This is a genomic window from Maricaulis sp., from assembly GCF_017643475.1.
GTDB lineage: Bacteria > Pseudomonadota > Alphaproteobacteria > Caulobacterales > Maricaulaceae > Maricaulis.
The window spans coordinates 511,637-626,979 of record NZ_JAEPNI010000001.1 but is presented as its reverse complement, the minus strand read 5'-3'; the positions used below and the strand labels follow the sequence as shown (position 1 = coordinate 626,979).

General features: G+C 61.0%; 108 protein-coding genes, 2 tRNA genes and 1 pseudogene (1 of these 111 cut by a window edge). 56 read left to right on the top strand and 55 right to left on the bottom strand.

Annotated features, from left to right (window positions below; all coding sequences use genetic code 11):
* Positions 1–22 precede the first annotated feature (22 nt).
* On the top strand, positions 23–613 hold the full coding sequence (locus JJ889_RS03040) for a helix-turn-helix transcriptional regulator (protein ID WP_291891422.1): 591 nt from the start codon (positions 23–25) through the stop codon (positions 611–613).
* Here the strand turns inward: JJ889_RS03040 and JJ889_RS03035 are convergent.
* The 4 genes from JJ889_RS03035 to JJ889_RS03020 all read right to left on the bottom strand — a co-directional run bounded on the left by JJ889_RS03035 (position 610) and on the right by JJ889_RS03020 (position 5,746).
* Entirely contained in the window at positions 610–1,662 is a 1,053-nt protein-coding gene (locus JJ889_RS03035; protein ID WP_291891421.1) for a 2-oxoacid:ferredoxin oxidoreductase subunit beta, read from the bottom strand. The genes JJ889_RS03040 and JJ889_RS03035 overlap by 4 nt on opposite strands.
* A 2-nt stretch (positions 1,663–1,664) precedes the next feature.
* Positions 1,665–3,494 (bottom strand): 2-oxoacid:acceptor oxidoreductase subunit alpha, encoded by a 1,830-nt coding sequence (locus JJ889_RS03030; protein WP_291891420.1) that lies wholly within the window; start codon positions 3,492–3,494, stop codon positions 1,665–1,667.
* Complete coding sequence (locus JJ889_RS03025) at positions 3,491–5,287, bottom strand: FAD-dependent oxidoreductase (protein ID WP_291891419.1); 1,797 nt, start codon at positions 5,285–5,287, stop codon at positions 3,491–3,493. The genes JJ889_RS03030 and JJ889_RS03025 overlap by 4 nt, the downstream gene beginning before the upstream one ends.
* Positions 5,288–5,461: 174 nt before the next feature.
* A complete protein-coding gene (locus JJ889_RS03020; protein WP_291891418.1) occupies positions 5,462–5,746 on the bottom strand; it encodes a hypothetical protein in 285 nt (94 codons plus the stop codon).
* Between the two features lie 301 nt (positions 5,747–6,047).
* Here JJ889_RS03020 and JJ889_RS03015 point away from each other — a divergent pair, with 301 nt between their 5' ends.
* Complete coding sequence (locus JJ889_RS03015) at positions 6,048–6,722, top strand: outer membrane beta-barrel protein (RefSeq protein WP_291891417.1); 675 nt, start codon at positions 6,048–6,050, stop codon at positions 6,720–6,722.
* Between the two features lie 45 nt (positions 6,723–6,767).
* Here JJ889_RS03015 and gcvA read toward each other — a convergent pair whose 3' ends face one another.
* Positions 6,768–7,709, bottom strand: a complete 942-nt coding sequence (gcvA, locus tag JJ889_RS03010) for a transcriptional regulator GcvA (RefSeq protein WP_291891416.1) — start codon at positions 7,707–7,709, stop codon at positions 6,768–6,770.
* Between the two features lie 105 nt (positions 7,710–7,814).
* On the opposite strand from gcvA, the gene cysG reads away from it, so the two are divergent.
* From cysG to JJ889_RS02970, 8 genes are all read left to right on the top strand, one after another.
* Complete coding sequence (gene cysG, locus JJ889_RS03005; protein ID WP_291891415.1) at positions 7,815–9,203, top strand: siroheme synthase CysG; 1,389 nt, start codon at positions 7,815–7,817, stop codon at positions 9,201–9,203.
* Entirely contained in the window at positions 9,200–9,475 is a 276-nt protein-coding gene (locus JJ889_RS03000) for a DUF2849 domain-containing protein (protein ID WP_291891414.1), read from the top strand. The genes cysG and JJ889_RS03000 overlap by 4 nt, the downstream gene beginning before the upstream one ends.
* Positions 9,475–11,118, top strand: coding sequence for a nitrite/sulfite reductase (locus JJ889_RS02995; RefSeq protein WP_291891413.1), 1,644 nt, complete (start codon positions 9,475–9,477; stop codon positions 11,116–11,118). Before JJ889_RS03000 ends, JJ889_RS02995 begins: the two co-directional genes overlap by 1 nt.
* Entirely contained in the window at positions 11,099–12,214 is a 1,116-nt protein-coding gene (locus tag JJ889_RS02990; RefSeq protein WP_291891412.1) for a phosphoadenylyl-sulfate reductase, read from the top strand. The genes JJ889_RS02995 and JJ889_RS02990 overlap by 20 nt, the downstream gene beginning before the upstream one ends.
* A 19-nt stretch (positions 12,215–12,233) precedes the next feature.
* Entirely contained in the window at positions 12,234–13,256 is a 1,023-nt protein-coding gene (locus tag JJ889_RS02985) for a cysteine synthase A (protein ID WP_291891411.1), read from the top strand.
* 27 nt (positions 13,257–13,283) lie between these two features.
* Positions 13,284–14,117, top strand: a complete 834-nt coding sequence (locus JJ889_RS02980) for a ferredoxin--NADP reductase (protein ID WP_366940030.1) — start codon at positions 13,284–13,286, stop codon at positions 14,115–14,117.
* A 282-nt stretch (positions 14,118–14,399) separates the two neighbouring features.
* Complete coding sequence (locus tag JJ889_RS02975; protein ID WP_291891409.1) at positions 14,400–16,967, top strand: M14 family zinc carboxypeptidase; 2,568 nt, start codon at positions 14,400–14,402, stop codon at positions 16,965–16,967.
* A 71-nt stretch (positions 16,968–17,038) separates the two neighbouring features.
* Entirely contained in the window at positions 17,039–17,476 is a 438-nt protein-coding gene (locus tag JJ889_RS02970) for a BLUF domain-containing protein (protein ID WP_291891408.1), read from the top strand.
* Positions 17,477–17,526: 50 nt separating this feature from the next.
* Here JJ889_RS02970 and JJ889_RS02965 read toward each other — a convergent pair whose 3' ends face one another.
* Positions 17,527–19,713, bottom strand: coding sequence for a M3 family metallopeptidase (locus tag JJ889_RS02965; protein ID WP_291891407.1), 2,187 nt, complete (start codon positions 19,711–19,713; stop codon positions 17,527–17,529).
* A 192-nt stretch (positions 19,714–19,905) separates the two neighbouring features.
* On the opposite strand from JJ889_RS02965, the gene JJ889_RS02960 reads away from it, so the two are divergent.
* The 3 genes from JJ889_RS02960 to JJ889_RS02950 all read left to right on the top strand — a co-directional run bounded on the left by JJ889_RS02960 (position 19,906) and on the right by JJ889_RS02950 (position 22,475).
* Entirely contained in the window at positions 19,906–20,493 is a 588-nt protein-coding gene (locus JJ889_RS02960; RefSeq protein ID WP_291891406.1) for a DUF1134 domain-containing protein, read from the top strand.
* Positions 20,494–20,495: 2 nt separating this feature from the next.
* On the top strand, positions 20,496–21,020 hold the full coding sequence (locus tag JJ889_RS02955; protein ID WP_291891405.1) for a GNAT family N-acetyltransferase: 525 nt from the start codon (positions 20,496–20,498) through the stop codon (positions 21,018–21,020).
* A gap of 120 nt (positions 21,021–21,140) precedes the next feature.
* Entirely contained in the window at positions 21,141–22,475 is a 1,335-nt protein-coding gene (locus tag JJ889_RS02950; RefSeq protein WP_291891404.1) for a hypothetical protein, read from the top strand.
* Positions 22,476–22,543: 68 nt separating this feature from the next.
* Here JJ889_RS02950 and JJ889_RS02945 read toward each other — a convergent pair whose 3' ends face one another.
* The 15 genes from JJ889_RS02945 to JJ889_RS02875 all read right to left on the bottom strand — a co-directional run bounded on the left by JJ889_RS02945 (position 22,544) and on the right by JJ889_RS02875 (position 38,376).
* Positions 22,544–23,233, bottom strand: coding sequence for a hypothetical protein (locus JJ889_RS02945; protein ID WP_291891403.1), 690 nt, complete (start codon positions 23,231–23,233; stop codon positions 22,544–22,546).
* Positions 23,234–23,257: 24 nt separating this feature from the next.
* Positions 23,258–24,661, bottom strand: coding sequence for a peptidoglycan-binding protein (locus JJ889_RS02940; RefSeq protein ID WP_291891402.1), 1,404 nt, complete (start codon positions 24,659–24,661; stop codon positions 23,258–23,260).
* Between the two features lie 251 nt (positions 24,662–24,912).
* On the bottom strand, positions 24,913–25,521 hold the full coding sequence (locus JJ889_RS02935) for a nucleotidyltransferase family protein (protein ID WP_291891401.1): 609 nt from the start codon (positions 25,519–25,521) through the stop codon (positions 24,913–24,915).
* Between the two features lie 6 nt (positions 25,522–25,527).
* Positions 25,528–27,927, bottom strand: coding sequence for a phenylalanine--tRNA ligase subunit beta (gene pheT / locus JJ889_RS02930; protein ID WP_291891399.1), 2,400 nt, complete (start codon positions 27,925–27,927; stop codon positions 25,528–25,530).
* 11 nt (positions 27,928–27,938) lie between these two features.
* Positions 27,939–29,021 (bottom strand): phenylalanine--tRNA ligase subunit alpha, encoded by a 1,083-nt coding sequence (pheS, locus tag JJ889_RS02925; protein WP_291891397.1) that lies wholly within the window; start codon positions 29,019–29,021, stop codon positions 27,939–27,941.
* Positions 29,022–29,166: 145 nt separating this feature from the next.
* On the bottom strand, positions 29,167–29,523 hold the full coding sequence (rplT, locus tag JJ889_RS02920) for a 50S ribosomal protein L20 (protein ID WP_291891395.1): 357 nt from the start codon (positions 29,521–29,523) through the stop codon (positions 29,167–29,169).
* A gap of 31 nt (positions 29,524–29,554) precedes the next feature.
* Positions 29,555–29,755 (bottom strand): 50S ribosomal protein L35, encoded by a 201-nt coding sequence (gene rpmI / locus JJ889_RS02915; protein WP_291891393.1) that lies wholly within the window; start codon positions 29,753–29,755, stop codon positions 29,555–29,557.
* A 143-nt stretch (positions 29,756–29,898) separates the two neighbouring features.
* Positions 29,899–30,336 (bottom strand): MerC domain-containing protein, encoded by a 438-nt coding sequence (locus tag JJ889_RS02910; RefSeq protein WP_291891391.1) that lies wholly within the window; start codon positions 30,334–30,336, stop codon positions 29,899–29,901.
* 140 nt (positions 30,337–30,476) lie between these two features.
* A complete protein-coding gene (locus JJ889_RS02905; RefSeq protein WP_291891389.1) occupies positions 30,477–32,243 on the bottom strand; it encodes a hypothetical protein in 1,767 nt (588 codons plus the stop codon).
* A 31-nt stretch (positions 32,244–32,274) separates the two neighbouring features.
* Positions 32,275–32,739, bottom strand: a complete 465-nt coding sequence (locus JJ889_RS02900) for a peptidase S1 (protein ID WP_291891387.1) — start codon at positions 32,737–32,739, stop codon at positions 32,275–32,277.
* A 165-nt stretch (positions 32,740–32,904) separates the two neighbouring features.
* The gene (locus JJ889_RS02895) at positions 32,905–33,435 is read right to left on the bottom strand and encodes a peroxiredoxin (protein WP_291891385.1); all 531 of its coding nucleotides are present in this window, start codon (positions 33,433–33,435) and stop codon (positions 32,905–32,907) included.
* A gap of 56 nt (positions 33,436–33,491) precedes the next feature.
* The gene (locus JJ889_RS02890) at positions 33,492–34,130 is read right to left on the bottom strand and encodes a hypothetical protein (protein WP_291891383.1); all 639 of its coding nucleotides are present in this window, start codon (positions 34,128–34,130) and stop codon (positions 33,492–33,494) included.
* Between the two features lie 23 nt (positions 34,131–34,153).
* The gene (gene lepA / locus JJ889_RS02885) at positions 34,154–35,962 is read right to left on the bottom strand and encodes a translation elongation factor 4 (protein WP_291891381.1); all 1,809 of its coding nucleotides are present in this window, start codon (positions 35,960–35,962) and stop codon (positions 34,154–34,156) included.
* Positions 35,963–36,025: 63 nt separating this feature from the next.
* Entirely contained in the window at positions 36,026–37,312 is a 1,287-nt protein-coding gene (locus JJ889_RS02880; protein ID WP_291891378.1) for an amino acid permease, read from the bottom strand.
* Between the two features lie 8 nt (positions 37,313–37,320).
* A complete protein-coding gene (locus JJ889_RS02875) occupies positions 37,321–38,376 on the bottom strand; it encodes an SRPBCC family protein (protein ID WP_291891376.1) in 1,056 nt (351 codons plus the stop codon).
* A 172-nt stretch (positions 38,377–38,548) separates the two neighbouring features.
* Between JJ889_RS02875 and JJ889_RS02870 the strand changes: the two genes are divergently transcribed.
* From JJ889_RS02870 to JJ889_RS02855, 4 genes are all read left to right on the top strand, one after another.
* The gene (locus tag JJ889_RS02870) at positions 38,549–39,361 is read left to right on the top strand and encodes a hypothetical protein (RefSeq protein ID WP_291891374.1); all 813 of its coding nucleotides are present in this window, start codon (positions 38,549–38,551) and stop codon (positions 39,359–39,361) included.
* Entirely contained in the window at positions 39,270–40,898 is a 1,629-nt protein-coding gene (locus JJ889_RS02865) for a DUF6504 family protein (RefSeq protein ID WP_291891373.1), read from the top strand. The genes JJ889_RS02870 and JJ889_RS02865 overlap by 92 nt, the downstream gene beginning before the upstream one ends.
* Positions 40,898–44,173, top strand: coding sequence for an error-prone DNA polymerase (locus JJ889_RS02860; protein ID WP_291891370.1), 3,276 nt, complete (start codon positions 40,898–40,900; stop codon positions 44,171–44,173). The genes JJ889_RS02865 and JJ889_RS02860 overlap by 1 nt, the downstream gene beginning before the upstream one ends.
* A gap of 146 nt (positions 44,174–44,319) precedes the next feature.
* Positions 44,320–44,688, top strand: coding sequence for a BlaI/MecI/CopY family transcriptional regulator (locus JJ889_RS02855; protein ID WP_291891368.1), 369 nt, complete (start codon positions 44,320–44,322; stop codon positions 44,686–44,688).
* Here the strand turns inward: JJ889_RS02855 and JJ889_RS02850 are convergent.
* From JJ889_RS02850 to JJ889_RS02840, 3 genes are all read right to left on the bottom strand, one after another.
* Positions 44,685–45,623 (bottom strand): alpha/beta hydrolase, encoded by a 939-nt coding sequence (locus JJ889_RS02850; protein ID WP_291891367.1) that lies wholly within the window; start codon positions 45,621–45,623, stop codon positions 44,685–44,687. The genes JJ889_RS02855 and JJ889_RS02850 overlap by 4 nt on opposite strands.
* Before the next feature lie 76 nt (positions 45,624–45,699).
* Positions 45,700–48,006 carry a TonB-dependent receptor gene (locus JJ889_RS02845; RefSeq protein ID WP_291891365.1) on the bottom strand — a complete coding sequence of 769 codons (2,307 nt, stop codon included), beginning with the start codon at positions 48,004–48,006 and terminating at the stop codon, positions 45,700–45,702.
* Positions 48,003–48,911: an alpha/beta hydrolase gene (locus JJ889_RS02840; RefSeq protein WP_291891363.1), complete on the bottom strand. Its 909-nt coding sequence runs from the start codon at positions 48,909–48,911 to the stop codon at positions 48,003–48,005. The genes JJ889_RS02845 and JJ889_RS02840 overlap by 4 nt, the downstream gene beginning before the upstream one ends.
* Positions 48,912–49,018: 107 nt before the next feature.
* Between JJ889_RS02840 and JJ889_RS02835 the strand changes: the two genes are divergently transcribed.
* Genes JJ889_RS02835 through JJ889_RS02810 form a run of 6 tightly spaced genes read left to right on the top strand, consistent with a single transcriptional unit; the run spans position 49,019 to position 54,301 of the window.
* Positions 49,019–49,606 (top strand): TetR/AcrR family transcriptional regulator, encoded by a 588-nt coding sequence (locus JJ889_RS02835; RefSeq protein ID WP_291891361.1) that lies wholly within the window; start codon positions 49,019–49,021, stop codon positions 49,604–49,606.
* Entirely contained in the window at positions 49,603–50,400 is a 798-nt protein-coding gene (locus tag JJ889_RS02830) for an enoyl-CoA hydratase/isomerase family protein (RefSeq protein WP_291891359.1), read from the top strand. Before JJ889_RS02835 ends, JJ889_RS02830 begins: the two co-directional genes overlap by 4 nt.
* Positions 50,401–51,903, top strand: a complete 1,503-nt coding sequence (locus JJ889_RS02825; RefSeq protein ID WP_291891357.1) for a long-chain fatty acid--CoA ligase — start codon at positions 50,401–50,403, stop codon at positions 51,901–51,903. It abuts the gene before it with no gap.
* Positions 51,900–52,268, top strand: coding sequence for a MaoC/PaaZ C-terminal domain-containing protein (locus tag JJ889_RS02820; RefSeq protein ID WP_291891356.1), 369 nt, complete (start codon positions 51,900–51,902; stop codon positions 52,266–52,268). Before JJ889_RS02825 ends, JJ889_RS02820 begins: the two co-directional genes overlap by 4 nt.
* Positions 52,265–52,645 carry a phosphate acetyltransferase gene (locus JJ889_RS02815; protein ID WP_291891354.1) on the top strand — a complete coding sequence of 127 codons (381 nt, stop codon included), beginning with the start codon at positions 52,265–52,267 and terminating at the stop codon, positions 52,643–52,645. Before JJ889_RS02820 ends, JJ889_RS02815 begins: the two co-directional genes overlap by 4 nt.
* Before the next feature lie 39 nt (positions 52,646–52,684).
* On the top strand, positions 52,685–54,301 hold the full coding sequence (locus tag JJ889_RS02810; RefSeq protein ID WP_291891352.1) for an NAD(P)/FAD-dependent oxidoreductase: 1,617 nt from the start codon (positions 52,685–52,687) through the stop codon (positions 54,299–54,301).
* Between the two features lie 133 nt (positions 54,302–54,434).
* Here the strand turns inward: JJ889_RS02810 and infC are convergent, their stop codons facing one another.
* The 3 genes from infC to JJ889_RS02795 form a co-directional block, all read right to left on the bottom strand.
* Positions 54,435–54,974, bottom strand: coding sequence for a translation initiation factor IF-3 (gene infC / locus JJ889_RS02805; protein ID WP_291920038.1), 540 nt, complete (start codon positions 54,972–54,974; stop codon positions 54,435–54,437).
* 153 nt (positions 54,975–55,127) lie between these two features.
* On the bottom strand, positions 55,128–56,111 hold the full coding sequence (locus JJ889_RS02800; protein ID WP_291891350.1) for a glycosyltransferase family 9 protein: 984 nt from the start codon (positions 56,109–56,111) through the stop codon (positions 55,128–55,130).
* Positions 56,108–57,247 carry a glycosyltransferase family 4 protein gene (locus JJ889_RS02795; protein WP_291891348.1) on the bottom strand — a complete coding sequence of 380 codons (1,140 nt, stop codon included), beginning with the start codon at positions 57,245–57,247 and terminating at the stop codon, positions 56,108–56,110. The genes JJ889_RS02800 and JJ889_RS02795 overlap by 4 nt, the downstream gene beginning before the upstream one ends.
* A gap of 130 nt (positions 57,248–57,377) precedes the next feature.
* Between JJ889_RS02795 and JJ889_RS02790 the strand changes: the two genes are divergently transcribed.
* A complete protein-coding gene (locus JJ889_RS02790; RefSeq protein WP_291891346.1) occupies positions 57,378–58,040 on the top strand; it encodes a hypothetical protein in 663 nt (220 codons plus the stop codon).
* Here JJ889_RS02790 and JJ889_RS02785 read toward each other — a convergent pair whose 3' ends face one another.
* The 4 genes from JJ889_RS02785 to JJ889_RS02770 form a co-directional block, all read right to left on the bottom strand.
* Complete coding sequence (locus JJ889_RS02785; RefSeq protein WP_291891344.1) at positions 58,041–59,012, bottom strand: diguanylate cyclase; 972 nt, start codon at positions 59,010–59,012, stop codon at positions 58,041–58,043. It abuts the gene before it with no gap.
* 103 nt (positions 59,013–59,115) lie between these two features.
* Positions 59,116–60,225 (bottom strand): tRNA epoxyqueuosine(34) reductase QueG, encoded by a 1,110-nt coding sequence (gene queG, locus JJ889_RS02780; protein ID WP_291891342.1) that lies wholly within the window; start codon positions 60,223–60,225, stop codon positions 59,116–59,118.
* A gap of 10 nt (positions 60,226–60,235) precedes the next feature.
* The gene (locus tag JJ889_RS02775) at positions 60,236–60,913 is read right to left on the bottom strand and encodes a glutathione S-transferase family protein (RefSeq protein ID WP_291891340.1); all 678 of its coding nucleotides are present in this window, start codon (positions 60,911–60,913) and stop codon (positions 60,236–60,238) included.
* 31 nt (positions 60,914–60,944) lie between these two features.
* A complete protein-coding gene (locus JJ889_RS02770) occupies positions 60,945–61,919 on the bottom strand; it encodes a cation diffusion facilitator family transporter (protein ID WP_291891338.1) in 975 nt (324 codons plus the stop codon).
* Between the two features lie 168 nt (positions 61,920–62,087).
* Here JJ889_RS02770 and JJ889_RS02765 point away from each other — a divergent pair, with 168 nt between their 5' ends.
* Together JJ889_RS02765 and JJ889_RS02760 are read left to right on the top strand one after the other, a co-directional pair.
* Positions 62,088–62,888: an undecaprenyl-diphosphate phosphatase gene (locus JJ889_RS02765; RefSeq protein WP_291891336.1), complete on the top strand. Its 801-nt coding sequence runs from the start codon at positions 62,088–62,090 to the stop codon at positions 62,886–62,888.
* A gap of 78 nt (positions 62,889–62,966) precedes the next feature.
* Positions 62,967–63,836: a CPBP family intramembrane glutamic endopeptidase gene (locus JJ889_RS02760; RefSeq protein WP_291891334.1), complete on the top strand. Its 870-nt coding sequence runs from the start codon at positions 62,967–62,969 to the stop codon at positions 63,834–63,836.
* 72 nt (positions 63,837–63,908) lie between these two features.
* Here the strand turns inward: JJ889_RS02760 and JJ889_RS02755 are convergent, their stop codons facing one another.
* Together JJ889_RS02755 and JJ889_RS02750 are read right to left on the bottom strand one after the other, a co-directional pair.
* Entirely contained in the window at positions 63,909–64,874 is a 966-nt protein-coding gene (locus JJ889_RS02755; protein ID WP_291891332.1) for a complex I NDUFA9 subunit family protein, read from the bottom strand.
* 107 nt (positions 64,875–64,981) lie between these two features.
* Entirely contained in the window at positions 64,982–65,449 is a 468-nt protein-coding gene (locus tag JJ889_RS02750; protein WP_291891331.1) for a nuclear transport factor 2 family protein, read from the bottom strand.
* 161 nt (positions 65,450–65,610) lie between these two features.
* On the opposite strand from JJ889_RS02750, the gene JJ889_RS02745 reads away from it, so the two are divergent.
* Positions 65,611–65,697, top strand: a tRNA-Leu gene (locus JJ889_RS02745).
* Positions 65,698–65,749: 52 nt separating this feature from the next.
* Here JJ889_RS02745 and JJ889_RS02740 read toward each other — a convergent pair.
* The 4 genes from JJ889_RS02740 to JJ889_RS02725 form a co-directional block, all read right to left on the bottom strand.
* Positions 65,750–66,121, bottom strand: coding sequence for a tRNA-binding protein (locus JJ889_RS02740; protein ID WP_366940052.1), 372 nt, complete (start codon positions 66,119–66,121; stop codon positions 65,750–65,752).
* Between the two features lie 445 nt (positions 66,122–66,566).
* Positions 66,567–66,992: a hypothetical protein gene (locus JJ889_RS02735; RefSeq protein WP_291891327.1), complete on the bottom strand. Its 426-nt coding sequence runs from the start codon at positions 66,990–66,992 to the stop codon at positions 66,567–66,569.
* Positions 66,993–67,218: 226 nt separating this feature from the next.
* Complete coding sequence (locus tag JJ889_RS02730; protein ID WP_291891325.1) at positions 67,219–67,389, bottom strand: hypothetical protein; 171 nt, start codon at positions 67,387–67,389, stop codon at positions 67,219–67,221.
* Positions 67,380–67,595, bottom strand: a complete 216-nt coding sequence (locus JJ889_RS02725; RefSeq protein WP_291891324.1) for a hypothetical protein — start codon at positions 67,593–67,595, stop codon at positions 67,380–67,382. The genes JJ889_RS02730 and JJ889_RS02725 overlap by 10 nt, the downstream gene beginning before the upstream one ends.
* A gap of 151 nt (positions 67,596–67,746) precedes the next feature.
* Between JJ889_RS02725 and JJ889_RS02720 the strand changes: the two genes are divergently transcribed.
* The 8 genes from JJ889_RS02720 (at position 67,747) to JJ889_RS02685 (ending at position 74,227) form a co-directional block, all read left to right on the top strand.
* Complete coding sequence (locus JJ889_RS02720) at positions 67,747–68,361, top strand: ribonuclease D (protein WP_291891322.1); 615 nt, start codon at positions 67,747–67,749, stop codon at positions 68,359–68,361.
* An 84-nt stretch (positions 68,362–68,445) separates the two neighbouring features.
* Positions 68,446–69,144: an LPS export ABC transporter periplasmic protein LptC gene (gene lptC / locus JJ889_RS02715; RefSeq protein WP_291891320.1), complete on the top strand. Its 699-nt coding sequence runs from the start codon at positions 68,446–68,448 to the stop codon at positions 69,142–69,144.
* Positions 69,144–69,665: an LptA/OstA family protein gene (locus tag JJ889_RS02710; RefSeq protein WP_291891318.1), complete on the top strand. Its 522-nt coding sequence runs from the start codon at positions 69,144–69,146 to the stop codon at positions 69,663–69,665. The genes lptC and JJ889_RS02710 overlap by 1 nt, the downstream gene beginning before the upstream one ends.
* Before the next feature lie 27 nt (positions 69,666–69,692).
* Positions 69,693–70,448, top strand: a complete 756-nt coding sequence (gene lptB / locus JJ889_RS02705; protein WP_366940051.1) for an LPS export ABC transporter ATP-binding protein — start codon at positions 69,693–69,695, stop codon at positions 70,446–70,448.
* Between the two features lie 37 nt (positions 70,449–70,485).
* Positions 70,486–71,991, top strand: a complete 1,506-nt coding sequence (gene rpoN, locus JJ889_RS02700) for an RNA polymerase factor sigma-54 (RefSeq protein ID WP_291891316.1) — start codon at positions 70,486–70,488, stop codon at positions 71,989–71,991.
* 178 nt (positions 71,992–72,169) lie between these two features.
* Positions 72,170–72,787, top strand: a complete 618-nt coding sequence (gene raiA, locus JJ889_RS02695) for a ribosome-associated translation inhibitor RaiA (RefSeq protein ID WP_291891314.1) — start codon at positions 72,170–72,172, stop codon at positions 72,785–72,787.
* A gap of 16 nt (positions 72,788–72,803) precedes the next feature.
* On the top strand, positions 72,804–73,268 hold the full coding sequence (ptsN, locus tag JJ889_RS02690) for a PTS IIA-like nitrogen regulatory protein PtsN (protein WP_291891312.1): 465 nt from the start codon (positions 72,804–72,806) through the stop codon (positions 73,266–73,268).
* A 62-nt stretch (positions 73,269–73,330) separates the two neighbouring features.
* A complete protein-coding gene (locus JJ889_RS02685; RefSeq protein ID WP_291891310.1) occupies positions 73,331–74,227 on the top strand; it encodes a hypothetical protein in 897 nt (298 codons plus the stop codon).
* A 151-nt stretch (positions 74,228–74,378) separates the two neighbouring features.
* Here JJ889_RS02685 and JJ889_RS02680 read toward each other — a convergent pair.
* Positions 74,379–74,454, bottom strand: a tRNA-Ala gene (locus JJ889_RS02680).
* 103 nt (positions 74,455–74,557) lie between these two features.
* Complete coding sequence (locus JJ889_RS02675) at positions 74,558–75,001, bottom strand: TIGR02300 family protein (protein ID WP_291891308.1); 444 nt, start codon at positions 74,999–75,001, stop codon at positions 74,558–74,560.
* A 110-nt stretch (positions 75,002–75,111) separates the two neighbouring features.
* Here JJ889_RS02675 and aroA point away from each other — a divergent pair, with 110 nt between their 5' ends.
* From aroA to JJ889_RS15900, 5 genes and pseudogenes are all read left to right on the top strand, one after another.
* Positions 75,112–76,452: a 3-phosphoshikimate 1-carboxyvinyltransferase gene (gene aroA / locus JJ889_RS02670; protein WP_291891306.1), complete on the top strand. Its 1,341-nt coding sequence runs from the start codon at positions 75,112–75,114 to the stop codon at positions 76,450–76,452.
* Positions 76,449–77,075: a (d)CMP kinase gene (cmk, locus tag JJ889_RS02665; RefSeq protein ID WP_291891304.1), complete on the top strand. Its 627-nt coding sequence runs from the start codon at positions 76,449–76,451 to the stop codon at positions 77,073–77,075. Before aroA ends, cmk begins: the two co-directional genes overlap by 4 nt.
* 182 nt (positions 77,076–77,257) lie before the next feature.
* Complete coding sequence (gene rpsA, locus JJ889_RS02660; RefSeq protein ID WP_291891302.1) at positions 77,258–78,961, top strand: 30S ribosomal protein S1; 1,704 nt, start codon at positions 77,258–77,260, stop codon at positions 78,959–78,961.
* A 125-nt stretch (positions 78,962–79,086) separates the two neighbouring features.
* Positions 79,087–79,392 carry an integration host factor subunit beta gene (locus JJ889_RS02655; protein WP_291891300.1) on the top strand — a complete coding sequence of 102 codons (306 nt, stop codon included), beginning with the start codon at positions 79,087–79,089 and terminating at the stop codon, positions 79,390–79,392.
* Positions 79,393–79,474: 82 nt separating this feature from the next.
* Positions 79,475–79,882 (top strand): annotated as a pseudogene (locus JJ889_RS15900) (putative metalloprotease CJM1_0395 family protein); the annotation flags it as partial.
* A 203-nt stretch (positions 79,883–80,085) separates the two neighbouring features.
* Here the strand turns inward: JJ889_RS15900 and JJ889_RS02645 are convergent.
* Positions 80,086–80,235, bottom strand: a complete 150-nt coding sequence (locus JJ889_RS02645; RefSeq protein WP_291891296.1) for a hypothetical protein — start codon at positions 80,233–80,235, stop codon at positions 80,086–80,088.
* 92 nt (positions 80,236–80,327) lie between these two features.
* On the opposite strand from JJ889_RS02645, the gene JJ889_RS02640 reads away from it, so the two are divergent.
* The 7 genes from JJ889_RS02640 to JJ889_RS02610 all read left to right on the top strand — a co-directional run bounded on the left by JJ889_RS02640 (position 80,328) and on the right by JJ889_RS02610 (position 86,849).
* A complete protein-coding gene (locus tag JJ889_RS02640) occupies positions 80,328–81,257 on the top strand; it encodes a LysR substrate-binding domain-containing protein (protein WP_291891295.1) in 930 nt (309 codons plus the stop codon).
* A 196-nt stretch (positions 81,258–81,453) separates the two neighbouring features.
* Complete coding sequence (locus JJ889_RS02635; protein ID WP_291891293.1) at positions 81,454–82,098, top strand: phosphoribosylanthranilate isomerase; 645 nt, start codon at positions 81,454–81,456, stop codon at positions 82,096–82,098.
* An 11-nt stretch (positions 82,099–82,109) separates the two neighbouring features.
* Positions 82,110–83,342 (top strand): tryptophan synthase subunit beta, encoded by a 1,233-nt coding sequence (gene trpB, locus JJ889_RS02630; protein ID WP_291891291.1) that lies wholly within the window; start codon positions 82,110–82,112, stop codon positions 83,340–83,342.
* Positions 83,339–83,785, top strand: a complete 447-nt coding sequence (locus tag JJ889_RS02625) for a hypothetical protein (protein WP_291891289.1) — start codon at positions 83,339–83,341, stop codon at positions 83,783–83,785. The genes trpB and JJ889_RS02625 overlap by 4 nt, the downstream gene beginning before the upstream one ends.
* Positions 83,782–84,570, top strand: coding sequence for a tryptophan synthase subunit alpha (gene trpA / locus JJ889_RS02620; RefSeq protein WP_291891287.1), 789 nt, complete (start codon positions 83,782–83,784; stop codon positions 84,568–84,570). The genes JJ889_RS02625 and trpA overlap by 4 nt, the downstream gene beginning before the upstream one ends.
* A gap of 31 nt (positions 84,571–84,601) precedes the next feature.
* On the top strand, positions 84,602–85,531 hold the full coding sequence (gene accD, locus JJ889_RS02615) for an acetyl-CoA carboxylase, carboxyltransferase subunit beta (RefSeq protein WP_366940050.1): 930 nt from the start codon (positions 84,602–84,604) through the stop codon (positions 85,529–85,531).
* On the top strand, positions 85,488–86,849 hold the full coding sequence (locus JJ889_RS02610) for a folylpolyglutamate synthase/dihydrofolate synthase family protein (protein ID WP_291891283.1): 1,362 nt from the start codon (positions 85,488–85,490) through the stop codon (positions 86,847–86,849). The genes accD and JJ889_RS02610 overlap by 44 nt, the downstream gene beginning before the upstream one ends.
* Positions 86,850–86,920: 71 nt before the next feature.
* On the opposite strand, the gene trxA is transcribed toward JJ889_RS02610, so the two are convergent.
* The 6 genes from trxA to tsaE all read right to left on the bottom strand — a co-directional run bounded on the left by trxA (position 86,921) and on the right by tsaE (position 96,141).
* Positions 86,921–87,244: a thioredoxin TrxA gene (trxA, locus tag JJ889_RS02605; protein WP_291891281.1), complete on the bottom strand. Its 324-nt coding sequence runs from the start codon at positions 87,242–87,244 to the stop codon at positions 86,921–86,923.
* Positions 87,245–87,323: 79 nt separating this feature from the next.
* Positions 87,324–90,836 carry a double-strand break repair helicase AddA gene (addA, locus tag JJ889_RS02600; protein WP_291891279.1) on the bottom strand — a complete coding sequence of 1,171 codons (3,513 nt, stop codon included), beginning with the start codon at positions 90,834–90,836 and terminating at the stop codon, positions 87,324–87,326.
* Positions 90,836–93,880 carry a double-strand break repair protein AddB gene (gene addB, locus JJ889_RS02595; RefSeq protein ID WP_291891277.1) on the bottom strand — a complete coding sequence of 1,015 codons (3,045 nt, stop codon included), beginning with the start codon at positions 93,878–93,880 and terminating at the stop codon, positions 90,836–90,838. Before addB ends, addA begins: the two co-directional genes overlap by 1 nt.
* Positions 93,877–94,590 carry a nucleotidyltransferase family protein gene (locus JJ889_RS02590; RefSeq protein ID WP_291891275.1) on the bottom strand — a complete coding sequence of 238 codons (714 nt, stop codon included), beginning with the start codon at positions 94,588–94,590 and terminating at the stop codon, positions 93,877–93,879. Before JJ889_RS02590 ends, addB begins: the two co-directional genes overlap by 4 nt.
* Complete coding sequence (locus JJ889_RS02585; RefSeq protein WP_291891273.1) at positions 94,587–95,687, bottom strand: phosphotransferase; 1,101 nt, start codon at positions 95,685–95,687, stop codon at positions 94,587–94,589. The genes JJ889_RS02590 and JJ889_RS02585 overlap by 4 nt, the downstream gene beginning before the upstream one ends.
* Positions 95,674–96,141: a tRNA (adenosine(37)-N6)-threonylcarbamoyltransferase complex ATPase subunit type 1 TsaE gene (tsaE, locus tag JJ889_RS02580; protein WP_291891271.1), complete on the bottom strand. Its 468-nt coding sequence runs from the start codon at positions 96,139–96,141 to the stop codon at positions 95,674–95,676. The genes JJ889_RS02585 and tsaE overlap by 14 nt, the downstream gene beginning before the upstream one ends.
* Positions 96,142–96,243: 102 nt before the next feature.
* Between tsaE and JJ889_RS02575 the strand changes: the two genes are divergently transcribed.
* Positions 96,244–96,564, top strand: coding sequence for a 2Fe-2S iron-sulfur cluster-binding protein (locus JJ889_RS02575; protein ID WP_291891269.1), 321 nt, complete (start codon positions 96,244–96,246; stop codon positions 96,562–96,564).
* Between the two features lie 72 nt (positions 96,565–96,636).
* On the opposite strand, the gene JJ889_RS02570 is transcribed toward JJ889_RS02575, so the two are convergent.
* Together JJ889_RS02570 and JJ889_RS02565 are read right to left on the bottom strand one after the other, a co-directional pair.
* Positions 96,637–99,114: a PAS domain-containing sensor histidine kinase gene (locus JJ889_RS02570; protein ID WP_291891267.1), complete on the bottom strand. Its 2,478-nt coding sequence runs from the start codon at positions 99,112–99,114 to the stop codon at positions 96,637–96,639.
* A 273-nt stretch (positions 99,115–99,387) separates the two neighbouring features.
* Positions 99,388–99,822, bottom strand: a complete 435-nt coding sequence (locus JJ889_RS02565) for an energy transducer TonB (RefSeq protein WP_291891264.1) — start codon at positions 99,820–99,822, stop codon at positions 99,388–99,390.
* 195 nt (positions 99,823–100,017) lie between these two features.
* Between JJ889_RS02565 and JJ889_RS02560 the strand changes: the two genes are divergently transcribed.
* Complete coding sequence (locus JJ889_RS02560; protein ID WP_291891262.1) at positions 100,018–101,931, top strand: hypothetical protein; 1,914 nt, start codon at positions 100,018–100,020, stop codon at positions 101,929–101,931.
* A gap of 75 nt (positions 101,932–102,006) precedes the next feature.
* Here the strand turns inward: JJ889_RS02560 and JJ889_RS02555 are convergent, their stop codons facing one another.
* The 4 genes from JJ889_RS02555 to JJ889_RS02540 all read right to left on the bottom strand — a co-directional run bounded on the left by JJ889_RS02555 (position 102,007) and on the right by JJ889_RS02540 (position 105,106).
* A complete protein-coding gene (locus JJ889_RS02555) occupies positions 102,007–102,282 on the bottom strand; it encodes an HPr family phosphocarrier protein (RefSeq protein ID WP_291891260.1) in 276 nt (91 codons plus the stop codon).
* A complete protein-coding gene (locus JJ889_RS02550; protein WP_291891258.1) occupies positions 102,279–102,686 on the bottom strand; it encodes a PTS sugar transporter subunit IIA in 408 nt (135 codons plus the stop codon). The genes JJ889_RS02555 and JJ889_RS02550 overlap by 4 nt, the downstream gene beginning before the upstream one ends.
* 67 nt (positions 102,687–102,753) lie before the next feature.
* Complete coding sequence (locus tag JJ889_RS02545; protein ID WP_291891256.1) at positions 102,754–104,355, bottom strand: stimulus-sensing domain-containing protein; 1,602 nt, start codon at positions 104,353–104,355, stop codon at positions 102,754–102,756.
* 37 nt (positions 104,356–104,392) lie between these two features.
* Positions 104,393–105,106 (bottom strand): response regulator transcription factor, encoded by a 714-nt coding sequence (locus JJ889_RS02540; RefSeq protein WP_291891254.1) that lies wholly within the window; start codon positions 105,104–105,106, stop codon positions 104,393–104,395.
* Between the two features lie 159 nt (positions 105,107–105,265).
* Between JJ889_RS02540 and JJ889_RS02535 the strand changes: the two genes are divergently transcribed.
* Both JJ889_RS02535 and JJ889_RS02530 read left to right on the top strand, forming a co-directional pair.
* On the top strand, positions 105,266–106,948 hold the full coding sequence (locus JJ889_RS02535; RefSeq protein ID WP_291891252.1) for a hypothetical protein: 1,683 nt from the start codon (positions 105,266–105,268) through the stop codon (positions 106,946–106,948).
* 75 nt (positions 106,949–107,023) lie between these two features.
* Positions 107,024–107,545: a hypothetical protein gene (locus JJ889_RS02530; RefSeq protein ID WP_291891250.1), complete on the top strand. Its 522-nt coding sequence runs from the start codon at positions 107,024–107,026 to the stop codon at positions 107,543–107,545.
* A 256-nt stretch (positions 107,546–107,801) separates the two neighbouring features.
* Here JJ889_RS02530 and JJ889_RS02525 read toward each other — a convergent pair whose 3' ends face one another.
* Positions 107,802–108,575: a hypothetical protein gene (locus JJ889_RS02525; protein WP_291891248.1), complete on the bottom strand. Its 774-nt coding sequence runs from the start codon at positions 108,573–108,575 to the stop codon at positions 107,802–107,804.
* Positions 108,576–108,796: 221 nt separating this feature from the next.
* Positions 108,797–110,986, bottom strand: a complete 2,190-nt coding sequence (locus tag JJ889_RS02520; RefSeq protein WP_291891246.1) for a prolyl oligopeptidase family serine peptidase — start codon at positions 110,984–110,986, stop codon at positions 108,797–108,799.
* A gap of 85 nt (positions 110,987–111,071) precedes the next feature.
* Between JJ889_RS02520 and dapF the strand changes: the two genes are divergently transcribed.
* The 5 genes from dapF to JJ889_RS02495 all read left to right on the top strand — a co-directional run bounded on the left by dapF (position 111,072) and on the right by JJ889_RS02495 (position 114,742).
* Complete coding sequence (dapF, locus tag JJ889_RS02515) at positions 111,072–111,914, top strand: diaminopimelate epimerase (RefSeq protein ID WP_291891244.1); 843 nt, start codon at positions 111,072–111,074, stop codon at positions 111,912–111,914.
* Entirely contained in the window at positions 111,911–112,375 is a 465-nt protein-coding gene (locus tag JJ889_RS02510; protein WP_291891242.1) for a YtoQ family protein, read from the top strand. The genes dapF and JJ889_RS02510 overlap by 4 nt, the downstream gene beginning before the upstream one ends.
* Before the next feature lie 99 nt (positions 112,376–112,474).
* A complete protein-coding gene (locus JJ889_RS02505; RefSeq protein WP_291891240.1) occupies positions 112,475–113,764 on the top strand; it encodes a hypothetical protein in 1,290 nt (429 codons plus the stop codon).
* Positions 113,765–113,838: 74 nt separating this feature from the next.
* Positions 113,839–114,114: a Usg family protein gene (locus tag JJ889_RS02500; RefSeq protein ID WP_291891238.1), complete on the top strand. Its 276-nt coding sequence runs from the start codon at positions 113,839–113,841 to the stop codon at positions 114,112–114,114.
* 106 nt (positions 114,115–114,220) lie between these two features.
* Positions 114,221–114,742 carry a hypothetical protein gene (locus JJ889_RS02495; RefSeq protein WP_291891236.1) on the top strand — a complete coding sequence of 174 codons (522 nt, stop codon included), beginning with the start codon at positions 114,221–114,223 and terminating at the stop codon, positions 114,740–114,742.
* Between the two features lie 88 nt (positions 114,743–114,830).
* Here the strand turns inward: JJ889_RS02495 and JJ889_RS02490 are convergent, their stop codons facing one another.
* A protein-coding gene (locus JJ889_RS02490; protein ID WP_291891233.1) for a TonB-dependent siderophore receptor crosses the window boundary here: on the bottom strand, positions 114,831–115,343 show its 3' portion. 1,605 nt of this gene lie beyond the right edge of the window; 513 of the gene's 2,118 nt are visible here — the last part of the coding sequence; the start codon falls outside the window, past its right edge; it ends in the stop codon at positions 114,831–114,833.

Below are 115,343 nucleotides of genomic sequence, written 5' to 3'. Positions count from 1 at the left end.
GTGAGTGTTTTGAAGTCGGAATATGGATTGGGCCCGGACCGTTCGGTCGCTTAGACAGAGACTACGCCTGAAACAGGGCGCGTTCGCGCAGATGGTCGGCACCAGCCAGACCACGATCTCGCGCATCGAGGCGGGCTTGTCCGAGCCCACAGCTGATATCATTGAAGCTATTGATAAACTGCGTAAAAACCCGAACACGCGCAGCACTTTCGACGACTTTGTCGCCTCGATCGAGCATAGCCCCTATCATTGTTTCCTGCTGAACACGGACAATGATGACCTGGCATTGGAAACGGTCAGCGATCCGATGCGCGACCATCTGGGTTCAGTGCGCGAGCTGGCAGACATGACTGCGGGTGACGAGCTGAGCCATCATATCAACGCCCTCATCGACCGCGGCTTCTCATCCGGACGCATTGAAAGCGCCATCGGCAGCTGGAAGGACGCGGGCAATCCGCCGCAATTCTGGCAGGTGGTCTATTCGCCCATGCGGGACGGTACGGGCTCCTGGTATGTCTACGCCACGCTGACGCAAACCACCGAGGCTGACTATGAGGCCCATCGCGGCGAACACGATGGCGGCCTCATCATCACCAGTTATACCCCAGACTAGCGGTAACGCGCCTGCAGCTTGGCCAGAGCTTCGCTGCCAGGGCAGAGCACATCCTGCGGGATGGTATTGAGCGGACGAGCCGGCAGGCTGTTGGACGCGTGCATGTCACCCATATCCTCGTTGAGATAGAGGAGACCCGTACGGATCTCGCCCGAATCGGACGGTGTCATCAGTGTCTCAATGGCCTGGGCACGATCACGCGGATCATAATCGCTCTCTGTCTGGCGCAGGCGCAGAACGCCGCCGTCATGCAAGGTCACGCTCAGCAGGCCGTCCTCATCGGGAGCGCCGGTGATCTCGTCAGCCTGCGCTACGAAATCCGTATGCACGAGCGGATGATAATACTTGTACGTATGGGCATAACTCTTGGTCGAGCCAGCGTGGTCATTGAAGGTCACACACGGCGAGATCACGTCGATGACCGCGAAGCCCTTGTGCATCAGCGCCGCCTTGATCAGCGGAACCAGCTGGGACTTGTCGCCGGAAAAACTGCGCGCCACAAAACCCGCGCCCAGGGTCAGCGCCTGGACACACGGATCGATCGGAGTCTGCTCGTTGGCGAGCCCCTTTTTCGACTTGGTACCAATATCCGCCGAGGCCGAGAACTGCCCCTTGGTCAGGCCATAAACACCGTTGTTCTCGATCATGTAGAGCATGTTGAGATTGCGACGGATGGCATGGGCGAATTGACCAAAACCGATAGACAGCGAGTCACCGTCTCCGGAGATACCGATATAGTGCAGGTCGCCGTTCACAGCGTTTGCGCCTGTCGCCACCGACGGCATGCGGCCGTGGACACAGTTGATACCGTGCGACTGCCCCATGAAATAGGCCGTCGTTTTGGACGAACAACCAATGCCGGACACCTTGGCGGCGCTTTCCGGGGCCAGGTTCAGCTCCCAGAAGGCCTGGACCAGGGCCGCGGTGACAGAGTCATGGCCACAGCCCGCGCAAAGCGTCGACATCACGCCCTCATAATTGCGGATTGTCAGGCCCAGCGCGTTGGTTGGCAGGTGTTTGGAGATTTTCGGTTTCGGCATCGAGGTCATGACTACGCCTCCTCCGTCTCGCAATGCGCCATGATGGCGTCGTAGATGAACTCCGGATTGGCGGGCATCCCGGCATAATCCAGGATCGGGACGAGCTTGGTCTTGTCGACCGAAGTTTCGTTGATCAGCAGGCTGCGCAACTGGGCGTCGCGGTTTTGCTCGACCACGAAGATCTCGTCATGCTCTGCCATGAAGGCTTCGATTTCCGAATTAAACGGGAATCCGCGCACTCGCAGGTAATTCAGCGGCAAGCCAGCTTCATTGAACCGGTCCAGCGCCTCTCGCACGGCTCCGTCACAACCACCGATCGAAATGATCGCCCGGCGAGTCGGCTTGCCCGCGTCGACAATCACTGGCCCGGGAACTGTGTCAGCGGCGCTTTCCCACTTGCGGGTCAGCCGGTCCAGCACTTCCTGGTACTCAACGCCATCCTCGGTGTATCCGCCTTTCCAGTTATGGCCGGAACCACGGGTGAAGTAAGCGCCCTTGGGATGCGTACCAGGCAAGGTTCGATAGGGCACCGCATCACCATCCCGATCTTCATAGCGATAGAATTTTTCCATCGCCTCAAGTTCCTTGGCACTCAGCACCTTGCCGCGATCGGGTACGTAGCTGTCATCCCATTCCAGCTCCTCAATCATCCAGTCATTCATACCGATATCCAGGTCGGTCATGAAGAAAACCGGTGCCTGGAAACGCTCAGCCAGGTCAAACGACTGGACCGACATCTCGAAACACTCACGCGGGTCGGCGGGATAGACACAGATATGCTTGGTATCTCCGTGGCTGGCATAGGCCGCCATGGTCAGATCGCACTGCTGGGTCCGCGTCGGCAGGCCCGTTGAGGGCCCTGCGCGCTGGACGTCAAACAACACCACCGGGATTTCAGCATAATAGGCAAAGCCGATGAACTCGCTCATCAGCGAAATTCCCGGGCCGGATGTCGGGGTGAAAGCGCGCGCGCCATTCCAGCCTGCACCTACAGCCATGCCGATCGAGGCCAGTTCGTCTTCGGCCTGGATAATGCAGAAATTCTTCTCTCCGGTTTCCTTGTCGATCCGGAACTTCTCACAGAAGGCCTTGTAGCCATCCATCAGCGAGGTCGACGGGGTAATCGGATACCAGGCACCGAATGTCGCCCCGGCATAAACCGCACCGAGACCGGCCGCTGTATTGCCATCGATCATGATGTGGCCAGCCGTCTTGTCCATCGGCTCAACCCGCAGATTCAGCGGCTCTGCATGTTTCTCGCGGATATAGTCCAGACCCAGCTGAATGGCCTTCATATTGGCTTCGATCAGATGCGCCTTGGTGCCGAACATCTCCTCGACCATGCTGCGGATGATCTCAACATCAATGCCCGTCAGCGCAGCGACTGCGCCAACATAGGCCATATTCTTCATCAGCACCCGGGTGCGGGCATTGTCGAACTCGGCATTGCACATGCGCGCCAGCGGAACCCCGATCGCGGTGATGTCCTCGCGGGCGTGCATCTCCGGACGCGGCCAGGTGTCGTCATACAAGATCACACCGCCCGGAGAGACCTCGGCGAGGTCCTGGGCATAGGTCTCCGCATTCATGGCGACCATGAATTCTGTCGTACCCGCACGGGACCGGTAACCATCCTTGGTCAAACGGATCTCGTACCAGGTCGGCAGGCCCTGGATGTTGGACGGGAAGAGATTCTTGCCGACCACCGGCACACCCATGCGGAAAATGGCCTTCATCAGCAGACCATTGGCCGAGGCAGAACCGGTTCCGTTCACATTGGCGATCTTGAGAACGAAATCATTGACCCGCACGTCGGGCTGGATCCTGGCAACAGCATTCATTCTGCAGCGACTCCCTCGGCTTCCTCGATGGCATGAGGAATGAAAATATCAGCGTCCTGCATGTCCCAGGCAGAGGTCGGACAACGTTCCGCACACAGGCCACAGTGCAAGCACAGGTCTTCGTCCTTCACCATGACCCGCCCCGTATCCCTAAGTGGCTCGGAGACATAGACGGCCTGTTCGGTATTGTTCGCCGGAACACGCAGCGTCTGGCGCAGATCCGCCTCTTCCGCGGCCGGGACGATCGACAGGCAATCCACCGGACAGATATCCAGACAGGCATCACACTCCTTGCAGAGCGGCGCCTCGAACACCGTCTGGACGTCACAGTTCAGACAACGCTGAACCTCGGTGATGATCTGCTCGTCGGTAAAGCCGACCTCGACTTCCTTGCGACGATCGGCCAGGCGCTGTTTGAGTTCCACAAGCGGCATCTCCCGGCGATCCGACGCGTCGAAGGCGTTGGAGTACATCCACTCGTTCACGCCCATCTTGGCAGAGTTGAGATTGAGCCCGCGTGGCATGCGTTCGGCGACACTTTCGCCCTGGCAGTGTTTATGGATCGAGATTGCAGCCTGGTGACCATGTTCGACGGCCCAGATGATGTTCTTGGGACCAAAGGCACTGTCACCGCCAAAGAACACGCCCTTGACCGTGGACTCATGCGTGGTCTCGTCAACGATCGGTACGCCCCACTTGTCGAACTCGATGCCCGCATCCCGCTCGATCCAGGGGAAGGCGTTCTCCTGGCCGATGGCCAGAATGACATCGTCACAAGGGATGATCTTGCGACCGGCGACCTTGGTGTCAGTGATACGACCGCTTTCATCAAGCTGGTATTCCATCAGCTCGAACTCCATACCGGTCAGCTTGCCGTTCTCGACGACAAAACGCTTCGGGGAGTGATTGACGAGGATCTCGACATTCTCCTCCTCGGCATCCTCAAGCTCCCATGGCGAGGCCTTGAAGAATTCGCGCGGCTTGCGCGCCATGACCTTCACATCATCCGCGCCCAGACGCAGCGAGGTCCGGCAGCAATCCATCGCCGTATTGCCAACACCGATGATCAGAACTTTCTTGCCGATAGCCTTGGTGTGCTCGAAAGCGACGTTTTCCAGCCATTCGATACCGATATGGATATTGGCTTCCGCCTCATCGCGACCCTCGATCTTCAGGTCCTTGCCCTTGGGCGCACCGGAACCGATGAAGATGGCGTCATAACCCTCGTCCTTGAGCGCCTTGAGGCTCTCGACACGGTGGTTGAGCTTGATCTCGACACCCATCTTCTCGATATAGCCGATCTCCTCATCCAGCACTTCTTCCGGCAGACGGAAGGCGGGGATGTTGGAGATCATCAGACCACCCGGGCGGTGCATCGCCTCAAACACCGTGCACTCATAGCCGAGGGGAGCCAGATCATTGGCCACGGTCAGCGAGGCTGGGCCAGCGCCCACAAGCGCAATCTTCTTGCCATTGGTTCGCTCGGGCCTTTGCGGCACCAGGTGCGCAACCTCGTCGCGATGGTCCGCAGCCACACGCTTGAGGCGACAGATGGCGACCGGCTCTTCCTCGACACGACCGCGGCGACAGGCCGGCTCGCACGGGCGGTCGCAGACGCGGCCGAGAATGCCGGGAAAGACATTCGATCGACGATTGACCAGATAGGCTTCGGTAAATTTGCCCTGGGCGATCAGCCGGATGTATTCCGGCACCGGCGTATGCGCGGGGCAGGCCCACTGACAGTCCACGACTTTATGGAAATAGTCCGGATCCTTCACATCGGTCGGCTTCAAGATCCCCTCCCCGGCGCTGAGAACATCAGCCAGACGGCTGATTGCGTATCCATTCGAAGGGCATAGTCACAACCAGCCTCCCTTTCCGGTCAAGGAGATTTCGTCTGCAACACCTTGTTTGTTTGCGCTTGCGACGCGGTCTCAAGAAAACGCCGCCATGTGATCGTTAACAGCTCAATCGCGTCCCTGGCGCAGATGGAGACCACCTCCGATCAGCAACATGGCCAGCATCACAACACCCCCACCGGCGAGGATCATGTCGGACGCCTTGTTTAGGGTGTTTTCCCGACCGGCGAAGGAAAAGAGAAGGAAGCTCAGCGGAAAAGCCAGGTAACCAAACAGGATCATCCGGCCACCTGGATCACTCATCCGTCTTCGCAGTTTCATCGCAACAGCCAGGAAAAGCATGAAGCCGACGCCAGTCAGCAGGGTGAAAACGGGTTCGAGCAGCTGTTTCATGACAATCTCCTGAGTGAGCGATGACGTTAGCGCGAGCGCGGCCGATTTACCTTCCCCTGATCGGGGGAGCGCGCATTTTCCGGGCCTCCGGAGCGTTTTGGCATGCGCCATTTCCACGCCCCGCCGGAAGCAGGGCGTGAGCAATCCTCACATTCGCGAAAGCTCACAAGCAGTTGATGACGCTGCGCAAACCCGTGTCACCCCGTGAGCATTTTCTTCCGGTTAGCTGATTTGAATGTGATCGCTGACCGATCCCTTTTCTGGGCAGCGCACCAAGCGCCTACCGAAAAAGGGATCGAAAATGAAAAACCAAATCTCCACTGCCCTGCTTATCGCCATCGGCACGCTCGGCGTCTCCTCCACCAGTTTTGCCCAGGACGGCTTCTATGTCTCCGGCGGTCTCAACAACACAACTATCGAACAGGGTCTGACCCGCAATACCGGCAGCAATGGCCCAACCACCGGACCAGCCGACGGGCCCAGCCTCAGCTCCAGCGACCGCGATACCAGCGCTAGTGTCTTCCTGGGCCTGGGCTATCGATGGGAGCTGGAAAACGACTACTTCACCGCCATCGAGGTTTTTTATGCCGATGAAACGGCGGAAACGACGAACATCAACAATGTTCTCATTTCGAATGTCGAGCTGGACAGCTCCTATGGCATCGATTTCCGCGCCGGGCTGGACGTCACCGACCGGTTCGGCGTCTACGGCCTGATCGGTGCCACGAACTACCGTTTCGACAGCAACCTCGCCTACACTTTCGCCCCGCCAACCGATTTGGTTGAGCAGGACGAATGGGCCCTCGTTTACGGCGCCGGCGCCGAGATCGCGCTCACGAACCGCATTTCCGGCTTCGGCGAATACCGCATCAGCACGGATGTCGATTTCGACACTCCGCGCGACAAGGGCGGTATTGTCAGCGAGAATGAACTGGACTTCGCAGGCCTTCGCACAGGCATCCGCTACCGGTTCTAGGCCCGGAGCGGCCCGGCTCTGCACGGGCGGTCGGGCCGCTCAATTCTACAACTCGTCCAGCGAGTGTTCATGGTCATGCGCCTCGGCAATGAGCCAGTCGATGAAACGCTGTGCGTCGACGTCGAGCGGGCGATTGCGGGCGGTCACGATGTGATAGGCCGACCGAACCGGGACCGTGCCATCGGCAAACATGGCGACCAGCCGCCCGGCAGCCAGATCATTCTGGGCCAGGGCACGTTTGGCGAGGGCGACACCGCGGCCGGCAACAGCCGCATCGATGACCAGGGCTGACTGGTTGAAGCGGACGCCGCCCTCGACCCGCAGACCGCGAACACCGCGCGCCCGGAACCAGGACGGCCAGTCCGCGCCATCCACATCACTTTCCGGCGAGGCATCGTGCAACAGGGTCTGCTGCGCCAGATCCGCCGGTGAGCGGATGCTCGAACCATTTCCCAGCAATTGCGGTGAACAGACCGGCAGGACCTCCTCTTTCAGGAGACGCTGTTCATTCAACGTCGCATCGCCGCCGGGACCGTAGCGGATGCCCAGATCCGCTGCTCCGCCCGACAGGTCCGCACGCTCCCGATCGGCCGAAATCCAGACCTCGATATCGGGATAGATTTCCTGGAAGCGATAAAGCCTTGGTGCCAGCCATTTCCCGGCAAAGGACGGCGCTACAGAGACCGTCAGACTGCGGCGCTGGGACGGGCTGCGCATGGCTCTCACCGTGTCGGACAGTCGCGAAAAGGCATCGCTGGCCAGTTCCGCTCCGGCCTTGCCGGCCTCGGTCAGCACCATGACCCGCCCCTGCCGCTCAAACAGGGCCTGACCGATATGATCTTCCAGCAGACGGATCTGCTGGCTGATCGCACCCGGTGTCACGGCAAGTTCCTCTGCTGCCTTGGAGAAGCTCTGCAGGCGGGCAGCGACTTCGAAGGCGCGCAGGGCGTTGAGCGGAGGCAGGCGATCGATGGACATGGCTTTCATATAGTTTTTCTAAACTGAAAAGCCAATATTCCTCGTTTGAATTCACCATAAGCAATAGAAATATTGAACCGGTCGCGCCACGAAAGCGCAGGATCGGATTGAACAATGCGTACATTTCCAGCTTCCATTCCCTTGGAGGGAAAAACGGTCATCGTGTCGGGCTTCGGCCTGATGGCGGAGCCGAAAGTACGTCTATTCAAGGCTTCCCCATGCCGATTGAAGTGGTTCATCGGTGATGCCACTGATCCCGTACCCTCGGACATCGCCCAATACGCCGAGGTTATCCGCCGTGAGCCGACACGGAAGGATTTTCGTGGCGCGACATTAGTTTTCATTGCCGGTGGCGAGACGGACGCGATCGAGCGCCAGGCCGAGGCCGCCCGCAAGGCCGGCGCCCAGGTCAATATCGTCGACAGCCCCGCAGCGTCCGATTACCAGACGCCGGCCATTGTTGATCGCGACGGCATCGTCATCTCGATCGCGTCAGGCGGCGCCGCGCCGGTTCTCTCCGTGGATCTGCGCGCCGCCATCGAACAACTCATCCCGGCCCGTATCGGTGTGATTGCCGATCTGGCGCGCGAACTGCGCTCGACGGTCAAGACCGTTTTCGAACGTTTTGACGACCGCCGCGCCTATTGGGAACGCGCCCTGCGCGGCAAGGCCCGCGACCTGGCGCTCTCCGGCGACAAGTCGGCAGCCCGCCGCGAGATGCTGCGCGAACTCAATGCGCCTGCTCTCGAGAGCAAGGGTATCGTCCACCTTGTGGGCGCCGGGCCGGGTAATCCCGAATTGCTGACGCTGAAGGCTGCACGCCTTTTGCGCGAAGCCGATGTGATCGTGCACGACCGACTGGTCAGTGAAGACGTTCTCGACCTGGCCCGCCGCGATGCTGCGCGCATCGATGTCGGCAAGAAACAGGGTCACCACCCTGTGCCCCAGGAACGTATCGAGGACATTCTCATTCGCGAGGCCCGCAAGGGTCAGCGCGTTGTCCGCCTCAAGGGCGGCGACCCCTTTGTCTTTGGTCGTGGCGGTGAAGAGCTGGAAACCGTGCGCGCTGCCGGTATCGATGTCGAAGTGACGCCCGGCATTTCCGCCGCCGTTGCCTGTGCCGCCTCCGCCGGAATTCCGCTGACCCATCGCGATCACGCGCAAAGCGTGACCTTTGCCTCCGGTGTGGTCAAACAGGATGGCCCGGACGCGGATTACCGCATGCTCGCAGCCCCCAACACGACCGGTGTCTTTTACATGGGTGTTGGTGCCTCGGCCCGGATCGAGACAAAACTCTTGCTGGCCGGACGCGATCCGTCCACGCCCATCGCCATCGTCGAAAACGGCACCCATGCCAATGAGCGGCGCCTGACCGGAACGCTGGGTGAGCTCTCTGCCCTGGTCCAGCGTGAAGCGGTCTCCGGGCCGTCCATCATTTTTGTCGGCGAGACCGCCGCCTTTGCCAATCGCGCAGCTGTGCCTGCGCTGGAGTACTCCGCATGAAAATCATCACCGCAAACCGCCTGACCGATGGTCGCGTGATCTACCGCACCTCTGACGGTCAATGGACGCCCAGCCTGGCTGAAGCCCAGCCGCTGGATAATGACGAAGCCGACAATGCCCTCGCCATCGCAGAGGGCGAGTTTGGCATCGCCGTCGGCCCCTATCTGATCGATTACACCGAGGGCGAACCCGGCGGCCAGAAATGGCGCCGCGAAGGCATTCGCCTCGCCGGCCCGACAGCAGGTACGACCCGCACCCTGGGGGCAGCCTGATGTATCGCTATGACGATTTTGATGCCCGGCTTGTCCGCGAACGCATCGCCGAATTCCGCGACCAGGTCGAGCGCCGCATTGATGGCCGCCTGACCGAGGACCAGTTCAAGCCGCTGCGCCTGATGAATGGTGTCTATCTGCAGCTGCACGCCTACATGCTGCGTGTGGCCATTCCCTACGGTGCCCTGCGTGCCGAACAGATGCGCATGCTGGCGACGATCTCGGGAAAATACGATCGCGGCTACGGACATTTCACCACGCGCCAGAACATCCAGTACAACTGGCCGTCCCTGGTCGATATCCCGGACATTCTCGAGGAGCTGGCCTCGGTCGAGATGCACGCGATCCAGACTTCAGGCAATTGCATCCGCAATGTCACCGCGGACCCGTTTGCCGGTGCAGCCGCAGACGAGCTGGAAGACAGCCGCCCCTGGGCAGAGATCATTCGCCAGTGGTCGACCCTGCACCCGGAATTCACTTTCCTGCCGCGAAAATTCAAGATCGCCATCAATGGCGCTGCCGAGGACCGTGCAGGCATTCGTGTGCACGATATCGGCCTGCAGATCGTTGAGAACGAGGCCGGCGCGCGCGGGTTTGAAGTCTGGGTGGGCGGCGGTCAGGGCCGCACGCCTCGCCTGGCCCGCCTGGTCAAGGATTTCGTCGAGCCGCGTGACCTGCTGAGCTATCTGACCGCCATCCTGCGCGTCTACAACCAGCACGGCCGTCGCGACAATCTCTACAAGGCCCGCATCAAGATCCTGGTCGATGCGCTGGGTGTCGAGGCGTTCGCTGCCGAGGTGGATGAGGAATGGTCCTATATCCGCGACGGCGAGCTGCGCCTGCCGCAATCCGAAATCCTGCGCATTCGCAGTTTCTTCTCCACGCCGTCGATCACGGAAGCATCGCCGGTGCCCGAAGCCGGCCCCGCCGCTTTCCGCCACTGGTTGAAGCACAATCACCGCGACCACCAGACAGCCGGACTGTCCAGCGTCGTCATTTCCCTGAAGCCGATCGGCGGCACACCGGGCGATGCCACGACCGGCCAGATGCAGGTCGTTGCCGATCTGACGGAGCACTACGGCTTTGACGAAGTGCGCGTGACACCAGACCAGAATCTGGTCCTGCCGCATGTGCGCAATGAAGACCTGTTCGCGGTGTGGACAGCCCTGGTTGATGCCAAGCTGGCGACTGCGAATGCTGGCCTGGCGACGGATATCGTGGCCTGCCCCGGCCTGGACTACTGCAACCTCGCCAATGCCCGTTCCATCCCGGTCTCCCAGGCCATCTCCAGCACGCTGGAGGCCGAGGGCCTGTCCGAGGCGGCCGGGGATGTGACCATCAAGATATCCGGCTGCATCAATGCCTGTGGCCACCACCATGTCGCGGCGATCGGCGTTCTGGGCGTCGATAAGCGCGGCGAGGAATTTTACCAGATCACGCTGGGCGGTGCCTTTGGCGCCGATGCCTCGATCGGAGAGATCGTCGGCAAGGGCCTGGCCGCCGAGGACGTACCGGGTGCCATCGCCCGCATCCTCAAATCCTATCTCGCCCAACGCCTGGGCGATGAACGTTTTATCGACACGCTGCGCCGCCTGGGGAGCGACGCTTTCAAGGAGGCTATCTATGCTGACCTCGCAGCTTGATCACCAGACCCGCACCCTTGCCGACGCCCAGCTGGCGGCCGGGGGCGGCGATATCGTCACCCTGAATGGCGCTGACCACTGGCGCGACGTAAAGGATCGCGTCGAAGGCGCAATCCAGGTCGACATAGAATTCGACAGTTTCAAGGACGGTCGAGGCTTCACCCTGGCCAACCAGCTGCGCCAGCGTCTGGGTTATGCCGGTCGCCTGCGCGCAACCGGTGACATCATCCCGGACCAGGCCGGCTTTCTCAAACGTGTGGGTTTTGATGCCATCGCCCCCGATCGCGGCGATCTGGCGGCGGACTGGGCAAAGGCGGAAGCGCAATTCTCTCTGGCCTATCAACCGGCCAATGACCAGTCCGCGACCATCATTGATCTGCGCGAGCGCTCGGGCGCTGACCTGACCCAGCTGAACGCCAAATATCGTGAGCAGGACGCGTTGGAAGTTCTGCGAGACGCCATCGAGAACACCTGGAAGGGCCGCATTGCGATCATGTCCTCCTTTGGCGCCGAAGCCGCGATCGGCTTGCATCTGGTATCGCGTGTGGCACCGGACACCCCGGTTCTTTTCCTGGATACCGGCCGCCTGTTTGCTCAGACCGAGCAGTATCAGCGCGAGCTTAGCGAGAAACTCGGCCTGACCAATGTGCGTGTCATCCGCCCCAGCGAAACCGAGATTTCTGCCGAGGATGCAGATGGCAAGCTGTGGAGCCGCAATGCTGATGCCTGTTGCGACCTGCGCAAGGTCCGCCCGCTTGATGGTGTGCTGAACGAGTATGATGCGCTGATCACCGGTCGCAAACGTTTCCATGGCGGCGACCGGCTGAGCCTGCCCCTGGTGGAACGCATCAATGGCAGTATTCGCGTCAATCCGCTGTCCAACTGGTCAGCCGAAGAGATCGATGCGTATTTTGAACGCTACGATTTGCCGCGACACCCGCTGACGGAAATGGGGTATGCCTCCATTGGCTGCTGGACCTGTACCGCACCGGCAACCGACGGCGATGTCCGCTCCGGCCGCTGGTCCGGCCAGGACAAGTCAGAATGTGGCATTCACCGCCCGAGCCCGCTAGAAGCTCCGGTAGCAGCAGAATAAAGACGAAAGGGCACGCCTCGTGTCTTCACAACATGTTCTGGACCTGATCGGCAATACGCCGCTGATCAGGCTCGACGGGCCGTCGGAAGCGACCGGCTGCGAAATTCTCGGCAAGGCCGAATTCCTCAATCCGGGCGGCTCGGTCAAGGACCGCGCCGCGCTCAATATCGTGCGTGAAGCCGAGGCCGCAGGCACGCTGCGCCCGGGCGGATCCATCGTGGAGGGCACAGCTGGCAATACCGGCATCGGCCTCGCCCTGGTGGGCGGCGCGCTGGGTTATGACGTCACCATCGTCATGCCGCGCACCCAGTCGGAAGAGAAAAAGAATACGGTCCGCTCCTTTGGTGCCCGCCTCATCGAGGTCGATGCCGCGCCGTTCTCAAGCCCGAACCATTTTGTACACTTCTCAAAACGTCTGGCTGAAGAGCTCAATGAGAGCAATCCGGCCGGGGCGATCTGGGCCAACCAGTTTGACAACCTCGCCAATCGCCGGGCCCACGAGAAGACCACCGCCCCGGAAATCTGGGAACAGACCCATGGCCAGGTTGATGGCTTCATCTGTGCGGCAGGCACCGGCGGCACGATCTCCGGTGTTGCCGCAGGTCTGCGCGCTTTCAGCAAGGACGTGAAAATAGGTGTCGCCGATCCGGCGGGCGCTGCGCTCTATAGCTATTACACGACCGGCGAGCTGAAGGGCGAAGGCTCATCCATCACCGAAGGCATCGGTGTGGGCCGTATCACCGGTAATCTTGAAGGGCTTGAGGTCGACAATATCTACCGCATCGAAGACGCGGAAATGCTGCCCATCCTCTATGATCTCATCAAACAGGAAGGCCTTTCACTGGGCGGGTCTGCCGGTGTGAACATCGCTGGCGCGATGCGCCTGGCGCGCGATCTTGGCCCCGGCAAAACCATCGTCACCATGCTGTGTGATGCCGGTGCGCGTTATGCCGGTAAACTGTTCAATCCTGAATTCCTTATGAGCCGGGGCTTGCCCGTTCCCTCGTGGACGATTACCGAAGCGCCCGGGGAAGACGCCTAGGCGCCTCACCGACAGACGAGTTACGAAATGAATGTCATGACCACTGAGCCTGCGCGCGAAAAAAACAAGATCTCGGCCAAGCCGGGCCCGTATACGATCGAGACCGTTCTCTCGGTCAAACACTATACGGATCGCCTCTTTCATTTCCGCATCACCCGCCCGGCGGCCTTCCGCTTTCGGTCTGGCGAATTCATCATGATCGGCCTGCCGAAAGAAGACGGCAAACCCCTGCTGCGCGCCTATTCGGTCGCCAGCCCGTTCTGGGATGAAGCGCTCGATTTCTATTCGATCAAGGTTCCCGATGGTCCGCTGACCTCCCGCCTCCAGCACATCCAGGAAGGCGATGAAATCCTGCTCGGCAAGAAGCCCGTCGGCACGCTGGTGCTCGACGCGCTGAAACCGGGCAAGCGTCTCTACATGGTGTCGACCGGCACGGGCATCGCGCCCTTCGCCAGCCTGATCCGCGACCCGGAGACCTATGAGAAATTCGACGAGGTCATCCTCACACATACCTGCCGCGAGCTGGCGGAACTCAAATACGGCGAAGAGCTGGTCGCCGCGACTAAGGAAGACGAGCTGATCGGCGAAATGGCCCGCGAGAAACTCGTGCACTTCACTTCGGTCACCCGTGATGACGGCCCGGTCAAAGGCCGCGTCACCGACATGATCAATTCCGGCGAGCTGTTCAACCATCTCGGCGTTCCGGCCTTCGACCCGGCAGTAGATCGGGTGATGATCTGCGGATCCGAGGGCTTGCTCAAGGACACCCGCCAGATCTGTCTGGACCGGGGTTTTGTCGAAGGCTCCAACGCCGCACCGGCAGATTTCGTGGTCGAGAAGGCGTTCGTGGCAACGGACTGATGTGATCGTCACGGGTGTCCTTCAAGTCGGCCCTTTCGGGCCGCACCCTATCCGCCCGCTTCGCGGGCACCTTTCCCATCGAGGGAAAGGATAGAACTCCAACAGCGATACAGCCATCCTCGCCCTTGATGGGCGAGGTGGACCATTGCGCAGCAATGGTGGAGTGGGTGCGCGCCGAAGGCGCAGCTAGAAACCCCGCCCGAACATAACTTAATCGTGCACCCCATTGGACCAAGTACCGAGCAGCGCTAGCTTTCCCCCAAACAGATTCGAGGGGACCTCATGCGCTTGCTCTTTGCGATACTGGCGATTTCACTCGCCTTTGCCGGCCGTGCCGCGGCTGAGCCGGTCAGCTTCTACCAGGTTGAAGGTGTCGAATACGATAGCGCCATCACAACACCCGAGGAAGTCCTCGGCTTTGGCGTGGGCGAACATCCGATCCGCCATGACCTGATGGTGCGCTATCTCACCGAGATCGCCGGACAGTCCGACCGCATCCATGTCGAAACCATCGGCTATTCGCACGAGCGGCGTCCGATCCAGTTCTTCGTCGTCACCTCGCCGGAGAACCATGCGCGTCTCGAGGAAATCCGCGAAGCGCACCTGGCCCAGCTTGACCCGTCATCCCCTGCGGGTGATGGCCCCTCGGTCATCTGGATGAATTACGGCGTGCACGGTGCCGAGTCCGCCGGCATGGATGCAGCCATTCCGGTGCTTTATCACTATGCCGCTGCGCAGGGTGAGGAGATCGAGCAGACCCTCAATGACGCTGTCATCCTGATCACGGCCATTTTCAACCCGGACGGCCATGCCCGCCGTGTGAACCATGTCGAGACCTATGGGGCGACGACACGCGTCACCAATCCGGAACACGAACAGCACAATCTGTGGACCGAGGCGCGGACCAATCACTACTGGTTTGACCTCAACCGCCAGTGGCTGTTGCAAACCCAGCCGGAAAGCCGTGCCTGGATGGAACAGTGGCATCGCTGGAAGCCGCAGGTTTCCGCCGATTTCCACGAGATGGGTACGGAGAGCACATTCTATTTCCACCCCGGTGAGCCGCTACGCCGCAATCCGCTGATCCCGGAACGGGCACGTGAACTGACCCAGGGCATCGCCACCCATCACATCGATTTCCTGGACGGTGAAGGCCGTCTCTATACGACCGAGGAAGGTTTCGACAATTTTTATGTCGGCAAGGGTTCCACCTACCCGCAGGTGAATGGTTCGCTGGGCATCCTGTTCGAAATCGGTGCCGCGCGCGGCGGCCTCATCGAGGCGGATCGCGGCATTGTCAGCCATGCCGACAATGTGCGGACGCATTTCCGCACCTCGCTGACCACCGTGTCCGGCGCCCTGGCCCAGAGCGATGATATTGCCGCCTATCAGCGCCAGTTCTTCGCCGACAGCCTGGCCGCAGCCCAGGATAGCCGTATCCGCGGTTATGTCTTCTCGGCAGAAGGTGACCCGGCCCGTCTCAACATGTTTGTCGACCTTATGAATCGCCACGATATAGACGTCTATGAAGCTGGTCGCGAGATCGTCGCCGACGGCCGATCCTATCGGCCGGGCGAGGCGTATGTGATCCCGGTCGAACAGGTACAGTACACCATGCTGCGCTCGGTCTTCGACCAGCCGACCGAGTTCGCGGAGAACATCTTCTACGACGTCTCCGGCTGGACCCTTCCGCTGGCCTTCGATCTGGAATTCGCACCGCTGAACACGCTCAACCCGGCCATGCTGGGCGAACCGGTGATGGCAGGTCCGCTGGCCCGTCCGGCACCGCCGGTCTCCAGCTATGGCTATATCCTGCGCTGGTCGGACTATTACGCGCCACGGTCCCTCTATCGCTTGCTGGACGAAGACATCCGCGTCCGTATCGCCACCCAGGGCACCACGATCAACACGCATGCAGGCCTGGTCGAGTTCGGTCCGGGCACTGTCTTTGTGCCCTTCATGGGCCAGGATGCCAGCCGCGAGGATATCCACGCCCTGGTCAGCACGATTGCCGAAGAAGACGGTGTCGCCGTCTATTCCGCTGTTTCCGGTTCCACCCCGGACAACACGCCGGATCTGGGCGATGGCTCGGGTTTCCGCTCCGTGGACCGGCCGGAAGTTCTGGTGCTCTTCGGCGATGGCCTGGCGCGTTACGACACTGGCGAGGTCTGGCACCAGCTTGATCACCGCATGCACATGCCTGTCACCCTGCGCCGCAAGAGTGATCTGGGCGGGATCGACTGGTCACGCTACACCCACCTGGTCATCGTTGGCGGCAATGCGGATCTGGGCGGCGCCAAGGAACGTGTCGAGCAATGGGTCCGCGAGGAAGGCGGCACGATCATCGCCATGCGCGCCTCCGCCCGCCGCGTCCAGCGTGACTTCCTGCTCGGCGACAACGCCCGCTCCGGCAGCGCCTCCGACCGGGACGGACCGGTAGAACGCCGTGACTATTCCCGCATGTCCACGGATGATGCGGAACATGTCATCGGCGGTGCCATTTTCGAGGGCGATCTCGACACCTCCCACCCGCTGGGCTTTGGCTATTCGGACCGCCTGATTCCCTTGCACCGCAACACCACGCTGACCCTCACCCGTCCCGAACGGGATCCGTTTGCGGTCGTGGTGGAATATGCCGAAAATCCACTGCTGGCCGGTTATGCGTCCCAGCGGCGCCAGAACGAGATCGGCGGCACGCCAGCCGTCATCGCCCAACGCATGGGGCGCGGCAGCATCATCCTGTTCGCGGACAATCCGACTTTCCGAGCGACATTCCGCGGCACGGAACGCATGTTCATGAATTCGGTCTTCTATTCCGGACTCATAAACCGGTCATTCGGCGATTATTGACTGCCGCGGCGAGCGCCACGACATGGTGGAAGAGGCGGAGCCCGGCTTAGTCGACAAGTTTGGAGGATTTAATGGCGGTACACCGCTTGGTATACGTATCCACGACAGCGCCTGGTCTCGACCAACCGAGCCTGGACGCTATTCTCGACGCGGCACGCCGTAATAATGCCGAGATGGGTATTACGGGCTTCCTGCTCTCGCTGGACGGTCATTTCATGCAATTGCTGGAGGGGCCAAAGGCGGCCGTGGAGTCCACCTATCAAGCGATTTGTGCGGATTCTCGCCACTCCAACCCGGTTGTCGTGCTGCAGACAGACGGCGAAACGCGCTGTTTCCCCGACTGGCGTATGGGGTGCCATGTCGCTCGGCAGGTTCGCCCGCAAGCAGACATGAAGCAACAGACATCAACTGGCGTCGCAGGCGCTCTGCCCGTCAGTGTCACACCAGATGTCCGGGCGCTCTTTCTGGGCTTCCGGGGCTCGCCAGGAGTATCCATCGGCGTGCAGTAAAAAAGGCGGCTCCAATGAGCCGCCTTTTCCTTGATCAATTCGTGTCGACCCTATTCGGTGACCGGGAATCCGCGATCCCGCATCAATGCCGAGACTTCGGCATCACGCCCGCGGAACAGGCGATAAGCCTCTGCCGGATCCATCGCATTTCGAGGCGCAAACAGATAGTCGACCAGGCGCTGGGCCATCTCGGCATCATAATAACCACCCGGTGCCGCTTCAAAGGCTTCAGCCGCGTCAGCGGTCAGGACGTCCGCCCACATGTAACCGTAGTAACCGGCGGAATAGCCCTCACCAGAGAAGACATGTCCGAAATGCGGACTGCGGTGACGCATGACGATTTCCGACGGCATGCCCAGACGCTCCAGCGTTTCGCGCTCAAACGTGTCCGGATCACCGATCTCGGCCGGGTCTGTCGTGTGATAGACCATGTCCATCAGGGCCGAGGCGAGATATTCGCCCGTTGCAAAACCCTGATTGAAGTTCGCTGCCTCATTGATGCGCTCGATCAGCGCTTCCGGCATCGGCTCGCCAGTCTCCGCGTGCACGAGATAGTTGGCGATCACCGGTTCGGTCGACAGCCAGCGCTCGAGCAATTGCGACTGGAACTCGGTGTAGTCGCGCACACCGCCATTCAACGTCGGATAGGCGACGTTGGAAGACAGATAGTGCAGGGCGTGGCCAAATTCATGGAAGAAGGTCTCCGCATCATCCCAGCTGACCAGGACCGGCTCACCCGGGGCCGGCTCGACGAAGTTGGAATTGTTCGTCGCCAAGACATTGGTCTGGCCATCAAAGGTGGTGTGGCTACGGAAGCTGTTCGCCCAGGCGCCTGAACGCTTGCCCTGACGAGCGAAGGGATCGAGATACCACAGACCGACATGCTCGCCTGTCTCGCGATTGGTGACTTCCCAGACGCGCACCGTATCATGCCAGACGGAGACCTCGCCCACCGGCAAAGCCCGGAAGTCGAAACCGAACAGTTCGCCGGCCACGTAGAACATGCCCTCGCGCAGATTATCGAGCTGCAGGTATTGGGCGACCTCGTTATTGTCGAGGTCATAACGCGCCTGGCGGACTTTCTCCGCGTAATAGCGATAATCCCACGGCTCGATGGTGATGCCGGCACCATCAGCATCCGCCAGGGCCTGCATATCAGCGACTTCTTCCTCGATGCGCGCCACTGCCGCACCCCAGACACCTTCCATCAATTCCAGCGCACGCTCGGGTGTGCCCGCCATGCGGTTTTCCAGGCGCCACTGAGCGTAATTGTCATAACCCAGCAGCTGGATACGCTCGTGGCGCAGCTGCAGGATCTCGGTGATAATGGCGTTGTTGTCGAATTCATCGCCATTATCGCCGCGGCTGTAATAATTGCGCCAGACCTGTTCGCGCAGCTCACGCTCGTCCGAGAAAGTCAGGAAGGGTGACATGGAAGAACGCGTATTGGTGATCGCGTACTGGCCTTCTTGGCCACGCGCAGATGCCGCTGCTGCAGACGCCTGAACAAAGCCGGACGGCAGGCCAGAGAGCTGGTCAGCGCTCAGATAGGTGACGTAATTCTCCTCATCGTGCAGCACGTTGTTGGAGAATTGCGTGTGCAATTCAGCCAGGCGTTGCTGGATCGCCGCATAACGCTCGGCCGCCTCGCCTTCCAGCGTCGCGCCATTGCGGGCGAAACCATCATAGGTCAGCTGGACAAGGCGCTGTTGGTCAACACGAAGGCCGGACATTTCCGCGCCCTCATACACAGCACGGACGCGGCTGAAGAGCGCCTCGTTCTGGGTGATCCGGGAGTTGAACGCCGCTAGCTGCGGGGAGAGCTCGCGCTGGATATCGCGGAATTCCGGCGTCGACACATTCGATGACCAGATACCCCAATAGCTGAAGACACGGCCAAGCGGCTGACCTGCTCGCTCGAGCGCAACGATCGTGTTCTCGAAACTCGCGGGTTCCGGATTGTTCACGATGGCATCGACTTCGGCCAGGTTCAGCGCCATGCCTTCCTCGACCGCAGAACGCAGGCCAGCCAGCGTCGCGCTCTGAAAGTTCGGCACGCCCTGATACGGGCCGCTCCACTCGGCCAGCAGGACATTGTCGGACATCGTGGCCTCAGCCGCAGATTCGACCTGGGCATCGTTGGCAGCGGTCATATCGGTTTCAGTCTCACTGTCCGGCGTACAGGCAGCCGCCAAAACGGCCAGCCCCGCCACGGACATCAAAAGCACATTGCGCATTGCGTTTTCCCCTTCAGCAATCACTGCCGGGAAATCTATCGAGTGAAAGGAAGAGATTAAAATGAAACATGCATCATGACGCAGCCCGGAGAGATGAACTCTTCGCGAGATTAACCAAGCGCTAAGGGATTCGCCGCTCTCTCGCCCTATTCGCTTGGCAATAGATCCGCGAACCCAGTTTTGGAGAGTATCATGCGCCGCGCCCTTTCTGCATTTGCTGCCCTGAGCCTTCTGGCCGCTCCCGGGCTGGCCCAGGACCCCGATTATGGTCAGCCAAGCGAGTACTCCGAACCCGTTGACACCTATTCCCAGGATGAGGTCGTCGATGCTGTCGCTGACTTCTTCGGCGTCACCGCGGAAGCTGCGGCCAGCGTGCTGGAGCGCGTGTTTTCCGATCTCGGGCGCCCGGTTGGCTATGTTGCCGGCGAGGAAGTCGCAGGCGCAGTCGGCATCGGCCTTCGCTATGGCGAAGGCTATCTGACACTGAAATCCGGCGAGCGCGAGAAAGTCTATTGGCGCGGCCCCTCCATCGGGTGGGATGCCGGTGGCAATGCCAGCCGCGTGTTTGTACTGGTCTATAATCTGGACGATGTCGATCGCCTGTATCAGCGTTTTCCGGGCGTCGAGGGATCGGCCTATTTCATCGCTGGCCTGGGCGTGAATTATCAGCGCGCTGACGAGATCACCCTCGCCCCGATCCGTTCCGGTGTCGGCCTACGCGCCGGTGCGAATGTTGGCTATCTGGCCTATTCGCGTAATCGCCGCTGGCTGCCGTTCTAGCCATGCAGATCCGCGCTTTCGACGAGGATGAGACAGACGGCGTCCGGCAATTGCTGGACGCCGCTTTTGATGGCGTAGCAGAAAGCCGGATTGTGCGCGCACTTCGCGCGGCCGACGCGGATACGCTGGAACTTGTCGCCGAAGACCATGGACGTATCGTCGGGGAGATCATGTTCGCCCCGGTCACAGGGCGGACCACCTCGGGAACCGAACTCTACGGCATCGGGCTTGGCCCCGTTGCTGTCGCGCCGGATGTACAGAAACGCGGCATCGGCAGCGCCCTGATCGAACACGGGCTGGAGTATCTGAAGAAGCTGGGCGTTCCCTTCTGCGTCCTGCTCGGTGACCCCGCCTACTACAAGCGGTTCGGCTTCACGCCGGCACGCGATATCAACTGGTTCTGGGAGGCCGACCCGGAAGCGACGTACGGCGATGCCTTCCAGTTGCTCAGCCTGTCTGGCGCGCCGATAGATGTCACCCACGTGACGATTGCCTATCACGCCGCGTTCGCAGCGGACGAGGACTGAAGCCGCACAGGGACGACCGGCTGCCAAAAGGGGACGGGACCCGGGCGTTTCCCCTTCGCCCTAGCCTCTCAAAATGCGATACTTCCCGTAAGACGTGTTTGTTGAGAGTGGGGAGAGATCATGGCGAACGGACTTGTACTTCTGGCCGGGATCGGGCTGTTGATCCTGCTGGTGCTGGCGCGGCAGATCCCACTGCAATTGCTCTCCCGCGTCGTCGCCCCGGTTTTCCGCCCGGTCATGCGCATCTTCCGCATCAAGCCGAGCGGAAATGCCTCGGCGGGCATGGTGAAGTCTGCGCACAGCGGTACCAGTGCCTGGGCTGCCCTGTCCCGGGCCTCGCGACCACAGACCGAGACCGAGCGGGCCCTGGGCGAGGATTTCAAGCACGAAGACAAACACATCACTCGCCATGGCGTGCTTTTCAACTGGCTGAGCGTGGTTGTCGGTTATATCAAAATGCCCACCGAGCTGAGCGATGAGGTCGCCGAGCGTTATCACGCCGAAGGTACGCGTTTCCTCAACGGTCGGGTCCCGATCTCGGCTGACTGTCAGAACCTCTATGAAGATGAGGAAGGTGCGATCATCGCCCGCCACTTCCCCGAAGATGCCGGCTGCCTTTACCTGCTCAACCAGATGCGCAAGGAGATCAACGGCAATGTGCGCAAGCTGACTGTGGTCTTTTCCGCCATCATCTCCTCCATCCTGATCATCAACCTGATCTATAATGATGGTGTGGCGCTGGGCCTGGCCGCGATGATGGGGCTGGGTGATGGTTTGCAGCTGGGTCCGCTGGCAATGGATGTGACTGACATCAACCAGGCCGGGTTTGCCGCCCTGACGACGCTGGGCGGCGCCTTTGCCATGTGGATTGCCTATTACGTGGAGTACGCGCCTTATCAGCGCAACAACTTCCGCGAACTGTCCAATTTCATCACCCGCTATCTGGCGCGCATGAACGACCATTTCCGCACCGCCGAGGGGCTGGCGAAATCAGTGACTGTCGGTCAGGAAAAGGATGCCAGCGAATTCTCCAAACAGGCCCGCAAATGGCACACGACCGTTTTGTGGATCGCGTGGCGCATCTTCTTCATCGAGAGCTTCATCCGCGGGGTGATGTTCCAGATCCTGCGCAATTCCGGCTATTACCTGGTGATGATCCCGGCGCTGTTCCTGATCGTCATGGTCGGAGTGAACAGCATATTCGCCGACAGCCTCGCCTTTGACCTCTGGGCTCGCATTGCCGATCTCGGACTGATCTTCGCCTTCCTCTTCATCGCCCTCATCGGGGTTTATGTGATCTTCCTGCGTCACTCGATGACGAGTATCGACGAGATCAACCAGGATGAGTGGATCGGTTTTGACAGCCTGCTGCTGGACAATGTGCTGGGCGAAATGGTTGGCAAATATGCCGAGGATGTCGGCTACTGGAAAAACCGCATCGGCGGCAGTTTCTAGCCGGATATCTGCACACACAAAAACGGGGCCTTGCGGGGCCCCGTTCTCATTCAACGCTTTCGCCTGGATCAGTCACCAGTGCTCGGCTGCCCATTCCCGGCCGAGAAGGGTCCGTAATAGCTGTCGGGCGTATCTGCACGGCGACGCTCACCGGCATAGTCACCGTAATCACCGCGCTCGCCCTCATGGCGTGCGTGATGGCCACGATAATGGCTTGGCACACAGTCACCGCAGGACTGGGCGACCTGCGCGCGAACATCAGCCATGCGCTCGGCCAATTGGTGGAAGCGCACCTGGCTGTCAGACCACTGGCCCTGGATCCGGTTACAATCGCTCTCCGTATAATCATTCTGGATCATGCACTGATTATAGGCTCGACAGCTCTGGACGACCGCGTCATAGGAGCCATCAAGTTCTGCCTCGAACTGGGAAATCAGATACACCACATCCGAAACGGCCGGCTCGTGGTTGTTATAGGCGCTCGGCGAACGAGGGCTTTGATCCGGGGCGCCTTGCGGAAGCGTTACCCCGCCGATTTCCGGCCCTTGCATGATACCCAACCCACGACGCATCTCCCGCACGCCCGTGAGATAGATATTGCGATCTTGTTCGTAAGAGGTCGCGGAACAAATGCTGCGAGCCTCAAGGTCGGTATCAACCGCCGGAACGATACCCGCGTGGAACATATGTTCGTGCGAACCAGCAGATTGACAGCCTGCCAGCGCGATAAGAGCAAGTCCAAGTCCGAGTTTCTTCATCTTTCCACTCCCTCCGGGCGCCGATCAGGGCGCCGGGTCCTCTTCGGCAGCGGCGGCACGTTCAGCAACCGCTGTCAGATAACATCCAGGCTGAATGGCCCGATAGGCTGCGTCGGCCTCGGCCTCGTCGAGGCGGGCCTGCCAGGCTTCCCAGAACGGATCTCGGGCCTGGGCGGCCTCACTGGCCAGACGGGCCGCGATATTGTCCCAGCGTGACACCGCGTCCTGGCGGAAACCCTCATTGTCACGAATAAAGCGCGCACGACCGTGCTCCAGCTCGGCGGCGCGGCGCAGATAGCTGTCCGCACGCTCTGGGCTCTCGACGACACCGCACATGCGATAGCTGCCCTGGATCGTTCCGGTGCCATAAATCAGGGCGAGGTTGAAATTGGCTTCCGGATGACCGCGCGTCGCAGCGATCTCCAGCCATTCAATGGCCATGTCGACATTCAGTTCCACACCCAGACCGGTCGCAAACATGATGCCCAGCAGGTTCTGGGCGCCAGGATCGCGAGCAGTGATGGCAGCGTGACAGATCAGGTCGACCGTCTCGCGCGGATTGAGCGCGCCGGTCTGGTCAAAGCCCATATCAGCCTGGAAGTCGCGAACCGCGCGGCGGGTGTTCGGACCATAGGACCCATCCACCTCATCGGCGTAATACCCCAACGCAGCCAGGGATTGCTGCCGCAGTTGAAGATCGATGATACCGCCGCCCTCGACTTCACCAAGGCGATGGCCACGGGAAATTCGCTCAAGGCTTTCATAAGTCGTACGGCAGGCCTGGGCGAGTGTCGCCGCCTGCATGCGCTGCTGGGCAACCAGAGAGGCCTGGGCACCACGATAGGCACCGATCTCCAGCGAACGATCCCAGGCGCGACGGGCAAAGTCGAGCTGGCCGATGGACTGATAGGCGTCACCGATGCGCAGCCAGCAACGCGCCAGGTCGGCGTCCGTCACCGGGCCTTCATAATCGTTGCAGATATCGTCACCCGGTGTCGGGTAGTATTCGTCATAACTGCCACGACGACCGGAACTGCCGGAGCGGCGCGAGGATCCGTTGATCTGGCGTGTGCCCGAAACACGATCGGACACCGGCAGCTCATCCTCGTCATCATCGGTAGCGGGACGCGCGGACAGGTTTGGCGGCGGATCGGGTATGGGCTGGCCACTGGCTGCCGCCGGATTGGTCGATTGTGTGCCCGGCATGGCCGCGGTAGCCGTCATCAGACCGCTTTCGTTCTGTTGCGGCAACACCAGGGGGTCACTGGTCTGTTGTGGCAATGCAGCCTCGGATTCACAGGCATTGTTGGCGCAGAAACCAGCGCGATAGCTTCGCATGTGGGTAAAGCCCAGAAGCACGACAAGGCCAATCAGCACGAGCACGGTCGCAGCCGCTTGCGCGAGAAAGGCAGTCCACCGCTCCAGCATTCGATACTCCCCCCCGGAAACTACTTGCGGCTGCAAAATGATTCGCCCCGCAACACCCCCGATTAGCCCGGGCAATAAACCGTAACGGGCAATCAGGCGCTTAACGCTCCATTAACGATGTTAGCTCGACCGGTCCTTTCAGGCCATACGCCAGAGACGATTTTTCCCAAAAAATTGATCAACTCTCGGTGGAATAGACGAGATTCCCCAATGGGTTGAATTAATTCGATCAGGCTCTCGCATTGCGATAGTCAGGCGCGCTCGAAACGCAAGCCGGGCCAGAGGCGCGATTGTTCATCACATTTGGCATTCCATGCCGCCGCTCCGGAAAGGTCCGGCGCCGGGCGTATATGAAGGCTCAAAAGCTCCTCGAAACCGAAAGGCGCATGCAGCGCCGGCTGGCCGTTAGCGCCGACAAACAGCCCGATTGCATGGGTACGAGAAGCAAACTTTTCGACCGCTTCAAGCGATGAAGACAATGCCTCCCGCCGGGTGCCGAATTTCCTGTTGAACCAGATGTGCACACGCGCCTGGTTGCACGCTTCGACCTCGATACCACGTTCGCGAAAAGCGTCTGCGATGGAGACCTCAATCGCCGCCTCGCTGGTTTCGGTCAGGTCGTCCGGATTGAAATAGGCTAGGTCGTAATCATTGACGCCGAAATCCGGTGCCTCGCCCAACAGCGCATTCCAGACGGCCTTGTAGACCGAGCCTGCCATCAGGAAGGGCTCGGGCAGCCCCCGGACTAGATCGTGCTCGAGGATGGCGCGATGGTGCGGATTGGCCAGGACGGCATCGAGCACGAACCGGGACTGCACGTCCCGGCTCGCATTTCGGATCTCGTCCAGATCGATGGCCATGCCGGACTAGCTGCGCAGGCTGCCGCCCGTTGCACCGGTTACCTTGGCGACAATCTTGCCGGCGACCGCCTCGATTTCCTCGTCTGTCAGAGTCTTTTCACGTGGTTGGAGCGTGACTTCCAGCGCCAGTGAAACCTGGCCTTCCGGAACACCCTTGCCCTCATAGACATCGAAGACAGAAACACCCGTGATCAGCTGTTTGTCCGCGCCCTTGGCCGCACGGATCGCTGCATCGGCTGCAACGCTCTTGTCGACCAGGAAGGCGAAGTCACGACGCACCGGCGTCAGGTCCGCCTTGTCCAGCTGGGTGCGGGCTTTCAGACCGGACACCTTTTTCGGCATCGGGATATTGTCCAGAACGATCTCGAAAGCGAGAACACGACCGTCAATATCCAGCGCCTTGAGCACGCGCGGATGGATCTCGCCAAACTCGGCCATGACGTTTTTCGGCCCCAGGCGCATGACACCGGAACGACCCGGATGCCACCACTCGCGCGCTTCGGCCACCGTCTGCAGCGAGCCGACCGGCGCACCGGCCGCTTCCAGAGCGGCCATGACATCGGCTTTGACGTCGAACACATCGGGCTCGCGCTGACCGGTCCAGTGACGGTCCGCCTGCACCGGCATGACGCCGGTTGCGACAAGGCGCTGGCCGTCAGGCGCATCGGACAGATAAATCGGTCCGACCTCGAAGAGGGCTGCACCGGCCTGGCCGCGATCCGCATTGGCCTGCATGGCCGTCAGCAGGTGGATCAGCGCGGTCGGGCGCATGACGTCCAGCTCGGATGAAATCGGATTGTCCAGCGTCAGGCCTTCGCCATGACCGCCAAACAGCGCGGCCTGGGAAGTTTCACAGAAGGACCAGGTCACGGCCTCGCTGTAACCCCGGCTGGCCAGGGCGCGACGCGCGTAACGCGCACGCAGTTGCATCGGTGTGGCCGGCGCTTCGCGGCGGCCCGGCAAACGCGGCAGGGACAGGGCTTCGAGATTGTCGAAACCGTGGATCCGGGCGACTTCCTCGACCAGATCGGCTTTCTGCGAACAATCCAGACGCCAGCTGGGCACACCCACGGTCAGCATATCGCCCTCGCCGACCGGTTCGAAACCGAGCGTTTCCAGGATGCGCACGATCTCTTCACGCGGAAGGTCCAGCCCGGTCAGGCGCTTGACCTCGGTGACCGGGAACTCGATGTCGGCCGGCTTGGCCGGAACTTCGCCCGCGACCAGAACCTCGGAGGCTTCACCCCCGCAGATATCCAGGATCAGGCGAGTGGCGTATTCGATGCCGTCACGGCAGGACGCCGGGTCCACACCGCGCTCGTAACGGTATTTCGCATCACTATCGATGCCGGTGGCCTTGGCGGTGGCGCGGGTGATCAGCGGATCGAACCAGGCGGCTTCGATGAAGACATCCGTCGTATCGCTCTCACAGCCGGAATAAACACCGCCCATGACGCCGCCAAAACCGAGCGCGCGCGCCTCGTCGGCGATGACACACATGCTGTCAGCCGGGACATATTCCTTGTTGTCCAGCGCCTCGAACCTGTCCGTCTCGCCAGCCCCCTTGCGGGCATGGATGGCGCCGGTCAGCTTGCTGGCATCATAGACGTGCAGCGGACGACAGCGGTCGTAGGAAATCAGATTGGTGATGTCGGCTAGGGCGTTGATCGGGCGCAGACCGATGGAGGTCAGCGCCTTTTTCAGCCAGTCCGGGCTCTCCACATTCTTCACGCCGCGCACTATGCGGCCCATGAAGACCGGGCAGGCTTCCGGCCAGTCCAGCTTGATCTCGACCGGGCACGGGAATGAGCCCTCGATCTCGTTGACCGGAACATCCTTCAGCGTACCGATACCGGTCGCGGCCAGATCACGGGCAATACCGCGCACACCCAGCCAGTCGGGACGGTTCGGGGTAACTTCAAAGTCGATGACCGGGTCGTCCTGGCCCAGGGCGACGACAGCCGGGGTTCCAACTTCCCACTCGCCGTCCAGGTCGATGATGCCGTCATGGTCCTCGCCGAGCTCGAGCTCCTTGGCCGAACACATCATGCCATGGCTTTCAACGCCTCGGATCTTGCGTGGCTTCTTGTCCAGCGCAAAGTCGAGGCCGGGAATATAGGTCCCCAGGGGTGCATACACAGCATACATGCCGGCACGGGCATTGGGCGCACCACAGACGATCTGTTTCTCGCCATCCCTGGTGTCGACCGTGCACACACGCAGCTTGTCAGCATCGGGGTGTTTCACCGCGTCCTTGACGTAGCAGACGGTAAACTCGCCAAACTTCTCGGCCGGATTGTCGATATCTTCGATCTCCAGACCTGCCATGGTCATGGCATCGGCGATCTCGGCCAGAGATGCGTCGGTCTCGAGGTGATATTTCAGCCAGGAAAGAGGGAATTTCATAGCAATCTTCTTTAGCTAAGGCCGGTCGCCAGGTTGGCCTGGAGCAGCGGGCTGAAGCCGTAATGGGCCAGCCAGCGCTTGTCGGAATTGAAGAAGTCACGCAGGTCCGGCGCGCCGTATTTCAGCATCGCCAGGCGATCCACGCCCATACCGAAGGCAAAGCCCTGGTATTCGTCCGGATCGAGACCGCAATTGCGGATCACGTTCGGGTGGACCATGCCGCAGCCCAGGATTTCCATCCATTTATCGCCCTGACCGACTTTCACGGCCTGGCCAACCCGCTCATACTTCACGTCCATCTCTGCAGACGGCTCGGTGAAGGGGAAGTGGTGCGGACGGAATTGCGCCTCGACCTTGTCGGTCTCGAAGAAGGCGGCGATGAAATCCAGCAGCACACCCTTGAGGTGGCCCATATGGGTGTCCTTGTCGATGACCAGGCCTTCGACCTGGTGGAACATCGGCGTGTGGGTCTGGTCCCAGTCACAGCGATAGACACGGCCCGGCGCGATAATGCGGATCGGCGGCTTCTGCTCGAGCATGGTGCGGATCTGGACCGGCGAGGTATGCGTGCGCAAAACCTTGCGATTGCCGTCGGCATCCGGCTGCATGAAGAAGGTGTCCTGGGTGTCGCGGGCCGGGTGGCCTTCCGGGAAGTTCAGCGCGGTGAAATTATGGAAATCGTCCTCGACATCGGGACCTTCCGCCACGGCGAAACCCATATCGGCAAAGATCACGGCCAGCTCTTCCATCACTTGGGTGATCGGGTGCAGCGAGCCTTGTGGCTGCGGGCGCACCGGCAGGGAGATATCCACGGTCTCGCTGGCAAGGGCCGCATCTAGCGCCGCATTTTCCAGCGTATCCTTGCGTGCCGTGATGGCGTCATTGAGCCGGGTCTTCAGGCCATTCAGGGCCGGCCCCATGACCTGGCGCTCTTCCGGGCTCATCTTGCCCAGCTCGCGCATCATAAGGCTCACCGAACCCTTCTTGCCGAGCGCGGAAACGCGGATTTCATCGAGACCAGCCTCATTACCGGCTGCTTCGATCTGGGAGAGAACATCGCGTTCAAGCGTGTCGAGATTGGACGTGTCTGTCATGCTGTGACCCTTACCTGTCCTGCAGGGTTTAACCGGTGATTTTTCAGGTGTCGACCGGGAGGCGCGGTCAAACTCAATCGGACAAAAGAAAAGGCCCGCGGGCGGTGCGCCTGCGGGCCTGTTCCGGAATTCTTTTCAGCCGGGTTTAGCCCAGCGCAGCGCGCGCCTGGTCAACCAGGGCCTTGAACGCTTCCGGCTCGCGGATGGCGATGTCGGAGAGGACCTTGCGGTCAACTTCGATGCCAGCCTTGGACAGGCCGTTCATGAAGACCGAATAGGTCATGCCGTGCAGGCGGGCGCCGGCATTGATGCGCTGGATCCACAGGCTGCGGAAATTGCGCTTCTTGGCGCGGCGGTCACGGTAAGCGTATTGACCTGCCTTCTCCACTGCCTGGACAGCCGTGCGGAACTGCTTGCGGCGTGCGCCGTAATAGCCCTTGGCTTTCTTGATGACTTTCTTGTGGCGGGATGCGGTCGCCGGTCCGGATGTAACTCGAGACATATCTGTGTGCTCCTAACTCGGTGCCAGCGGCCTAGAGGCCGTTCGGGATGTACTTTTTGACGATCCGCGCGTCCTGGGCAGACAGGGTCGTCTGGCCGCGCTTGTTACGGATCTGCTTGGGGGTACGCTTGATCATGCCGTGGCGCTTGCCAGCTTGTCCGGCCTTGACCTTGCCCGTGGCGGTGAGCTTGAAGCGCTTTTTGGCGCCGCTCTTGGTCTTCATCTTCGACATTTACATCTCCTTTTCAGGACCGGATTGACCCGGTCCGTTCGATGGGTTCAACGCACGGGCATGTCGATCGGGCCCAATACGCCATTTCTCAAAGAGCGGGCGTTATACGCGGATATTCAGTGATTGCAAGCGCGGATGCGAGTCTAGCGACCCGCAGCGACATCATCCTCGCACATGCCGCAATCTCGCTCGTGCACATGTCCGCGACGGCGACGCTGATTGTAGTTCAATCCGTGCGCGACAGCGACAGTCGTGACACCGGCCAGGGTCAGCAGGGTTTCGATCAGCTCGCTGAACATGTGCGACGCCCCCAGCGCCATCAGACCCAGGCCAACAAGTCCCGCAGCTAGAAGACGCCAGCTGCCGTCAGAGATCTTCACGCCCCAGCCCAGTGCGATGATGGAAACAGGTGCAGCAATGGCAAGCAGGATCAGGTGCCATTCATGAGCCAGGCCGATCTGTTCGGCCAGCCCTGGTGCCAGCAGAGGCGCGGCGACCGCAGCAGCCGGGAAGACCAGACAATGCATCACGCAAACCAGTGACAGGGCGATGCCGCCAATATCGAGATGATTGTTGGACATGCCGTCCGGGTACTCCGCGCTCGCAAGGGAGTGATGATATAGTATAACGCCCTTGTCCTGCCAAGCATCCAGACCGGCCCACGCATGAAAAAAGAGCGGCCCGCACGGAGCCGCTCCTGTTTCACCGATAGGCGACCGGATCAGTCGCGCGTCTGGTCGAAGCCCATTTCGGAAATCTGCAACTCGGCATCGAAGGAATCATCCTCCAGATAGGTACCGACCCAGATATCGTAGACACCGCTTTCCGGGTCTTCGAAGGCGATACCTGGATTGAGGCCGATTGCGTCATCATTGCACACCCATTCACCACTCGGCGTGTTCACAACCAGCGTCGGATCATGGCCGTCTGCATAGGCGGAAATGAAGAGATCGAGTTCGGCAGCCGTGTATTGCAGCTCATAGTCCGGAGCAGCCGAGACAAATCCACGACAAGACCGGTTGGCGCCGGAAGAAGCCTCGACAGATCCACCAGCCAGCAAGTCCAGGCGATGTGGGTCCGGCAGGAAGCCAGCCTCAAGCTCTACCGAGCCATAGTTCGCCTCCAGGCTGAAATCGAGCGTCTCGTCCATTCCGTACTCATCACCGAAAGCCAGTTCGGAAACGTGCAGGGTCGCCGGGATCGGCTCGCGCTCGGAATAGGTGCCGACCCAGATATTGTACATACCGGACTGAGGTTCGTCGAAATGCAGGCCCGGATTGAGATCGCCCGCGCTGTCATCATCACAGTGCCAGCTACCATCCGGGGCGCGGACGACCATCGTGATGTCACCCTCGGAAGAGGCCGAGAGATAAAGATCCAGCATCGCTGCATCATAATCCAGGTTGAAGTCGGGCTGGCTAGTTGTATAGCCGCGGCAGTTCTCACCGATCGCTTCGAAAACATCCTGGTCGCCACCGGCATAGAGCGAGATATTGTGCGGATCCGGAGCGAAACCGGCATCCAGAGACACGCCGCCGTAATTGGGAGTGCCGTTCCACTCGAGCAGTGGCGGACCGGACGTATCACCCAGGAAGCCGAGCTCGGAAACATAGAGCGTCGCATCAACACCCCCGCCGCCGCCAAAGACTCCGCCCCAGACGGCGTAACGTCCCGACTGGGGATCACGGATACGCACTCCCGGATTGAGCTCGCCGGCGGTGTCGTCATCGCAGTGCCACCCACCATCCGGTCCGGCGATGATCAGCGTGGTGTCATCTTCCGACTGCATGGAAACATAGAGATCGAACACATCATTTGCATCATAGTCGATCCAGACATCCGGCTGCTGCGAGATCGAGCCCCAGCACTGGTTCTGGGTAGAGCGCGCGCCATCAACATCACCGCCAACCTGGATGCCCATCGTCCGCGGATCATCGTCAAATCCGGCACGCAGATTCAGTCGCCCGTGGTCCGGCTGCAGCTCCGCATCCGCAGAGCGTGAGAAACGGTTCGACGTATCAAACCCGATCTCGGAGATGTGCAGCTCGCCCGGCGTATAACCATCGCCATATCCCAGCGAGCCAACCCAGACGTCGTACTCACCGGACATCGGGTCGGAGATCGCCACGCCCGGATTCAGACCGTGACCGGTAGCGTCGTCATTGCAATGAAAGCTTCCGTCCGGTGCGCGCACCACCATGGATCCATCCGCATCGGAACCGGCGGCAAAATAGAGCGAGAAAGCACCCGCCTCGTAGTCCAGTGAGAAACTCGGCTGGTGCGTGATGAAACCCGCGCACTGCTGGTCGAGATTGCGTGCAGGGATTGCGCCACCCGCCTGGATGTCGACAGATCGCGGATCACCGGCAAATCCCGCCTCCAGGCGCATGGAGCCATAGGCAGGCTGGGCGTTCCAGTCCTGGGCCGAGGCTGTGCCGCACGCGGCGGCTAGGAATGTCGTGGCGAGTATCCAGTTGCGTAGTTTCATCTGCTCATCTCCCCTGATCGAGCGACATGGTTCACCGGGCAATTTCCGAGACTTTCAGAACTGCCGGAGCGGTGGTGTCGGCCGCATAGCTGCCTACCCAGACGAGGTAGCTGCCCGAATTCGGCCGGGTAAATTCAATGCGCGGATTGGTGCCTTGCCCGCTGTCATCATCACAGTGCCAGGCGTTGTCGGGGCCCAGAATGACGAGCGTAGCATCAATGCCGGAATAAGCGCTGAAGATCAGCGGGAATGACCCCGCATTGTAATAGATCTCGACGCTCGCTTCATCGGTGATATTGCCCGGGCAGGAACTGCGGATCGCGCGGCCGGAATGCACCGGACCACCTGCTTCCAGGTCAAATTCATAAGGATCAGGGGTAAAGCCGGCGGAAAGATAGATCCCACCCCAGCGCGGCGCACGTTCGGCGTCCTGCGCAATGGCAGGCGCGCTGCAGACGATCGAGGCCAGAGCCAACGATGTCAGGCGTGCGATCATAAGTCCCCCTAGGAAACCAATCTGAACATGCTTCCTACCCGTGTGCAATCACCACACACGTGTCAGCAAGGTGAATTCTTGTCGCAGGGTACTGAATTCATCCTGAACATGAACGCCCTCAAAGCGGCCATATTCGGTCAGGAAATGGGCTTGATTGGGTGGGCGCTAGTCCGCCCCGCCCATGGCCCGCAAGGCTTCCAGGGAATTGTCGACATGCGGATAGGGATTACCGTCAGCATAGTGATAGGCAATCGTGGAATCCTGGTCGATCACATAGGTGATACGGCCGGTCCAATTGCCGCCAGGACGCATCCGCGCGTCATAGTCGCTGATCATCTGGTCGTTGACCGCAAAAACCGGAAATGCATCGGCACAGTGCTGGGTGGAGAAGTCGGACAAACGGTCAACATTGCCGGCCGTCAAACCAATCACCTGCGCACCCAGCGTTTCAAACTGCTCGATATTCTCGGCAAAATTCGCCGCCTGCGCTTCACAGCCGGAAGTGAAGGCCGCCGGGAAGAAGAAGGCAACGACCGGGCCGCTCTCCAACGCTTCAGACAGGGTGAAGTTCACCGCCTCACCCGCTTGATATCCTTCGAGCACCAACTCGGGCGCAGCGTCTCCGACATTAAGATCGGCATGAGCAGTGGCGGAAACGGCAATCGCCGCGGCGGAGGCGAGAATAAGAGCGCGCATAATTATCCCTAACTTGCTTGTATGAGTATTTGGAGCGTTGGCCCGCAAAGGCAAGTCTATGGATACTTTTTCAAAGTTTCGATGTGATCCCGATGCAGCCGTTCCGCCCACCCGGTATCAATCAACATCATGAGCTCTTCGGATTTCGCAAACCAACCCAGGCGGGAGTTCCGAGTTTCGTCCCGGTTTCGTGCCTCCCAAGTGATGGCGAGGCTTTTGACAAGACTAGAGACCAATTCATAAACGATCGCGTCCGCATCACCAGATAGAATTTCACGTTCCTGACCGCGTGACCAAGAAGTCAACCGGAACGTACCACCCGTTGCATAAATAGATATGGTCCCATCTCTATAGCCATTGTCCCAATTGAGCTTTCCCAATCCGTCGCGCCCGCTAGGATTGCCTTTTGCATCGCGCCGGAAGTAGTCCTCATCGTCATAAACATACGGCCGCAAAAGCTCAGCGGCAGCGGCGTAAGCCGCCTCAATATCTTCCACACAAGTGGAGTTAGGGTATTTTTGGTAGCGTGAAAGACTTGGAAGATCACTTGGATGGGCAGGCGGGTCTGGACGAAACTCTTTCTTTTCTTCCACAGCTTGCCCCTTGGACGGTTTTCCCTGCCGTCGCGCCATCACAATGACGCCAAGACCAAGAGACAGTAGCACCAACAAGGTCAAGGAAACATACATCAACATGCCGAGCGCCTTAGTTTGTTGGCTTAATTATCGTCCATCTTCAGGGCGGCAATGAAGGCTTCCTGCGGGATGTCGACCTTGCCGAACTGACGCATCTTCTTCTTACCGGCCTTCTGCTTGTCCAGCAGTTTGCGTTTCCGGGTGGCGTCACCACCGTAACACTTGGCCGTCACGTCCTTGCGCATCGCTGCGAGGGTTTCACGGGCAATGATGCGTCCGCCCAGGGCGGCCTGGATCGGGATCTTGAACATGTGGCGCGGGATCAGGTCCTTGAGCTTTTCGCACATGGACCGGCCGCGGGCCTCGGCGCGGGCGCGGTGCACAACCATCGACAGCGCGTCCACCGGCTCGTCATTGACCAGGATGGACATCTTCACCAGCTCGCCGACACGATCATCAATCCACTGATAGTCAAAAGACGCATAACCCTTGGTGACCGATTTCAGACGGTCATAGAAGTCAAAGACGACCTCGTTGAGCGGCAGCTCATAGATCAGCATGGCGCGATTGCCGGCATAGGTCAGCTCGACCTGGACGCCGCGGCGATCCTGGCAGAGCTTCAGCACGCCGCCGAGATATTCGTCCGGCACCAGAATGGTGGCCTTGATCCAAGGTTCGGCAATCGTATCGACCTTGACCGGGTCCGGCATGTCGGCCGGATTGTGCAGATCGATCTCGGTGCCGTCCGTCATGGTCAGCTTGTAGACTACCGACGGAGCCGTCGTGATCAGCTCGATATCGTATTCGCGCTCGAGGCGCTCGCGGATGACTTCCAGGTGCAGCAGGCCCAGGAAACCACAGCGGAAACCGAAGCCCAGCGCCGCCGATGTTTCCATCTCATAGGAGAAGGAGGCGTCATTGAGGGCGAGTTTCTCGATGGCGTCGCGCAAATCCTCGAACTCGGCACTGTCGACCGGGAAGAGACCACAGAAAACCACCGGCTGGGCCGGCTTATATCCTGTCAGGGCCTGGTCGGTCGGGCGCTTGTCGTCGGTGACGGTGTCACCCACGCGCGCATCGCGAACCTGTTTGATCGAGGCATTCAGGAAGCCGATCTCGCCCGGATAGAGCGCATCGAAATTCTCTTTTTTCGGGCGGAAGACACCCACGCCATCCACCGGATAGGCCGCGCCGGTTCCCATCAGGCGCACGCGCATGCCTTTTTTCAGCGTGCCCTCAACGACCCGCACCAGACAGATCACACCCAGATACGGGTCATACCAGCTGTCCACCAGCATCGCCTTGAGCGGCTTGTTCGGGTCACCGGCTTCCGGCGCCGGCAGGCGCTGGACCACGGCCTCGAGAACCTGGTCGATATTCAGGCCCGTCTTGGCGGAGATCTCGACAGCCTCGGAGGCATCCAGGCCGATTACGTCCTCGATCTGGTCCTTGATACGCTCCGGCTCGGCCGCCGGCAGATCGATCTTGTTGAGCACCGGAACGATCTCGTGATCGACCTCGATGGCCTGGTAGACATTGGCCAGCGTCTGCGCCTCGACCCCCTGGGAGGCGTCGACAACTAGCAGCGAGCCCTCACAAGCGGCCAGCGAGCGGTTCACCTCATAGGCAAAATCCACGTGTCCGGGCGTGTCGATCAGGTTGAGCGTATAGGTCTGCCCGTCCTTGGCGGTGTAATCCAGGCGCACGGTCTGCGCCTTGATCGTGATGCCGCGCTCACGCTCGAGCTCCATATTGTCGAGCACCTGCTCCTTCATCTCGCGATCACTCAGTCCACCAGTGAACTGGATCAGGCGGTCAGCCAGGGTCGACTTGCCGTGGTCGATGTGGGCCACGATCGAAAAATTGCGGATAAGGGACGGATCTCTGCTCATGAGGCGCGAAGTAGCACTCACGAGGCCTTTGGCCAAGCGGGATAGGCTGTAAGGCGAACAGCCCTAGCGCTGACGTCCCAGGAAATAGACAGGAAGCCCCAGAATCAGCAGCACGATTCCCCAGCCGATCACTTCCAGTCCGGAGCCCCAGATGGCGAAGGTGGAATACAATGCACCGATCAAGGCCACGACCGCCCAGGCCCGAGCAGAACGCCAACTGTGCTTGATCTCGGCCAGCGCGCTGATCAACAGCGGCGCCAGCGTGCACACCGTGCTCATCATCAACAGGAAGGTGAAGGCTCCAACCAGGCCACGGGAATAATTGGCGACCAGCAGGACCGAACCCAGCACGCTGGACAGGATCAACGCGCCCTGCGGGGAATGTCCGCCATTGAGCTTGCCCAGCCAGGCCGGGGCGAGACGATCCTGTGCCGCAGCAAGCGGCAATTGCCCCGCAGTAAAGATATTCCCGTTCAGCGACCCGGCCGTGGCGATCATGGCACCGATGGCAACCAGGGGCCCGCCCCAGCTGCCCAGTGCCCGCGCAGCATCGGCAAAAGGCGACGTCGAGTTCACCAGTTCGCCGGACGGCACAAGCATCATCACAGCAAGCGTCGAACCGACATAGATCACTGCCGTAAAAATCGTCCCCGTGACCACGGCTCGCGGCAGGGTCTTTTTCGGGTTTTCAACATCACCGGCCGGAATGACGCCGGCCTCCAGGCCTGCAAAGGCCCACATGGTCAACAGCGCAGTCGCGGCCAGGACGGAGAGCAAGGACTCCCCGCTGGGATTGAGAGCAGGCAGGTTCTGCGTTGAGCCCATCGCCATGCCCGCGCCGATAATCAGCAAGAGCGGCAGGAGTTTGAGAAGGGTCATCATCACCTGGACCAGACCGGCCGAACTGACGCCCCGGATCGAGATCAGTGTCAGCGTCCAGATCAGGACCAGCGCCGCGACGCCCTGGCCGACGGCATTCCCGTCCAGCCCCGGCACAAACACCGCCAGATATCCGACAAAAGCAATGGCGATGGCGGGTATGGCGACAAAATACGACGCCCAATGTCCCCAAACGACCAGGAAACCGGTCAGGTCACCGAAATTCTCCCGGGCATAGGTATAGGGACCTCCTGAATGTTCAGTCCGGCCAGCCAGCCGTCCCAGCACCAGGGCCAGGATGATGGACCCGCCCGCCGTCAGTGCCCAGCCGCTCATCGACATCATGCCATAGGGGGCCAGTACGGTGGGCAGCATGAATATGCCCGAGCCGATCATGACGCCGACCGTCAGCGACCAGCACCCCCAGAACCCCAGTGCTGCCTTGCCCTTTTTCGACTCTGACTGTGCCATTTCTCCCCCTAGTCTGCTGCGGCATAGACCTCCCGCAGCAGGTTCTGCCAGTGCCAGACACCGGCTTCCTGGTTCGGGGACAATCGCCCCGGCTGGTAATGCCCGCAGGCCAGGCCCTTCTGCACGTGCTCGCAGATCATGCGGTCCTCGTCCTGCACCTCATCGGAAAACCGGTCGTCTTCATCGGCCCGCTTCTCCGCCCCCGGCGCATAATAAAAGTCGAATTCCACCCGACACTTGTCCGGCCCGTCCGGGATCACCCGATTGCTTTGCATGCGCCCCGGCAGGATGTTGAGCATCGTATTGGGATAGATGAAAAAATAGAGCGCCTCGCCGGCCGCATAGGCCGCTGTCTCCGCGTCGATCGGCGAACGTTGCAGCGACCAGAAACGCGCCAGCTCGGTCTTGTACTCCGGATAGGACACAATCTGGGTCAGGCCCGGATGCACAAAGGGCAGGTGATACCCTTCCAGGTAATTGTCGACATAGACCTTCCAGTTCGCATCCACCGAATAGACGCGCTGATGGTGGTGACGCATGTCCAGCAGGCGGTCTTCCGGCACCAGGTCCGCGATCCCGGCCATGACATCCTCGAACGCCTCACCCTCGCCCACCCGGGCGAAAACCATGCCGCCCCACTCACGCACCTCGATCGTGGCCAGGCGAATATCGGAGTGATTGAACCCCTCCGCATTTTGCATTTCCGGCGCCGTTTTCAGCTGTCCCTGCAGGTCATAGGCCCAGCCATGATAGGCACAGCGCAGGCGTTTCGCGCCCTTGCCGTCACACAGCGCCAGCGGGCCGGCGCGATGGCGGCAGACATTGATGAAACCGTTGAGCTTTCCCGTCTCGTCTCGTACCAGGATGACCGGCACCCCGCCGATCTCGCGCACCACATGATCACCACGCTCCGCCACTGCGCTGACCGGGGCAATCACCTGCCAGGCGGGAGCCAGGACCTGTTTTTGGTCAAAAGCCAGCCAGTCCTCGCCGAGATAGTGTTTCGGGTCGAGGGCCCGGGCAGTGGTCAGACCGGGCCGCGGTCGGGCGGTGAAATCATCCATCCCCCAGCGGTAGGCCCCGGGCGTGTGTCGGTCAACTCCTTCGCCAAGGTCGCGATGGCGCTTCCCCGGGCCAAAACCCCGGATTCAAAGCCGGATTCGCGATAGCGATTCTGTGCTTGACTCTTTGTTCCGAGATGAGAACATAAAAAGAACATCGATTATGGATTGGAACATGCGATCTGCGTCTTCACGCCGAAAAGGGCGGCCGCAGCTGGACCAGCTGCGCGCCAAAATCCGGGACATTGCGCCCGGGGCCCTGCCTGCCATGCCCGCCCCTCCAGGCGTGCAGGGACAGGCCTCGGGAGAGGTGCGCGAACTGATCAATCTGCAATCGGGCCTGCACGAGATCTGTCCACAGGACTATCTCGACACGCCATCGGCCCTGGCGGTCCAGACCGGGTTTTTCTCCCAGGCCCTGCGTCGCCATGAAAGCGCCCGCCCCATCGTCTGGGTACGGCGCACGGGCGGGCGCAGCCAGGATTTTGGCCAGCCCTATCCGCTGGCCCTGAAACAATGGGGCCTGCCCCCGGAACGCATTCTCCTGGTCGAGACAAGCGAGGTCACTGACTCGCTCTGGGCCATGGAGGAAGCCCTCAATTCCGGAGCCTGGCTGATGGGCGAGATCGGGGCGGAACACCGTTACGATCTGACCGCCTCGAAACGATTGCACATGGCCGCACAGGCACGCGGGGCGCTCGCCCTCATCCTGCGGTCACATGACCGGGTCCAGCCCAGCGCGGCGCTGACCCGGTGGCGAATTTCCGCCCGGCCCTCACTGGCTGAGGCCTGGCGGGGGGCGACAGGTTTGCCCGGCATGGGAGCTCCATGTTTCCGGGCGCAATTGGAACGGGTTCGGGGCGGCCCGCCGAGAAACTTTGATATCGAGTGGAAACATGCGGCGTTTCATGTCCTTGAGCCTGCCCCGCTGGCCAACAGACCGGCGACAGATCTCCCCCCAGCACCAGCGCAGCGCCAGATCGCCTGACGCTCCCTATGCGCTGGTGCACACCACAACAGGCGGCGAACGCCTCTACGCCCTCAATGCGGCTGCCAGTGCAGCCGGGCTGAGACGCGGACAGGCTGTCGCCGACGCCAAATCCCTGGAACCGGGCCTGCAGGTGGAAAGCGCCTCCCCGGCGTTGGACAAACGCCTCCTGCAGGCCCTGGCCCGGGCCTGTGGCCGCTGGTCCCCCTGGACGGCTCCGGACCCGGGCCTGCCCGGTGAAGACGGCATATTGCTGGATATCACCGGCTGCGCCCGCCTGTTTGGCGGCGAGGAAAAACTGGTCGCCGCTACGCTCGAGGCCGTTCGGGAACAGGGTTATATCGCCTATGCGGCGGCGGCCCCGACCCTCGGCCTGGCCTGGGGGCTGGCGCGTTATGCGGCCCGCCGGGAGAGCTCCGGCCTCATCATCACCGATACGGTCAGCGAACCGCTCAACGCCCTTCCGGTCGAAGCCCTGCGTATCGGCCCGATGGCCGACCAACTCCGCCGTTTCGGGCTCAAACGTGTCGGCGACCTGGCCGGCCTGCCACGGGCCAGCCTGGCCCGGCGGTTTGGCCGAGAGCTGGTCTCCCGCCTCGACCAGGCTCGCGGGCTGGACGAGGAAGTGCTCAGCCCGCTACAGCCCCGCACACACTATCGTGCCCGGCTGCGTTTCCCCGAGGCCCTGCTCCTGCTCGACAGCATCAAACAGACCGTGCGCGAAACCGCCAACACGCTGTGCGAACAACTCGATGCCCATGGCCGGGGCCTGCGCCGCGCCGAACTCAATCTCTACCGGGTGGATGGCAAGATACTCCTGCTCAGCCTGGGCACGGCCGCGCCCGCCCGCGACCCGGCCCATATCACCCGCCTGTTCAGCGAAAAACTCGATCGCGCCGAGATTGATATCGGGTTTGGCATTGATGTCGTGGAATTGCGCGCCAGCGAAACCACCGCGCTCAACACCCATCAATCGGGCTTGCTGGACAGTGATGAAATGGCGCCGGACACGATGGCACGCCTGACCGATCGTCTCGTCGTGCGCCTGGGAGATGATCAAGTCCAGCGTGCGGCCCGGCGGGAAAGCCATATCCCCGAGCGCGCCGCGGGTTGGCGCCAGAATTCCGGTCCCGGGTCTGCCATCGTCCCTCATGCAGGCACCGCCCGTGCGCCTGGCGGCACGGCCCTTGCCGTGCGCGACAACACACCCGTACCGGCGCTCACAGGCCCGGAAAGCGAGGTTGATCCGGATCGCCCCCTGCTCATCCTCGCCCGGCCGGAACCGGCCCAGGCCGTCGCCGAAATCCCCGATGGTCCACCGCGCAGCTTCATCTGGCGCCGGGTCCGCCATCTCGTCCACCGTGCCGAGGGCCCGGAACGTCTCGCTCCGGAGTGGTGGCGCGACCAGCTCTCTCCCCGTTCGCGTGATTATTTCCGTGTGGAAACCCGCGAAGGCCGCCGTTTCTGGCTCTACCGCGAAGGCCTGTTCGGTCTGGAAACCACGAGCCCGGAATGGTTCGTCCACGGGGCGTCGTGATGCCTGATGCCGCCGAAATTCTCGCCTGTTCCAACTTTACCTTCCTGACCGGGGCCTCGCATGCCGATGAAATGGTCGCGCAGGCCGCGGCCCTGGGTCTCAGCGCCATCGGCATTGCCGACCGCAACAGTTTCGCCGGCATCGTGCGGGCCCATCTCGCGGCGCGCGATGCGGGCATCAAACTCCTGGTCGGGGTGCGCCTGGTCACGGTGTGCGGTTTCGAGGCCGTTGCCTATCCGCGCGACCGCGAGGCCTATGGCCGCCTGACCCGCATGCTGACCGACGCCAATTTCCGCTCCGTGAAAGGCCAGTGCGATCTCTGGCTGGACGATATCATCCGCGTGTCCGACGGCCAGATACTGCTGATCATCCCGCCACGCGAGAGCGAGCTGGACTGGCAGGACAAGACCGCCACCTTTCTCGCCGCCCTCCAGGACCGTGCCGCCCTGGCCCTGACCCGCTGGTTTGACGGCCGCGATGGCCGCCGCCTTTATGAGCTCACCCGCCTGGCCCGCGACTGGGACATTCCCACCATCGCCACCACGGATGCGCGTTTCCACGCCCCGGGCCGAAAACCCCTGGCCGATGTGGTCACCTGTATCCGCGAACACGTGTCTATCAAGCGCGCCGGCTTTGCTCTCGCCGCCAATGCCGAACGCCACCTCAAACCCCCGCACGAACTCTACCGGATCTTCCAGGGATATGAGGACGCTGTTGCCCGCAGCCTGGCCCTGGCCGAGGAGATCAACTTCTCTCTCGACGAGTTGGTCTATCAATATCCCGACGAAGTGATCGGTGCAGGCGAGACGCCCATGCAGACCCTGCGTCGCCTGACTCGTGACGGAATGGAAATGCGCTACCCCGCCGGCCCGCCCGGCAAGATCGCCCGGGCCGTGAAACAGGAACTCCAGCTGATCGACCAGCTCGATTACGCGCCCTATTTCCTCACCGTCTATGACATTGTGCGTTTTGCCCGCAGCCAGGGAATTTTATGCCAGGGGCGCGGATCGGCTGCCAATTCCGCCGTTTGCTACATTATCGGCATTACCGAGGTCGACCCGGCGCGCATTGACCTTCTCTTCGAGCGTTTCGTGTCCGCCGAACGCGGCGAACCGCCTGATATCGATGTCGATTTCGAGCACGAGCGGCGCGAGGAAGTCATCCAGTATGTCTATGAAAAGTATGGCCGTCGCCGGGCGGCCATGACGGCGACCGTGAATTGTTATCGCCCGCGCGGTGCCATTCGCGAAGTGGGCAAGGTCTTCGGCCTGTCCGGTGACATCATCTCCGCCCTCTCCAAGACGCTGTGGGGCTGGCACAGTGACGATCTGACCGATGACCGTATTCGCGACGAGCTGGGCCTGGATCCCGAGGCAGACGAGATCCGCCAGACCCTGCGTTATGCCCGCGAGCTGATGGGGTTTCCACGCCATCTCTCCCAGCACCCCGGCGGGTTTGTCATGACCCAGGGCCGGCTGGACGAGATCGTGCCCCTGCACAATGCCGCCATGCCGGACCGCACGGTGCTGGAATGGGACAAGGAGGATATCGACGCGCTTGGCCTGATGAAGGTGGATGTGCTGGGCCTGGGCATGCTGACCTGTGTCGCCCGCGCCATGGAGATGATCCGCACCGTCTATCAGCGCCCGCTGGAGGTCAGCGATATCCCGCCCGAGGATCCGGCTGTTTACGACATGATCTGCAAGGCCGACACGGTCGGCGTCTTCCAGATCGAGAGCCGGGCCCAGATGACCATGTTGCCGCGGCTCAAACCACGTAATTTCTACGACCTGGTCATCGAGGTCGCCATTGTCCGGCCCGGCCCCATCCAGGGCGACATGGTCCACCCCTATCTGCGCCGCCGCGACGGGCTCGAGACGGTGGAATTCCCCTCTACCGAACTCGAGCAGGTGCTGGGCAAGACACTCGGCGTGCCGCTTTTCCAGGAACAGGCCATGCGTATCGCCATCGTCGCCGCCGGTTTCACCCCGGCCGAGTCCGACAAGCTGCGCCGCTCAATGGCCGCGTTTCGGCGGTCCGGAACCATCCATGAAATGGGCCGCAAACTCGTCGCCGGCATGATCGCCAACGGGTATGAGCCAGACTTTGCGGAACGCTGTTTCAAACAGCTCGAAGGTTTTGGCGAATACGGTTTCCCGGAGAGCCATGCTGCCAGTTTTGCCCTGATCGTCTATGTTTCCTGCTGGCTGAAACGTTATTTTCCAGACGTTTTCCTGGCCGCTCTTCTCAATTCCCAGCCCATGGGGTTTTACGCGCCGGCCCAGCTGGTGCGTGATGCCCGCGATCATGGTGTTGAAGTAAGGCCGCCTGACATCAATCACTCTGACTGGGACTGCACGCTGGAGGCCTGCCAGCCCCCCTCATCCCATCGGCGCCTGCCCTTTGCCATGCCCACCGGTGAAGGCGGCGGGCGGTTTGCGGTGCGCCTGGGCCTGCGCCAGATCAAGGGTTTGAAAGAACCCATGGCCGCCCGCCTCATTGCCGCCCGCCAGGACGGTGGCGCATTCAACAGCGTGTCCGACCTGACCCGCCGGGCCCGGCTGGATCGCGGCACGATCGACCGGCTTGCCCAGGCCGACGCCTTTGGCTCTGTCGCGCTGGACCGCCGCAAGGCCAGCTGGTCCGCCCTCGCCCAGGCCGGCAAACCCCTGCCCCTGTTTGAACAGGCCGAGGATTATGGCGCTGAGAACCCGGTCGAATTGCCCCGGCTCTCGCTGGCTGAGAATGTCGCCCAGGACTATTCCAGCCTGCGTCTCTCCCTGAAGGCACACCCGATCAGCTTTTTCCGCAAGGAGTTCGAGGAGAAGGGCTTTTTACGCGCCGACCAACTCGCTGACCGGCGTGATGGCAGCTGGGTCAGCGTCGCAGGGCTCGTCCTGGTCCGCCAGCGTCCGGGCTCAGCCAGTGGCGTCATCTTCGCCACGCTGGAAGACGAGACCGGTGTCGCCAATGTCATTGTCTGGCCCAAGACCTTTGAACGCCACCGCAAGACCGTCATGGCCGCCAAGCTGTTGACGGTAACCGGCCGCCTGCAGAAGGAAGGCCAGGTCACCCATCTCGTCTCCCACCGGCTCGACGATCAGAGCTGGCGCCTGGCCGCCCTCGCCGAGGGCGGCGAATTCACCGAGGCCACCGCTCATGCCGACGAGATCAACCGCCCCCAGGCCGACCCCCGCACTGTCGCTCTCTATCGCCGGGTCATGCGCGGCGAACGCCTCGAAGACATCCTGCCCAAAAGCCGGGATTTCCACTGAGACCGGTCAGAAACACAGAAAGGACGCAGCAAGACCAGTCACTGCAAACGCCCTAATCGTTAACCGGCCCCGCTATTGCAAAGGATTTGTTAATCCTGTTCCATTGTTCAGGAATGGGTCGCTTGGTTCTTAGTCTGGAGTCCGTGATGTCTGCCACAGCCCTTACAAATCGCGAAAACGAAGCGATGCGTGTGATCTGGGACAAGGGCAGTGTGTCAGTCAGCGAACTGGCCGTGGCCACACGCCAGGGCGCCAGCCAGACCCTCAACACGCTGCGCTCTCTGGTTCGCAAGGGCGCGGTCGACCGCCGCCAGCAAGGCCGCCAGGTTACCTATCGTCCGCTGCTCAACCGTTCGACCGCCCAGACCCACGCCCTGGGCCGCCTGCTGAATGGTGAAAGCCCGGCCGGTGGCACGGGTGTCGTTGTCCTGCGCGAAAGCGATATCGACCCCCAGGACTGGGCCGACCTCCAGGCTGAAATCGAAGCGCGCCGCGCCAAACGCGCTCAGGGTTAATCCTCCAGAAACGCCCGCACGCGCTCCAGGCTCACCTCGGGCGCTTCTTCATGCACGACATGGCCGAGGCCCGGCATGACTTCCAGGCGCGCTGAGGGCATGGCGTCGACAAAACGCGGACCATGGTCGGGCGGGACGATGCGGTCGAGTTCGCCCCACAGGATCAGCGTATCAGCCTCGACCCGGGCAAGGTCTGTTTCCGGGGCTGGCAGGGTGAAGACCTCCAGGCGTTCGACCAGGGCCTGACCGACACCGGGCTGGCGCATCAGGTCGTGGACGCGCCCCGGTAATTCAGCCGGCATATTAGTCGGGTCCCCAAACAGCCCCGCGGATGCCGCGCCGACCATGGCTTGCGGAGCAGAGGTCATGAAGAAGGCGACCGGCGCAGGAACCGGCACCGGATCCTCGGTGACGCCATTGATTGAGAAACCACCCGGCGCCAGCAGGATCAGCCTGGAGACAAGTTCCGGCTGCTCGGCGGCGAGCCGCCAGGACACCAGCCCGCCCAGGGAATTGCCGACCAGAACCACATCATCATGGCCCAGCGAGTCCAGAAGAGACGCAGTCAGCGCGACGGTCTCGCGTACTGAATAGCGCTGCTGCGGATCGGGACCGGTCAGGGCGTGGCCCGGCAGATCGAAGCGCACAACGCGATAATCGACTGCGAGGTCTTCCGCCCAGGCGTCAAAACTTTCCAGCGAATAGGAAAAACCGTGGATGAGCACGATTACAGGCGCGCCTTGCGGTCCTTGCTCGCGGACGCGGAAAGTCATGCCGTCGGCATCAACCCAGTGATCGTCCTCGCTCCAGTATGGCGACGTTGGAACGGGACGTTCAGAGGCCGGGCGCAGGTCCGCCGCCGGTTCAGGCTTGAAGAACATCCAGCCCACCACAACCAGCAGGATGACCACCAGGCCCAGAATCCATTTCATCATCGCTCACTCTCCCGAACTCATGCGACTGATCTCACAAAGAGAAACGGCGGGCCAGGCCCGCCGTTTCATGTTCAGCCTAGTAACGCCAGGCGGCCGTTGCGGTGACTGTGCGCGGCGGACCGTAATAGCCGATCAGCGTGCCCTCCAGGCCCAGCTCAGGAGCCAGCGTGTCGTTGTTGACGAAGTCATAGCCGGAGACGCGATATTCCTCGTCTGTCAGATTGCGACCATGCACGCCCAGCTGCCAGCGGCCATCACCGGATTCCCAAACAGCGGACGCATTCCACAGCGTGTAGGCTTCCTGGTCGAGTTCCGGGAAGGGGAATTCGAACTGGGAGCTATCGCCGCGATGACTGATCGTATTGGAAACCTGCAGATCTCCATCCGCGACCGGCCGGACATATGTCAACGTGAAGGAGGCCGTCAGATCGGGGGTATTCTGGATGACGACCTGGTCGGAGACATCCACACCGAAAGCGTTGACGAACTCGTCATACTCGCCGTCCAGCAGCCCGATCGCCCAGCCCAGGGAGAGGCTGTCGCCACTGGTCACCATGTCCTGACCCATGTCGAGCATACCTTCATACTCCAGACCACGGATGGTGGCTGCGCCGGCATTCGTGGTCACACCGGTGAAGGTGTCGTTCACACCGTCATTATTGGTGTCCACACCCACGGAACCGGGCACCTGGATGTCGGTATAGTCCATGTGGAAAAACGCCAGGCTGTGGCGATAGCTGCCGCTCTGGTATTTCCAGCCGATCTCGAAACTGTCGACCGTTTCCGGATCGAAGGCCATGAAATCATAGATCTCGTCCGCGGTGACGGAACCAGACTGGTCAAAGTCCGGCGTGGCGGTCGTCTGGGCGCGCGGGTCGAAACCGCCCCCTTTGAAGCCCTGGCTGAATGTGAAGTAATAGTTGTTCGCGCTATTCGGCTGGTAAGCCAGCGACACGGTCGGCGAGAAATCATCCCAGCTGTTCGTGCCTGTGAAGTCAGACGTCGTGGCGATCGGCACACCTGCGCCACCAAAGAACTCCGAGAAACCGCCGACATAGGTGCGACGCAGAACCGTGGATGTACGCTCATCCTCGGTATAGCGGCCGCCCAGGGTCAGGCTGAACTCGTCATTGATGTCATAGGTGAAATTGGCAAAGACAGACCAGGTCTCGGTAGCAACATCGCCAAAGGTCTGGGCATTCAGGCCCGGCAGGTTGATCAGTGGACCGACATTGGCCAGTAGCACGTCAAAGACCGTCGAGGCATTGGCGTCGAGGTAGTAATACCCCATCACACCGTTCAGGCGGTCGCCGGAATAGAGCAGCTGGAATTCTTCGGAGAACTGCTCGTTTTCATAGATTGCCGGGACATCGAGATCGCCGCTCGGCAGATTATCGAAATCGATCGGGGTGACCGAACGGTCTTCACGATCCGAGAGAATATTGCGAACAGACCAGTTCTCATTGATCTCCCACTCGGCCAGCAGGGAGATACCCTCGGAGGTGACTTCCTGATCAACAACCATCAGGCCGGCACGCGTGTCATGGACATCATCCAGAACCGGAGCTCCGGAGAATGCGCCCGGGATCAGGCGATGACCCCCACGCGGATTTGAGGTGTCCTCGATATTGTCATAGGCGAGGCGGAAGAAGACCGTGTCGCTGGGCTCCCACTCGGCGGACAGGCGGTAGCCAAAAATGTCCTTGTTGTAGTTGTCCATACCGAGAAAGACGTTCTCGCCGAAACCGTCGCGCGTCAGGTTGGCAAACGTTCCACCCACGCGGAATGTATCGCTCAGCGGCGTGGACGCCGTGACGATCTGGTCGAACTGGCCGTGGCTGCCCACATTGACGCGCGCAGATAGGGTCGGGTCATCAACATCCAGACGACGTGTCACGTATTTGATCGCGCCACCGATGGTGTTGCGGCCATAGAGCGTACCTTGGGGACCACGCAGGACCTCGACGCGCTCAACATCGATCAGGTCGAGAACAGCGCCCTGCGGACGGTTCAGATAAACGTCATCAACATAGATGCCGACACCGGATTCGAAGCCGGCGACCGGGTCCTGCTGGCCAACGCCGCGCATGAAGGCGGACAGGGTGGAACTGGTGCCGCGGGAAACTTCGAGCGTCACGTTCGGCGTTACATCCGCAATCGCGACAATATCGACGGCGCCGGAACGTTCCAGCTCGGCACCGCTGACAGCGGTTACGGACAGCGGCACATCCTGCAGGCTCTCTTCCCGACGACGCGCAGTGACGGTGATGACCTCGTCACTGGCGGAATTGTCCTGCGCGAGCGCCGGCGCGGTGACAGCCAGGCCGCCCACCATGGTGCTCGCCATCAACAGCGAGCGGGTAAGTTTGTTTGACAGTTTCATTGGGTACTCCCCTCAAAATTACGTCCAGCGTCCCTGCCCGTCTGCACACGGTGCAGGAACGCGATAACCGCTTCCGAGAACTCTTCCGGTTCCTCCAGATGCGGTGCATGGCCCGAACGCGGAAAGCCCTTCCGTTCCGAATTCGGCAAAGATTCAACGAGATACCGGCTCGTCTCCGGTCCGTAGGCGTCACTGCGCTCGCCGTAGGTCACCAGGGTCGGCAAGGTGATGGCAGGCAGTTCGGCCCGAAAGTCTTCCTGGACCATGGCGCTCCACAGAGCGGCCATGGCCTTGGGATCACGTGTCTGGATTTCCGCGCGAATACGTCCGATCAGTTCCGGATCGCGGATACCGCGCTCACGGGAAATGATTTTCGGCGTGAAGGCCTCTGCATAAGCGGGCCAATCACGCTCCATCGCGCGGATGGCGCGGGCACTGGCGGCCGCATCGAGCCCGTTGGACATGCCAAGCTGCCAATCGGCGGTGTTGAGCACGCGTGGGGTCATGTCCTCGATGATGTGGCCCGAGACCCGCTCACTGCCGAACTCAAGCAAATGACGCCAGGCAACAAGCGCACCCATCGACCAGCCCAGGATCACGGCATTGGTCAGATCGAGCTGTTCCAACACCTCAGCCAGATCCGCAGCCAGCGTTCCAATCTCCAGCGGGAGATCACCGGAAGGTGTCAGCCCATGAGCGCGCAAGTCGGGTCGAATGACACGGAAATCGCTGGAAAGCTCGGCCGCGACAGCGTCGAAATACTCCGCCGTTACCGCCCAGCCGTGCACCAGCACAACAGGCTCACCGGAACCTTCGTCGAGGAAGGACAACAGGGTCCCGTCCCTCAATTCGAGGCTGGAGCGGCGTCCGGTTTCGTCCGGCTGGTGGGCACGTGCGTCGAGCACTGCGGCGTTTCCCCCCTCGCGCATCGTGGTGGCGCGAATTGTGTCATATTGATTTATCGTCAATTTTGTGAAAACTGAATCATATGTCAACTTCTGAAAATGCAGCCATGAGCTCAAAGAGCCCGAAAACCGCCAGGGGACAGCGGACACGGAACAAGCTTCTCGAAGCCGCAGAACTTGCGTTTGGCGAGGATGGATTCCACGCAACATCGATCGGTGACATCACCCGTCGAGCGAGCGTTGCGCTGGGCACTTTCTATGTCTATTTCGACTCAAAAGACGAGATTTTCCGGGCACTTGTGGCTCATATGGGTCAGATGGTCCGGGCCTGGATCGCCGAGCGCGTCGAGGGGGCCACAGACCGCATCGATGCCGAGCGAAAAGGCCTGATCGCCTACATCGAATTTGCCCGCGAACACCAGAATCTCTACCGCATCATCGAGGAGGCACAATTCGTCGCTCCTGATGCACACAAGGCACACTATCAGCGTTTCGCCGAGGGTTATAAGCGCAATCTTGGTGAAGCTGCGGAGCGCGGCGAGATCACGGAAGGAGATGTGTCCACCCGCGCCTGGGCCCTGATCGGGATGAGTGTTTTCCTGGGACTGCGCTTCGGTGTCTGGGGCACGAAACGCCCGGCTGAGGAAGTCGCAGACGCCGCGATCGCCATGATCTCTGAAGGCATTCGTCCGTGACGATCGCGCTTGTCGATAACCCGGTCCAGACCCGGTTGGACGGTGATTGCCTAACGCTGACGCTCAACCGTCCGCACCGGGGCAATGCGCTGACGCCGGAACTGCTTGGCAGTCTCTGCCAGGCCCTGGACACATATCGGCAAGCCAGAACGATCGTGCTGACCGGAAGCGGGACCGCCTTTTCCTGTGGCGGTGATATCCGGGAGTTTTACGACCGCTCGCACAACCGGGCAGGACTACTCGGTTTCGCCCGTGACATTGTCGGGACGCTCAACGAGAGCCTTCTCAGGATTGTCGACCAGAACGCCCTTCTTGTCTGCGCCCTCAATGGCCCTGTGACCGGTGGATCCATCGGGCTGATGTTGGCCTGTGACCATGTCATCGCCAGCGAAACAGCCTTCGCCCAACCCTATTATGCCCGCGTGGGCTTTGCCCCGGATGGTGGCTGGACGGCGATGATGCCAGACCGGGCCGGAACCGGTTTCACTCGCAATTGGCTCAGCATGGACAAGCGACTGGACGCGGGCGAAATGGCCCGACGGGGCCTTGTTGACGAGGTCTGCGAGAGCCGACAGCTCAATGATCGCCTTGCCCGGCTCATCACTCAATGCGAGCCCCTTGATCGCGCCAGCATTCGCGCCGGTCGCCTGCTCAGCCTGGGCGGCGCTGACCGGCTTGCACGAGCGCTGGACGCCGAACGCCTGGCCTTCCTCGAACTCATCGATCGAGATGAGACCGTGCAGCGCATGCATGATTTCCTGTACCCGCAGACACCGCCCAAAGGTGAGAGTTAGATGTTTTTCCTGCCCGACATTACCCGCCAGCGCGCCAAGCTGACGCCGGATGCGACCGCCTTCCATGTCATCGAGACGGGAGAGGAAATCACCTACCGCCTGCTCGAACAGCGCGCATCAAAAGCCGCAAGCTGGCTGGCGGAACAGGGTATTGAAGCGGGTGATTGTGTCTCCGTCCTGTGTCGGAACCGGGTGGAGTTCTTCGAACTGCTGTTCGCCTGCGGCAAGCTGGGCGCGATCCTGGTGCCTTTGAACTGGCGCATGCCGGGCAAGGAACTCACCGTGCTCATCGAGGACAGCAAGCCGAAACTCCTGCTGACAGGCGCGGAAGACGCCGCAGCAGCCGCCGAGGCCGGTGCGCTGACCGGACTGGAACCGCTCGCCATCGACAGCGATTACTGCGCAGGCAGGGATCGCTGCGAGCCCCATGCCGGCCGCGAGATCTGGCCCGGCGACGAGCCCTGGTATCTGATCTACACCTCGGGCACGACGGGCAAACCCAAAGGCGTGATCCAGACCTATCAGATGGCACTGGTGAACTATACCAATATAGGCCAGGCCATTGGCCTGCGTCCCGGAGACGCGACGCTGAATTTCCTGCCGCTGTTTCATACTGCCGGCATCAACTTGCACACCCTGCCCGTATTGATGAGTGGCGGGCTGGTCCACGTCCTGCCCGGTTTCGAGCCCGGCCCGATGCTCAAGCTGATCGGCCAAGGCACGCTGGATGTCTTCATCGGTGTCCCGGCCTGTTATCGCGGCCTCGCCCTGCATGAGGATTTCGAGAAGACCGATCTCACCCGTTTGCGTCACTGGTCTTGTGGCGGGGCTCCGCTGGCGGATGTACTGGTGGAAACCTTTGCCAGGCATGGCGCAACGGTTTGCAATGGTTTCGGCATGACCGAGACCGGTCCGACGGCCTTCCTGGTCGATGAAGCCAATGCCCTGGACAAGATCGGCTCTGTTGGCCGCGCCCAGCAGATGGTGGAAGCGCGCATCGCCGGCCCGGACAACCAGCCGCTGGAGGCGGGCGAAACCGGCGAAATTCAGTTCCGCGGTCCAGGTCTGACGCCGGGTTACTGGAAACGTCCGCAGGAGACCGCAAAGCTCTTCACCGAGGATGGCTGGCTCAAGAGCGGCGATCTGGGACGGTTTGACGAGGACGGTTATTGCTTCATCGCCGGCCGGATCAAGGAGATGTATATTTCCGGCGGCGAGAACGTCTATCCGGCCGAGGTGGAGAATATTCTCGACGAACACCCGGCCGTCCAGGAAAGCGCCGTTGCCGGCGTGGCTGACGAGAAATGGGGTGAGGTCGGCTGTGCCCACATCATCCTGCGCGTCAACCAGGAGGCCAGCGAGGAGGAATTGCGCACCTGGTGCCGTGAACGTCTGGCGGCCTACAAGGTGCCGAAATACGTTCGCTTCACATACGACCTGCCGCGCACGGCGGCCGGCAAGGTGCAAAAGCACCTCCTGCCCTGCCCGGAGGCAACACAATGAGCCGCGCGGTCAGGGAGCTCTCCTTCACCCAGGATGATTTTGACGCGTTTGCGCGCCTGTCCGGTGACGATAACCCCATCCATGTCGACCCGGAATTTTCCGCACACACCCGCTTTGGAAAGACGGTGGCTCATGGCGCGCTTTTGTGTTCCGTTCTGCGCGGACTGGTCGAGGAACTGGCCCCGGGCGCACGTCAGATCCGGCAATCGACCATGTATCCTGCACCCTCGCCGGCCGGCACCCCGCTTCGTTTCGAGGCCGAAATGACCAGCGAAACACCTGAAAACATGACGATATCCCTCAAAGTGATACGCTTGGAAGATGGTGAGACGACCTGTCTCGGGGAAACGGAGATCGCACGATGAATTCCGCCCTTGCTACCGGCCAGGCCGTCGAAACCTCTCGCATATTCGCCAGAACCGACGGAGACGATCTCACCCGGCTTTCGGGCGCACCGGGCTCGACGCACGCAGTACCGGAAGCCCTGATCAACGGCATGTTCTCCTATCTACTCGGTGTGGATCTGCCGGGCCAAGGCACGAATTACCTGAAACAGGAAACCGAATTCCTCGGCGATGCGGCCTATGGCGAGGAGCTGACGGCACGGGTAGAGATCACCCGCCTGCGCCCGGACAAACATCTGGTCGACCTGGAAACCACCTGCCGCAGCGAGAACGGCCGCCTGATTGCGCGAGGACGAGCGCTGGTTTTGGCCCGGGATGTCGCGGGCGCGTGGGGCTAGTCATTGCCGAAACTGACGGGCTGTGGAAACAATCCCGTCATGACCCAGACTTCCTCGCCGCTTCCGGCCCCAGAACAAGACATTCTCATCATCGGCGGCGGACATAATGGCCTTGTTTGCGCGGCCTATCTCGCAGCCGCTGGTCTCAGCGTGACCGTGCTCGAGGCGCGGGATGTCGTGGGCGGGGCCGCCGTGACCGAGGAATTCCACCCGGGCTTCCGCAATTCCGCCGCCAGCTACACCGTCTCCCTGCTCAATCCGAAAGTGATCGCGGATCTGGAACTGGCGCGTCACGGCCTCAAGGTCGTCGAGCGCAAGATCGGAAACTTCCTGCCGCTTGAAGACGGCTATCTGCTGGCCGGCGATGAACTGACAAAATCCGAAACAGCCAAATTCTCGCAGCGCGACGCCGAACGGCTCGATGAATTCAACGACCGGCTGGAAGCGATCGCAGACGTGCTGCGTGACCTGGTACTGGAGACCCCGCCCAACTTGCCCGAAGGCGGATTGCTGAAGGCCCTGCCGGACATGTTCCGCGCCCTGGAAGTCGGCGGCAAACTCAACAGGCTCGACCTGACCGCCAAGCGCGACCTGATCGAACTCTTCTCGAAGTCAGCGGGCGACTGGCTGGATGGCTGGTTTGAAAGCGCGCCGATCAAGGCCCTGCTCGGCTTTGACGGCATTGTCGGCAATTACGCCAGCCCCTACTCCCCCGGCAGCGCCTATGTCCTGTTGCACCACGTCTTTGGCGAAGTGAACGGCAAGAAGGGCGCCTGGGGTCATGCCATTGGCGGAATGGGCGCGATCACCCAGGCCATGGCGCGGTGCTGTGAAGAGCGTGGCGTGAAGATCGTGACCGGGGCGAAGGTCGAGGAGGTCCTGGTGCGCAATGGATATGCGGCCGGTGCACGCACGGTGGACGGTCAGGTTTTCGCTGCCAAACACGTCGTCTCCAACCTCAACCCCTCCCTGCTGTTCAACCAGCTGATCGACGGTGAAACGCTTCCGGATGATTTCCGCGACCGCATGCGCCGATATCGCAATGGCTCGGGCACATTCCGCATGAACGTCGCCCTGTCGGAACTGCCCAGCTTTACCTGTCTGCCCGGCGAGGGTGATCATCTGACGGCCGGCATCATCATCGCACCCAGCCTCGAATACATGGAAGAAGCCTATTTCGATGCTCGCCGTACCGGCTGGTCGAAGGAACCGATCGTGGAGATGTTGATCCCCTCCACACTCGATGACAGCCTGGCACCAGCCGGACAACATGTCGCCAGCCTGTTCTGCCAGCACGTCGAACCGGAATTGCCTGATGGCCGCTCCTGGGATGATCATCGCGAAGAGGTTGCCGATCTGATGATCGAGACGGTTGATAAATGGGCCCCGGGTTTCAAGGCATCGGTCCTCGGCCGCCAGATCCACAGCCCGCTCGACCTGGAACGCAAGTTCGGCCTGATCGGTGGCGATATCTTCCACGGCGCGCTGAGCCTTGACCAGCTCTTCTCCGCCCGCCCGGTGCTGGGACATGGTGATCATCGCACACCGATCAAGGCACTCTATCAGTGTGGCTCCGGCACGCATCCCGGCGGCGGCGTAACCGGCGCTCCGGGGCACAATGCCGCCCGGGAGATCCTGCGGGACTTGGGACGGTAGGAGTTAGTGGTTCGCTGCGCTCACGCCCCCTCATCCTCGCTGCGCTCCACCTCTCCCCGTGGCGGAGAGGGATTTCACAAACAAAAAAGGCCGCCGAGGCAGCCCTTTTCGTGAATTACAGTGAAACCGGCGCCTAGCGCGGAGCCATGACCATGACCATGAGACGGCCTTCCATTTTCGGCTCGAACTCGACCTTGGCGGTTTCAGCGAAGTCTTCCTTGACCCGGTTCATGATTTCCATACCGCGGTTCTGGTGCGCCATTTCACGCCCCCGGAAACGCAGGGTCACCTTGACCTTGTCGCCGGCCTCGAAGAATCGCGTCATGGCCTTGGTCTTCACACCATAGTCATGCACATCGATGTTCGGACGCATCTTGATCTCCTTGATCTCGACGGTCTTCTGCTTCTTCTTGGCTTCAGCCTTCTTCTTCTGTTCCTGATACTTCAGCTTGCCGTAATCGACGATCTTGCAGACGGGCGGATCAGCGTTCGGTGAAACCTCGACCAGATCCAGACCAACCTCTTCGGCCGCTTCCAGTGCGGCATCGGTCGGCATGATTCCCTGCTTTTCTCCATTCTCGTCGATGAGGAGCACTCGCGGTACACGAATGTCTCGGTTGATGCGTGGCCCTTCTTTCTTGGGCGGTGTCGCAACGTGTGGTCTACGGGCTATGGCCTGATCTCCCTTGTGGCCGGCAAACTGTCGCCTAGTAATCCTCCCGCAAGCCTTTCGGATCAAGCCCCCAAGGGGCAAAAATCCTCAGTCAGCACGCGGGAAAGCGCGCACTATGGTGAATTGAACACATTAAGCAAGTGTGAGACGCGGTCAGGCAGCCTCGGGCGCATCGGCAAAGCCGCCGGCAAATTTCATGGCTTGAATGGCTTCCGCCGGCGAGACCTGCGCCAGGGTAGGCGCATGCATAAGGATCACCGGGGCAGTGCCACGCGGTGCGATATAGGCAGGATCCTCGACATTGCAATACAGCGCGAGTGTCGGCGCGCCTGCTGCGACCAGCACATGCATCAGCGGTACGTCCTCGGAGAAGACAAAGCGGGTCCGACGCGCCAGACCGGCCAGCTGGGGCAGTTTGGCCTTGCCTGTAATGTCGCGCGCGCCCGGCGCAACCTGACTGACATAACGACCAACTTCGCGTGTGTCGGGGCCGCCGACCAGCGCGGGCGTGACGCCAAACTGAAGCAATTCATGCGCCAGAGACGCCCATTTTTCCTTGGGCCAGCGCAATTGCGCCTTGGCATCTTCGCCCGATGGGCAGAGAAGTGCATAAGGACCTGAAAGACCGAAGTATTCCGGCTCCAGCATGCGTGATTTCTTGGCCAGGTAATCGACCCAGGAGGCATCCGGCGGCGGCGCCTCGCCCAGCTGGTAACGTGCCGGCTGATAGCCCAACGCAGCATTCAGCTTGCCGGCAACCTCGTCGACCGGATGCTCGCCGGATTTGGGATCGGCAATAACTTCAACCCACTCGCATTTGGAGAACCGGATAAGCTTTTTCAGCTTGCGGCTGTCACTATTGCCTACGAGATCATAAATGCGCACCGGATGAGCCGCCTTGATCCGCTTGTCGCGGATCGAGACCAGCTGGCGCTGGTCCGGCAGAGCATCGATCTCGATAGCATTGAAATACGGGCTGTGTTTGAGAAAGCTCTCGAAATCCGGCTTGGTGAGCAGGACGATACGGTCACGCTTGTGTACGGCACGCAGGGTCGGCGCGATCGCCAACATGCGGATTGTGCTCGCCAGGTCGCCCCAGTGAAGGACGTAGACAATATCACGCTGCGGTTCACTCATTTTGCGGAGTTTAAGACCTCTTCGTAGACACGCAATGTCGAAGCTTGCAATTGTTCCGTCGAAAACGACTGGCGAACGTGCATCCTAGCGCGATCACTCATGCCGGAATAGCTTGTTTCGTCCAGATTGAGTGCCTGTTCAATCGTCGCCGCCAGCTCGTCTACATCTCCTGGCTTCACGCGCCATCCGGTATCGCCCTGGATGATGACCTCCCGTGCACCACCATGATCAGCCGCGATCACCAGCTTGCCCATCGCACCAGCCTCTGCCGCCGTGCGCCCGAACGCCTCCGGCTCGATCGAGGGCGTCAGCACGAGGCGGCTCAGCATCAGCGCTGCCGGCATGTCGGAACAATGGCCCACCAGCTTGACCCCGTCGTTCAGCTCGTATTCCGCGATGATGGCTTCCAGCTCAGCGACATAGGCGTCCCGCCCCTGAGCATCACCCGCCAGGACCAGAACCGGCAATGCCGCACCGGCACGATGCAATTGTCCGTAGGCCCGCAAGACTTCACGCTGGCCCTTCCATCCGGTGAGGCGCCCCGGCATCAGCACGACCGGGTCAGCGCCATCAATTCCCCAGGCCTCGGCAAGGGCCTGAACGCGGTCAGGGTCTATGGCATCTTCGTCGAAACGAGCCAGATCAACACCGCGCGGAATGACCCGGATTTTCGCTTCATCAATCCGGTGCTCGCTCAGAACATGATCGCGAATGAAGGTCGAATTGGCGATCACCAGCTCGCCCCGGGCCATGAAGGAGTTATACCAGCGCTTGAGACCGGACCGGGCGTTGTAGGTTCCGTGATAGGTCGTCACATAATGAGCACCGGTACGATTGCAGGCCGCCTTGGCGCTGAGCGCGGGCGCCCGCGAGCGCGCATGCACGATCGCGACATTCTCCGCGCGGATGATTTTTTCCAGCGCAGAGACGTTTTGCCACGCGACAAGCGGATTCTTGGTCGCCATGGGCAAGCGGAACAGCTCGCCGCCAACGGCTTTCAGTTCGCCTTCCAGGCGTCCGCCCTGGCTGGCCACCAGCGCACGGCCACCCGCCGCGACGATGGCCTCGGCGACTTCCAGGGTGGTCCGTTCGGCACCACCTGCATCAAGCTGAGGTATGACCTGAAGAATATTCATCCCGGCTTTCGAAGCGCAATTTGCGCCGTCAGACAAGTAGGCTGTGCGCGACGGCACCACAGATGCCAATCCGTTCTGGACGTGCAAGCCCTGCCCGCCTAGCCTTCATTCAAGTCCCCCGGAGTGTTTGATGCGTATCCTTTTCCCCCTTGCCCTCGCCCTGCTTTCGAGCCCAACAGCCCTCGCCCAGAGCTCAGCGCAACTGAACGAACACCAGCGCTATTCAGCGTGTATGGAACGGATCGCGACCGAGGCCGTGGAAGCCTATGAAGACGCCCTGGCATGGAAGTATGATGGCGGTGGCTGGCCGGCAGAACACTGTCAGGCCCGCGCACTGATCGCCGCAGGTGATCCCGGGGCCGGCGCGAGCATGCTGGAGAGCATCGCCTCGCTGGAGCGACCGGGGCTGTTGATGCAGGAACGCCTGGACATGTGGCTCGAGGCTGGCGCCACCTGGCTGGAGATCGAGGACTTCGAGGCCGCGGAACGCAGTTTCGCGGTTGCCCTGGCCCTGGTTGAACTGTCACCCCACGCGATGCTGGGTCACGCCAGGGCCCATCTGGGCCTGGAACAATTTCCTGCTGCCGAGACCGCAGCCTCCAGTCTGATCGAGATCTATCCGGACAATGCCGCAGCCCGTGCGGTCCGTGCGGAAGCCCGATTGAACCTCGGCACGCTGGACCTCGCCATGGACGACATACTGGTTGCCATCGAACAGCAACCGGACAAGGTGGAACACTATGTGCTTCGAGGCCGCATCAGCGAGGCCATGCGCCGTAGCGATGCGAATTGATCAGGATGCTTCGGCGAGCTGCTCGTCCGGCTCTGCAGCACAGACGATAACCTGGTTGCGACCGCACTGCTTGGCGTAATAGAGCGCGTCATCGGCGGCCTGGAGCACGGTTTCCGGTGTGTCCTGACCCAGGGCCGGGCAGACATTGGACACTCCGAAGCTTGCCGTGACCGAGAGTTTCTCGCCACTGGGCAGTTCGATCAACCGTTGTTCGATCGAGGCCCGGACCTCCTCGGCAATTGTAGAAGCTTCGGAAATATCCGTTCCGTTGAGCAGGATGGCGAATTCCTCACCGCCCAGGCGCCCCAGCATGTCGCGCGGACGCAGGCATGACTGCATCGCCTTGACGACTTCACGCAACACCGCGTCGCCTGCCGCATGGCCGCAGGTATCGTTGATGTTCTTGAAGTGATCGAGATCGACCATGATGACGGAGGTCTCGGCAGCATGACGCTCGGACCGCCGCACTTCCATCTCGAGATACTGCAGGAAGGCACGACGATTGGCGGAACCGGTCAGGCTGTCAGTTTCGGCCAGATGGCGGAATTGTTTCTGCATGCGCACCAGGCGCGATGCGGCGCGCAGTCGAGCGCGCAGCTCGGTCATGTTGACTGGCTTGCGAATGAAATCGTCAGCGCCGGCATCCAGGCTTTCCTCAAGACGCCGTTCCTCACCAGAGGCGGTGACAATAATCGTGTATGTCGACTCGGTATCTGAATTGCCCTTGAGCGACCAGCAGGCTTCCATTCCGTTGACTTCGCCAACCTCGATACCGGTCAGGAAAATGTCCACTGGCATGAGTTTCATGACTTCCAGGGCGTCGGCAGCTGACTTTGCAGTCTGGACCTCGTAACCCGCATCCCTCACCGCCTCGGAGAGGATGCGCAGCTGGACTGCGCTGTTCTCGCAGATCATCACACTGATCGGTGTTGTCGGAGATCCGGCGCCAAACGCCTCGGTGGTATCACTCATAAGCCCAAATCACTTGCCCGTTCAGCGAGCCCCCGGCCTCGCCATCTAACCTGAACGTATTGAAAAGGGCTTTGGAAATGTCTAACGCGCCATCAACGAAGTATCAGGAATTAGCGAGATCCCATTCCAGCACTACGGATTTGGCCATCTCTTTTTTCTTTTTCGCAGCTTTTTGACGCTCAAACTCATCCGCATCCAGACGGGAAAGCGCCCACACAGCCGCACCACGCACCCACTCGTTAACATCTTCCAGCTGCTCAATGACCGGATCAACCAGGCTTTGATCGCCGGAATTTCCAATAGCAATCAGAACGTTGCGAACGAAACGATCTCGCCCGATGCGCTTGATGGGCGAGGCCGTAAAAACTTCGCGAAATTCCGTATCGTCAAGCACGACCAGTTCCGACAGGAGCGGCCCCTTGAGCTCCGCACGCGGATGAAAAGCCGCCTCCGCACTCACCGCCGCGAACTTGTTCCACGGGCACACGGCCAGACAATCATCACAGCCATAGATGCGATTGCCCATCGGCACTCGAAACTCGTGCGGGATCGGTCCCTTGTGCTCGATCGTCAGATAGGAGATGCACCGTCGCGCGTCGAGCTGATAAGGCCCGGGAAAGGCATCGGTCGGACAGATATCGAGACAGGCGGTGCAGGAGCCGCAATGATCCGTCTCGGGTGCGTCCGGCTCCAGCTCGGCGGTCGTCAGCATCACGCCCAGGAAAAGCCAGGACCCGTGCTCGCGACTGACCAGATTGGTGTGTTTGCCCTGCCAGCCCAGTCCGGCCCTGGCGGCCAGCGGCTTCTCCATCAACGGCGCAGTGTCGACAAATACCTTCACCTCCTCACCTGTCTGCGCAACAAATTCGCGGGCGAACCGCTTGAGACGTTTCTTGATCAGGTCGTGATAGTCATTGTTCTGGGCATAGACCGAAATCACCGCCTCATCGCGACGCTCCAGCGCGGCCAGCGGATTGTGATCCGGCCCGTAATTCAGCCCAAACACCACTGCCGATTTCGCGTCCGGCCACATGTGCGTGGGATGCTGGCGACGCTCCAGAGTCTCCTCCATCCAGGCCATCGTGCCGTGATAATCCTTGGCCACGAACTGCGACAGCCGCTCCGCCGCCGCCCACGCCTCGTCGGCACGGCACACCCGCACGGCGGTGAAGCCGATCTCGGTGGCCAGATTTTCGATAACACCCCGGTCCATGCAGACCCCGTCAGAAGTCCAGATCCGCATAGTGCGCAGACGGGGGGATGCCTGGCAATTTGTCTTCCAGCATGCTGCGGAAGGCCGGGCGGCATTTAACGCGTTGATACCAGTGCTTGACCGGTTCGAACTGAGCCCAGGGCACCTCGCCCAGATAGTCAAGGCAGGACAGGTGCGCTGCCGCGGCGATATCCGCCAGCGTGTAACGTGGCCCGGCCAGGCCATCGCGGCTCTCCAGAAGCCAGGCCATGTGTTCCATATGCCCTTTGAGATGGTCGCGGCCATCGCGCATGGATTGCGGGTCCGGTGCGCCGAGACCCTGGACCGGTTTTTCCAGCTTCTCGTGCAGGAGGTAGGCATTCACCTCGCCATCGAACTTGCGGTCAAACCACTCCACCAGACGGCGCGCCTCGGCCCGGTCCGCCGGGCCGCCTGGCAGGAGGCAGGGGCTGGGCGTGGTCTCCTCGAGATATTCAACGATGGCGCGCGCCTCGATCACCACGCGCTCCTGGCCACCCGCATTGTCGGTAAGCACAGGCGTCATGCCGGCCGGGTTGAGCGTGAGCAGGTCTTCCGGTCGCTTCCACGGCTCCAGGATCGTGGCTTTGTAGCGCACGGATTTTTCGTCCAAAACCAGGCGGACCTGGCGGGAAAAGGGATCGAGAGGCCAGAAAAAGAGATGACGCATGGTGCGGGTCTAGCCTCGTTTGGCGGCAGAATTATGCGCCATTGTCAGTTGCCCCTGCATCACCCTGGAAAAACGCCCCGCCATGCGGTTCAGCAGCACCGTGCGGGTCAGCATGGATGAGAATATCCGCAGCCGGATACACAGCCAGAAGACGGTTCTCGCACTCCACCATCACTTCATGCGCGTCTTCCAACGACATCTCCGGCGGCAGGGCCAGGTGGAACTGGATATGGACCAGAGGGCCGGAGGCGCGGGTGCGCAAATCGTGAACATCGATGATGCGTGGATCCTGACCCACGGCGAGCTCCTGGATGCGCGCGCGTTCCTCGTCGGGCAATTCCCGGTCCATCAGCTGGTCGAGCGCGCGTTTGGCCACCTCCCAGGCGGTCCAGCCTAGCCAGGCCGCGACCACAAGCGCAGCAACACCATCCAGCCGGGCAAATCCGAGCATGGAACCACCAATCCCGGCGATCACGGCCAGATTAGCGGCGATGTCGGAGAGATAGTGCGCCCTGTCGCCCTCGATCGCGACCGAACCGGTTTCGTCGACCGCACGTGTTTGTACAAAAAGCAGCCCCAGCGTGAGAACGATGGAGAGCATCATCACGCCCAGAGCCCATCCGCTGGCGCGAATCTCGACTGGGCGCCAGGTATGCTCAATGCCTTCCCGCAGCAAGAGTGCGGCGGAAACAGCGACCAGCATGGCCTGGAGAATACTGGCAAAGGCCTCCGCCTTGCCGTGACCAAACCGGTGTTCCGCGTCCGCTGGTTCAGCGGCATAACGTACGGCGAAGAACACCGTCAGCGACGCAGTCAGGTCGAGAATGCTGTCAGCCATCGAGGCGAGCAGCGCGACAGATCCGGACATCCACCAGACCACCGCCTTGGAGAGAACCAGAACAGCGGCAACCGTCAGCGAGGCCCAGGTGGCCGCGCCGGTAATGCGTTTGGCGTCTTCGGGGGCGAGCCGACCCGGTCCGGTCGCACTGGCATGATCGTGAGGCATGAAATCTCCTGATGACCGATTTAGGTCGGCTGGAGCGCGAGCGTCAATGCGGCTGAACGCGCTTGTCACATTCCAGGCTGCTCTTCGTCGCAAAAACGACATCGCGCCGGACTAGCGTTCACCGTCAAAACAGGAAAGGATTGTGCGCCTTATGCCTTCGAGTTGCCCATGTCCCTGATCCATTTCGTCATCCTTGCCCTCGTCCAGGGCATTACCGAATTCCTGCCCATCAGTTCCTCGGCTCACCTTATCCTGGTGCCGGACGTGCTGGGTGCGGCGGACCAGGGTGCGATGATTGATGTCATGGCGCATGCCGGATCTTTGATCGCTGTACTGGTCTATTTCTGGCGGGACATCGCCTCTGTCGTCCAAGGCAAGTTCGCACTGGTGTCCGGCAAGGTCACACCAGGTGGGCGGCTGGCGCTTCTGGTCGCAGCATCCCTGCCTCCGGTCCTGTTGCTGGCAGGCGGATTGTTCATCTTCGATCTGGTGGACGCCCTGCGCTCGCCCGCCGTGATTGCAGGCGCCACACTCATCTTTGCCCTGCCGTTGTGGGCGGCTGACCGTTATGGCGCACAAATGAAGACGACCGCGGATATGAGCTTCAAGGACGCCGCCCTAATCGGCATCGCCCAGATGTTCGCACTGATCCCGGGAGCATCCCGCTCCGGCGTCACCATGACGGCAGCCCGGGCACTGGGCCTTACCCGGAGCGAGAGCGCACGATTTTCCATGTTGATGTCCATCCCGGTCATCGCCGCCTTCACTGTCATCTCCATCATCCAGCTGGCCGGAGAGAGCGATCCAATGGCAGGCCTCCAGGCCGGGTTGATCGTGGCCGGGCTGGCCTTCATCTCGGCCCTGGCAGCGATCGCCGTGTTGATGAAGCTCGTTGACCGTGTCGGCTTCATGCCCTTTGTGCTCTACAGGTTTGCCCTTGGTGGCGCGTTGATCATCTTCCTTATTTAGGCGATACACTAAATAGTTCTTTGTCACTCTTGATCCGCATGTTAGGGATTTTCCTAAATAACATGCGGAGAGGGCAAATTGCGCGCGATAACAACATTCCTGGCCCTGTCATTCGGCCTCAGCTGGGCCGTCGCCGCCTGGATCCACCAGTCCGGAGGATTTGCGGGACTTGGCGCGGCGATGGGCACGGTCAGCCTGATGCTCTTCATGCTCGGCCCCTCGATTGCCGCAGTGGTGTGCACACTACTGTTTGACCGCGACCGCTGGGCAGACGCGCTTGGCTTCAGGGGCTTCGGGTTTGGCAAGGTCGCCAGCTGGACCGTGCTGAGCTGGATCACGGCGATCGCCCTTACCATTGCATCGGTTCTGGCAACCGTTCACGTCTTTGGGCAGCAACTCGGCGATCCGCTCACCTTCATGCAGACCCAGCTGGATGCTCAGGGCGTGGAAGCGCCCATGCCGATCGAAAACCTGTTGATGATCCAGATGACGGTCGGCCTTAGCGTGGGCCTGCTGTTCAACACCTTCTACCTTTTGATCAGCGAGGAACTGGGCTGGCGCGGCTGGCTGCAACCGCGACTGGCAGATCTGGGCTTCTGGCCCGCCTCCATCGTCATTGGTGTGATCTGGGGCCTGTGGCACCTGCCGATCATCCTGATGGGTCATAACTACGGCGACTTGGGCTGGACCGGCGTCGCGGCCATGGTCGGCTTCACCGTGATGCTGACACCTTATCACGCCCTCGCCCGGGAACGGGGCGGTGTGATCGCAGCTGCAGGCATGCATGGTGCGATCAATGCGGTGGCGGGATTTTCGCTGATGTATCTGGCCAGTCCCGCCTGGCCCTGGAACGGGCTGACCGGGGTCGGGGGCTTTGCCGCCATGGGGGGCGGCTGGGGCCTTATCTTTCTTTATCGGATGGGGCGCAGGAAACCCGCTACCGGCTAGTGCCGCTCAATCAGGCAAAAGAAAAGGCGACGGGAAACCGTCGCCTTTTGCTTGTCCGGATGCCTTGAAGGATCAAGCCTCGCTCTCGTGGAACTGGCCGTAACGACGATAGCGCGCCAGATAACCCGGAACGATCGCTTCCATTGTCTCGGCTTCAATGCCGAGATCCTCAAGCGTCTTGGCGCCTTCGGAAACCACATTGTCATTGCGCAGCTGCTTGAGCTGGTCCTGGGTCAGATAGGACGGGATGAAGGGCAGGATGGCTGCGATCTCCGCGAACATCGCAATGACCTGTCCGATCGAGAACGGCAGCGGCACCAGGAAACGTGGCCGCGCAGTGTGCTGCAGCGTGAATTCCATCAACTCCTTGAAGGAATAGGTCGCCGGACCGCCCAGCTCGTAGGTCTCGCCGCGAGCTGCATCGCTCTGATAAGCCGCGAGGACGGCCGATCCAACATCACCAGCGAAGACGGGCTGGAAAAGCGACTTGCCACCACCGAACAAGGGCAGTGCCGGCACGAAGCGGGCAATGGAGCCGAACATGTTGAAGAAGCCGTCATCGGTCCCGAAAATGATCGAGGGACGCAGGACGGTCGCACTCGGCACAGCGGCCAGCACGCTGGCTTCGCCGGCGGCCTTGGACTGGGCATATTTGGATTCGCTCTCGGCGCTGGCGCCAATCGCGGAGACCTGGATCAGTTTGTCGATACCGGCGGCGGCAGCGGCTTCAGCAATCGTCTTGGCGCCCATGGCGTGCAAGCTGGAAAAGGACTGGCGACCGCTCTCGGCCAGCACGCCGACCAGATTCACGACACCGGAAGCACCTTCAACGGCGCGTTCCACCGAGCTCGGCACCCGGATATTCGCCTGCACCAGTTGCACCTGGCCAACCACACCCATCACACGCAGGTCCTGCGCGAGGTGCGGGCGGCGCGTGGCAACACGCACGCGATAGCCGGCCTTGGCCAGCGCGCGGACAACATGACGACCGACAAAGCCGGAACCGCCAAACACAGTGATCATTTCGTCGCGAAGCATGAGGGTTTCCTCATCAAAGAAGAGTGTGGCCTCGGGTAGACCAAAAAACGCCCCCAATGTCCATGCGTTGATGTGCCTCGGCCCGGCCCGGACCTGCAATTGGAGCGCTACTCGGTGGCAGGCGGCTCGAAACCTGCCGGGAAAGTCAGGGAACTCGCCCGGATCAGCCAGCGCCCGTCCTCCCTCACCAGAAAGGTTACAGCGGCATAGTCGATCAGACGAAGCCCGTTCTGCGGATCGCGCACTTGCTCTCGGGCATGATAGCGCGCGAGGGCCTGGTCACCGAAAATTTCCAGCGACACCAGGTTCAGCTGATAGGCCTCGACCACTGCGCCGCGCTCGACATAGTCGAAGACCGCCTGCATGTGCGGTGCGCGCTGTCGGGGCTGCTCATTTCCAACAAACCAGAGATTCCAGTCCGGGTGAAAATTGTCGGCCCAGGCACGAGTGTCGCGACCGATGTTAAGAGGACCTTCGGACAGGATGGCAAGAATGGCCTGCTCATCATCTTGCTGGGCCGGGGCGGGCGTGATTCCTGCAAACAATGTGAGCAGGAAAAGGACGGAGACTCTCATCGACATTCTCAATTTTGGCGCCACACCGGGCACCGCTATGGCATGGCCCGCGCGTTTGCACGAATGACGAGATGGTGAGCGCTGCACTTCCAGATGCGCGATGCACATAGAGGCGTTGACACGCGCCGCGCGCTTCTTTACCTACCGCGCTCCTGACACCTGCCCAGGTGGCGGAATTGGTAGACGCGCTAGCTTCAGGTGCTAGTGTCCGTATGGACGTGGAGGTTCGAGTCCTCTCCTGGGCACCATTCCCCGATTTTCAAACATACTACCAGATGCCGCATCTGTCTGTGCCTGTGCCTATGCAAGCCGTGCTCCGTTTGGAGCGGCCAGATCCGGCGCGGCCAGAACAATTGCGCCCTCACTATCAGGGAACCCCAGGACCAGCACTTCGGAGCGGACAGGACCGATCTGGCGCGGAGAAAAATTCACCACTGCCATCACCTTGCGCCCAACCAGCGCTTCCGGGGCGTAGTGATCGGTGATCTGCGCAGCGCTGCGCTTGATCCCGACACCTGAACCAAAATCGATGCGAAGCTTGAACGCTGGATTGCGCGCCTCCGGAAAAAGCTCGGCCTCCGTGATCGTGCCCAGCCGAATATCGACCTTCAGAAAATCTTCAAAACTGATGGTTTCGGCCGCGGGCATGTTGGCGTCATGTATCAGATGCACGGACTGTCTCTCTACGGCCTTTGTCGCCAGATCGGCGAAACCTTGAACCGGACCAGACAAGCACAGCGGGGTGCCTTTGACGATAGCAGGAGCCGGCCGCCAGAACGCATTCATCCCGCTTCGTTTTGGGGCCGAAGCGGGATGCATGCAGTGTTTTGCAGTCATTGGATGAGGCCCGGGATCGTTGAGAGCCCGGGACTGCAGACCTTCACACCTTTGGGCGGGGCGCGAAGACGCACCACTTATGCGTGTTGAAGCCAAGCCCGACCAGTAATATTCTAATACATAAACCCTGAACGTTTTGGCAATATTCGTAAACGTCGGGTCGAAGCCTGACCTCCCTAGACCCCGCATACAAAAAGGCCGCGCAGACCTTCTGGAAAGACACTACGCGGCCAGGGACCATGCCTGGTCTTGCCTGCTGGTTTCCCGCTACGGAAGAATTCTAACTTGCGGTGCCTGTTTCGGTGCCGGCGAGGCGCTCGATCCGAAAACTACCCGAAGTGCCTGCCCGCATGTGGGCGCGACAGAAGCCTTCTTCGGTGATCGTGAATGGGCATTCGAACCGGGTATGTTCGACGCGCATGGTCAGCCTCAGCGCGCCACGCTCCGGAACCTCATAGGAACAGGTTCCGCTGACAACATCACCGACAAGAACACGCGCATTGTCATGCAGACCGCGGCCTCGATCACGGGTGGAAACCCGATCGCCATCAGCCTGGTCAAACTGGCAGGAAACCGTCCAGCCGCGTTCGCCCATCGCTTCCAGCAGGAATGCGTCCGGACGCGAATAGTTCTGAGCGGCAGCAAGCGGCGCAAAAGCCGTTATTGCTGCGAGGGATGCGGCAAACATCATGTTTGTCTTTTTCATGCTTCACCCTCCTGAATGTGAACAGGTGCATCGTTGAATGTGACACTATTGTAACAAGCAAATATCGCGAAAGTAAAGTCCGTATACTGTGCAATTAATAGACCGCATGAATGTATACCAAAAGACTGTTTTATAAATAAAAAGCGCCTGTATTTTGGGCATACTCGAAATGTAGAAATATTGATTTTTTCAGCGAACGTCACAGAAACGTCGTCATAAACGGACGCTATTCGACCGGCTGCTCCATTAACCAGGCAAGCGCCGCTTCGCGATCAAAGTCGATGCACAGAGCGAAATCCTCCCGCTCGGCAACACCGCAGATCGCAGCGGCTTGTTCCCGGTGACGAGTCGGATGCATGGCGTAGGCAAGATGCGCATCGTCAGCGGTCAGCGCCATGAAGTCTCGATTATTCTCGACCAGAGTGTCCAGATCGAATTCGACCACGCTTTTGGCACATCGATGAGAATACGCCTGAACACCGGCTCGACCACACGCGCGCCCATCTTGATAGACGCCTCGACCACAACTTCATTGGCGGCACTTTCCCAGTGCTCGATGACCAGGAGACGCTTCTCCTGTATGTCCGTAATGTCGAACGCCATGACTGCCCCGTACACCTCGCACGTCGGCCGCCCTCCGTTTTGACCGCAAGACTTGATGCCCTCGCCCTTCTCAAAAAGCAGCAAAGCGGCAAGCGGCATTGCCCATTTTTCCCCGGAAGGTTAGGACGGCTGTTCAGACAAGGATCGAGTAATGACCATCCACTACCACAAGGGCGACCTGCCCGACGGCCTCGAACTGGGGCCGCTTATTGCCATTGATACCGAGACCCAGGGCCTGTCGCTCGTGCGTGACCAGCTGTGTGTCGTACAGATTTCCGCCGGTGATGGTGATGCCCACATCGTCCAGATGGACCGCTCGTCCTATAACTGCCCGAACCTGAAACGCCTGCTAGCGGACCCTGAGGTCGAGAAGATCCTGCATTTCGCCCGTTTCGACGTGGCGATGATCGCCAAATATCTCGGCGTGACGATGACCCCGGTCTTCTGCACCAAGATCGCCTCCAAGCTTGTGCGCACCTATACGGATCGCCACGGCCTGAAGGACGTCACCCGCGAACTCGTCGGCGCTGACATGAACAAGCAGCAGCAAAGCTCTGACTGGGGTGCGGAAACTCTCTCCCCGGCACAGCTGGAATACGCGGCGTCGGATGTCCTCCACCTGCACAAGCTGCGCGACCGCCTGTCCGCCATGCTGACACGCGAGGATCGCATGGATCTCGCCCGCGCCTGTTTCGATTTCCTGCCGACCCGTGCAGCACTGGACCTGATGGGCTGGCCGGAAACCGATATCTTCGCACATTCCTAACGCCGCTCGCCTTGAAAAGGCCCGCAAAGGCTGGTCTTAGTGAACAGGTGAGTTACCAAGCGCCAAATTGAAAGTGATCAGGTGATGACTGCGAGTGCCGCGCAGGGCCTGGAAGCCCTGCAGCCGACACATCACGGAAACTGGGAACCCCGGCGCGCGCTGACCCTGAATGCGGCGCGGCGTCGAACCGCTTTTGTGAACCTGCTGCGGATCGTTTTTGCCAGTGCCGCGTCCGCCATCACACTGTTGGTCATTGCCCAGATGTTCTTTGGCAATCGAGGCAGCAGCGTTGAAACGACAGAAGCCGTAAGCACGGATGTTCGCATGCTCAACCCGCGCTTCACCGGTCGGGACGAGAACCTGACGCCTTATACGGTGACCGCAGACTCAGCCATCCGGCGCAGCGACAGCACCATCGGACTGACCGACCTGGAACAACCGCGCCTGGAATACGACCTTCTGACTGGCGGTGGCATCGGCTCTCAAGTGCTGGCCGAGACAGGCATCTACGATCCGTCCAACCGCATCATTGACCTTAACACCGCGGTCAATCTGAATACGGCTGAAGGCTACAGCTTTGCCACCGACCACGCCCGCGTATTCCTGCGGGAAGAACGTGTGGTCGGAGAACTGCCAGTAGATGGCGATGGACCGATGGGCCGGATCCGTGCGGACCGGTTTGAGATACATGATGGCGGGGATCGTGTGATTTTCGAAGGACGTGTGCGCGCTCGTATCGTACAAGATCGCACTCGCACCGAGACTGACGGAGACGGAAACTGATGCGTACCATGGTTTTGATGGCACTGATGGCCGCCGCTCTGGTGCTGCCAACGGCTCCGGCACTGGCGCAAATCGGCAATTCCAGCCTGCCGCTGGACATCGAGGCGGACCATGTCGAGGTGCTGGACGCAGAACATCGCATCGTCTGGCGCGGCAATGTCAACGCAGTTCAGGGCGACAGCGCTCTGCGCGCGGCCCGCATCGACGTCTATTACACCGGCACCGGTGCCGGTGGCTCTAATGGCTGGGGTGATATCGACCGTATCGTGGCGACAACCGACGTTTTCTACATCACGCCGGAACAGACTGCGCGCGGTGATCGCGGTGTCTACAGCCTGGCCGCGGAAACCATCACCCTGACGGGCGATGTCGTCATTCGCCAGGGCGACAACACAGTCACCACAACCTTTTTTGAAAACGACCTGGTCAGCGGCAATTCCCGCTTCGGCGAGCAGGGTGACGGCCAGCGCGTGCGCGCCGTACTCGTTCCCGCCGAAGACGAGGAAACGGACGGAAACTAGGGCCGGGATACTTCTTCAATGGATGTTATGACCCCCGAACGCGTCGTCGAGACGCCCACGAGCATTTCCGGTTTGACGGTAGAGAAGATCGGCAAGGCCTATGCCAAGCGCCCGGTCGTCAAGGGCGTGTCCCTGACCCTGCAGCGCGGCGAGGTGGCCGGCCTGCTCGGCCCGAACGGCGCTGGCAAGACCACCTGCTTCTACATGATTACCGGCCTGGTCGAAGCCGATTACGGCAAGATCCTGCTGGATGGCGAAGACATCACCCGTCTGCCCATGTACCAGCGCGCACGCCTGGGCATCGGCTATCTGCCACAAGAGAAATCCATCTTTCACGGCATGAGCGTCGAGCAGAACATCCTGGCCGTCGCCGAGATCGTCGAGAAGGACCGTGAAAAACGCATGGACCTGGTCGAGCAATTGCTCGAGGAGTTGCGCATCTCGCATCTGCGCCACGCGCGCGCGCCCTCCCTCTCGGGCGGTGAGCGCCGCCGTGTGGAGATCGCCCGCGCGCTGGCAACTCGCCCCTCCTTCATGCTGCTCGATGAGCCATTTGCAGGCATCGACCCGCTGGCCATCGCCGATATTCGTGACCTGATCCGCTTTCTGAAAGATCGTGGAATCGGCATTCTGATCACCGATCACAACGTCCGCGAAACGCTGGAAATCACTGACAGGGCTACCATTATCTATGATGGTGAAGTGCTGTTCGAAGGCTCCCCGGAAGCTATCCGCTCCGACCCCGATGTGAAGCGCGTTTATCTCGGAGAAAGCTTTTCCTGATTAACCTCTGCAGGAAACGTACCAAACAGAGGTTTTCATGGCTGGAATAATGCAGAAGCTGGATATGCGCCAGGGCCAGTCCCTGGTGATGACGCCACAGCTCCAGCAGGCCATTAAGCTGCTACAGCTATCAAATGTGGAGCTTGCCGAGTTCGTCGAGGGCGAGCTGGAACGCAATCCGCTGCTGGAACGCGACGAGAGTTCGGAAAGTGCCGAATCACCGCGCCAGGAAGGTGAGGGCGAGCCACAGGAGCTGGAACTGTCCGCTCCATCTGCGGATGCAAACGAATCGATCGATGCCGATTCGGATGTCCTGCACATCGATGATTCCAAGGCGGATCTGTCCGGTGTTTCCTCGAGCACGCCTGCTGACGCTGTCGGCCAGGGCGGCAGCTGGGGCAATGGCGGCGCTGGTCCCGCCAGCGAGGAATATGACGCGATCGCCAATTCATCGCGCGAGATCTCCCTTGCCGAACACCTGCATGACCAGCTCGCTACCGCCACGAATGACCCGATTGACCGCATGATCGGAGCCCACCTGATCGATCTGGCTGACGAGGACGGCTATTTGCGCTCCGACATGAGCGAGATCGCCACACGTCTCGGCCTGGAACGCGCGCGCATCGAAGCTGTGCTGGAAATGACCCAGAGCTTTGAGCCTGCCGGCGTCATGGCCCGCGATCTCGGCGAGTGCCTGGCCCTGCAACTGCGCGAAAAAGATCGCCTCGACCCGGCCATGGCGACCCTGCTGGACAATCTGGAACGCCTGGCACGGCATGAATACGACGCTCTGAAATCGCTCTGCGGTGTCGACAACGAGGACCTCGACGACATGATCGGTGAGATCCGCGAGCTGACGCCAAAGCCGGGCATGGCCTTCGGTCATGACTCAGCCCGGGCAGTGGAACCGGATGTCTTCATCCGCCAGGCGCCCGATGGTCTGTGGCAGGTGGAGCTAAACTCGGAAACTCTGCCGCGCGTGCTGGTCAACAATCGATATTACAACGAGGTCCAGACGGCGGCTCGCACCGAGAACGAAAAGAACTTCATCACTGAATGCAGCCAGAACGCCTCCTGGCTGGTGAAAAGCCTGGATCAGCGCGCGCGCACCATCCTGAAAGTCGCCAGCGAGATCGTCCGCCAGCAGGACATGTTCCTGGCTCACGGCGTGGCCTATCTGCGCCCGCTGAACCTGAAGACGGTGGCTGATGCGATCGGCATGCACGAGTCCACAGTCAGCCGGGTGACGTCCAACAAGTTTGTTTCCACACCCCGCGGAATGTTTGAGCTGAAGTATTTCTTCACCTCCGCCATCCCGTCCGCCGGGGGCGGAGAAGCCCATTCTGCTGAGGCAGTTCGTCACAGGATCAAGACGCTGATCGGCCAGGAAACCTTGGCTGACGTGCTATCCGACGACAAGCTTGTTGAACTTCTTCGTGACGAAGGGATTGAAATTGCACGCCGGACTGTGGCCAAATACAGGGAGGCGCTCAACATACCCTCTTCGGTCCAGCGCCGACGCATTCTCAAGCGCGCCGGTTAGGGTCTGCTGCAAATGAGCGCCTCGCGGGACGAAGCGCACCCATGCGTCCGTGCGATTCGTTACGAACTTCAAGATTGACTCTTGGGTCCGCCCGCGACTAGGTTCCGCCCGCTTTCCAAGGGGCGGAGCAGTTCGGAAACGCCTCACATGCTGGTGAATGGCCAGCGGGAAGGAGCGCATGCATACACAAGTTGTCAGCAAAGGCATCGACGTCAGCGACGTACTTCGGGAACAAATTCTCGGACGTGTCGAGGACGGGGTCTCTAAATACTTCAATCGCCCGGGCGAGGCTTATGTAGCCATCGCACGCGAGGGGGTCGGTTTTCGGGTCGACTGTTCCTTGCATCTGCCGTCCGGCGTAATGCTCCAGGCCCATGGAGAAGCGGATGACGCCTACAAGGCGGCAGACGACACCATGATCAAGCTGGAGAAGCGATTGCGCCGCTACAAGCGCAAGCTGAAGAACCACCACGCTGATAATAAGTCCGAGCTACCTGGCGAAAGTCTTCCTTTCGTCGTTCTCAAGGGGATGCGTGACAGCTTCTCTGACGACGATGAAGACGACAGCCTGCCGGCAGCGAACGGTTCTCCGGAACCGATAGTGATCGCGGAAAAGCCCGGTGAAGTCCGCACGATGACTGTGGGCATGGCATCTCTGGAACTGGACGCGGCAGACTCGCCGTTTCTGCTGTTCAAGAATGCTGCAAACGGGGGGGTCAACATCGTCTACCGACGGCCTGATGGAAACATTGGGTGGGTAGACCCGTCACGAGCCGAGCGGAAAGAAACCGCGTAAACACCAGAAGTTATCAATGGCGTTAGCAGATCTCATTCCCGGCGACGGTGTCATCCTTGATTTGGGGGCATCGAGCCGAAAGCAAGTTCTACAATCTCTCGCCGAGTTGGCTGCAGAGACCACCGGGCTGAACGCGCGTACGATTTTTGACGCCGTTCTTCAGCGCGAACGTCTCGGCTCGACCGGCGTGGGACAGGGCGTCGCCATTCCTCATGCACGCATTCGTGGGAATGAACGGGTGCAGGGCTTTTTTGCCCGCCTGCGTTCGCCGGTCGACTTTGAGTCGATCGACGGACGTCCGGCGGACCTGATCTTCATGCTGCTCGCCCCGGAAGATGCCGGCGCCGAGCACCTCAAGGCCCTGGCACGTGTTTCACGCATGTTGCGCCGTGAAGATATCCGCCAGCGCCTGCGCGCCGCGCCGAACTTGGATGCCATCTTCGCCGTCCTCACGGGCGAGCCTGCCACAGACGCTGCGTAAGCGCTCATCGCACATTCAGCTAGGATCGGCATGCTGCGGGGAAACAGTCTCCGGAGACCCACATGTTGCGCCTCGCCACACTTGTCATTTCTGCGACCTTGCTCGTCTCTCCTGCCCCGGCCGTCGCCCTAGCCAACTCGAGCTCGACCACGTACGCACAGGACAATATCGACGACCTACGCCTCGCCGCGGAAGCTGGCGACACATCGGCAGCTTTTGGCTATGGCTATGCGCTGACCTTTCCCGACAGTGGAGATCCGGACTACGCCATTGGTCGCTACTGGCTGGTCCAGGCAGCCGATGCAGGGCTGGCAGAAGCCAATCACGTACTGGGTCTGGTCTATCGCGACGGCATCGGCACGAATGCCGAGCTCGACCGAGCCCGCGCCTTCTTTGAACTCGCCTGGCAAGGCCAGAACACCAGTGCCGGCCTCGATCTGGCCGATCTGCTTATCTATGACTATGAGGGCGAGGCAGAGGGGGGACTTGCGATCTATCGCCAGCTTTCCACCCGCAATGATGTGGGCGCCTTCGCCCAGCTGCGCCTCGCTGAAGCCCTGATGTTCGGCCCGGAGGCCATCGAGGACACCAACGGGGCCCTGGCTGCCGCTCGGTCCGCCCTTGCGGCCGACTCCTCCCTGGCCGGCGCCAATTATATTCTCGGCATCGGATCCATGACCGGAATGGAAGGCGAGGCTGACCCGGTCGCTGCGCGGGCCTTCTGGCAGGCCGGGGCCAATGGCGGCGACAGCCTCTGCATGGCCGCACTCGCGCAGGCAATGCTGGAAGGTGACGGCGGGGAGGTCGATCAGATCGAGGCCCTCGCCCTGCTCTATACCGCTGCCATTCTCGGTGACCTGGAAGCCGCCGAAAGCGCCGCCAGCATCGAAGACCAACTCGAAGAAGCCCAGTTGACCGAAGCGGAGCAGCGGTCCGCGCAGTATCTTGAGAGGCTCTAGCGGGTACGATTAGAAATCCAAGGAGGGCTTTCTATGGCGTCTTGCGACGCCCACCTACTCCGCCCCTTCGGGGCACCTCGCCCATCAGGGGCGAGGACAGGGAAACTCCCAGATCAAAAAACCCCGCCGTTTCCGGCGGGGTTTTCGATAATGGTGGAGCTAAGCGGAATCGAACCGCTGACCTCTTGAATGCCATTCAAGCGCTCTCCCAACTGAGCTATAGCCCCGAAACTCGGGATGGCCGCATTGGGGTCAGCGGCCAAGAGGCGCGGAACCTAGTCCCGGATCGTGTCCGGATCAAGAGCCCGTTGCGCCCCTTACTGCAGAAGATCAGAGATCTTCGTCTTTCTCGATGTTGAAGTCGCCGAAATCCTCGTCGTCTTCCTCGTCGATAAGGACTTTGGTGTTGTCGTCCTCATCATCGTCCTCGAGATCATCCTCGGACTCGAAGTCATCCCCGATGTCGTCACTGAGGCCGGATCCGTCCTCATTGTCGTCCTCATCGGAATCAGGTGCCTCATTGGCAGCCTCATCGACTTCAGGCGTATCGTCAGCCTCGTCCTCGAAACCGTCCTGTTCGTCGGCTTCCTTGCCCTTCTTCTCCTCGGCCTCTTCCGGTTTCGGATCATCCGCTACCGGCAGTTTCGGCTCCAGAGCTTCCGGATCGAACTCATGCTCACATTTCGGGCAACGCGCAGGTTGGCGGCCCAGGTCATAAAATTTGGCAGCGCAGCTAGGACAGGTGCGCTTGGTTCCAAGATCAGCTTTGGCCATGACTTCCCTTCACAACCACTATTCGTTTCGGCGGGTCCCGTTGCCACGATCACCGCGCTCTGTCAAAACCCGATCACCGTGATGTCACCCTAATCCTTGTGTTTTTCTTGATGCCCCAAAATTCTCCCACTCTGCAAGGCCCTTTTTCTGCCTCTCGCTCAAAGCCGCTGCATGGCGATTTCGCTGCGCCTGGCGACAAGTCCATTTCGCACAGATCCCTTATATTTGGGGGACTTGCTAACGGTAACACCCAGATCGAGGGTTTGCTGGAGAGCGAGGATGTCATCAATACAGCCAAGGCAATTGCAGCTTTAGGCGCTGATGTAAAAAATCTCGGGAAAAATCGCTGGTCGGTCACCGGACTCGGCGGAAAATTCGAATCACCTGCGCAGGATCTCGACTTCGGCAACTCCGGAACAGGTGCGCGACTGATGATGGGTGTCGTCGCCGGAACCGGTGCAACGGCGCGTTTTGTCGGCGATGAAAGCCTCACAGGGCGGCCGATGCGCCGGGTGACGGATCCATTGTCCGAAATGGGCGCTGATGTCACCACCACCGAAGGTCGCCTGCCTGTCACCGTCGAATCCGCACCGCTCGATGCGATTTCCTATACGCCGCCCGTTGCCTCCGCGCAGGTAAAGTCTGCCCTGTTACTGGCCGGGCTGGGCGCGCGAGGCACCACGGTGATCCACGAGCCAACCCCGACCCGCGATCATACCGAGACCATGCTGAGGCTGTTTGGCGCCGAGATCTCGATCGAGGACGTTGATAGCGGCTGGACCATCTCCCTGCCAGGCGAACAGAAACTCAGCGCCACGCCGCTCCGTGTACCCGGCGATCCAAGCTCTGCAGCCTTCGCGGTTGTCGCCGCGCTGATCACCCCGGGTTCCGACGTCACCCTGCGCGGCGTGATGGATAATACGGCGCGCACCGGGCTTTACACCACGCTCAAGGAGATGGGTGCGGACCTGACAATCACGCCTGCGCAGGTCATGGCTGGTGAAAAGACCATCGATATTCGCGCACGCTATTCCAAGCTTAACGGCCTCAGTGTTCCCGAAGAGCGTGCACCCTCGATGATCGATGAATACCCGATCCTGGGCGTTGCTGCCGCGGCCGCCGACGGCGTGACACGCATGAACGGTCTGGCGGAACTGCGGGCCAAGGAGAGCGATCGCCTGATGGGCACGTCGGACCTTCTGACAGCCAATGGCGTCGAGACAATCATTCGCGATGACGGTTTGGATGTTGTCGGCACGGGCGGAGACGTCCCGGGCGGCGGCCATGTCATCACCCATCACGACCACCGCATCGCCATGAGCGCCCTTGTTCTGGGCCTGATCGCAGAGGAAGCGGTGACCATTGATGATGCCAGCATGATCGCAACCAGCTATCCGGACTTTCTGGATCACATGCTGTCCCTGGGCGCGCAAATGGAGCCGGCGGAATGATCATCGCCGTCGACGGACCGCTGGCCTCGGGCAAGGGCACGATTGCGCGAGCCCTGTCGCAGAAATTCAGCCTGCCCTATCTGGATACAGGCAGCCTGTACCGCGCAGCCGCTTTGGCTGTGCTGGATGCCGGCCACGACCCAAACGACGAAACCGCCGCAGTAGAGGCCGCGCGCACGCTGGATGTGACGTCGATTGACGAAGCCCGTATCCGCACCGCAGCCGTCGGCCAGGCCGCCTCCCAAGTCGCGAAACAACAAGCTGTTCGCGACGCCCTGTTCGAAGTCCAGCGCGCCTTTGCCACCCAGCCGGGAGGAGCGATTCTGGACGGGCGCGATATCGGTACGGTGATCTGCCCCGATGCTGAGGTAAAACTCTTTGTCACGGCCGATCCGGAGACGCGTGCCCGCCGTCGCCAGAGCGAGCTCAATGCCAAGGGCGACCCCATCACCTTCGAGGAAATGCTCGCCCAGACACTCTCGCGGGATGCACGCGACGCCGAGCGCACGGATGCGCCCATGCGCAAGGCAGATGATGCAACCTTGCTTGATACGTCATCCTTGAGTATAGACGCGGCCATTGCGGAGGCCGTCCGGATTGTGGAAAAGCGCCAAAAGGCGTGACACTTCCGGGGATTCTGCAAACACAGCCGAGTACCGGATGACACCTGAAATGCTCCCTTCCGGAGCAAAGGGTAGCGTTCGGCCCACTCTTGTTTGAACTCTAACCCGCTGATTCATCAGCACTTAGACAGCGCAATCAACGATTTTCAGCCTGACCGCGCTGTACTGGAGCAACCCTTTAAATGTCTACCGAAACACTCACCCCGACGACTGATGACTTTGCCGCGATGCTCGAGGCAAGCCTGGCCGGCCGCGATCTGGCCGAGGGCCAAGTCGTCAAAGGCACCGTGACCGCAATCGAAAACGACGTTGTTGTTGTCGACGTAGGTCTGAAGACCGAAGGCCGCGTCCCGATGCGCGAATTCACCGGTCCGGGATCCGAAGCCCCGTCCGTGGGTGACGAAGTTGAAGTCTACCTTGAGCGCATCGAGAACGCGCTCGGTGACGCAATCCTGTCGCGCGACAAAGCTCGCCGCGAGGAAAGCTGGGACCGTCTGGAAAAGTCCTTCGACAAGAAAGAGCCGGTCAATGGTGCGATCGTTGGTCGCGTCAAAGGCGGTTTCACTGTCGATCTCGGCGGCGCTTCCGCCTTCCTGCCGGGCTCCCAGGTCGATATCCGTCCGGTCCGCGATGTTGGCCCGCTGATGAACCAGGAACAGCCGTTCGCCATCCTCAAGATGGACCGTCCGCGCGGAAACATCGTTGTTTCCCGCCGCGCCGTCCTCGAAGAGAGCCGTGCCGAACAGCGTGCAGAACTCGTCGGCCAGCTGGCTGAGGGCGAAGCCCGCGAAGGCGTCGTCAAGAACATCACCGATTACGGTGCGTTCGTTGACCTCGGCGGCATTGACGGCCTGCTGCATGTTACCGACATGTCCTGGAGCCGTGTTGGCCACCCGTCCGAAGTTGTTGAAGTTGGTCAGACGGTTTCCGTCCAGATCATCAAGATCAACAAGGAAACCCAGCGCATCTCCCTCGGCATGAAACAGCTCATGTCCGACCCGTGGGATGGCGTTGCCGCGAAATACCCGGTTGGCGCAACCTTCGAAGGTCGTGTCACGAACATCGCGGAATACGGTGCATTCGTTGAGCTGGAACAGGGCGTTGAAGGCCTGGTTCACGTCTCCGAAATGTCATGGACCAAGAAAAACGTCCACCCGGGCAAGATCCTGTCCACTTCTCAGGAAGTTCAGGTCATGGTCCTCGATGTCGACGCCGAGAAGCGCCGCATCTCCCTGGGCGTCAAGCAGACCCAGCGCAATCCGTGGGAAGTGTTCGCAGAGAACCACCCGTCCGGTTCCGCTATCCAGGGCGAGATCAAGAACATCACCGAATTCGGTCTGTTTGTTGGCCTGGAAGGCGATATCGACGGCATGGTTCACCTGTCCGACATCTCCTGGGACCAGTCCGGCGAAGAAGCCATGGAAGCCTTCAAGAAAGGCGACATGGTTGACGCGAAAGTCCTCGACGTCGACGTCGACAAAGAGCGTGTTTCCCTGGGCATCAAACAGCTGGCTGGTGACCCGATGGACAGCTCCGGCGTCAACCGCAACGACACCGTCACCTGTACGGTTACGGAAATCACGTCCGGCGGTATCGAAGTAACCTTCGGCGATGACACGGCTGTGAAAGCCTTCATCCGCAAGTCCGACCTGTCCCGCGATCGTGCGGAACAGCGTCCGGAGCGCTTCGCTGTAGGCGACAAGGTCGACGCTCGCGTCACCAATGTTGACAAGGCGTCCCGCCGCATCTCCCTGTCCATCAAGGCGCTGGAGATCTCCGAGGAGCGTGAAGCGGTTGAGCAGTATGGTTCTTCCGATGCCGGTGCATCCCTGGGTGACATCCTGGGCGCTGCCCTGCGCGAGAACGACGGCGAAGACAAAAGCTAAGCCCATACGTTCAAACGAATAAAAATTGATCGGCCGGAGCACTGCTTCGGCCGATTTTTTTTGATCAAGCGTTGACGTGCACTCTGTCTCAAGGCAGTTTTATCGAGCAAACACGGAGGCATGGCATGATCAAATCCGAGCTGATCGATCGTCTGGCAGAAGCCAATCCCCACCTCTACCACCGGGATGTGGAGCGTGTGGTCAATACGATCCTTGATGGCGTGACCGATGCCCTGGCCCGCGGTGACCGGGTCGAGCTTCGTGGATTTGGTGCCTTTTCCGTTCGCCAGCGCCCGGCCCGCACCGGCCGCAACCCGCGCACCGGCGAAAGCGTTTCCGTGAAGGAAAAACACGTTCCCTTCTTCAAGACCGGCAAGGAATTGCGCGAGCGCGTCGACGGCTCACGCGGTACGGTCAAGGAACTCTCCTAAACCTGCTTTTCACATCTGATTAAGCGCCTCAGCCGATAATATCGGCATGAGCAGTGTTGGCGCGTTATCCGGCTTGCCGTCGATGCCCCAGGCATCGGCCGGGACAAGTGCGCCTGCCCCCCAGAAAAGCGGGGGCCTCAACCAGCCGCTCTCCAAGGAAGAGCAGGCCCAGGTCGCCAAGCTGAAAGCACGCGACACCGAGGTGCGCGCCCATGAGCAGGCGCACAAGAATGTCGGCGGCCAATATGCCGGCGCAATCAGTTACGACTATCAGAAGGGTCCCGATGGTCGCTCCTACGCCGTAGGGGGAGAAGTTCCGATCGATGCGAGCGAAATCGCCGGCGATCCGGAAGCGACCATCGAAAAGATGCGCATCGTCAAGGCTGCGGCCCTGGCTCCGGCGGAACCCTCGGCACAGGACCGCAAGGTGGCCGCTCTCGCTGACGCACAGATGATGAAGGCCCAGGCCGAACTCAACACACAGCGCACGGAGGGGGCTGATCCGAACAGTCCGGAGAACATGTTGAGCGGCGATCTCAACCAGAAGCTGGCCGAAATGCGTGAAACGGCCCGGGAAGAGCGGGAAGCGGGTGCCGGGAACCAGGCTCAGGGAGTTGTGGCGCCGTTTGATCTGATGGCCTACGCACAGGGCGTTTACGCGTCGACCACACCGGCGACACCCGCCACCCCTCTCTAAACCTTGCGATTATAGTCACCGGACTTGCCCAGAAATCTGAAAAAGCCCTCGGCCGCATTGAACAGGCGCGTCAGCCAGCCGGCGCGACCGTAATAGATCTGGGCATCTTCTGGTGCGTTGGTGTCATACTTCCAATCGTAAGCCATTTATCGTCTCCGTCATTAACTGAGACATGTCTTACGCTTGATATAGAGATCCATTCCAACTAAACCTCAAGGGTCTTTCATAAGCTAAATTTATGCCTAAACCTCTACCTCCCATCCAGGCCATACGCGTTTTCGAGACGGCCGCCCGCCTGGGCAATTTCACACGCACCGGCGAGGCCCTAGGCATGACCCAGGCCGCTGTGAGCTATCAGATCAAACAGCTGGAAGACCGGCTGGGCTTTGCGGTGTTTGATCGCAAAGCCCGCCATGTCGAGCTGACCGCCCGCGGCGCCCGTCTCGCCCGCGGCACCAGCGAGGCCTTCCGCCTGCTGGAGCGAACCTTCGAGACCGTACGCGACGAGCAGGACCACATCCTGCACATCTCGGCCATCCCGACCTTTTGCAACAACTGGCTGGTCCCGCGCATCGGCACCTTCCAGATGGAAAATCCCGACCTGGCCGTCCGCATCGAATCCAATCGCGACATCACCGATATCAAGGCCGGGGAAGCCGACATCGCCCTGCGCTCTGGCTATGGCTATTGGGAGGGGCTGGAAGCGCGCAAACTGTTTGACGACACCACGGCGCCCCTGGTTCCTACAGCAGCCCTGCAGCGGTTTGGACCGCTGGAAAAACCGGAAGACCTGCTCAAGTTGCGCCTGTTCGGGCCCCTGCCCTGGTGGCAGGCCTGGTTTAAGGAACAGGGCATCGACCCGGCCATTCTGCCTGCACGCCCACACCTGGAGCTGGAGACCCAGACGATGGAAATCTCCGCAGCCATCGCGGCTGGAGATGCGGCCTGCATGGTCACCCCGATCTATTTTGCCGAACAGATCGCCTCCGGCGCCCTCGCCCAGCCCTTCGAACACGAAAGCCCGCACACCCATGCGCACTACATGGTCTTCGACCCAGAGCGCGCCAACGAGCCCAAGATCAAGGCCTTCGTGCAATGGATGCTGTTCCAGCCCATGGCATTCTGCCTCAACCGGGCGCCGAAGGCGTTTCCGGAGGCGGGTGGGTAGGCCAAGTCTTTCCTCCCCCTCCGGGGGAGGTGCCCCGCAGGGGCGTAGGGGGTGTACCGATGAACCCCCATCGACTTCGCTTCGCTCAGCCACTTCCCCCTCTAGGGATAAGAAATGCAGCTTCATGCCCGCAAGACCTTGCCTCGCGCCCAATGCCAGCTACTAGTCACTCTCAACACCAAAACGCGAGCCGGACATGCCCGCCATCGACATCAAATTCTGCGGCCTGAAAACCGGACCCGACGTCGCCGCCGCACGTGAGGCAGGCGCGCGCTATACCGGTTACGTCATCTTCCCGCCCAGCCCCCGCCATGTGGACCCGGTGCGTGCGGGAGAGCTGGCTCACCTGGCACACGGCACCGAGACCGTCGCTGTCGTCGTCAATCCGGATGATGAGCTGCTCGCGCAGATCCGCGACGCCATGCGGCCCGACTGGATCCAGCTGCACGGCTCGGAAACGCCGCAGCGGGTCGAGCAGGCCCGCGCCTATGCCAGCAAGGGCATTATCAAGGCTCTGCCCGTGGCCGAGGCGAGCGATCTGGACGCCGCCAGGGCCTATGACGGCGTCGCCGACATGCTGTTGTTTGATGCCAAACCACCCAAGGACGCCGACCGACCGGGCGGCTGGGGGCATGGTTATGACTATGCACTACTGAAAAACCTGTATTTATCGATGCCCTGGCTCTTGTCCGGCGGGCTTGATCCCACCAATGTCTGCCAAGCTGTCGAGGCGGCGGGCGCAAGCGCCGTCGATGTCTCGTCCGGCATTGAAACATCCTCCGGCGTCAAGGACGCCGACCTGATCCACGCCTTTGCCAAGGCGCTGAGCGAAACCGCCTGAAGGAGAAAGCCATGAGCGATACCGCCTCTGTCGACACCCGACCGAATGCGCTTTCCGCCTGGCCGGATGCACGTGGCCGATTTGGTGATTACGGCGGTCGTTTCGTCGCCGAAACATTGATGCCGAACATTATCGAGCTGGAAGCGGCCTATGAGGACGCCAAGCGTGATGTCGAATTCCAGCGCGAGATGGAAGAGTTTCTGCGCGATTATGTCGGCAAGCCCAGCCCGATCTATTTCGCAGAACGCCTGACCGAGGAGTTCGGTGGCGCGAAAATCTGGTTCAAGCGCGACGAGCTGAACCATACCGGCAGCCACAAGATCAATAACTGCCTGGGCCAGGTCCTCCTGGCCAAGCGCATGGGCAAGACCCGTATCATCGCCGAGACCGGTGCCGGCCAGCACGGTGTGGCCACCGCAACGGTTGCCGCACGGTTCGGCCTGCCCTGTACGGTCTTCATGGGCGCCACCGATGTGGAGCGCCAGGCGCCAAATGTCTTCCGCATGAAATTGCTGGGCGCCGAGGTAGTGCCGGTGTCTTCGGGCACGGGCACGCTGAAGGACGCCATGAACGAAGCGCTGCGCGACTGGGTCACCAATGTGCACGACACGTTCTATGTAATCGGCACGGTGGCGGGCCCGCACCCCTATCCGGCCATGGTGCGCGACTTCCAGTCCATTATCGGTCGCGAGGCTCGCGCCCAGATCATGGACCGGCTGGGACGTCTTCCCGATGCGGCAGTTGCCTGTATCGGTGGCGGCTCCAATGCGATGGGGCTTTTCCATCCCTTCATCGATGACGAGGATGTGCGCCTGATCGGTGTCGAGGCGGCCGGCCACGGTATCGAAACCGGCGAACACGCCGCCAGCCTGAAAGGCGGCAAGCCCGGCATCCTGCACGGCAACAAGACCTATCTGCTGCAGGATGATGACGGCCAGATCATCGACGCTCACTCCATCTCGGCAGGTCTGGACTATCCCGGTATCGGCCCGGAACACGCCTTCCTGCACGATGCCAAGCGCGCGGAATACGTCTCGGCGACCGATACCGAGGCGCTGGAGATGTTTCAGCTCTGCACCAAGCTGGAAGGCATTATCCCGGCCCTGGAGCCCGCCCACGCCCTCGCCCGCGTCCGCGACCTGGCCAAAGAGCTCGGCCCCGAGGGCGTCATCCTGATGAATATGTGCGGCCGCGGGGACAAGGACGTTCCGCAGGTGGCGGAGATGCTGGGAGTGAGCCTGTGATCGGCTTGCTGTTCGGGCTTGCCCTATCAATCGATACGGATCTTTCGTCCCAGTTCGAACGCGATCTGGGGTTTCCACTTCCCGCACCGTTTGAATGGCGCGGGGAGTTTTCTGAAGCTGAGCCGGTGTACGTGAACTGTAATGACGCGATTGAAGCTAGGTGCACTCAATTTGGTCAGGATCATTGGCTGTATGTCGGGGTGGTAGGGGCAGCTCGAGATAGCGGGCGCTGGGGCGACACGCCCCCGCTGACATCACTCCTTCGTGAAAACGGCTGGATTGCAATGCGCCCGGCTGCCAGAGAGCGAGTTACCAATTGGCGCCGAACCGAAGGTCTCGAGATCGGCACTTGCGCCAAGTACATTGTATTGGATTACGGCTACCGCGATGCGTTGGGATTAACGATGCGGGTAGTGCCTTGTCTGGACGGAATTGAGCAATGACCAATCGCCTCACCACACGTTTCAATGAGCTGGACGCCTATGGCCGCCCCGGTTTTGTCGCCTACATGATGGCGGGGGATGGCGACAGCCAGTCCCTGCTCAATGCGCTGCCGGATGCCGGTGCGGATGTGATCGAGCTGGGCATGCCCTTTACCGACCCGATGGCCGATGGCGCGTCCATCCAAGGTGCGGCGTTGCGGGCGCTGGAGGCCGGCATGACGCTGCAGGGCGTGTTCGCCCAGGCCGCCAGTTTCCGAGAGAACAATGACTCCACACCGATCGTCCTGATGGGTTACGCCAATCCGATCCATCATATGGGCTTTGAGAATTTCGCCCGCCGCGCCGAGAAGGCCGGGGTGGATGGGCTGATCTGTGTCGACATTCCGCCGGAAGAGGATGAAGAGCTGCGCACGGCGCTCAATGCGCATGGCATCGCCCTCATTCGCCTGGCAACACCGACCACTGACGATAATCGACTGGGAACAGTGGTCGAAAACACGTCCGGTTTTGTTTATTACGTTTCTACGACGGGCGTGACAGGCGCCGGATCCGGTGTAGCAACCGAGGTCGGCGATGCTGTTGCACGCGTCAGGGCTGCCAGCGGTTTACCCGTTGCAGTCGGGTTTGGTGTACGCACGCCTGAACAGGCGAAGGCTATTGCCGAGCGCGCCGATGCTGTGGTGGTTGGATCCGCCATCGTCGACGCCATGAATGAAGGTGGTGTCGAGGCTGCCGTGGAGCTGGTGAAATCCCTCTCTGCTGCAACCCATGGCGCAAAACGGTGAGTGAAGGCCGATGAAAGATCGGGACGCGGAAATGAACTGGTTGTCCAAGCTTACCCCTCCGGGGATGTCGAAAATCTTCTCCAAGCGGGATACGCCCGACAATTTGTGGGTCAAATGCCCGATCTCGGACGAGATGGTCTTCCACAAGGACCTGGAAGCCGGCCTGTTCGTGACCCCGGCAGGTCACCACATGCGCATCGGCCCGGCCTGGCGTTTCCAGTTCACCTTTGACGGCGACTATACCGAGCTCGACACGCCGGAAGTCCCCAAGGATCCGCTGAAATTCAAGGACGACAAGCCCTACACCTCACGCATTGCCGGTGCGCGCAAGAAGACCGGTCGTGATGACGCGATGGCCATCGCTGTCGGCGAGATCGGCGGCGTGGAAACGGTCGCCCTGGTCCAGAACTTCGCCTTCATGGGCGGTTCGCTGGGTATGGCTGCGGGTGAGAGCTTCATCCGCGCGGCCGAGGAAGCCATCAAGCGCCGTGCCCCGCTGGTCGTGTTCACCGCTGCCGGTGGTGCCCGCATGCAGGAAGGCGCGCTGTCGCTGATGCAGATGCCGCGCACGACGATCGCTGTTGAAATGCTCAAGGAAGAGCGCCTGCCCTATGTCGTGGTCCTGACGGATCCGACGACGGGTGGTGTGACCGCCTCCTACGCCATGCTGGGTGATGTTCACCTGGCCGAGCCGGGTGCCCTGATCGGTTTTGCCGGCCCGCGCGTGATCGAGCAGACCATTCGCGAGAAACTGCCGGAAGGCTTCCAGCGCTCTGAATACCTGCTGGAAAAGGGCATGGTCGATAAGGTCGTGCATCGCCGCGATATTCCGGCTACACTGTCACGCATGTTACGCGTGATGCTGAAACGACCTGGTTCGTCAGCGCCTTCCGCGCTGACCCCACCCGCTGCTGATCATGTGCCAGCCAATCCCGCGTCCGGCGACGGGGGTTCCCATTAGCACGCGCCGTCAGGCGATAGATGACGCGCTTGAGCGCCTGGGTCGACTGCACCCGAAAAAAATCGATCTCTCACTCGGGCGCCTCCAGCGCCTGCTGACAGCGCTCGACAATCCGCAGGACAAGCTGCCGCCGATCATCCATGTGGCCGGCACTAATGGCAAAGGCTCAACCTGTGCCTTCCTGGCCGAGATGGCCCGGGCCAAGGGCGAGCGTGTGCACATCTACACCTCCCCGCACCTGGTCAATTTCAACGAGCGTATCCTGCTGGACAGCAAGCCGGTTGATGACCGTACCCTGATCGAGGCGTTTGCACGCGCAGAAGCCGCCAATTTCGGCGAACCGATCACCTTTTTCGAGATCACCACCGCAGCCGCCTTCCTGCTGTTCAGCGAGCACCCGGCAGACCGGCTGATCCTGGAAGTGGGTCTGGGTGGCCGGTTCGACGCGACCAATGTGATTACCAAACCGGAGCTGACGGTCGTCACCCCGGTCAGCCTCGACCACCAGGACTTCCTCGGCGACGAGCTGGAAACGATCGCCCGGGAAAAGGCGGGCATCGCCAAGCCGGGCGTGCCGATGATCATCGGCGACCAGCAACCTGATGCCCGCGAAACCCTGATCGAGGAAGCCAACAAGGTTGGAGCCCCCACCCTGGTCTGGGGACAGGACTTCCGCGCCTATCCGCAACACGGCCGTCTGGTCTATGAGGACGAGAACCGCGTCTGGGACCTGCCCGCACCCGGCCTCCTGGGCCCGCACCAGGTCCTCAATGCCGGCACGGCAGCGGCGTGTGCAGCTGCCCTCAACTGGCCGGAGAAAGCCGCAGCCAAAGGCGTTGGCGAGGCCAAATGGCCAGGACGCCTGCAAGCCATTACCGGTGGCCCGCTCGGGGAGATCGCCCAGAAGGCCAAGGCCGAGCTGTGGCTGGATGGCGGCCATAATGAAGCCGCGGCGATCGCGCTGGCGCATGCCCTAGCTGACATGGATGAACGTGAGGATCGCCCGCTGATCATCATCGCCGGCTTCTCGCCCAACAAGGATGTCCGCGCCTGGGCGTCACAATTCGCCGGTCTGACGCGCAAGCTGATCGCGGTAGAGTTCAACGCCGGTCGCGGCGGTTCGCTACACGCCAGCGATGTCGTGCATCTGTGCGAAGAGGTCGGCCTCAAGGCGGAAGCGGCTGGCGGATTGATCCCGGCGCTCAAGGATGCGGTGAAGGAAAGCCCGGCCCCGCGTATCCTGATCGGCGGTTCGCTCTACCTGGCCGGCGAGGCCCTTGCGTTGGGCGGATGTCCGCCACACAAGACGCCGGGCTAGACCAGACCCCAGAACAAAGAAAAAGGGCCGCTCGATCGAGCGGCCCTGATCATTTCAGAAACGTGTCGCCCTTAAGCGAGCGTTTCCTTGACCCATTCAGTGATCTTGCCCTTGGCCATGGCACCAATCTTGGTAGAGGCCACCTGGCCATCCTTGAAGATCATCAGCGTCGGGATACCACGTACGCCGTACTTACCGGGCGTCATCGGGTGATCATCAATGTTTACTTTGGCGATTGTGATGTCGCCGGCCATCTCTGCCGCGATCTCTTCCAGTGCCGGAGAGATTTGCTTACAGGGGCCGCACCACTCTGCCCAGAAATCCACGAGAACCGGACCGCTTGCATTGAGCACGTCAGTTTCGAAGGAATCATCGCTGACCGCTTTGGTCGCCATGGGCTTACTCCTTTATTCGGGACGAGTCGCTTGGGGACTCTTTCGATGGCGCGTGAGGTAAGGACCCCAGCGCCGCTCGTCAAGCCGTCTGACCCGGCAGGACCGTGTCCAGCAAGGCGTCAGGCAGTTCCATCAGGTCAGCAGAATCTGTCCACAACAAGGCGCAACGCACTCTTTTCCCAGCGTAAATTTCCCTTAGCAGGTTACGGTATGACGCCATCTGACCCAGATACACACGGGCCACATCATCCACAGCTTTTGGCGGCGGACGATTGGTCTTGTAATCAATGATCAGAACATCGTGATCCGTGACCAGCAAACGGTCGATCTGCCCCCGGACGATCTGGCCGCCCACGACGCCCGTCAGCGAGACCTCAGCACGCGAACCCGGCCCGAACAGGGCACCGAACTCTGCATGATCAAGAATGCCGAGAGTCTCTTCCACGAGAACACGGCGCGTATCCTCGTCCAGATCCGTTTGCGCCTCTGCATACCGCTCGGCGGCCGTGCGATGAGCCTCACGCGGAAGATCGGGCAGGGTTTCGAGCAGTTTGTGAATGACCTCACCGCGGCGGAAACGCCAGGACCGGTCCTCACCCAGAGGGGAATAGATCTCCGGATCATCCTCGCCCTCGGCCAGCAAGGAAGACGGGGTCGCGCTGGAAAACGCCGCGCTCTCGCTGGGTGCATCCGTGAAGCACCAGGCTGGCAGGTCTTCCGATGCGTGCTCGGTGCGCTGCTCGCGCTCGGCCACCTGGGGCGCGGGTCCATAACGGCGGGCGGGCGAGGCATCATCCGGGTGCTGCTCGAACTCAACCCAGTCTTCGCCCTGCCAGCGCTGGTCCAGCAATTCATACCAGCTGTCACTGGCAATCTGACCCGCACTGCCATGCCCCTGTTTCCAGCCACAGACAATCAGGCGGTCCCGTGCCCGGGTCAGCGCGACGTAGAGCAAGCGCTTGTGTTCTGCGAGGCGCAAAGCATCCTGCCCCTCGCGCAGGCCTTTCACCAGATCCGGGTCCTGATCCTTCTTTCGAGACCAGAACAATTCCCCGCCGCTACCCGCAAAGACGCGGCTGCCACGGGCGCTCAGCGGCGAGCGCGTGGTGTCGGGCAGGATAATGATCGGGCGCTCCAGTCCCTTGGACGCGTGCACGGTCATGATCTGGACCTGGTCATGACCACTGTCCTGTTCGCGCTTGATCGCCGTTTCGTCAGCGGCAATCCGGGCAATGAACTTGGCCAGGGACCCGCCCTCACCCTGATCGAATTCGAGCGCGCGATTGAGGAATTCCTCGACCGCATCACGCGCTTCCTCGCTCAATCGAGCAAACATCCGGACCCAGCGCGTTTCACCCGTTGCACTGCGCGCATTGAGGAAGCTGGCGTAAAGCTCATACAGCCCGACGCTGTCCGAACGATTGCGCCAGTCCAGCAGCGCTGCACGCGCTTCCGCGAGACGCGGCGCCTCGGAGCGCATGAGGGCGCGCCACAGCCAGCCCCGGCGCTCGCTGCGATGATCACGGGACAGCACAAACAGATCTTCATCGCCCAGACGGGATGCCGGGTCCTTCGCAGCTTCAAAGAAGGGCGATTTGAGGACTTCGGCGAGGGCGAGGTCATCCGCCGGATTGATCGCGAAACGCCCCAGCGCCAACAGGTCCTTGATCGCGGTCTGCTCGCGCAGAAGCATGCGATCCGCACCCGCCACGGGCACGCCCAGCAATTTGAGCCGCCGGATCAGCTCCTCGACAAACCCGCCGGTCCGCTTGGCGACCAGAATGCCGATATCGCCCGGCCGCGCAGCGCGCAGTCTGAAACCGCCCTTGTCTTCCTGCCAGACCCCATCACCGCGCTTCAGCAGGGCATGGATCTCGTCGGCGATACGCGCTGCCAGCAAATCCCGCGAGGTGCCTTTGGCGGAACTGTCCACGGGATCAAAGATCGAGGTCTCTTCCACGATCTCCGGCTTGGGAATGGCCGGCCAGATCTCGACACAGCCGGGTGTTCCCTCACGCGCGGCGAGATGGCTTTGATAACGTGAAAAAGGCCTTGCGACGAATTTGGTCTCCGGAGCCGCCGCCGGAACCTCGAAGGCGATATCGACGGCGCGCAGGATCTCCGGGGCCGATCGGAAGGAGACATTCAGGCCCGGACGTCGGAAAGCCTGATCCGTTGCACGGGTCAGCTCCTCGATGCGGTCACCTTCATTGACGAAAATCGCCGGGTCCGCGCCCTGGAAGGAATAGATCGACTGTTTCTCGTCGCCGACCACAAACAGCGTCCGCTCATCCTCGCGCGCGCCCTCGCCCGCAAAAAACTCTGCTGTCAGACCGCGCAGCATGTCCCATTGCTGGGGTGAGGTGTCCTGGGCCTCATCCACTAGGGCGTGGGTCAGCATTCCATCCAGCTTGTAACCCACCCATCCGGAAAACGCGTTCTCCGGCTTCAGCAAATCCCCTGCCAGCCGGATCAGATCATCAAAGTCCAGCGCCCGGCGCCGGCGCATCTCTGCGTCCAGCGCATCCAGATAGCCCGTGGTGTAGCGTGCTGCCGCGGCGGAGGCCTCAGCCAGGCTGATCGCACGCATCCGATCCCGGACGGCCAGCATGCGATCGACCTCGGTTCCATAACCGCGCTTCTCGCCACCGTAGAGCCTGTCGAGCCAGGTATGGGTCTTGGCAAGGGCGGCCGTTGTCAGATCCTTGGCCAGGTCCCCCTTCTGGGTCAGGAAATAGCCAAGATAAGCCTCTATCGCAGCCCGGGCATACGGAGCTGACAAAGCGGCGCGAAGCTTTGCAGCCTGTTTCTGGTCCTTGGCGGAACTCGTCTCCAGCGCAATGGCGGCCTCACGTACGAGCTCGACCGGCGTCGCCTCCCAGGCCTCTTGCGCGCAACTGGCCAGCGTCTCGTCCGGCTTCACGTCCAGGGCCAGACGCGTACGTTCGATCACGACTTCAGCGCCGCCCTGAGCGACCTGACGGACACGAGCGCGATTACTGCGTGCCCAATCGGCCAGTTCCGCAAAGGCATCCGCACCACCCGTGGCCAGTATGATGTCGATATCAGCGGTAACAAGTGCACTGGCTGCACCCGCCTGGGCCCGCGCGCTGAGTTCGCGCGCCTCACCATCATCCAGCGTTTCAAACCCCGGCAAGGCTCCGGCTTCCAGCGGGAAACGGCGCAGCAGGTTTTCACAGAACGCGTGGATCGTCTGGATCTTCAGCCCGCCGGGCGTTTCCAGGGCGCGTGCAAACAATCGGCGGGCTGCAGCGAGACTGCGTGCGTCGAGCTCTTGCTGGCCGAGTTCGGTCAGATCGGCCCGCAGGGCCTCGTCATCCAGTACCGACCACTTGCCCAGACGTCCGAACAGCCGGTCCTTCATCTCCGAAGCTGCAGCCTTGGTATAGGTCACACACAGGATGCGATCCGGAGCGGTGCCGGTCAGCAGGATATTGACCACCCGGTCAACCAGGACACGCGTCTTGCCGGATCCCGCATTGGCTTCCACAAAAACGGTCACAGCAGGATCTGCGGCGCGTTGCTGGGCCTGGCTGGCCGAGGCCGCGATTTCGCGATTGAACCGGGCCATCAGTTCTCGCCTCCGTCCTCGCCGGGCGCGATCGCCCACTCGCCGCGACGGGCGAGATGGTCGTAATCCCCGTAATCATTGCGATACTGACGACGGGGCTGGGAAAGATACGCCTCGGCCTCGTCATCAAAACGCGCGATCCAGTCACACAAATCGTCCAGCGCCTTGCTCGCCATATCACTAGCCGGCGTCTTGCCATCGATCCGTGTCGCCCGACCGGCCTCGCTGCCGCCGGAGATTTTCACATAGCTCAGCGCATTGACGGCTTCCTGGCCAAGGCCTTCAAACCCGCCGGCCTGCTCGATAATGGCGGCCGTCAACGGCAATTGCGGGTCAAACCCTGCATTGATCATCTTGGCCGTGGGTGGATTGCCGGACTTGTAGTCAATGACGTCCAGTCCGCCATCGGCACGCCTGTCGATCCGGTCCGCACGCCCGCGCAAGGTCCATTCCCCCGCGGGAGCATCCAGCGTGATCCGGCCACGTGTCTCGATCGCGGCAATGGCATGACCGTCTGCCCGGCGCTGCGTTTCCCATTGCACAATCCACTCGGCCGCCCGGGCAAAACGCCTCAGCTCGATATCCAGCGCCTGTTCGCAAATCCCTGTCTTTCGCAATTCCTGCGCGGCGAGATCCAGCAATTGCGAAATTGCGTCCCCGGGCAGTGCCTTGCGCCACATCTCCATCGCCGTTTCCAGCACCGCGTGCAGGGCCGTTCCGCGTTCGCGGGGTCCCGGCGCCATGTCGGGCGGGTCGAGTGGACGCAGCCCCAGCACATGCCGCGCATAGATCGCATAGGGGTCGCGCACCCACGTCCGGATCTCGGTGATCGAAAGCCCCCTAGGGCGAGCGGCAACCGGCGGGGTGGGTGCAGGCGATACCGCTGGCCGGGGAGGCGCATCACAGCGATCCAGAGCGCTCGCATAGCCGACATAGTGAGCGGCACCTGCCAGACGCTTCTCTCCTGCCTCGCCAAGCGCGCCCTGAACCAGCGTCTTCAATCGCCAGATCCAGCGCGAGGCTACGGTTGGCGCACCATCCGCCCGCGTGGCCCGGGTCATGAAGACCTCGCCCGCCGCGGCCATTTGCGCAAAGTCGTGGGCGGCTAGGCCATAACGTTTCTCTGCTGCACCCATACCGACTTCCTGGCGCATGCCCCGTGACATCCACGGATCAGCCCCTGCCCCGGTCGGCCAGATACCCTCGTTGAGCCCGGCCAGGATCACACGATCTGCCGAGGCCAGGCGCGCCTCCATCGGCCCCAGGATCTGCAGGCGCGGATGCACGCCCGTTGCGGGTGGTATGCGCTGGGCTGAACACAGTTCGCGGAAAACGCCGGTGTATTCCGGCAAGCTCAACTCCGGCAGAACCTCGCTCTCGGTCATCAGCTCGGACAGGACACGCGCAGCGATCTCGCCGCCCTCGGACCGCCAGAGCCTCAGCGCCCCGTCCTGTTCGCCATCACGCGCGACAGCCTCGGCAAGCATGGCATGGTGACGCGCCCAGTCGGCCACGCTGCGCGCCTCATCAGCCAGCATGTCCGATTGCGCCTCGATCTGGGCGTTCAGGACACCACGGACAAGCTCACGGTCCGCCTCGAACAGCTCAGAGCGCTCATGATCCAGCCGGGCGATAATATCGGCGAGACGGGGACCCGGCCGCACACCACGCAACCCGTCCGCCTCGAATTTTTGCAGGGCTGAGTGCACCTCGCCACGAGCCTGGCCCATGGCATAAAGCGGAGAGCTCCACAGCGCTGTCTGGGCGACGACACTGCCGGGGTCATCAACAACGTCCAGCAGGCGGTCAAGGAAGGCACCGGCCAGCGTTTCAGGCAGGGCAGTACCGCCTGAATCATCCACCCTCACGCCAAAACGCTGCATTTCCACGCTAACACGACGCGCGAGTGAGCGGTCCGGCGTGACCAGGATCGCGGTCTTGCCTTCGTGCTCCAGCACTTCGCGGAAAAGCAGGGCGCAGAGCTTGGCTTCACTCAACGGGTCCGGACATTCCACAAGCGACAGACCGTCCAGTGCGTCGTCGAAAAACGCCGCGCCATTGGCCTGGCGCAGGTGGTCGACCCTTGCCAGCCATTCATCGGTGACTTCTGCCGGTCGCAGGGCCTCGGCCACCAGGCGGCGGCGAGCGCGGGCAGAGGCCGCCTCGGCGTGTCCGGGCCAGGGCTGGACTTCGCTGCGCGCAGTCTCGTTCTCCCTGAGATAATCACGCATGGCCCATTGCGGGTGTCCGTCATCCAGGCTGTCCCAGGCATGATCATCCGCGTCCCAGTCCAGCCCCGGCAAGACCACAGCGCCCTGTGGCAGGCGCGAGACCACCCCCATCAGACGCCGCACTGCCGGGATGGATCCGGTGGAGCCCAACACCATGACCGGCGTCTGCGGCGGATGTTTGAGCCATCGATCGGACAGCGCATTGAGCACCAGCGATCGCCGTGCCGACGGGTCTGACAGCCCCAGCTCGGCCAGCCGGCCCGGCCAGATCTGTTCAACAATGGACAGAAATTCGATCGCCTCGCGCCGGTCCTCGGGAAGGTGGTCGCTGATCGCTGATCGCAGAGGCTCCAGCGAGGTCACGGATTCATCCGCGAGGTCGTCCAGCAATTCAGCCAGCGTGCGCGCAAGAGCCAGCGCTCCCGGTGTGCCAATAGGGCGCCCCAGGGCCGTTTCCTTGGCCAAGATCAGACGGGAGAGTTCAAACAGGCGCCGGGTTCGCGAGACTGCCGGTGGCGCAATTCCGGCCAGCTCACCCGGTTCAAACGGCGGATCATCGACGTCGATATCGCCCAGCGGTCGGATCATCGGCAGCAGCGCCACACCGGACCCTGCACTGAGCGCAAACGCATCCCCCAGTGCCTTGGCAGCACGGCGTGTGGGCACCAGGATCAGGCATTTGGTCAACGCATCGGGATCGCGTTCACTTTCGAGCTCGGCGCGAAGCGTCTCAACAACGGCGGACAGGAAGTCCGTGCTGGGCGGGATATTGAAGACCCGCGGGTTCGGCGTATCGAACAGGCGAGCCGTCAAGCGCGGATTCGAGCCTCCGCTTCATCACGTGCGCCGGGGTCGCCGACATGCATCCAGAAACTGTCCATGACGATACCGTGGACACGGCCAGCCGGAACAAGTTCCTTCCAGACCTCGACCATGGAGAAACGCGCCTCGGGCCGCCCCGCCATGATGGCAGGGTTGTGGATCTGGGTACCGGCATAGGCATAGGGCGCGTGATCAGCATCGCCGCGCCAGCTGACACGGCCGTCCCCGCCCAGGAAGAAATCGCCGGGACCGTCAAATCCCAGCGTCTGGTCCAGGGGCGCCAGCAACAGCAGGACATCCATCTCGTCCGGGTTCCAGGCCGCCCGCATGCGGTCCAGCTCTGCCGCGCCTGCATCAAACCATAGCGCGTCGATATTGGTGATGAACACCGGCTCGCCCCCCAGCAAGGGCAGGGCTTTGACAACACCGCCGCCGGTTTCAAGCACCTCTCCGCGCTCATCCGAAACGATGATTTCCGGGCCGCCCTTTCGGGTCGCCAGGTGTTCTTCCATGCGATCGGCAAAATGGTGGATATTCACCACCGCGCGTTCGACGCCGGACCGGGCCATCCGGTCCAGGGCATAATCGAGCAGGGTGCGGCCATCGACTTCGACCAATGCCTTCGGTCGGTCATTGGTCAACGGGCGCATCCGCGTGCCCAGGCCCGCCGCCAGGGCCATGCCGGTCCGGATATCAATCATTTGTGCGCTTCCCGGAAGACCGCATCCGCGTGGGTCTTGGTCCACATCAACAGATCCATCAGGGCAGGATGCTGGAGATCGCCAACAAACAGGCGCGCGACGTGCGGCAACATGTCGAGATACTTCTCCTTTCCATCGCGCTTGGCCAAGCGAACAAAAATGCCAAGGATCTTGGCATTGCGCTGCGCACCCAGCACGGCATAGCTGGCGTCGAAACCGGCGACATCCGCGATCCCGGCCTTGGCCACGAACCGCGCCTTGAGCGGAACGGAAAGTTTGCGGTCGACATTCCGGCGCGCGTCTTCCAGCAGGGACACGAGGTCATAGGCCGGATGCCCCATCACCGCATCCTGGAAATCGAGCAGGCCGATACAGGCCTCGTCCTCGCGTTCGGGCAGATAGATGAGGTTTTCCGCGTGAAAATCACGCAGGACAATGCCCTTGGGGCAGTTCTCCAGGCGGGCAAAGGCCTTGTCCCAGATTGCGTTCCAGTCATCGCGCGCCTGCTGGCTGAGCGAGACACCGGAGTATTGGTCCATAAACCAGTCCAGGAAGAGATCTGTCTCAGCCCGCATGGCGACCGCATCATAATCCTGCAGCGGCCACGTCTTGCCATCGACCCCGACCTCGCCCGGCAGGCTCGAGCGATACAGCGCGGCCAGCAGATCTACAGCGTGGGAATAGAGCGTGCCCTCATGCCAGTCCGACGGGATGATGCGGGCAAAAAGATCATCGCCCAGATCCTCCATCAGCAGGAAGCCTTCATCGATATCGCTGGCGTAGATTTCCGGTGTCGAGAATCCGCGCTCCCCGAGCGCCCGCGCTAGCCCGGCGAAAGCCACCAGATTTGGACCGGCGAGGCGCGCAACTGCATTATAACCGAGCTCCGCACGCTCTTCCGGACGGGCTCCCGGCGGGCAGGCCGGCGCTTCAGCGCCCAGTGGCGCATCCATCAGCATGGCCTTGCGCTCACCCTCACGGACGCGGAAATAGCTGCGTGTTGAGGCGTCACCCGCCAGCGGCTCGATAGCGGCGCCATCCCACCCGGCCGCGGCCACAAAAGCCTTGCGCGCCTCGGCGCGATCAGAGGTCGTCAACTCTGCTCTCCCATTTTCCCCGCCCCGTCATGCGGACTTGTCGTTTTCCAGGGTCATCGCCCTCTTCGTGGCGTATGTCCAGTTCAAGCCGGTCCGGGGGCGTTGCAGCCCCCAGCCGGTCCGGCCATTCGATCAGCGTGATGGCAAAATCGAACGCCTCCTCCAGCCCGACTTCCTCGATCTCGCCCTCGTTTTCAATCCGGTAGAGATCTGCGTGGATCAACTCGCCGCCCTCGTGCGTGCTGTAGGTCTGGGCGATGGTATAGGTGGGACTGGGCGCATCGGCCTCACCCGTCAGGGCCTCGATCACACCGCGCGCCAGGGAGGTCTTGCCCGCACCGAGATCACCCGTCAGGAACACACAGTCCCCCGCACGCAGAACCGCCGCGAGGCGTTTGCCCAACGCACGGGTTTCCTGGAGATTTGCCAGCTGGATCGCATGTGAGGACGGCATGCATTCGGCTTATCCGAGCCCGCCAGAAGGGGCAAGCAGTGATGCTCCATCTTGACTTGCGCGTGAACGCTGTTCATTTCCGGGGCACTAGCGGAGTTTGATATGGCGAAGATCACTTACATCGAACACAATGGCAATGAGCATACGCTCGACGTAGACAAGGGCCTGACGGTCATGGAAGGCGCTGTGCGCAACATGGTCCCGGGTATTGATGCTGATTGCGGCGGCGCCTGCGCCTGCGCAACCTGCCACGTCTATGTGGACGCGGCCTGGACCGAGAAGACCGGCGCGCGCGAGGCGATGGAAGATTCCATGCTCGATTTTGCCGAGGGTGTTCAGGACAATTCCCGCCTGTCTTGCCAGATCAAGGTATCCGACGCGCTGGACGGCCTGATCGTACGTATCCCGGAACACCAGGGCTAGGTAGACCCGAAACAAGGGGCCCGATGATTACTCACCGGGCCCTTTATCGTGTGCTGTCGAAGTCGAGCGGGCTCAGACCGTCTCGCTGAGCTTGGCCGTGGTTGATCCCATCAGAGCCAGCTCGGGCGGCACTCCCCTGCCACGCGGTTCCAGCGGCAGGTGACACGAAACTTCCGTGCCTTTGCCTGGCTCGGAAACCAGCTCTACCCAACCGCCATGCAGCTGGGCGATTTCCTTGACCAGTGCCAGACCCAGGCCGGCCCCGCCACGCTCGCCTCGGGAAAAGCGATCGAACACCCTTGCCTGTTGTTCCGGCGCGATACCCTCGCCATCATCCTTGACCCAAAGTGTGATCTGCTCGTCGGCGCGCCGGGCGCCGATTTCAACATGCCCCCCGGGCTCGACATGGCGCAGGGCGTTGGAGAGCAGGTTCATGGAGACCTGTTTCAGACGATTGCGGTCAGCACGCAGCAGACCTGAATCGTCATCGACCTTTACCTCCAGCTTGATGGATTCATGATCCGCCTTGGCCGCAACGAGTTCCGCAGCCTCACCAACAACATCGGCAATGGCGACATCACCGAGATCCAGTTCCAGCTTGCCGGCATCGATCGCGGCCACATCGAGAATGTCGTCGATCAACTTGGCCAGATGTGTGGAAGCAGACTGGATCGCTGACATCGGCTCTTTTTGACGGTCGGTCAGCTCGCCGGCAAAACCGTGCGCCAGCATGTCGGCATATCCACCGATCGTCGTCAGCGGCGTGCGCAACTGGTAACTCACATGCTCGACAAACTCGGTCTTGATGCGCTCGGAAGCCTCAAGTGCCTCAGCCCGTTCGCGCAGGGCCTCTTCGATGCGGCGGCTGTCGGTGACATCGTCCCAGCAGATCAGCGTCGCACCGTCCGGCAGGGGTCTGGTGAGATAGGTCAGGACACGATCGTCGGAACGACGCATCTCGCCGGTGACCTGTTTGCGCGCCTGCGGGCTCGGATCAGTTACACGGCCCTTGATATCCGTCCATACACGATCATCGGCGAACAGGGCGGCGCAGGTTTCCGCGACGTCATCAAAAGACGGTTCGCCCTCCAGCTCGCCAGTCCGGAAACCCCAGAGCTCCTCGAAGGCGTTATTATTCAACTGCAGACGGCCATTCGCACCGAACACGGCCACAGCCTCGTGCAGCTTGTCCAGCGTAGCACGCTGGACATTGATCAGCGTGTTGTAACGGGCCTTGAGCGCCAGTTCGTCAGTCTTGTCCTCAAAGATGAGCATGACACCACCCAGCGGGTGACGCTGACGGGCGACCCGCAGGGTGCGCCCATCAGGTAACGGCCACAGTTCATCCGGGCTTTCATCATTCGGACTATCATCATAACGCGCCAGCTCATCTGCCTTCCAAGCGGCATAGTCCGCCTGCTCCGGCAGCAAGCGCTTCTCACGCATGCGGTCCAGCATCTGGGAATGCCCAGGGCGTTCGGTGAGCCAGGCATCATCCAGCTTGAACAGCCTGGTAAAGGCCGTGTTGTGAAAACTCATCCGCTTGGAACGATCAAACACCACGACGGCCTCGGCCATATGGTTGAGGGTTTCATCGTGGGCCCGGCGGAATCGTTTGAGGTCTGCCTTGGCCTCCTCCGATGCAGTCTGGTCGATCGCAATACCAGCCGCACCGCCGGATACCGGGAAGATCAGGAATTCCATGGCGCGGCGGCGACCATTGACGACCACGATCCGCGTCTCGCTGACGGGAGCACTGCTCTCGATCGCACGTGTCGTCTGTTCCCTCATGCCAGCGTCGAGATAGGTCTGGTCCTGCAGGACATTGTCCAGCACTTCACCATCGACAGCCTTCACATAAATCGGGTTGGCCCACTCGATACGGCCGGAGGCATTGATACGCCAGGCCGGGAACGGCGCACGTCCCAGCATGTCCAGGAATGCGACCGGGTCCTTGGAGACCACGCGGCGCGCTTCCTCGATCCGGCCACGGGCGCCCGACTCTTCGAGCCCACGGATGGTAGAATCCGACAACCAGACAACGAGCTGGGTTCCGGCCGCGCGTCCATCCACTTCCAGAAAACGGCCACTCGGACCGATGATCGTCAGCGAGAACGGGCGTCCCTGCTGCATCAGATCCTGGAAGCGGCGGCGCAGAGTCGTCTCTTCACCGGACGAAGAACGAGCCTCGTAATCCGCCAGGCCTTCCATCAGGATGGAAGCCGGGTCCGGACCATCTGTAGCCTCAGCGAAACGCAGCAAGGATGCCAGCGCGACGGAGGACCCAAATATCTTGGGCTGTCCCCAGCCGGTATCATCCTCATCAAACGGAGGCTCGTCCCATACGACGACCAAGCCGGGATGCGCGCCAAACACGCTGTCAGCGCGGGCAACCCGATCTTCAAGCTCAGCGGTTCTCCTTCGCCAGATGGCGTGGGTCGCTCGCGCGCCTGCAGTCTTTCTGAAAGCCCATACCCCCACCACCAGTGCAAAGGCCATGGATCCAAACGTGACCATTACTGGCGCAGCCTGGAGAATCTGTCCGATCATTTTTTGTCGCCCTTGTTAGCGGGCTCACCCCGTGATGAGAGCCCCCAACGAATCGCCATGATAACGACGGGCTATCAGCGGCGCGATGCTCGCACCGCTGAAAAACTAAATAAGTTATGTACGGACAAGCAGGTTTCCGGGCAGAAACCCGAGTTTTCCGTGAACAAAGCGTGGAAAAAGCAGAGTCAGCTCAATGTGTTGATTCAAAGCGTTGAATCTTGCAACCAAGCCTGCACGAACCTGTGGAAAGTATTATCGAAAGGTTAACGCCGCTCAGCGAATGCGGACCTCGCCGGCGCGAAACTCGAACATGACCACGCAGTTTTCCAGGGTCTGCGCGCCCTCGAGCGGACGAAACACCCAGCTGGACACCGCTCGGCGCGACGCCCGGTCAAAGACACCGTCGGGAACAGATCGCGCAATGCGCGTGCGGGCAACACTCCCGTCCGTATTGACGTCAAAACGGACCACAACCCACCCCTGGCGGCCATTCTGATAAGCTCGCCCGGGATAGCTCGGCAATTCGGCCTGCACTGCTGCCAGGGTGGAACCACGACAATCCTCCGGGCCGATCAGGCGCTCGACATTTGGCGTCGTCGGATAGATGTCGCGCGGCCGAAACGGTCCCTGCTGACTGTCCTGCCGAAGCTGCGGAATACCGGCGCAAGACGCCAGGACACAAACCATAATGAGAGAAATGAGACGCATGGCCATCTGGTTGCCCTTCAAGACAAGACGTTGCGGACGTTAACCGTAACCCCGCAACAGACTTGATAATTTGATTAAAGAGCCCTTAAGCTGTTTCAAAATGCATACCCCAGCTTGTATGATACGGGGGGATGGGGATGCAATCGGGCCGTGACACTGTGTGGCGGTATTCCGACAGGTGAGGTGTTCGTACTTATGTCTTTGCTGCCGACCGCCCATGCGGGGCAATCTTACGGCTCGCGCCGGATCGATTTTTTCACAGTCTCGGGTCAAGTTTCTTCGTCTGATGCCAGCACTGGCCGGGTCACCGATCCCGATGGGCTGGAACACGACGTAAAACTCATCGAGCAATCCAACGCCTTTGCGCCGGGTGACAGCGCGACGATTGTCCGTGTCCAGTCCGGACCAAACCGGCGCTCCCGCCCTGTCGCCATTGTCAATCATTCACGCGGTGTGTGGATGCGGGCCGCTCCGGACGCCACGGCGATCCTGGCGCGCTCGGGTGTCACCCGCTCCTTTAACTGGTGGCTGTCCATCCTGGCCATGGTCCTCACGGCTACTGTCGCCATCTGGCCGACCCTCCATGTGTTCCTGACTGAGGTAAACGCCGGCATGATGGCCGGAATTCCTGCGTTTTCGGTCTATGACGAAATCCTGGCACGCGTGCCGGGCCTGGCCGACTGGCGGCTTGAAACAGCATTACCGACCGGTATTGCCGACGCCATTGCCGGTCTAGGCTTCATCGCCATGGACCAGCTTACCGCGCTGAGCGTATTCGCCGTTTCGGCCCTGCTGGCAATTCTCGCTTTCTCATCTCGGTCCTGGCGCCTCCTGTACATCCCGGCTTTCGCCGCTTTCTCACTGATCGCCGGTGCCATGTTTGGTGCAGCTGAAACCAGCCTGATCATTCTGGCTGGTGGTCTCGCGCTCTATCTGGCTGGCGGTTTGGTCAACCGCATCCGCGATAGCGGACGCCTGAATGCCCGCGTCGAACGCCTTGCCGAACACGTCATGCGCAATCCGCCTCAGGAAGAAGTGCGCAGTGCCGACATGCCGGCGACAGCTGCTGTCGCAACTGCCGCCGCTGCAACCGTGCTCGCAACGCAGGATGCACCGGCCGCCGCCGAGACCGCCGTCGTCGAAACTGACGCTCTCGAAGCCAGCGACCCCGCTGAGACAATGGTCGAAGAGGCGACCGCCCCGGCAAGCACCGAGACGGCTGCATCCGAGGCTGCAGAGGCCCTTGAAGCTGAGACTGAGAGCGCTCTGCCCGCAGTAGAAGCGAGCGAGGACGTTGCCGACGCCCCGGTTGAAGACGTTGCCGACGCCCCGGTTGAAGACGTGTCGGCCGCCACGGTTGAAATCGTGGCAGAGACGCCTTCAGACGCTGTCACGGCGGAAGCAGAAAACCTGCTCTCCGAGGACGCGGAATCCACCGCCGCACCAGAAGTCTCCGACACGGAAACCCTGGAGGCAGCCGCAGAGGATGCTGGCCAGGCTGCTGAGCCTGCAGAAGATGACGCACCGGTTGTAGGCGAGGCTGTCACCCAGGAAACCGAAGATACCATCGAGGATGACCTTCCAAGCATGGAAGCAGTCGCTGAAGCCGCTGCTCTGAACGCCAGCGAACAAGACGATCTCGGCTCCGACGACAGCGCCGAGATCGACCTGGAGGACGAAAGCACCATGCCTGTCCCACCGCCGCCGCCGATGCCGGCCGCTGTGGAGGCTCAGGCCGAACGCACCATGGAAGACGTCGAGGCAGCTCCGGCGGAAACGCCTGCTGAACCCGCTGCCGAGGACGACGTCCCGGAAACGAGCATGACCGACGCGGTCGATGCCCAGCTCGAGCAGGTCGAGGAAGCGACTGACGCTGTCGACGCTCAGTTGCAGGACATTCTCGCAGCTGCAGACGCCATCGACGCTCCGGACGCCACGCCTGCCGCAGAAGCAGCCACCGTGGAGGATGCGCCAGCTCCCGACATGCCGGCACCGGTTGATGACCCGGTGATGGATGATGGCAATGACCCGATGACCGAGAATGCCATGGAGAGCGATTTTGCTCCGGGTGCACCCGAGGTCGAGGTGGAACCGCGCCCTGCCGAATAGGCCGGACCTTCGCTTTAAGAACAAAGGGCTGCGAGATCACTCGCAGCCCTTTTGCTTTGCGTCATGTACGCGGAGCTATTCGGACTCGTAGAACCCGGCCTCGACCAGCTCAACCAGCGCCTCGGACACGTCCGCGGCCTGAGCACCTTCGGACGCGATGGCGATCTCCGCGCCCTTGCTGGCGGCCAGCATCAGCAATTCCATGATCGAATCCGCCGGCACTGTCTCGCCTTCACGCGTGACATAAACAACGGCGTCAAAACGCTGCGCGGTTTCAACAAATTTGGCGGCTGCGCGCGCGTGCAGGCCGCGCGCATTGCAGATGGTAACGCGACGTTCAATCACACTCACTTGCCAGCCCCTTCCAGGACAGAGGATGCAATGGCGATATAGCGTTTGCCGGCTTCAACACCCATACGGGCAAGACTGTCGAGATCGGCGCGGGAACGCGCCTCGGCCAGCTTGATCAGCATTGGCAGGTTCACCCCGGCGATGACTTCCACCTTGCCTGGATCAAGCAATGAAATAGCCAGGTTGGACGGGGTTCCACCGAACATGTCTGTGAGAACCAGAACACCCTCTCCGCGGTCGGCATCCGCGATTGAATCACGAATATCAGCGCGACGGCGCTCCATGTCATCGTCCGGTCCAATGCAAACGGCCAAGAGCGCATCCATTGGCCCCACAACATGTTCCGTCGCGGCGACCAGTTCATCGGCCAAACGGCCATGGCTGACAATGACAAGTCCAATCATGTGAATCATCTAAACGCGCATTGGCCCGCCGGGGAAGCGCCTTTTTGCAATCTTGTCATGCGAAACATCAGGTCGCGGGCGCTGCGGGCAGGTCGACGGTGAAACGTGCCCCCAAAACCTGTCCCTCGGAACCTGTTCTATTTACAGCATAAATCTGACCGCCATGCGCTTTCACGATCTGCCGGGAGATCGCCAGGCCCAGTCCGGAATGGGATCCAAATGCCGCACCCCTGGGGCGCTCAGTATAAAAACGCTCAAAAATGGTCTCGAGGTTTTCCTCGGGAATGCCCGGACCTTCATCCTCGACCGTGATCACCAGACTGGCCTTGCCATGACGATGTCCGCGCCGAGCGAAGATCTCGATCCTGCCGCCTTGTGGAGAAAAGGTCAGCCCATTGTCGATCAGATTGCGAAAAACCTGCCCCAGCGGCACTTCGCGTCCCATGACCAGGCCATTGCGAACTTCATTGGTGAAGACCAGCTCGACCTCACGGCCATCGGCCTCGTTATAGGTATCCGCCAGTTCGCTCAGCAGGCCACACAGATCAAACGGCTCGACATCTTCACGCGCCAGCTCCGCATCCACGCGGGAGGCCCGGGAAATATCCGTAATCAGGCGATCGAGCCTGCTGACATCATTGGCGATCACTGCGAGCAGGCGCTCCCGGCGCTCATCATCCTTGGCCCGGGGCAGGATTTCCGCGGCCGACCGGATCGAGGTAAGCGGATTTTTCAGCTCGTGAGCGACATCCGCCGCAAATCGCTCAATCGCATCGAGACGGTCATACAGCGCCTCGGTCATTTCAGAGAGCGAAACGCCCAGCTCGCCGATCTCGTCCCTGCGGGAGCGTAGATCCGGCATGCTCACTCGGCGCCCCCCCGCGCGCCGTGCCTCGTCAGCAGCTCGCGCCAGACGGCGGATGGGCCGGGCGATGAAGACAGTGAGCGCCAGTGAGGACATTGCCGTCACCAGAATTGCGATCAGCATGAAGGGCAGCAGCGCGCGACGTTCTGCTTCGATCAGGCTGTCGAGGTCATAGGACTCCATTGTGACCACACCGATCACCGCCCGCACCGGCTGAATGGGGATGGAAACGGACACCACGCGGCGACCTTCCGCGTCGCGACGCACACCGGCAATTCGTTCCCCGGCGATTACCTGGCGCACTTCCTCCTGCAGGTTCCGGTCGAGCGCAGCACGCTCTTCCGGCGAGGAAAGAATGGACGAGAAACCGTCGAGAATACGTGTCGGCAAGTCTCGCGCTGCAGCTGCCAGGTCCGGGGTCTCGCCCTCCGGTGGCGGCAACATCTGGGTTTCAAACACATCTGCCAGCAAGTGACTGTCGGCAATCGTCTCACCCGATTTATCGAACAACAAAACGCGCGATTCTTCGGGCACATAGAGCTGGCGCAATAGTGCGCGCGCATCGGCATTGTTCAGCGCCGGAGTGGGAATACCAACAGCGGCCCCCTCTGCCAGCACGTTGGCGATCAACTCGCCCTGAGCAGTCAGGGAATCGAGCTTTGCATTGACCAGACCACGACGGGTCTCCGTCAGCGCCAGCATGCCGAAGATCAGCACACCCAGCGCCAGTAGATTGGCGATGAGGATCAGTTGCGCCAGACGCGAGGATGCAGACGGGCCCGCGCCCTGAATCCATTGGACCAAGGCTCGACCCAATTGCTTGAGCTGAGACGGAGAGGCGCTAGTCCTCTTTGTATCTGTATCCAACGCCATAGAGCGTCTCGATCGAGTCGAACGACTTGTCGACTTCCCGGAATTTCTTGCGGATGCGCTTGATATGGCTGTCGATGGTACGGTCATCGACATAGACCTGGTCGTCATAGGCCGCGTCCATCAGGTTATCACGGCTTTTGACATAACCCGGACGCGTCGCCAGGGCCTGCAGAATCAGGAATTCTGTGACCGTCAGGCGAACAGGTTCGCCTTCCCAGGAACAGGCGTGTCGGTTCGGGTCGAGCAGCAGCTTGCCCCGTTCCAGCGGCTTGCTGTCGCCCGGTTCGAGCACATTGTTCGGCGTGATAGGCTCGTTGGACGAGCGTGCACGACGCAACACCGCCTTCACCCGCTCACCCAACAGGCGCTGGGAGAAGGGTTTGGCGATATAGTCATCGGCGCCGAGATTGAGACCGAGCGCCTCGTCGAACTCGTCATCCTTGGAGGTCAGGAAGATCACCGGCAGGTTGGAGGACTGGCGCAAACGGCGCAGCAATTCCAGACCGTCCATGCGCGGCATCTTGATATCGAAGATACCCAAATCCGGCGGATCATCGGCCAGGGCGGTCAGGGCCGACGCGCCATCATTATAGGTTCGAACATTATAGCCCTGGTCTTCCAGGAAGATGGACACCGAGGTGATGATATTCTCGTCGTCATCGACGAGCGCGATGGTAGCCATACCGTCTCCGCAGTTCGCGCATGTGCGCAGCTGTCGTGGTCTTCGCCTGAAAGCATAGACGCGTCCGGCGCAACACGCCAAGCGGCAAACGCGGCAAAACCCCAGGTTCACTCCGTCTTAAACCAAATCTGCGATGGTTAATGCACAAGGGGCAGGACCATGAGCAAAGAGCTTCACTTCGAAATCTTCCTGAAGAAGAACCGCAATGCGGGCTGGGCATTGCATGACGCGCTTCCGGTTCGCGACGATGCCATTCGCAAGGCGCACGCCCTGTTGCGCGAATTCAAGGACGGCTCAGTCCTGGTCACTAAGGAAAATTTCGACGACGGCGAACGCAAGTTCCGTTCGGTACCGATTTTCGAGGGCGGCCATGACCGCTACCAGATCGAGACCGATAATGACCGGGAAGCCACCCTTCCCTGCCTGACGCCGGATGATCTCGCCAAGCCACACGCCCGCGAAACCATCCGCCGCTCCCTGACCGGCTGGTTCGAGCGCAATAAGGCCGTTCCGATGGAATTGTTGCACCGGCCGGACCTGGTGGAAACGCTGGAGGCCTCCGGCACCGAACTTCAGCACGCCGTACAAAAGATCGCCGTGGCCAGCGCCCAGGACAGCGATGCGGATGTCCAGACGTTCGTCAAACAGCTCAATGACCTGGTCCAGCGCGGTCTGAAACGCATCTACAAGGACCAGCGCGACGGTCGCATTCCGACCTATCCCAAGGGCAAGGATTTTGCGGAAGTAGCGGCCGATATCCACGCCAAGGACAGTCGCGCCTATACGCTGCGCGGCGCCATGGCCGACGCGCTCATGGGCAAGCGCAGCTATGGGGACAAGCTCGACGCTCTGCTCGACATGTCTGAACAATTGCCGGAGGACGAAAAGGCCCGTGAATTTGCCCGCGCCGAAGTGGACGGGTATCTGGCCGACGTCATCGGGTTTGAAGCCGGGGGCGAGGCGCTTCTGGGCAAGTGTAATGATCTGGGCGAGACGATTGAGCGGCTGATCTGTCTTTATGACGGCGACCCGCACGCCGACGCGATGAACATGGCCCCCAGCGGCGCGCGCCGTATGGCCAAACGCATCTCTGCGGGTGAACTCGACGAGTGTCGCACATACATCGGTCAACGCCTGCTCAAGGAACTGGAAAAGCCCAAACGCCTGCGCCCCAAAAGTGTGCGCGAGGAAGTCCGCCTGGCGCGTGAACTGGCACAGAAACTGGTGACCTGTGCGGGCCAGGACCTGCCGCTGGACCAGATGAGCAAGGCCTTTACCGCCCGCTCCGCCCGCCTCTTGCAGCCGGAGACGATCGACGAGCTCCTGCGCTTCTCCAACGACGCCAGTGAAGAGCTGGACCGGCTCCTGCAGCTGGAAGAAAACATCGTTGGCGATGCCAACAAGGCGAAACTCGCCGGATATGTCCGCACCGCGCTAGGGTCAAACCAGACTGACCAGTATTTTGTGCGCGGCGACGGCAAGCCTCTGGAACGCATGTCGCTTCTGACCTCGCACCAGACCCGTATCCTGCGCAGCAAGTTCAATGAAGCCGACAAGGCCGACCTCTCCGGCATGATCGACCAGATGGGCTTGAAGATCATCGATGACACCAAGATCCTCAACGCCGTGGAAGCCGGCCCGCGCCCCGCGCTGGACAAGGCCGAGGGCCTTTTGAAACTCGCCACCGCAGGCGCCCTGCCCGCCGGCCAGTGCCGCACTGACGCCCAGGCCCGCGCCCTGCGCCAGATCAAATCGGAAATGGGCCTGAAAGAAGCCCAGACCCCGGAAGCCCGCCCCAAGCTGGTGAACATCCAGACGATGCTGCAACAGCTGGCGAGCTAGAGCCTGTCAAACCCGTAACTTGCCAATCTCCGGCCAGATGGTGGAGCCTGTAGGCACATCTTCGGGAGGGGATTCATGAAAACACTCAAGACACTTGCTGTTGCTGCAGCAACGCTGGCCAGCCTCGTGGCTGCTCCGGCCTTTGCCGATGATCGTTCCGACATCGAGACCACGATCGACGCGCTCTACGACGTCATTTCCGGTCCGGTCGGTGAGGCCCGTGATTTTGATCGCATGCGCTCGCTGTTCGTTGAAAACGCGTCCATGGGTGCCGTTGGCGCCGGGCCGAACGGCCAGGGACGCGGCACGGTTTTCGGCGTTGAAGGTTACATCGAACGTTCCGGCGAATGGCTGGTCGAGAACGGTTTCGACGAAACGGCGACCCGCACAGATATCGATATCTGGGGCGAGATCGCCGTGGCACGCTCATCCTATGAAGGCACCAATGGCCGCACCGGCGAGGTTTTCCTGATCGGGGTCAATTTCATCACCCTGTTCAAGATCGAGGGCGAATGGAAAATCGCCTCCATCCTCTGGCGCCAGCAGACCGAGGACATCCAGGTCGACGAGGCGTTTGTATACAGCGGCGCCCGGTAATTCTGCGCTGACCTGTCTTTGATGAAACCCCGGGAGAGATCGCGGGGTTTTTATTTTGGTGCTATAGGTCGAGCCGTGAACCCACGACCTTGCCCAACAAAGGAAAAGAGCAACGCAGCGCAGCGGTTATTCCGTGGTGGCCGCGACGCAGACACACGAGCTGAGATCACCCGGGCAAACCACGCCTAGTGGGGCAAGCCACAGCGCTTCCTTACGACAACATTTTCGCCAGGATCATCGATCGAGCGGGATTTACCTACTCGAAACCCCACTCAGAATCTGAGCTAATCATTTCGCGGGGAATGTGATGCGAAACACGCCGTGCCGCATCACCCCGGTCCATGATCACATCACCCTGAAGATCGATCGAGTGCTGGGCGAGATACTCGGGTGACGGCACCCAGAAAAGGCGATCGTAAAAGAAGTGGCTGTCTTCACCCACGTTTTCAACGTATCCGCCGTTTGGCAGCAGCTTCTCACCCGCATCGACGAGGATCTGAGGTGACAGGCCCAATCGGTGGTACAATGACCTCAAAACCTCACCGTCGGCAGCTACATGCAGGAACCTGTCATGATCTTGCAGGCCGTGCCGGACCATCAATTCAGTCGTAAAAACCGGACTGCCCCGGTAGGCATATAGACTACCGTCTGTGACCCACACTTCTGAAGCTGCGGCGGCAAGCACAGAAAAACAACCGCTGATGCACTGCCCGTCGATCACCAGGATAACATCCTGGCGACTGTGGAAATAATTACCGAGCCCAAAAGCTGTATCGTTGTCAGCAACTGACGACGAGATAATCAAGTATCGAACACCATCCCGTTCAAGGCCATCAGCGATACGTCTACTTGCTGTCGGATCCAGCGCGCCCACCCATTGGATGCTATTCGCGGTTGTCACCTCGTGATCACCGAGGGTGAACAACAAAGTTGAATCAGCTGGTTGCGGACTTTCGGCCACGTCAGCACATGCGGTCATGCTGATCGACAGCAACACCACGGCGAAGAGGATCGTAACGGGACGTAACATAGTCTCCTCCCATACCGGACTGATCTCATTACCACAAACTGGTTTTGAACCAATGGGCACCACTCGAAGCCGCAGGCTTCGCAAGCGCGACCGCGCGTCGGCGCCAATGCGCCGCCCCATCGGAGGCGTGAGCGCAGCGAACTGCCGTGAGATCAACGAGCTCCACATAAAAAACCCCCCGACATCGCTGCCGGGGGTTTTCCTTTGGAGCGTCAACGCTCCTATTCGTCATCACCCATGAGGTTCTGCATCAGGAAGGTGTAGAGCATGGCGTCGCGGCGGGCATACTCGGAGAGGTCCGCTGCGGCAGCATGACCGCCCTCGGTGTTCTCGTAATAGAGATACTCATGGCCAAGCTCTTCCAGGAGGTGCGCCATCTTGCGGGCATGGCCCGGATGGACGCGGTCATCCTTGGTTGAGGTGTAGATGTAGATTTCCGGATAATCGCCGTTCGCATCCACATTGTGGTAGGGCGAGATCGAGCGCAGGAAACTGCCCTCATCCGGATCTTCCGGGTTGCCGTATTCGCCCATCCAGGACGCCCCGGCCAGCAGGGTGTGGAAACGCAGCATGTCCAGCAGCGGAACCGCCGAGACCACGGCATTCCACAGGTCCGGACGCTGGGTATACATGACACCGGTCAGCAGGCCGCCATTGGATCCGCCATAGACGGCCGTGCGGCGCGGGCTGGTGAGGCCACGCGTATGCATGTCCTCGGCGACCGAGATAAGGTCGTCATAAATGCGCTGGCGATCCATTTTCAGACCAGCCTGGTGCCAGGACGGGCCAAACTCGCCACCGCCGCGGATATTGGCCACCACATAGGCGCCGCCGCGCTCCAGCCACAGACGGCCACGCGAACCGGAATAGCTTGGACGGATGGAAACCTCGAAACCGCCATAGGCATAGAGCAGTGTCGGCGTGGACCCATCCATCACCGTATCTTCGTGGCGGACCACGAAGTACGGGATGCGCGTGCCGTCCGCAGACGTGGACTCCAGCTGCTCCACGATCAGGCCCTCGGCATTGAAACGCTCCGGGATCGACTTGATCGGGTTAACGGTCATGTCGGCGACATTGCCCATGTAGAGCGTGTCCGGCGTCAGGAAGCCCTCGGCATTGAAGAAGAAGATATCCTCGCCGCTGTCCGCAGAGCTGATTGACAAGGTCAGGTTTTCCGGGACCGGAACGGATTCGGAGGTCCATTCGTCACCCGCAAAGCTGAACGCCTCGATACCGCCGACGACATTCTCGTCGATCGCCATGAGCAGGGCAGAGCGGGTCGACTGGATCGAGCCCACCGACTGGCGCTCTCGCGGCATGTAGACGGTGAAGATCTGGGGCAGTTCACCATTGGCCGCAAATTCCGACATGGAGAAGGACAGAACCGAGCCCTGGGCGTAAGTCGTGCCACCCTCGACCGGGGTCCAGTCTTCCTCGACCGTGAAGACCAGCTGGTCCTGGTAAAGGGCCCGCAGGGACGACTTGGCCGGCAGAGGCATCTGCATCGGCTCGCCGCCATCGGGCAGATGCCAGTACACCGTGTCATAGAAGGTGACGGCCTGGCTCATCATCATGTAGGCGGTGCCGTCGCTGTCTTCCATGCGGAAGCCCCACATGGCGACGTCCGTGCGATCGCCGCGAATGATCTCGGTGGCGCTTTCATACGGCGTGCCCCGTTCCCAGCGATAGGCGACACTGGCATAACCGGAATCCGTGCTGTCTTCCTCACCGATGGCAAGACCGATCATCACCGTGTTCTCGTCGATCCAGTCGATACCGCCCTTGGATTCCGGCGTAATGAAACCGTCCTCGACAAAGGCGCGTTCGGAGATCAGGAATTCGCGGCGAACCGCGGCATCGGAACCACCGTCCGACAGCGTCAGGATACAGCGGTCATAATCCGGAGTCAGGCAGTTGGATCCCCGCCAGACCCAGTTACGGCCTTCCGCTTCGGACAGGGCATCCAGGTCCAGGATTACATCCCAGTCCGGGCTGTCAGAGAGATAGCTTTCCAGCGAGGTACGACGCCAGAGGCCATGCGTATTCTCGGCGTCCTGCCAGAAATTCCAGACATAACCGGCATAAAAAGAGCCGTAAGGAATACGGTCATTGCTCTCATAGATCGAGAGCGCCTCATCGAAGAGCTCCTGGTAGAGCGCATCACCCTGGAGGCGTTCATAAGTGCGTTCATTCTGGCCTTCGACCCAGACCATGGCATCCTCGCCCTCGACCTCTTCCAGCCAGACCCGCGGGTCATTGCTGGGATCGATCTGGACGATCTGGCGCCCGGTGTTTTCGGTTTCAGTGTCGCTGGCCACTGTTTCCTGGTCTCCTGGCTGTGACGGGCTGCAGGCTGCAATCGTCAGCGCGCTGATCGCCGCTGACCAAGTCGCGATACGTCTCGACATCTCGAGCTCCCCTAGAAAAGTTCCCGACGCAGTTAAGACCAGACCGGTGCTGGACGTAAAGCGGCCTCGGCGGTATGCGAAGCACATGATTGCGAGAAAAATGAACGGCGCGGGCAACCGCTTCATCCTGATCGATGCCCGGGGCCAGGCCGGTTTCCTGGAGATCGGCCCGGAAACTGTGCGCCGATGGGCACAGCAGCACGCGTTCGACCAGTTGCTGGCGCTGGAGGACAGCGATACCGGCGATGCCTTCATGCGCATCTGGAACGCGGATGGAGACCAGGTCGGCGCCTGTGGCAATGGGACCCGCGCCGCAGGCTGGGTTCTGTTGCAGGAAAGCGGGGCCGATACGGTCGCAATCGCGACGGCAGGCGGGTTGCTATTTGCCCGCAATGCCGGCGAGATGCAGGTCAGCGTCGACATGGGCCAGCCACGACTCGGCTGGCAGAACATCCCGCTTGCCCGGGAGTTGGACACCGTGGAGATGGGTGTCAGCTTCGAGGCGGACGGTATCGCCATAGAACGACCGGGCGCCGTGAATATGGGCAATCCGCACGCTGTCTTCTTCATTCGCGATGTCGAGACGTTCCCGGTCGACCGGCTGGGTCCGGAAGTCGAGCTGGATCCGATCTTCCCGGAAAAGGTCAATGCCAGTTTCGCCCAGATCTATGATCGGGCCCATATCCGGCTTCGAGTATGGGAACGCGGTGTAGGCATAACCGCGGCGTGTGGCACCGCCGCATGCGCGACCCTGGTCGCTGCACACCGCCGCGGCCTCGCTGAACGCAAGGCCTCTATCATGGCGGACGGCGGGGAGCTGATCATTGAATGGCGTGAAAGCGACAACCACGTGATCATGACCGGCCCGGTCGAGGACGAGGGCGAAATCCACCTGACGATAACAAACTCCGGGGGAGACACAGGATGAGTGAAGCAATCTGGACAGTCTATCTGTCGGGCGAGATCCATACCGACTGGCGCGAGCGCATTGTCGACGCCGTCAAGACCATGAACCTGCCGGTCGACTTTGTCGGCCCGGTCACGGTGCACGAGGACAGTGATGATTGCGGCGCCGTGATCATGGGCGAGGAAGACAAGCCCTTCTGGCGCGACCACAAGGGCGCCAAGCTGAACGCCATCCGGACCCGCACCCTGCTGGATCGGGCGGACGTAGTCGTCGTGCGCTTCGGCGAGAAATATCGCCAGTGGAATGCCGCTTTCGATGCGGGTTACACCGCCGCGATCGGCACGCCCCTCATTACCCTGCGCGATGACAGCCTGACCCATCCGATGAAGGAGGTGGACGCTGCAGCGCTGGCCACCTGCACAAAGCCTGAACAGGTCGCAGACGTCCTCGCCTATGTCATCGACGGCACGCTGACACGATGACAACATCGTCATGATGCGGAGCTTTGGATCAGGGCGTCTCATTTGGTAAGCTGCCCCCGTCAAGCGCAATCGGGGTTGCGCTTTCGGGGAGTAATAGCTGTGCGAAATCAAATTCTTGCCCTTGCGGTTTCATTGGGTCTTTCGGCACCGGCCATGGCGCAGGAAACGGAAGCACCAACACCACAAACAGTCTCAACCGAACTGTTCGGCCTGGCGCAATCCTATTTCGGACAAGGAGATCTGGAAGCCGCAAAGCGCGCGCTGGAAGCGGTGCTGGCGCTGAAACCGGCTCATCCAGCAGCCCTGGGAGGACTTTTTGCGGTCGCAAACCGGGGGGGTAACGCGAATGACGCCTTCGAAGCACTCGATGCGATGGTTGCCGCCGGTCTGACCTATGACCCCTCCCGAGCTGAGGCCATGCTGCGCGAGACCGACACAGCAAGGTATGATGCGATCATCGCTTCGCTGGAAGCCAATGCCGCCGCGACTGGCCAGGCCGAGCGTTTTGCCGTGGTCGACTTGCCGGATGCGCTGATTGAGGGCGTGGCCATGGACATCGAGACGGACCGTCTTTTCCTGTCCTCCGTGGCCCAGCGTCAGATCATCCTGCTGGAACCGTTCGCCCGCGATGAACCGATCGTCTTCGCTGACCGTGATGACGGGCTTTGGTCCGTGTTTGGCGTTGCTGTGGATGACCGTACCCGCCTCGTGTGGGCCGCATCCGGTGTGGTTCCGCAAACCCCGATGGAAGAGGGCGAGGAAGAAGGCACCGCGCTGTTCGCCTTCGACCTGATGACCGGCGATCTTTATCGCCGTTATGAAATCGAAGGCGCCCAGCAGATGGCCGACTTCGTCGTTCGCGACGGGATCGTATATGTCTCTGACAGCCGTGCCCCGCGCGTCTATGTCCTCGACAGCGTGTCCGGGCAGCTGGAAGTCCTGGCCGAGGATCCGCGTTTTGTGAACCTGCAGGGTGTCGCGCTGGCCCGTGGCGCACTCTATGTGGCGGACTATTCCATGGGCATCTGGCGCGTTGATCTGGGAGACCAGTCCGTGACGCTGGTTCGTCCGAATGATGTCTCGCTGATTGGTATCGACGGCCTGCTCAACACACGCGACGGGCGTCTGGTCGCCGTACGCAACGGTGCCCGTCCGCACCAGATGATGGCGATCGACCTGAATGACGAGGGCACGGCTGTCGAGAATGTCGAGGTTCTGCTGCGCGGACACCCGGACATGAGCCCGGGCACCGAGCCGACGCTGGTCGATCTGGCCGACGGCCGGGCCTGGTTGGTAGCCAATGGTGCCTGGCCGCTATTCCCGGAGGACGGCAGCGATCCGGATCAAGAACGCCCCACAACCACAATCCTGGAAATGGATTTGCGGTAAACGCACCGGTCAGATTCCGTTCAGCAATTTCTCATAATCTTGAAGAGCTCCACGCTTAGCGAAAGGAGGCCAAGATGATGGAGATTGATCGGGACTTTACGTCCCAGCTGAACGGAAAACGGCTCACGACGGCGGAGATCCTGTATTACCTGCCGGACCATCCCAGCCTGCTCCAGAGCTTTCTGTGGCAGACCAATGACATGGCGCCACGCTACCCGCGACTATTGCGCTTCCTGAATTTCTGGCGACAGGAGATCCACGCGGTGATCCATACGGTACGCATCGCTCATCGCGGCCTGATTGGCCCGGCGGAATGGTCCAGCGCGGACATCGAGCTTCGGTTAAACTAGGCCCTCGCGGCGATGGGAAGCACTCTTTTTTTGGAATTTCTCCTTTCCTCGCGCGCAACTCGGGTCATACTTTGATTTGCGAGGACGAAGACTGGTGGAGTTTCCAATGAAACGCTTTCTCCTGACGCTGGCAGCAGCGGCTACTCTTGGCGCCTGTGCGGCAGTTCCAACGCCCTATCAGTCCGCGACGGGCGAACGCTGGGGGTTCGAAGAAACCCGCATCGAACAGAACCGGTTCCGCGTCTCCTTTGGCGGCAATGCCCTGACGGACCGCGACACGGTTGAACTATATCTGCTCTATCGCAGCGCGGAGCTCACGGTTGAGAACGGCTATGATTATTTTCAATTGGTCGAGCGAGCGGTTGATTCCGAGACTCGCTACCGAGATCGACGTCGCCGCTACGACGCATTCGGCGTTCATTATGCCTATTTCCACCCCCGATGGGGCTGGCGAGGCATGTATGACCCCTTCTGGGATGACATCCCGCCGCGTGAAAGCACTCGATACGAGGCCAGTGCAGAAATCGTTCTCGGCCACGGCGACAAACCCGACCATCCGCGCGCCTTCGATGCCCGCGATGTCATGGCCAATCTGGGCGATGACATTGTCAGGCCGGAAGTCGAATAGTCTTCAAGCCCGTTCCTGAATCGAAAAAGCCGGGGCGCGCCGCCCCGGCTTCCTCATTTTTCAGCTCGTAACGAACCAACTTCCAAAATCAGAACTGACCGCTAATCGTGAGGCGTGCGTTCAGCGGAGCCCCAACAGTTGCCTGGTGCGTGCTGTGCGAGGTCGGGAAATAGAGCTCATCTGTCAAGTTCTCGACATTCAACTGCACGCGGAAATTATCCGACACGTCGTAGAAAACAGCGGCGTCTACACGTGTAAATGCCGGCAGAACCGCCGAGTTCGAATTGTTGATGAAACTCTCATCCTGATAGGTCAATCCAGCGCCAAAGCCGAACTGGTCGTTGAGCTGAAAGCCGGACCAGATCGAGAACATGTTTTCGGGCAACTCCCGCGGACGCAGGCCCGTTGCTCCATTGCGATTGATGATTTCACCATTTAGTCGGCTGTAGCCAGCGGACACGAACCACTGGTCGGTAAGCTGACCCTGCAACTGAGCTTCAAAGCCCGTCGTCTCGGAGTCTATCACGTCAAGCGTGGACGGATCATTGTCGGCAACCTGCGGAGAACTCTGCTCGATCTCAAACACCGCAGCAGTGAAGCT

Bases quoted from the DNA above. Each gene is read 5' to 3' on its own strand.
- JJ889_RS03040 (WP_291891422.1), top strand. From the start codon at position 23: ATGGATTGGGCCCGGACCGTTCGGTCGCTTAGACAGAGACTACGCCTG.
- JJ889_RS03035 (WP_291891421.1), bottom strand. From the start codon at position 1,662: ATGACCTCGATGCCGAAACCGAAAATCTCCAAACACCTGCCAACCAAC.
- JJ889_RS03030 (WP_291891420.1), bottom strand. From the start codon at position 3,494: ATGAATGCTGTTGCCAGGATCCAGCCCGACGTGCGGGTCAATGATTTC.
- JJ889_RS03020 (WP_291891418.1), bottom strand. From the start codon at position 5,746: ATGAAACAGCTGCTCGAACCCGTTTTCACCCTGCTGACTGGCGTCGGC.
- JJ889_RS03015 (WP_291891417.1), top strand. From the start codon at position 6,048: ATGAAAAACCAAATCTCCACTGCCCTGCTTATCGCCATCGGCACGCTC.
- gcvA (WP_291891416.1), bottom strand. From the start codon at position 7,709: ATGAAAGCCATGTCCATCGATCGCCTGCCTCCGCTCAACGCCCTGCGC.
- cysG (WP_291891415.1), top strand. From the start codon at position 7,815: ATGCGTACATTTCCAGCTTCCATTCCCTTGGAGGGAAAAACGGTCATC.
- JJ889_RS03000 (WP_291891414.1), top strand. From the start codon at position 9,200: ATGAAAATCATCACCGCAAACCGCCTGACCGATGGTCGCGTGATCTAC.
- JJ889_RS02995 (WP_291891413.1), top strand. From the start codon at position 9,475: ATGTATCGCTATGACGATTTTGATGCCCGGCTTGTCCGCGAACGCATC.
- JJ889_RS02990 (WP_291891412.1), top strand. From the start codon at position 11,099: ATGCTGACCTCGCAGCTTGATCACCAGACCCGCACCCTTGCCGACGCC.
- JJ889_RS02980 (WP_366940030.1), top strand. From the start codon at position 13,284: ATGAATGTCATGACCACTGAGCCTGCGCGCGAAAAAAACAAGATCTCG.
- JJ889_RS02975 (WP_291891409.1), top strand. From the start codon at position 14,400: ATGCGCTTGCTCTTTGCGATACTGGCGATTTCACTCGCCTTTGCCGGC.
- JJ889_RS02970 (WP_291891408.1), top strand. From the start codon at position 17,039: ATGGCGGTACACCGCTTGGTATACGTATCCACGACAGCGCCTGGTCTC.
- JJ889_RS02965 (WP_291891407.1), bottom strand. From the start codon at position 19,713: ATGCGCAATGTGCTTTTGATGTCCGTGGCGGGGCTGGCCGTTTTGGCG.
- JJ889_RS02960 (WP_291891406.1), top strand. From the start codon at position 19,906: ATGCGCCGCGCCCTTTCTGCATTTGCTGCCCTGAGCCTTCTGGCCGCT.
- JJ889_RS02955 (WP_291891405.1), top strand. From the start codon at position 20,496: ATGCAGATCCGCGCTTTCGACGAGGATGAGACAGACGGCGTCCGGCAA.
- JJ889_RS02950 (WP_291891404.1), top strand. From the start codon at position 21,141: ATGGCGAACGGACTTGTACTTCTGGCCGGGATCGGGCTGTTGATCCTG.
- JJ889_RS02945 (WP_291891403.1), bottom strand. From the start codon at position 23,233: ATGAAGAAACTCGGACTTGGACTTGCTCTTATCGCGCTGGCAGGCTGT.
- JJ889_RS02940 (WP_291891402.1), bottom strand. From the start codon at position 24,661: ATGCTGGAGCGGTGGACTGCCTTTCTCGCGCAAGCGGCTGCGACCGTG.
- JJ889_RS02935 (WP_291891401.1), bottom strand. From the start codon at position 25,521: ATGGCCATCGATCTGGACGAGATCCGAAATGCGAGCCGGGACGTGCAG.
- pheT (WP_291891399.1), bottom strand. From the start codon at position 27,927: ATGAAATTCCCTCTTTCCTGGCTGAAATATCACCTCGAGACCGACGCA.
- pheS (WP_291891397.1), bottom strand. From the start codon at position 29,021: ATGACAGACACGTCCAATCTCGACACGCTTGAACGCGATGTTCTCTCC.
- rplT (WP_291891395.1), bottom strand. From the start codon at position 29,523: ATGTCTCGAGTTACATCCGGACCGGCGACCGCATCCCGCCACAAGAAA.
- rpmI (WP_291891393.1), bottom strand. From the start codon at position 29,755: ATGTCGAAGATGAAGACCAAGAGCGGCGCCAAAAAGCGCTTCAAGCTC.
- JJ889_RS02910 (WP_291891391.1), bottom strand. From the start codon at position 30,336: ATGTCCAACAATCATCTCGATATTGGCGGCATCGCCCTGTCACTGGTT.
- JJ889_RS02905 (WP_291891389.1), bottom strand. From the start codon at position 32,243: ATGAAACTACGCAACTGGATACTCGCCACGACATTCCTAGCCGCCGCG.
- JJ889_RS02900 (WP_291891387.1), bottom strand. From the start codon at position 32,739: ATGATCGCACGCCTGACATCGTTGGCTCTGGCCTCGATCGTCTGCAGC.
- JJ889_RS02895 (WP_291891385.1), bottom strand. From the start codon at position 33,435: ATGCGCGCTCTTATTCTCGCCTCCGCCGCGGCGATTGCCGTTTCCGCC.
- JJ889_RS02890 (WP_291891383.1), bottom strand. From the start codon at position 34,130: ATGTTGATGTATGTTTCCTTGACCTTGTTGGTGCTACTGTCTCTTGGT.
- lepA (WP_291891381.1), bottom strand. From the start codon at position 35,962: ATGAGCAGAGATCCGTCCCTTATCCGCAATTTTTCGATCGTGGCCCAC.
- JJ889_RS02880 (WP_291891378.1), bottom strand. From the start codon at position 37,312: ATGGCACAGTCAGAGTCGAAAAAGGGCAAGGCAGCACTGGGGTTCTGG.
- JJ889_RS02875 (WP_291891376.1), bottom strand. From the start codon at position 38,376: ATGGATGATTTCACCGCCCGACCGCGGCCCGGTCTGACCACTGCCCGG.
- JJ889_RS02870 (WP_291891374.1), top strand. From the start codon at position 38,549: ATGCGATCTGCGTCTTCACGCCGAAAAGGGCGGCCGCAGCTGGACCAG.
- JJ889_RS02865 (WP_291891373.1), top strand. From the start codon at position 39,270: ATGCGGCGTTTCATGTCCTTGAGCCTGCCCCGCTGGCCAACAGACCGG.
- JJ889_RS02860 (WP_291891370.1), top strand. From the start codon at position 40,898: ATGCCTGATGCCGCCGAAATTCTCGCCTGTTCCAACTTTACCTTCCTG.
- JJ889_RS02855 (WP_291891368.1), top strand. From the start codon at position 44,320: ATGTCTGCCACAGCCCTTACAAATCGCGAAAACGAAGCGATGCGTGTG.
- JJ889_RS02850 (WP_291891367.1), bottom strand. From the start codon at position 45,623: ATGATGAAATGGATTCTGGGCCTGGTGGTCATCCTGCTGGTTGTGGTG.
- JJ889_RS02845 (WP_291891365.1), bottom strand. From the start codon at position 48,006: ATGAAACTGTCAAACAAACTTACCCGCTCGCTGTTGATGGCGAGCACC.
- JJ889_RS02835 (WP_291891361.1), top strand. From the start codon at position 49,019: ATGAGCTCAAAGAGCCCGAAAACCGCCAGGGGACAGCGGACACGGAAC.
- JJ889_RS02825 (WP_291891357.1), top strand. From the start codon at position 50,401: ATGTTTTTCCTGCCCGACATTACCCGCCAGCGCGCCAAGCTGACGCCG.
- JJ889_RS02820 (WP_291891356.1), top strand. From the start codon at position 51,900: ATGAGCCGCGCGGTCAGGGAGCTCTCCTTCACCCAGGATGATTTTGAC.
- JJ889_RS02815 (WP_291891354.1), top strand. From the start codon at position 52,265: ATGAATTCCGCCCTTGCTACCGGCCAGGCCGTCGAAACCTCTCGCATA.
- JJ889_RS02810 (WP_291891352.1), top strand. From the start codon at position 52,685: ATGACCCAGACTTCCTCGCCGCTTCCGGCCCCAGAACAAGACATTCTC.
- JJ889_RS02800 (WP_291891350.1), bottom strand. From the start codon at position 56,111: ATGAGTGAACCGCAGCGTGATATTGTCTACGTCCTTCACTGGGGCGAC.
- JJ889_RS02795 (WP_291891348.1), bottom strand. From the start codon at position 57,247: ATGAATATTCTTCAGGTCATACCTCAGCTTGATGCAGGTGGTGCCGAA.
- JJ889_RS02790 (WP_291891346.1), top strand. From the start codon at position 57,378: ATGCGTATCCTTTTCCCCCTTGCCCTCGCCCTGCTTTCGAGCCCAACA.
- JJ889_RS02785 (WP_291891344.1), bottom strand. From the start codon at position 59,012: ATGAGTGATACCACCGAGGCGTTTGGCGCCGGATCTCCGACAACACCG.
- queG (WP_291891342.1), bottom strand. From the start codon at position 60,225: ATGGACCGGGGTGTTATCGAAAATCTGGCCACCGAGATCGGCTTCACC.
- JJ889_RS02775 (WP_291891340.1), bottom strand. From the start codon at position 60,913: ATGCGTCATCTCTTTTTCTGGCCTCTCGATCCCTTTTCCCGCCAGGTC.
- JJ889_RS02770 (WP_291891338.1), bottom strand. From the start codon at position 61,919: ATGCCTCACGATCATGCCAGTGCGACCGGACCGGGTCGGCTCGCCCCC.
- JJ889_RS02765 (WP_291891336.1), top strand. From the start codon at position 62,088: ATGTCCCTGATCCATTTCGTCATCCTTGCCCTCGTCCAGGGCATTACC.
- JJ889_RS02755 (WP_291891332.1), bottom strand. From the start codon at position 64,874: ATGCTTCGCGACGAAATGATCACTGTGTTTGGCGGTTCCGGCTTTGTC.
- JJ889_RS02750 (WP_291891331.1), bottom strand. From the start codon at position 65,449: ATGAGAGTCTCCGTCCTTTTCCTGCTCACATTGTTTGCAGGAATCACG.
- JJ889_RS02735 (WP_291891327.1), bottom strand. From the start codon at position 66,992: ATGAAAAAGACAAACATGATGTTTGCCGCATCCCTCGCAGCAATAACG.
- JJ889_RS02730 (WP_291891325.1), bottom strand. From the start codon at position 67,389: ATGGCGCTGACCGCTGACGATGCGCATCTTGCCTACGCCATGCATCCG.
- JJ889_RS02725 (WP_291891324.1), bottom strand. From the start codon at position 67,595: ATGGCGTTCGACATTACGGACATACAGGAGAAGCGTCTCCTGGTCATC.
- JJ889_RS02720 (WP_291891322.1), top strand. From the start codon at position 67,747: ATGACCATCCACTACCACAAGGGCGACCTGCCCGACGGCCTCGAACTG.
- lptC (WP_291891320.1), top strand. From the start codon at position 68,446: ATGACTGCGAGTGCCGCGCAGGGCCTGGAAGCCCTGCAGCCGACACAT.
- JJ889_RS02710 (WP_291891318.1), top strand. From the start codon at position 69,144: ATGCGTACCATGGTTTTGATGGCACTGATGGCCGCCGCTCTGGTGCTG.
- lptB (WP_366940051.1), top strand. From the start codon at position 69,693: ATGACCCCCGAACGCGTCGTCGAGACGCCCACGAGCATTTCCGGTTTG.
- rpoN (WP_291891316.1), top strand. From the start codon at position 70,486: ATGGCTGGAATAATGCAGAAGCTGGATATGCGCCAGGGCCAGTCCCTG.
- raiA (WP_291891314.1), top strand. From the start codon at position 72,170: ATGCATACACAAGTTGTCAGCAAAGGCATCGACGTCAGCGACGTACTT.
- ptsN (WP_291891312.1), top strand. From the start codon at position 72,804: ATGGCGTTAGCAGATCTCATTCCCGGCGACGGTGTCATCCTTGATTTG.
- JJ889_RS02685 (WP_291891310.1), top strand. From the start codon at position 73,331: ATGTTGCGCCTCGCCACACTTGTCATTTCTGCGACCTTGCTCGTCTCT.
- JJ889_RS02675 (WP_291891308.1), bottom strand. From the start codon at position 75,001: ATGGCCAAAGCTGATCTTGGAACCAAGCGCACCTGTCCTAGCTGCGCT.
- aroA (WP_291891306.1), top strand. From the start codon at position 75,112: ATGCCCCAAAATTCTCCCACTCTGCAAGGCCCTTTTTCTGCCTCTCGC.
- cmk (WP_291891304.1), top strand. From the start codon at position 76,449: ATGATCATCGCCGTCGACGGACCGCTGGCCTCGGGCAAGGGCACGATT.
- rpsA (WP_291891302.1), top strand. From the start codon at position 77,258: ATGTCTACCGAAACACTCACCCCGACGACTGATGACTTTGCCGCGATG.
- JJ889_RS02655 (WP_291891300.1), top strand. From the start codon at position 79,087: ATGATCAAATCCGAGCTGATCGATCGTCTGGCAGAAGCCAATCCCCAC.
- JJ889_RS02645 (WP_291891296.1), bottom strand. From the start codon at position 80,235: ATGGCTTACGATTGGAAGTATGACACCAACGCACCAGAAGATGCCCAG.
- JJ889_RS02640 (WP_291891295.1), top strand. From the start codon at position 80,328: ATGCCTAAACCTCTACCTCCCATCCAGGCCATACGCGTTTTCGAGACG.
- JJ889_RS02635 (WP_291891293.1), top strand. From the start codon at position 81,454: ATGCCCGCCATCGACATCAAATTCTGCGGCCTGAAAACCGGACCCGAC.
- trpB (WP_291891291.1), top strand. From the start codon at position 82,110: ATGAGCGATACCGCCTCTGTCGACACCCGACCGAATGCGCTTTCCGCC.
- trpA (WP_291891287.1), top strand. From the start codon at position 83,782: ATGACCAATCGCCTCACCACACGTTTCAATGAGCTGGACGCCTATGGC.
- accD (WP_366940050.1), top strand. From the start codon at position 84,602: ATGAACTGGTTGTCCAAGCTTACCCCTCCGGGGATGTCGAAAATCTTC.
- JJ889_RS02610 (WP_291891283.1), top strand. From the start codon at position 85,488: ATGTGCCAGCCAATCCCGCGTCCGGCGACGGGGGTTCCCATTAGCACG.
- trxA (WP_291891281.1), bottom strand. From the start codon at position 87,244: ATGGCGACCAAAGCGGTCAGCGATGATTCCTTCGAAACTGACGTGCTC.
- addA (WP_291891279.1), bottom strand. From the start codon at position 90,836: ATGGCCCGGTTCAATCGCGAAATCGCGGCCTCGGCCAGCCAGGCCCAG.
- JJ889_RS02590 (WP_291891275.1), bottom strand. From the start codon at position 94,590: ATGATTGATATCCGGACCGGCATGGCCCTGGCGGCGGGCCTGGGCACG.
- tsaE (WP_291891271.1), bottom strand. From the start codon at position 96,141: ATGCCGTCCTCACATGCGATCCAGCTGGCAAATCTCCAGGAAACCCGT.
- JJ889_RS02575 (WP_291891269.1), top strand. From the start codon at position 96,244: ATGGCGAAGATCACTTACATCGAACACAATGGCAATGAGCATACGCTC.
- JJ889_RS02570 (WP_291891267.1), bottom strand. From the start codon at position 99,114: ATGATCGGACAGATTCTCCAGGCTGCGCCAGTAATGGTCACGTTTGGA.
- JJ889_RS02565 (WP_291891264.1), bottom strand. From the start codon at position 99,822: ATGCGTCTCATTTCTCTCATTATGGTTTGTGTCCTGGCGTCTTGCGCC.
- JJ889_RS02560 (WP_291891262.1), top strand. From the start codon at position 100,018: ATGTCTTTGCTGCCGACCGCCCATGCGGGGCAATCTTACGGCTCGCGC.
- JJ889_RS02550 (WP_291891258.1), bottom strand. From the start codon at position 102,686: ATGATTGGACTTGTCATTGTCAGCCATGGCCGTTTGGCCGATGAACTG.
- JJ889_RS02540 (WP_291891254.1), bottom strand. From the start codon at position 105,106: ATGGCTACCATCGCGCTCGTCGATGACGACGAGAATATCATCACCTCG.
- JJ889_RS02535 (WP_291891252.1), top strand. From the start codon at position 105,266: ATGAGCAAAGAGCTTCACTTCGAAATCTTCCTGAAGAAGAACCGCAAT.
- JJ889_RS02530 (WP_291891250.1), top strand. From the start codon at position 107,024: ATGAAAACACTCAAGACACTTGCTGTTGCTGCAGCAACGCTGGCCAGC.
- JJ889_RS02525 (WP_291891248.1), bottom strand. From the start codon at position 108,575: ATGTTACGTCCCGTTACGATCCTCTTCGCCGTGGTGTTGCTGTCGATC.
- JJ889_RS02520 (WP_291891246.1), bottom strand. From the start codon at position 110,986: ATGTCGAGACGTATCGCGACTTGGTCAGCGGCGATCAGCGCGCTGACG.
- dapF (WP_291891244.1), top strand. From the start codon at position 111,072: ATGATTGCGAGAAAAATGAACGGCGCGGGCAACCGCTTCATCCTGATC.
- JJ889_RS02510 (WP_291891242.1), top strand. From the start codon at position 111,911: ATGAGTGAAGCAATCTGGACAGTCTATCTGTCGGGCGAGATCCATACC.
- JJ889_RS02500 (WP_291891238.1), top strand. From the start codon at position 113,839: ATGATGGAGATTGATCGGGACTTTACGTCCCAGCTGAACGGAAAACGG.
- JJ889_RS02495 (WP_291891236.1), top strand. From the start codon at position 114,221: ATGAAACGCTTTCTCCTGACGCTGGCAGCAGCGGCTACTCTTGGCGCC.